Source organism: Legionella stuttgartensis (assembly GCF_977063405.2).
Genome location: NZ_CDRUHA020000055.1, coordinates 230,685 through 313,112, shown reverse-complemented (window position 1 = coordinate 313,112; position 82,428 = coordinate 230,685). Strand labels below are relative to the sequence as shown.

Genomic DNA, 82,428 nt, shown 5'->3' with positions numbered 1-82,428 from the left:
AACTCTTTTTCCTCATTGGCGAATAGGTATAGGGAAAAGCTTTGCTTGATGGGAGCCGTATGAGTCGAGAGGCTCACGTACGGTTCTGAGAGGGGCTGGCGGGGAAGTTCCGCCGGTCTACTCACCCTTCAAAAAGTTTGCAGGCAATGCGGGTTACTCGATCGAAACGTTCCTCTTCCTCTGTATCTAATATTCCTAATTTATATAAGGTCGCTAAACGCTCCGCTTCATTTTCAGGTTTGTCTGGAGGAATCATGCATATCATCCTTGCAAATACATTCAAAATGCTCATAAACATGTGAAATAATATATATCATGATTTTTTTGACAATTGAAAGTAATGATTCCCTCAATTAGAAATCAAAGAGAAAAAAGGCTAGAGTTTCAGAATGGAGTCATAATTTTGAAAAATACATTGAGTCCATACATCTATTTTTTATGTTCCAAGACGAGTAGTTGCCCAAAATTCTTTTTCTTTCAATTCAATATTGTAACTGTCGTGTTCATATTGCTCTACATTTATTCCCTCATAAATCCGTTGTGCTAAATCATTATTATGGTATGGATTTCTTGATGAGGCGGCATAAGATCAGCTAATAAGCCAATATCCGTCTTGTTCGTATCAAAAACAACTATGGCTTCTTTTGGGACGGCTGAATTTAAAGTAATATCAGAATCAGTCAAGCGCATTATAAATACCTCATTAAAAATTTAATTATTCTAATTATCTATAGGGTTAAAATAACTTGATGTACCTTATTGGTTAATATAGGTACAAAAAGGAGGTTGAATTACTATAAGTTCTAAAATAGATCCAATTTGTTATACAAATATGTCTTATTGGGAATTTTAATACGAGGTTCTAAGCCATTCATGAATAGTTGTGCAAGCAAATTTATTGACCAAATGATTTTATCATGCAAAAATAGTCAATATTTTAATCAGATTGCTCTCGATATGAATAAGTTTTTTTATGTATGCTGTCTATTAATAGTTCAAATCCAAGCGTATGCAAGCCCCGAAGAAAATACTCAAGCTTATTTTGATTCCATTAAAAACTCTCCCAGTATGTTAAAAAAATTTCTAACTCATATGCCTAAAGGGGGCGATTTGCATATGCATGAGAGCGGCTCATCATTCCCTGAAAACTTAATTCATTATGCTGAGACCGATAATTTATGTATTGATAATAATAGTTTTTCTGTCTTTATCAATCCTTCATGTAGTACAGAAGATTATTTAGCTACCGCTGTAATTAATAATCAGTTATACAATTCTTTAATTGACGCATGGTCGATGCGCCATTTCGATAAAAATGGAAATGAATCAGGACATGATCATTTTTTTAATTCTTTTGGAAAATTTAGCCCTATTACCAAAATGCATGGAGGAGAAATTTTAGCTGAAATGACGGAGCGTGCCGCTACCCAAAACGAACTCTACCTTGAAATCATGACGACACCTGATGGGAGTGAAGCCAGTCAACTCGGAAAAAAACTGGGATGGGATCCTAATTTAGAAAATCTGCGCAATCAATTATTAAGTGCTAATTTTAACCAAATAGTGACCAATATTTCCCATAATTTGGACAAGGACGAAGCTAAAAAGAACGCATTACAACAATGTGGCACAAATAATGAACAATCAGGGTGTCAAATCACCGTTCGTTATTTGTATCAGGTTCGTAGAGAACAATCCCCAGAGATGGTTTTTGCACAATTACTGGCGGGATTTGAATCTGCTTCACAAGATCCACGTATTGTAGGGATTAATCTGGTTCAGACTGAAGATGGCCCAATATCCATGCGCGATTATCGACTACATATGCAAATGGTGGGATTTTTGCATCAACTCTATCCTAATGTTCATATTACCCTTCATGCAGGTGAGCTTAGTCCTCAATTAGTAGCGCCAGAAGGACTTACATTTCATATTTATGATGCGGTAGAAACAGCTTTTGCAGAACGAATTGGACATGGTGTGGACATTCAATATGAACACAATGCATCCGAATTAATAAATAAAATGGCCCAAAAAGAAGTGCTGGTTGAAGTCAATTTAAGCAGTAACGATTATATCTTAGGCATCAAAGGAGACAGCCATCCTCTCGCTTTGTATTTAAAACATGGGGTGCCGGTCGCTTTATCAACGGATGATGAAGGAATAAGCCTGGAGCCGTTGACGCGTCAATATGAGCGTGCCGTTGAAGAACAAAAACTTTCTTATCTCACTCTAAAACAATTAGTACGAAACAGCCTCTATTATTCTTTTTTACCCGGTGACAATCTTTGGCAAAATTCTCAATACAAGACTATGAACATAGCGTGTAGTGCCATAAAATCAGAAACAGAACAACCAACACCTGCGTGCCAGAATTTTCTAAATATGAACCAAAAAGCTCAACTTCAATGGACATTGGAAAAACAGTTCGCTAAGTTTGAATCACAATATTGATATCTGATTAAATACCGGGAAAGACCTGCCCCTGATAGATAGAAAGGCAATTGATTAAGAGGATGTCAACATAGTAGGTACGCGAATTATCTCTATGCCGAGGCAGCAGCGTGGGCTACATTTCCCTCCTCTTCCTCATCAAATGATACTTTTTCGGAAGGGAAATCATTTTTATTGACTAAGTCGTCACGGATTTTTGCAGCCAATTCTGGAGACAATAATTTCTCATAATTGGTAATGAAATGTTCAGTCTCTAACTTGGTTAGTGAATTTCTGTAATCCGTATCCTCCATAATAAACTCTAATAAATTGGGCTGGCATTCCCCAATGCCTAATATCCAATGAGGTAAGGATTTTGATTTTTGATTCAATAATATATTTTTGCAACGTTCATTTTGTAAAATTGCAAGACCGTCCTTCTCGCTTTCTATAATGCATTGAAGTAAATGACAAAATACAACCTGTTCTGAACCATTCAGAATTTTCTTTGCTCGCCTCATCAGTTGCTCTTTTCTCACGTTTTCAACATTTTTAAAAAAGAGACCAAGATTACGTTCTTCTTTAACGTTTAGGTATGAGCAAATAATTTCTAAAATTTCATTGGGTAATTTAGAAAACATAATTATCACCATGATTCATTTATTGGCATTTTGATCTATAATTCTACATAAGTCAAATTATATATAAAGTGCCTTATGTATTCAAAAGAGAGCAAGCCCACAATCGGAACCCTTTTAAAAGCGAATCGGTTAATCGCAAAAACGGTCAATCGAATTATTGTAGAGCCTGAAATCGTAAGTTTAACAGATTGGGCGAACGAAGCTAAATTATTTATCAGTAAAGAAGGTAATTGTCTTTCTTCAACAACTTTACTTGTTTACCAAAAGTATGTACCTACCTACGCATATGATGGGCGTCGTTATGGCGTCTTAATTAATGCAGAAGAAGCTTATGTATATGATGTGAATTCAACAGATGCTAATACCAATAGGACCGATAAATTAGCAAAACGAGCAGAAAGAAAAAACATTAAATTACAGAGTCCAAACCCAGAAACGATAAAACTAAATCTTAAAACATTAGATGAGTTGGCTAAAGAAACACAAGAAAAACAAAGTGGTTTTGAAATGAATGAAGTTTTACTTGATGCATCAAAAGATTCTTTAGTGGGTTTATTTGTCCGGGCTGTAGAGTACAATCCAAAAACGGATTTAAAAGATTATTATCTTAGTTTATTAGAAATGATGCTTATTCAAAAATACCTCCATCAAAGATTCGATTTACCCTTACTTAAAATTTGTATTTTGTATGAGCGTGAAGGAAAACTTGGAAATTTTCCTAGCCCAGAGGAGTTATTGGCACAGGCCCGAGAGTACGGAATAAACAGTACTAAATACCCAGAATTGTTTAATAGACTTTCCAGCGATTATGTTTTTCCGCGATATAATCCTATAACGCTAAAGGATTTTTTAGCACAATTTGAGCATCAAGAAGTATTAGATACAGTCCAAGATAAGGTGATTAAGAGTTTGTTAGCAAGATATGAACCGTTTGTTCCTCGGGCACTGGATGAACTCACTATTCTTGGCGAATTAGTGGATTCCGTAATAGGGATTAATCCGGAGCTCATCTATGAAGTTATAAATGAATGCAGCTTAACGACTCCAGAGGATATTTCTACAGAGCCGATGGTTCTTCAAGAACAACAAGAGCATCGGTTTTTTTCGAACGCACAATCTACATCACTAAATCCAACGCAAGAAAACGATATAACAACGGTTACTACTCCTGAGGTTAAGTAATAAAGTACCATTGACTATTCTTGAAGGTTTTAATCGATTTTATCGTCGCTACAAATCGATGTCATTTTTGCGTAGGGAATCTATCTTATAAACAAAGTTAGGAGTGAATGTGATGAATAGATTTCCGCCTGCGCGGCAATGACACAATCAACAAGGATGCTATATAAAAAGACCGGTTTATACTCCCCAGAACCTCACTGCTCAAAATTTTAATAAAAGTATTAATACAATTTGATTGAACTCCGTAAAATTAGATTTACAACGCCTCTATATGTGTTATATCTACTAATAATGTGTTTTTATAGGACATCTTATGGGGATGGTCACGAATGCAAGCAAAAAATAATGTTTATAAGAAAAAGAAGCGTAGGATGACGCCAGTTGTCTCCAATTCACCGGTAGAAACAAAAATAGATTTTTCTCAGATATTTGAACAATTCATGCGGACAGATCTTAAGCGAAAGAATCTCGAAAGCCCAACTTCAGAAGTTTATGATCGTGTAAAACAGGAGATATCCGAGGCAGAAAAAGTATTAGGCAAAATAAAATCAACAAAAAGAAAAGCGACATTAAATGAAACGATTACCAAAAAGAGGAAATGGGTAAGCGATGTAGATGATGCCGAAGGTAAAAATTTCTTAGCGTTCTGGTCTGCTATGTTTCATGGTTATCTCTTTGATGTAGTAGTTAATCAGCAAGAGCATGTTAAAAGGCAGGGATTGATTGTTACAAAGGGAAGTGAAGAGTTTGCCAAACTATTGGGAACAATTATCCTGCAAGACATTACAATTGAAGGGAAAACCTATTCTGTTTCGGAGTTAAAAGAATACAAAAGCATTCTTAATCGGGTTTATGAGTCAATTAATACACTCGTTATCGAAGATAAAAAAGAAATTACTTTAGAACGAATTAAAAAGGTCCTTGTTGATAATGATTTAACAATTGAGCATAAATGCATAGGTCATGCCATCTATACGCAAATCTATAAAGAAAAAAATCAATTGGTCATTACACATTGCAATCGTGGCAATGGCCAAAGATCGAATTATAATTTAGTTTATCGCATTAATATCGCGGGCTTGGACTTAGATAAGTTAAGAACGGTTATTGAAACAATTACTGGATTAGAAGTCGTTGACGGTAATGAAAAGAACTATAAGGAATTTTATGACCGGTATGATAAGGCGCTAAAAGACTTTGGTTTTAGTTTTAGCTGGGGCAAACATGTAAAATCCCAAAAAATAGGTAATTGTGTTCTGGCAAATCTAAAAGGTCTGTTAAAAGAACGTCTTCCGGAGGAGGTCTATAAATGGTGTAACATGGAAATGAGAGACCTAAGTGCTCTCCAGCATTTGATAAATCCTATGCTGCAATCAGGCAAAAATCTAAAAAATAAAAAGTTCAATATCGATACGGATGATGATTTTTTTCACCTAAGGCAATTAATCAATTTTATTTTTGATAAAACGGTGGAAGGCCTCGTCAACAGTTATTCTAGTAATACCAGAAAATCTGAAATCTTAAAGAAAGCACTCAAGGCACTCGGGAATTATGAGGCAGTAATAAATGAGAATAAAAATTTGAGTAGGGCGAGTAGGGTTGCTATCAAAGATTATATTCATTCAAAAACAGATCTATATAAAAAAATATTAATTAACAATCAGATGCAAAAACCCGAACTATTCTATCAGGTGCTGTGGAATGAAGCGCGAAAAACCATTACCTTATCCTCCGAAGAACAGGGTAACAATGAATTTTTTAGACATTTAATAAGAAAAGCGGCAAGCAACCCCAATTTTTTTAGTGATGTTTATGATGATTTTTACAAAAGAGCAAACAGTAGCGCGTTGTTTAAGTTAGTAGTTACTCAATCTGTAGATATAATAACCAATGATTTGATTTTAAATGATCCTGAAAACATAGCATGTTATCGAGGATCGCTGCGCAGAATACTTTTAAAAGAATGCGAAAAGGTTCCTTGTGATCAAGAACTCATTGAATTATTAAGCAATACTGAGTGGACCAATATCGATCCAACTTTATTTGTATCGGCCTTTGCCGCAATGAAGCATCGTAAAAACGATGACAACAAGTATGCCACACTTAAATTGTTGTTAGATTCCACTTTGAGAAATGGTGAATTTTTAGATTTATTCGTTCGAAAGAAGAAGGCACCCGTTTCTTTCTTCAAACCGAAGAAACAATCCCAAGGAAACGCCGAGCTTTCTACTTTTTTTACAGAGGCAGCAGAATTCATTATTGAAAATATAGAATTGCCTTTGACTCAAGCAAAACTACAGCTACAAACAAGTCAAATTGTTCACAGTACGGTTGGACGCACTGCTGATAAAGATAAAGTAAATAGATTTTTAGAACTATTTTGCTATAAACAATTACTCGATACTAAAAAAATCAATAAAAAAAATATAAGTAATTGGAATAATCTCCATGTCCTTGCCTATCAATGCAAACAAATCAACTATTGTCTACCCGATGCAGAGACTGTAGCAGAAGATGTACTGGATAGTTATCGCAAATTAAAAAATTTACCTCCTAGGCGCGCACCGAAACTCGATGAAAAAGATCCTGATGAGAGTCAGTATGTCTGTAATGTAGTCTAGGGATTCCAATGATTTAGTGATGTTCGAGCTTTAAGGAAACCCCACTCTGAAAAAACACAGCCAGGTTTGCTTGAATCAGCTCGAATGTTTCACTATGCTGTAAAATACTACCGAATCAAAAAAATGACTATGACTCCATCGATTACCTTTATTATTATTTATTCTTTAATGCCTGCTGCATTAATGTTTATTGGCGGGGGAATTGCCAGTATTTATCAGCCGGGTAATCAAATCACCAGTGCTACTCAACATTTTGCTGCTGGGGTTGTTTTTGCTGCAGTAGCAAAAGAACTTCTGCCCAAAATTGGAGCGTATCACGATCCTCTGGCGCTTATTGTTGGTTTTTCATTAGGCGTATTGGGAATGCTGTTCTTAAAATGGTTGACCAGTAGATTAGAAGATCTGGAACAACAAAAAAACGGTATCTCATGGGGCTTATTGACTGCAGTTGGAATTGATTTATGGGTAGATGGTATTTTGATTGGTGTCTCTTTTTTAGCGGGAGAAAAAGGAGGCATTCTTATAGCGATAGCCCTTTCCATTGAAATTTTCTTCTTAGGATTATCAACCACGTCTACTTTAGGAGTAAGGCAAGTAAGTGCACCGATCCGTTTGTTAGCAAGTTTTATTTTAGCACTGTTGATTCCCATTGGTGCGGCTCTTGGAGCAAGCTTGTTAATCCACTTACCTCCAACCGTTACCAATGTAATTTTATCTTTTGGTGTTGCCGCGTTACTTTATCTCGTTACCGAAGAACTTTTAATTGAAGCTCATGAGGTTCAGGAAACTCCATTGATTACTTTATGCTTTTTCGTTGGATTTTTGTTAATTTTATTGTTGGAAGGCATAGCATCTTAGTAAGACTAATCCCCATGCATCGTGAATTTAGGGGAGAAATGATCCAACTAACTTACTTCTTGATGTATTAATAATACACAACGTGGTACTATCTATTGGTCAAAAATTATCAACTTTCATGGAGAGAGTGTGTATTATGTTTTCACGTTTTATATCAGAGTGGTCACCATTTCGTACGTTATTCCCAGAAACCCGTTCTGAACCTAATAAGGAAGAAAAATCGAACTTCCAATATGAGCTAAATAATGAGGAAAAGCGACAACTAAGGCGTTCAGAGAGTAAACCAAAAGTTGTTGCGCTCTATGAGGAGCATGATGGGGCCGCGAATGCTGACTTAGCAATTCAGCATTTTGAAGATGAGGGATTAGGTGTTGTCAGAGTTTCTTCAAATGAGGGATTAGATCATCCGGCTTTTACCGACGAGTCTATTGACGGTATTTATTTACCGGGTGGTTCCGATATTCCTGTTGATGATGATAATGATCCTCGGAAGAAATTTGAAGGTCAACTGGCAAAACTCGCACGCACTAAGGATATCCCTCTTTTTGGAGTATGCCGGGGTGAACAAGCGCTTGGGCATCATAATAGTTTGGATGTAGAGGATTTGCCAGAGTACGAACAACATTATGCTGGTGCGGATAACTCGAGTAATCCTGAGTCAAATAATACAGTTGTTGTTGAACAAGGAAGTCAATTGTTTGCTGCATTGCAAAATGAATTTAAAGAGGATAGTAGTAATGGATCTATTGAGTATCCTGTCAAATGTCTTCATCACCAACACATACGTGATGATTCAAGATATAGTGGTCTTCAGGTAACAGGGCGCAATAAATTTGATAATACTATCGAGAGCATTGAAATAAGAACAGGAAAGTATTATTCATTGGGTGTACAACATCATCCAGAAGTTCTTATCAGTGCAAGTGAAAATACAAGAAAAGAAAAAATAAGCCAGGTAGAAAAAGAAGCCCATGAAGCTCGATTCAGATCGAATTTTTTTGATTCCGACACTGTTTTCGATGTAGAGCGCACCTATGCTCAAAAACTACGTGAAGCTCAGATAAAAACAAAAGAGGAACGAGCCGCCAGAGCGGAGATGAGTTTTTTTACTAAACAAGTTAAAAAACATTTTCTTGAACAGCCGAAACAAGAAGTAAAACAATCGAGTATTGGAGATTCTGGTGTCCATCATACTCTGTGGATTTAATTTCAAAACTTCAGAGCTCTTACAGGCCAAGGATGGCAAAGAGCGACTCGCCCTAAACAAATCCCTCTAAAGTAAAGCTGCACGTCACAATACTTAGGTATGTCTAAATTTCTTCTATTCTGTGTGAATCAAGGGTCGCTCTGATGTTTATGAGCCTTGAGAAAAAAACGTAGATTCGAAATTGATTAAATATTTAATAAAAATGAATGCACTAATAATAATTGCTTAATAATTTAAGAGTACAATTTGTACATTAGATGGCCATGTTTTATTCGTTGGTCTAAAATTATTATTGAGGTACGTTGTTATGTTTCAAAAATTTAATGAATATTTATCTAACCTTGGCTCACAAAAAGAAACGAGCGAAGATAGGCCAAAATTTGAATATACTTTAAACCGAGATGCAAAAAAACAATTAAAGCAATCTGAAGAAAGGCCCAAAATTGTTGTGCTTTATGATCTGTCGGGCGGAACGGCCTATTGTGATCGTACGGTTGTGTATTTAGAAAACAAAGGTTTCGATGTTGTTCTGGTTACACCCGAAGAGGGATTAGATCATCCTGTTTTTAAGGGTAGGTTTAATGGTATCTACCTACCCGGTGGACCTAATGTTCCGGTACATGATCCCAGTGATCGACGTAGAAAGCTTGAGCACGATCTTACGAGAATAGCTGAGAGTCGGGATCTTCCTCTTTTAGGGATATGCCGCGGAGAACAAACAGTTGGGGATTATCATGGGTGTAGGGTAACCGACATTCCCGAAGATGAGCATCAACATGAACTTCATTATGAGCATATCGATGAGGTGTATAAAGAAACTCAAGACCCTACCTATAATAGTAAAGTAGTCGTGGGACATGGTAGCCAATTGTATTGGGCACTACAGACAAAATTAAACTACAGAGGTACCGAAGATATAGAATATTATGTCACGTGCCTGCATCATCAGCATGTAGAAGAGGATCAAGCTAATATCAGTTTTCAAGTAACTGGACGTGGAAAATTTGATAGATTGGTGGAAAGTTTTGAAAAAAAGACAGGGAAATATTATACCGTGGGTTACCAACATCATCCTGAGGCGGTCATCAGTTCGTGTGAGGAAATAAGAGAAGAGCGAGTGAGTCATGTAAGAACAAAATCCTTGCGGGCACAACTTGATGTGAATCATTTTTCGGATCCCGATATTGCCTATCAAGTGGAACTTAAATTTGATAAAAAATTGAGAGCAGCTCTTGAAAAAACACCAGATGAACGAGCAGCACGAGCTGAGATGGGCTTTTTTTCAAAACAAGTCAAGAATCACTATCTTGATGAAGCGCCAAAACAAGAAGCACAAGCCACGGACATTGATTATAACGCTTATTTCTGTTCATAACATAACTCCTGACCAAGGATGGTTATTGGGGTTTTTAAAATAGCCTCTCTCCATTAAAGCGCATTCGATTTTTTCCCCATTTTATTTGATAGAAAACGAATAATTTTTTCTAAAATACCTATAAGTGCACAAAAAATACCTGTTCTCATGATACCCTCCCGGCGATTTAACAAAGATCAAGGATTAAAAAATAATGAAAGAATTAGTTCCTTATTTGACTGAGGCGATGTTGCTTTTAGAAGAGGCCTATGAACAAGGGCGGGTAGTCTATTTCAATGATTTGGTAGCTGATAATCCACGTTCTGCTGTACAGAAGGTGTGGGGGAATATAATTAAAGAGGGTAAAGAAAATCTTAGCTTAGCAAAAGTAGAATATGGATTTACAGATTCAAAATATTTTGAAGAGATACACGATTTAAAGTTAATGGGGGACAGTTATCCCGAATATGGACGCTTTATAGGAAGACCTAAAGTATCATATCAATTAAAAGCTGGCATGAAGCCTTCAGAAGCGCTTCAGGATCTTTTTATCAATTCTAAAATGATTTTTGATTGTCAGGTAGCAATAACAACATCGTACTACTATGCCGTACTTCAATTCCTAAAATTACATTTGGGTGAGGAACTCGGGACACAGCGTTTCGATAAGTTATTTGGCGAGGGTGGACGGTGTATGGTCCTTTCTAAATTTTCTGCGCATTTAGGTGGAACGCCTGGGGCAAGTGTTGGTGGAAATTTACTCGCGCCATTTAACCCTTTAATTTTCTTCATAAATTCAGAAACGAGTTCATCTCAAAACGGTAACAGCGGTCATTCTTATTATTTTATGGGTCATCCTAGTTATCTTACAAAGCATTTTAATGGTAGTGACCAGGGATACAATGTCATCGCAGTGGAAGAAAAACCCAAACGAAAATCTTTAGGCTTTGGGGTAGGCAAAATACCACTTACCGATCAGGAACTATGTGAACATATTGCAACGAGCCATAATAAACCGCGACAAAAATGGGTTAATGAACCTTGGGCAAAAAAACTACCCTATGATCGTTCTGGTTTAGAAAAAAAATATGTGAACAAAATCAAAGCCGAGGATGTTACTTTGCCCGATGCTCCAAATTGGACAGTGAATGTAGAGAATTTAAATTACATGGTGGAACATGCTGAAGATAAGCTCGATTTTCAATTGTTTTTGGATGAATACGATCGTTATATAGCTGCTGAAAAAAAAGCGGTAGCTCATGCGCGGTTGAAATATCTTATTTTAACAAAACAAGCTCCTCTTGTTAATCCAGAGTATCTTAGCAAAATACCCGCTACAGGTTTTTTTAAAAAGTCTTTAACCTCTAATGAGAAAATTTTTAGAGAAGTGATGTCACAACAGAATGTTAATAAAAGAGAAGACCATTTAAATGAGCTAATGGATTCCATAGAAGCAACAGCTATGTCCCCTAATAACTGTTCATGAAATAATAATTCCCGCATGGATGCAAAATTGTTTGTTATATGGGTGCAAAATATCCAGTTGTAAGCAGCTTTCTTATTTTAAAATGAACAAATTATAATTACTCTCATATACGATTTAAAATGCAGAATCTGTACCGTTTTTTGAGCACTTTTGGGAACATTGTGTCTCGGATAAACATTCAGGTCTCACAAGCTGGTATTACGTGAGCTATAACTTTTTACGTGGTAACAACAAATTCTCGTCTTCAGAGGGGGTGTATTCTTTCTTTGGATAATCTTTTTTTTCAGAGAAAAAATTATTTTTTTGTGTATCCATTTCTCTTTTGTTCACCCTGGATTGGCATAGTGCTTTTAGTGCGGACAGCTCGGGATCATCCGAACTTAAAATCATCTGATGTAAGCGCTCAGGGGAGCGCGCATCGAAACAGGCTTCTTTATTCTCATCTACCACTGCGTTCCAGATCGACTTAAATTTATCACTATCCCCAAACTTATTATATATTTTAATTACAGGAAGGCTTAAAAAAGAAGTATTTTTTTGTTGCCATGCAATCAATAACCATTGAATTGCATGTGTGAACTCCCCGTGTTCAGTACCCGCCCCAGGATCTTTTAAAATTATGCCTTTTGAATAAATCAAGGCAAATGAATTTGGCTCAAGAACAGATAATGCTTTGCCAAAATCGGGTGCAAAACCGATTTTTGCTAATTCTAGTTCGAGAACGCTCCGTAGTACCTTTTTATGTTTAAGATAATCTCCGCTTTGCTCCTCACTAATAGCTACCCCCCGTTTTTTTGCTTCTTCTTTAACGAGAGTATTTAAAATCTTTAATTGTTCTAAAACGGCATCATTATTTTGTAAGAACAGAGAAATTTTGGCGCAATCTTGAAAAAAATCTTCATATTCTTTAGGTAAATCTTGAACAGGTTTTTTTCTTCCATAAAAAATTTGTTTAAGAATTTGAAGTTGTTCATTAATCAAAATTTGTTCTAAATGTGGGCCACTAGTAGACATAGTACTCTCGCAAAAAAATATTTTGCGCAATAATTGTCATTATAGTGCATTTTAATCTCGACTTGGGGCGAATAGGAAAAATCAAAAATCCGGGTTGCTTTGCCTTGATGAGAACGATGCGTGTCTCGCTTATAACAGACGTTTCTTTAATATTTTATTAAGATTAATCTGGCATACTGCGGCCTCAATACGAAACCATTTTGGATTATTAATGGACACAACAAGTCTTCTTGCTCTTATTAATGAAGCGAAGCAACCGCATGAAATTTTAACAAAACTTCACGAAGCAAAATTTGCCATTACTGATGTTACTGATGATGGCGATTCAATACTGCATGTATTAGCTAAATCGAAACATGCAAAAAATAGTGATTTTTCTGATTATCTCAAGGTGTTGATGACAGCCGGAGCAAATGCAAATGCTGTTGATAAGCAAGGTAATGGGTTCCTAGGTTACTTTTTAGAGCAAGTGCGAAAAGAGGGAAGGACTTACTATGAACATCGGACCTTCGATCTTTTGCTTAGTAATAAGGACTTTGATATCCATCAAAGATCGATAAGTGGCCAGACTTTTTTTGAGTACCTATATAGTTCCACAAACTCTCAATCAGTTGATTCCTTAGAAACTTTAATAGCCCATGATAAATTTGATCCGAATCAGAGCACATCAGAACATAACAGCATCCTGCTTCATATGCTGGTTCAGAATGTATACAGATATAGAGAACAAGTAGAGCGTGTGATAAAGCACCCAAAGACAAATCCCAACATCAAAAATGTTAATGGGAAAACTGCTTTGGCACTAATGTTAGAGAGTATACAAACTAAGAAATCGGACTCAGTTACTGAGTTAGTTAACCATGAATTGTTTGATGTTAATACAGTAGATAAGGATGGGAATAATTATCTGCAACTGGCGATTATTTCTCAAAAATACCAAGCTGAAGAGATTGCAGTTCTGCTTATTAAAAAAGGTATCGATATTACACATAGAAATAACGAGGGTAAGTCCGTATTTGATTTGATTGCCGAAAATAAAGCAGGTAGATTTGAAATAACCCAAGAAAACCTATTGCTAACACTTTTAAAGAGTCACCCCGCATCACTTTTTGATAAATACTCAGATGGCAAAACCATTTTGGGTACGCTATTAACTATGGAAGGTTATTGCATCAGACCCCAATTTGTTACCCTTATTGAACTATGTAAAAAGCAGGATAATTCAGCTGAACCTCTTAAAAATATATTAGCAGAGACCTTTACTAATTTTCATCAAAATGGAGTTTCTGAAGAGACAATACTTAGTTTAACCGAAGCTTTTGTTACAACCGGTTTTAGCCTCGATGTCGAATATTACCTTGCTCTTGTGGCTATGTTTAATCCGCAGTATAAAAGGGAAAAAATAAACGGTCTTTTAAAAACACTTAAGCCTGATGTGGATTTCAATATTGTCCTTCGCCATATAAATAATTTAACTCAAGAAAGTAGTGATGAGCGTTCCAAAGCATTAAATTATATCAGGGAATTTGGTTTTTCTTTCAACCACATCAATGACTTCAATGATGCCTCCCTCGCTTTAGAGGAGCTTTTTCTGCGAACTAGAATGGTGTCTCCCCTCACGAATGACACTGAAATGTTCGGCCATTTATTTGCATTAAGCGGATCAATCCCTATCGAGAGTCGTCTTGTTAAACTTACAGGGAGCAACTCCTTTCACACCGCTCCATTTATAGTGCATTTGATGAATGCTTACGTAGCTCATTGTGAACAAAATAATAAATACACAGAACATCAGGATGCTATACGGCAAGTTAGAAACATGACCGTAAAAGCAATGCGCTATTATTTTATGGCAAATCACTCGAGTATGTTCCCCTCGGTTGACTATTTGGCATCGATGATAGAAGACAGTAAAAAGTCAGGGGTAGAGCTATTCACTGGCTGGCCTGGGCATGGCATAGATCTTATTATCAAACAAAATGAGTTGTATCGTAATAATGGTGGTGGATGCAGTACAGACACGACAACAGAACATTATAAAATAACTAAATCTGAGAATCTAACAAAAGAAGTATTCGCTACTCTTTATGAAGATAGTTATGAATCAAATAAAACATACATTCAACATGATTTGCATGACACTCTTGGACTGGTCTATAACGGTAGAATTGATGGGGAGTTTCAAACCGTTGGCAATTGTGATCTCCACAATAAGCTAATTGCTTTAAAAATAAAATATCGCTTATTTTTACCTGAAAGTATCGCTGATGCGCTTTTTACCGATACGATTCAATTTTTTGAACAATTCTTTCTGAAAGAATATCTTTCTCTTTATGCTAATAATCCAACGTTGCCGCATTTATTAATGCGGTTAATTACCCAAAAGTTACTCCCTGAAGGTCAATTGGATTTAACAAGGAGGTTATTAACCGATCATTTCGGCTCAGAAGTAAATCAGGAGATTTTACAGACAGAACTCATGCTGAAACGCTGGTTACTAAAAACCAAAGGCAAATCTACAGAAGAGTTTGATAAACAAGTACTGTCTCTGGCAATAAAGTGTTCTCCTGAAATGAGTACTCGTCTGCAGGTTTTAGACCACTTTCTTAATGATGTAGTTACCTCTGAAGATTTAGAGGAATTAAAATCTTGGTCTTTAGCGGAGCAACAGTTTCAAGGTTATCATTTATTGCATTTTGCCGTGATGAATAATAATTTTGCTCTTGCTTCCACTCTAATCCAGATGTTTCCCAATGCAGTAGATCGAACCAACTGGTACAACCAAGAGCCATTATGCTTGGTACACTCTGTGGAGATGGTTGATCTATTAGTAAAGTCTGGGGCAGATACAACAAGAACAAAAAATGACAATGCATTAGATTGTGCCATTAAAGCGAATAGAGTTGATTTAGTAAACGCTTTACTAACCCATGGGGCCAAACCGAGCGAATATAGTGCGTATTATGCTGCTTCTAAAGATCCAAAAATTTTAAACTCTTTAATGGAGTTTCATCCAGAAGCGATGAAAAAAACGACGCATAGCTATAGAACTCCTGTTCATGCTGCAGCTCAAGGAGGTCATAATGAGAATCTTCGTAGCTTGGTGTATTATGGGGATGTTAATCCGACAGTAAAAGATGTGAATGGTATAACGCCACTGCAATTAGCTCTTGAAAATGAATGTGCTGATACAGTAAGGTTATTGCTTCAATACCCAGGGACATTATTCAAACGCCCTTATCGAGGTGATTCTGTAGTGAAGAAGGCTAAAGATGCCGAAATGCAACAACTTCTTAGACATGAGAAGCACGAAAGAAAGGCGGATCGTCAATATTTTAAGGCATTCAAAAATAGCAATCCTGGTATTGTAAAGGAAGACATAGATTATTTGATTTTAGCTCTTCGTACCAACAATGTACCTGCTATCCGCGGATTTTTACTTACCTATCCTGATGTCAAAGTAGTCAAAACCAGCAAGCACTATTTTACCACTCCGTTGACAGAAGCCATACAAAAACTGGCTGGGAAAAAAGGAAAAGAATATGACGAAGCGTTCAATGTTGTCAAAATGCTTCTAAAAACCCCGGGAATTGATATTAATGCCTGTACTGCAACATCTGAGCCCTTACTATTTTGGGCTACATCGATTGGTGATGTTGCGGTCCTTGAACTATTCCTTGCGGATCCTAAACTTAATCCCAATCAACAGGATAATATAGGATATACAGCGCTACATGATGCGGTGGAGCGCGGTCATTTGAGCTGTGTAAAACGGTTACTCCAAGATAATCGTGTTGACAGTACTATTGTTAATAAGCGAGGACAAACCGCGGTGGAACTTGTCAGTTTTAGAAGCGGCACAGCGGAGTGCATAGAGGAAGTTCTTAAGAACTTATCTGAAAAATCAAGGGTCTATACTCCATAGAAATGAGGGAGTTATTAGATTTTTGATTAACTCCTCTTTGTTATTTTTGTAAACGAATTCCATTCTCTTCAATAGCAATCAAGCCTCGTTTATAAAGTTGCCCCAACGCGCTTTTAAAATTTTTTTTGCTCTCTGCAAACATTTGCTGAATTTCTGCAGGAGGACTTTTGTCATGTAACGCTAAAAAACCATCGGATTGTTCGAGCTTAGATATAATGCGTTGCGCTAATTCATTAATACTACTTTGTCCTATTTGTCTTAAAGTGACATCAATTTTCCCATCTTCACGTACTTTTTTGATGTACCCTTGAATTTTTTTTCCATATGGTAAGGTTTGAAAAATATCCGCTGTATGAATTAATCCCCAGTGACTGTTGTTGATAATTACTTTTCGTCCTAAGGGTGTACTATCCGCAATAAGTAGACGAACCTCCTCCCCTGACTTATAGTTCGCTGCGGTTTTATCCAAAAAATAATCGATTTTTGAGCTTGCAATAATGCGTCCTTGATTGTCTTGTTTTAAGTAGACCAGATAAGATTTTCCTTTTTCCATAGGGCGGTGTTGTTCGGGTTTGGGCACTAATAAATCTTTATCTAAACCCCAATCAAGAAAAGCTCCTACAGGATTCACATCGATCACTTTTAAAAAAGCACAGCTACCGAGTTTGGCAAGAGGGCGCACTGTGGTCGCAATAATTTTGTCCTCTGAATCAAAATAGACAAAAACATCCAGTACATCACCAACTAAAGCGCCTTTAGGTACCGATTTATTGGGTAATAAAATTTCCCCCCATTCTCCACCTTGAAGGTATACCCCAAAAGGAGCCTCCCGTACCATTTTCAATCGATTAAATTGTCCAACTTTTATCATGACCAAGCTCGTTTTTCGAATATTAGGCAAGCTTAACACAGAATGTGTTTATTATTGATTCGCTTGCGCGGGAATTACATAAATTTAGTCAATAGGAGCAAGCGTAGCCCGTAAGGAGCGATGTGGATTAGAGGATTTCTCAATTAATGCCAAACCCTTATCCCTTACATTATCAAACAAAACTTGTTATTTTCCGGCGCAACTCGTTCCAGCGCCTCGCTTAAGCTGCTCATCGCCGTTTCATAATGAATGCCGTGCATTGACAATTTACTTGCTACGCTACTGAGCCTGCTGAGCAACGTTTTATTTTCTTCAAGAAATGTGTGAATTTTTGTTGGCAGCTCTTTTGAGTGTTGTAATTCCTCATCGGATAAAGAGGATAGCAATCGGGCAACTTCAATTGCATAGGCAACTGCACGCAGACGATAGCCTGCCTGTAGTTGGGCTTCAATGCTTTGGGTATAAAACGAGGTCGCTGATATTGTGGAATCGCCATAACGTCTTCGATACATTGTCGTACTTAATAATCCCATTTCTATGAGACATAGCATGCGTTCTTGGGTGCGATTGCAATTTTTATAGAAACATTCTGCTGTTTCAAGGTGTGTTTGTATTTCTCTGAAATGCGTAGTTGGAAGAGTTCCTTTTCTGAACTCTGCTGATTTTTTAAGGCCTTGATATAACTCGCTCGCAGCATCGGTCAATAATTTATCCTGGCGAATATCCCATGAGTGAACCAGATCATCATTATTACGGAGTTTAATAACCGTAGGAATAAACTCTGATCCGTTTGAATCAGCAGGTATTTGCAAATTTTCTGTCAGCTGACCAAATAAGGTTACATGCGATTGAAATGAGTCCCATCTATCTATTTCTATACAGGATTTTGTATATTTTTCCTGAAGATGAGCAACCAATTGACGGACGGCAACGTGCAGTGATTCAAGTGCCTCAGTTTCTTTCGCTTTGGTGGGCATTACAATGAATCGATGATTTTTTGAAAACTCGGGTGCATTAAGTAAAATTCTTTGCGGTAGGGGATTTTTTTCAAAAATTTCACTCAGTCCGATGATCAACTCGTTCTTAAGCGCTAAGTTTTCCAGATCTGCCGATAAAATTCCCAATGAAATATGAAGATTGTTCTCTTGATAACCTGCCATTGCAGCAACTTGCTTACCAAGCTCTTGAGGAGTGCTTTCATTTACATGTGAAGGGACTGAAACCTCAAGTAATAATCGAGTCAAGACCATGGGTGTTTTTGTTGATGGAACATCAGGCAATTTTTTGGAGTATTCCGGATTAATTTTTTTCACAACATAATCAAATAATTCATTTACATTCGTATCATTTTTAGCACTTGCCTTGCCAAAATAACTGATATTTTTTTTATGTTGCGTCGACAATCTGCTGGCGAACTCATTAACCTCATTTTCAGTAATTAGTTCTGCTTCTTCCAAATCAGATTTGGTACTTAGAATAACAATGGGCGTATCGTTATTAACATAACGAACCAAATTAGGGATCCAGTATGCATCAATGTCCTTCAATGACTGAGGATTTGTCGGATCAAAAGCAATCACATAAGCATGCGCACCACGATAGTCATAATTGGCACTTATTGGGGCAAAACGGTCCTGTCTTTTGGCCGTATCATATAATGTAAATTTAATTTTGTTTTTGACGGGCGAAACATAAAAATTTTTACCAATATTTGCTATATAACTTTCGGATTCGTTATAACTTCCGTCAACATATCGTTTAATAAATTGGGTTTTTCCTGTTGACTCATTTCCCAAAAATACTATCTTATATAATTTATCGTAGTCTTGCTCAATTTTGTCGAACATCTTATTTCCCTTGGTTTGGAAGCGCTTTTATTATACGGAAAATAAAATTTGCGGCCAACTTTGTTGTGGCCTAATACTCATTATAATCAGTTAAAGAGGTAGCAAGTCGGGTCATTTTGACCCAACATAAAAATCCACGCAAAAAATATGTAATTTCAAAGCATTTAAACACATGTTGCAAATTGATTGATAAAAGAAAATAATCAGATCCCAATGTTCAACGTGTCGATAATTATGAAACCAGCGAGAATTATAACCCCATTAATACAAGTGGCTATTTTGAGTTTATTGATAATTAAAGGAGCTATCTCTGGAGATGTTCATGTAATTGGCTCAATAAAACATTCAATACAACCGACTGTAGAATCTGCTTCCAATGAAAGTGGCCTAAAAAATAGAAAGGTCATTCAATTGCTTAAAATTGAGTTGTCTGATGATGCTAAAAAACTGTTGGCAAGACGCTTCCAAGAGATTGCCACCGCTCATTCTCAGGCTTCGCATTCATTGCTAGAGACGGAAACTCCTAAAATGGTTCAATTAGCGATGAATCAGGTTCCTGTACTGGACCAAGGTCCACATGGAACATGCATCACATTTGCAATAACTGGTGCGCTAGATGCCATGATCGGCCAAGGAGATTACATTAGTCAACTTTGTCATTTACAGCTAGGCAATTACTTAGAACAACATGGATATGCTCTGAGTGGTTGGGATGGTAATTATCCTATTTCAGTAATAAATCAGATTGAACAGTATGGGATAGTAAACAAAGAAAAACAAACAACTATAGGTTGTGGCGGTTTGACTGAGTATCCCATTTACTCGAATAAGAAACCTGAGACTTTTATCGATCCCCAAGAATACAACACCATGAATGAGTTAGTCTTTGGTAAAATAGTGAACTGGTCCAATATATATTGGAGAATTAATTCTACCTGGACATTAAATGAAGTGAAAAAAGCACTTCGCTCAGGCGACAGATCGGTTTTTTCGATTATGTTACCGCGTCTTGATATCGGGACCGTTGGGGCTGTTGGGAATTATAAAAGCAAGAACGATACTTGGTTAATCACGACAGATGTATTAATTGGTATGCCAAACATACAAGCGGCGCATGGAATGATCATTACAGGATACGATGATAATGCGGTTGCTGTGGATAATTATGGTCAAAAACACAAAGGATTATTAACCTTACGTAACTCCTGGGGGACTAGGCTTGGCAATAAAGGTGAGTTTTATATGACCTACGATTATTTCAGATTACTAACATATGATGTACGACGTTTTTCGCCAAATTAAGAACCCGACCTAAGACACCATGTCATCCTGAGGAATTTTAGGGCGAAGGATCTCCTGAGTGATCATACCCATGTTCTGGAGAGCCCTCACTGCGTTCGGGATGATAAATGGTGGTTCGGGAGGGAAAAGCTCCACCCAAAAGTAGTGAGCCTAAGGATAATTTTTCATCTACGGCGGGACCAAAATAATAATCTGTTTAAACAAAACTATTTTTTAATATTGGCCTATAATTCTAATGACTTGACTCAATTTAGGAGATAGGGAAATGAAAAAGTTGTCAATCCTTTTAGGAATTACACTAATGAGTTCATGTGCTTTTGCAATGGAGCAATCCAATATGGGGCAAATGTCCATGAATGAAAATCAATGTCCTAAAGATAAAAAACAAACAGCAGCCCTTGAAAAAGAATTCCTAACAATGATGGTTACTCATCACCAACAAGGAATGCAAATAATGGAGTTGGCTATAAAAAAATCGCAAAATCCCCAAATAGTCGCTATTTCAAAGAAAATGCTCGAGCGACAAAACAGTGAAGTTGTTAAAATGAAAGCACTACTCAGTAAATTACCTGCTACCTCTGATGCAAATTATCCTATTCCTGGAATGAAACCAATGGAGATGAAGTCTCTTTCGGGACTTTCAGGTAAAGAATTCGATAATACGTATATAACTGAAATGAGTGATCATTTTAAAGGAGGCATGCAAATGACGGCTTACTTATTGAAATGCAGCCATAATCCTAAGATGAAACAAATTCTGAAATCCATTCATGACAAGCAAACTGATATTCAGAAGTTAGAACAAATGCATATTAATTAATTAATACCTAATCCTATCGGCCATTCTCGCTTGTGAGAATGGCTGTAACAAATTCTATCTGTATTAATTCAATCTTTGACAATCGATTTATATTTTTAATAAAATGCAAACATAACATAATTTGAGCAATTTGTTTAATATGAGCGGCAAAGGTTTACCTTATTGGCGACAAGCTTGGAATGATGCAGGGTTTCTGGAAGATTATCAGAAGGCTGATTATTTGTTAAAACGCTATGCCCGACAATCATTTAATACGTACGGGAAGGAGATAGCTGATTTTTATTTTGGTCCATCAAGAAGTATTTTCGTTCCAAGTATTAATTCTAAAAGTTGCCGTTTAACTCCTAATAGAAAAAGTATGGATAGTGTTATCAAAGATTTGCAAGGAATCCTTGATGACCGTTCAATTTATAGAAATGGTGATTTGCATAATATACTTCAAGTCTTTGAAGAAAACACGCATCAGAAATACACCGACTCTTTCAGTATTGTTGAAAAACCTTCCTTGTTTTCGAATTTTGTATTTCTTGAATGGTTCTTTTCCTTTTTGCAGAAATGTTTTGGGAATGATCCAGTTGAAGAAAAAGAAAAGGGTTGTTCCTTATAAACGAAAGCGTGCCTACCTTGCGGTAGGCAATCAAAGTTAAGACAAATTACGTTTTGCAAATACGCTCATAGCAGCGGTCAAAAACTCGACCAAATCAGGATGATAGCGATTAAAGAAATCACGAAAATCAGGATGATCCAGATAAGTTTGTCCAAGCCCTAAATAAGTTTCCTTAGTTGGCGTCCAACAGTTTTTCACCCAATCATAATGCTGTTGAATAAGGTCCTGTACCGCTGTTGATTCTATGTTAAGACCTTGCTCCAGTGCATTAGTAAGGGCACGATTTAACTGCTCACCAGAAGCTTTAAATGCCTCCCAATCGGTTTTTTTCCAATGAGGAACTTTGTTCCAGCTGTCATCAATTTGTTGTTCTGAAAGTACCCCCGCTTCAACTAGATATTGTTCATGTTCTTGTTGCTTGATGGGATCAAAACCTTCAAACATTTCTTCGATATTCATTTTATATTGTCCTCTTAAATGGGAAATGGTTTTATCAATCGTCTGTATGAGTGTTTGTGTTCGCTCAACATTCGATTGCAATGAGGATTTTTGTTGCTGTAACGATTTTATTTTATCGAAATCATTACAGCTCAAAATTTCCTTTATGGTATTAAGAGGAAACTCAAGTTCACGAAAAAACAGAATTTGCTGCAATAACAGTAGCTGCTCTTCCTGATAATAACGATATTGATTATCACCATAAAATGCAGGCTTTAATAAACCAATTTCATCATAAAAGCGCAAAGTCCGGGTGCTTATACCAGAAAGCTTCGCTAATTGTTTAATGGTGTACTTCATAGTGTATTCCTCTTAAGCCACAAGAGACACAATAAGGGTTAACGTTGCGGCAAGGTCAAGCATTATAATCTACTATAAATTCATTAATTGTTAAGCACCTCCCACCTGGTTGCAACCCCGCCTCCGAAGACCATTTTCTGTTCAAGAAGTGTTAAATCAAATGATTATGGACCATGTTTTATTTTATTGTTCATTAATTACTTTGTCTGATATATTTGCGGGTTTAGTGTTCAAATGTAAATCTTTTGTCCATTGATTTCTAACTTATTCATTTTTAACGCTCCTAAAACTTGTTTTTAGAGGTTAACAACGAATTAAAATCCAAATAAATAAGAGGAACTTACATGAAACTGTTGTCTGTCATTGGTATAAACCTTCAAATAACGAAATGGATAGTAAGTGAATCCAAATCTCCATTAGATGAGAAAGATAATCTGTGTGTTTATGAGTGCACTACGCCTGAAGAGGCGAAACAAATGATCGAAAGTATTAAGTCAGCCTTTAGGACTGATTATTTAATGGATTTGGATGTAGAGGAGCAAGAACCTTTATCATTGGATTATTATTTAGAAACACATGGCAATTACGTGATTGCTTCAATGAAGTTTTTAGAACGATATTTTGATGGGAAAGTTGAGGAAGTGCATGAGAGAAGTGAAAATAAATCGTTCTACATATATGAGTTAAAGATGGGGGAGGATGATAACTCACGTAGTCGATTGGTTATAGTAAATAAAAATAAAGACTCATTAACAATTAAACGTGTTCCAACTGAACCAATGGAGGAAGCAGAGTTAATTGATTTTTCAGAGGAGTATCTAGGCGCTACTTCATATAATAAAAAAAGCAAGGTATGTGCTCAAATAAAAGAAGCATATAATTTTAATGGGCTTTTTTTACCTGGGGATAATTTTAGTGTGCTTTGGTTGCCTGCCAAACCTTATCAAGGGCACGCTATGTTTACTGCCTATGGATGTTCGAGTCATAAAATTGCTAAAAAGCTGGAAACAAAAATTAGTGAAGATGAAAAAAAGAAACAAAATGCAACTCCGCTGGTAATTGATAGTGAACATATTACTTTGGCATGTGAGGGACCTATTTTACTGGCTTCAGGGAGTTATTTAGAACAAATTTATGGTAAGCCAATTCATGTTTCTCTAGTCAATGATTTGGTAAAGCTAGGCCTTGCCGACAAACAGTCTACACAACGAGCCATTACTGTAGATAAAATTTATGGCAAGTGGGATGAAAAAATCAAATTAAGAAAACAGACTAGTCTGCTTCAGCAAAACAGAAGCACTCAAACGTTCTTCACGCCCCAATTTATTCGAACCGCAGCTCATCGAAATCCTGTATCTGCATTTCCCTTCAATAGTGCAAACACTATAGTTCCAATACCTCAACTTCCTAATCCTTATACGGAAAAGACCATTGTATCTAAGCCTGCTCCTCTACCTCTTCCTGTTATGTCCGTAAGTCAAAATTCTCTAGGAGCTCAGGATGAAACAAAATTGGTTGCGCCACGAGCTCAATCAATGTTCCACATTTCTGATTTAGAGGAGCCAATAAAAACGTTTTCAGAAGAAGAGTTTTTAAGCTTCTTCAATTAGGAGCAAAAGTGTAGCCAGGTTGTAGGTATCCAGGATTGTAGGATCCCTCATCCCGAACGCAATGAGGGATCTCCAGAAAATAAATATGTATACAAATCAGGAGATCCTTCGTTATAAACTTCTCAGAATGACGTTAGTTTAGAAGTGAAATGTTAATCTACCTTTGTACCAGTCGGTTTTGCACTGATTTTTGCCGGAGTCAGGTTATTAGTGATACGAAAGACCGTCTTATCCACGCGCCGCTGAAGCATGATTTCAACCATTACTGTTTCATTCGGATGTATAATTTTGTTCATGTCAGCAAGTGAGGAATGAAAATCAAGTAATCTATAATAGGCAAGGGCTTGAGCGCTTGATTCGGGGTATGCCTTAATCCGAAATCCCAGATTGCCTTGCATTTGGGGTGTATTAATCCCGGTTTCCATAACGTTATAGTCAAGAAAATAAGTCAATTTCCCTCGATTATTTAGGTTTCGCTGGCGATCGACGAAGAAACCTTGAGGAAGCGCCAATTCGCTATATTTGGGACCAGCAGTTAAATAAAGATCATAATCGACAAGATGATTGCCCCGGTCATCAATGAGCCGGAAAACAATCATAGAGTAGCGATTAGTGATGTACTCGCGCTTAAAGATAAGCGTGTTCACAAATTCTATATGCTCACTGTTCTGAGTTTCTGTAGTAAGTTTATCGAGCTCGATCGCTACTGCATTATAGGAGGTACTATTGTTTACTCGCAGACAGCGCAGGACCCATATTGCCGTAGGATGAGTCGCTGCATTGGCCATAGTCACACTTTGAATGATTCCAATTTTTTTACCGGAATGCGCAAGCCCAGGCAGCACGCCAAATGCCATTGGTTTTGACCGTATCATCTTGGAGACAACGAGATTTTCACCGTTATTTCCCTCCTGATGTAATTTCAACAGACTATAATTCATATTTGTAGCCGCTACGCGAACTATTCCATCAGACCCAGCTTCTCCCGTGTAGGAGTTCAGCGCATCATAAAGTTGGCGATCAATTGTCTGGCCGGTAAGTACAAAGGAATAGATGCCATTCGCAGTACAATCGTAATCAAGCCAACTTTCATTCAGTTGCCAACTCATATCGCTTCCGAGCTCAAGCCAATCCAGAACCTGTTGTCCCGGTTCAACACCTTCAAAAAAACTCTTGATACGGCTTAACCGAGATTTACCAAGTTGTGCAAGAGCAGAGCCGTGGTTAGAGGGGGCCAGCATGATAAGATGGCTCAATGGGCATTTTGCAAGGTTATTCTTAAAGTACAAATCCATCCACTTTCGAACAATGGGCCCACCGGTTGAATGAGTGATGCATGCAAAACGTTCTCCATCGTGTAGCTTATCCGCAATTTCATCACGTAAGGCCTGATCGAATGCTCGTGCTATATCGTCAACCGTTACTGTGTCGTCAAAGCTGATGTAGCGCCCGAGATAAATATTGCCTACCCGAATATCCAGCGTTTGTTGTTTGCTCTGACTTTCAAGCCATTGAGGAAGCTCCCCATAAGAATTGGTATGCGTGGCACTCCAACCATGGACAAAAATAACAATCATATCGCTCCTTGACTTAGTAGCTCTACAACAGGACATTGTTGAGTAACTGGATGATAGTAAATTATTTTAAACTCGAACCTCAAGTTTTTTTGGTTTGATATCCTGGATAAGATTAATTAGGAGGTTACTTGACTATATATATGAGCAGTAACCTTGGTGACTAGAAAAAATAGTTAACTCTGTAAATTAAGGTTCACATTTAATGTGTTTATATGTGCACTGTATAGTACCGTTTAATGAGATTAATTGAGGCAGCGTTGTATTTTTGCCCTATGTGTAAAATAACTGATTTAAAATTGCACTAAAAAATGTTAATCTACCAATCTATTTTAAAAATAAGCGCTCCCAATGATTCAATCAGAACACGCCGATCAGCACCTTTCATTCGCTCAGCTTCCCCTTCGCCAAGAATTAATAAAGAGTCTTGTTGCTGCAAATTATGAAAACATGACGCCTATCCAAATGGAAAGCTTGCCCATAATTCTTAGAAATGAGGATGTTATTGCTCAAGCCAAAACAGGTAGTGGAAAGACCGCTGCTTTTGCGTTGTCTCTATTAAATAATTTAAAACTTTCTTTTTTTGCAGTGCAAGGTTTAGTACTTTGTCCTACCCGTGAATTGGCAGAACAAGTAAGCCAAGCCATCCGTCGATTAGCCTGTTTGATGCCTAATGTCAAAATCATTAATTTATCCGGTGGAATACCTATGAAGCCTCAGCTTGATTCATTAAGGCATGGCGCTCATATTATTGTAGGAACACCGGGGCGAGTTCTTAAGCATTTAAAAAACAACTCATTAGACTTAACTCAGGTAAAAGCTTTAGTTTTAGATGAGGCAGACAGAATGCTGGATATGGGCTTTTTTGATGACATGAAAAGCATAATTTCTGTTTGTCCTAAACAACGTCAAACCTTGCTTTTTTCTGCGACCTATCCTGAAGAAATCAAACAGCTTTCAAAACAATTCATGAACAATCCGAAAGAAGTTCGTGTTGAAACTCCTTCTGAGGAAATTGATATTGAACAACGTTTTTTTGAAGTAACGAAGCAAGCTCAGAAATTTCCCTTATTAAAATCATTATTGTTACATTATCGTCCCATTTCTACGTTAATCTTCTGTAATACCAAGCAACAAACAGTGGATGTGACAGACGAGCTCATCCATGAAGGCTTCAGCGCCCTTGCTTTACATGGAGATATGGAACAAGTCGATCGTGATCTTGCTGTTTTGCGCTTCGCCAATCAAAGTTGTACGATTCTTGTCGCCACTGATGTTGCAGCACGAGGACTTGATATAAAAGAACTTCCTGCAGTAATTAATTTTGATCTCGCTTTTGATCATGATGTGCATACTCATCGTATTGGTCGAACGGGAAGAGCAGGGAGTAAAGGCATTGCCTTAAGTATTACAACCCCTGCGGACGCACAACGAATTTGTGCCATTGAGGATCACCTACCGCACCCCATTAACTGGGGGACTATTGATAAATTAGAAAATCACCACACGACACGATTAGTACCAGAAATGGTTACACTCTGCCTTTCTTCCGGCAAAAAAGATAAAATTCGTCCCGGAGACATCCTTGGGGCATTGACCAAAGATGCGGGATTAGCAGGAAACACTATTGGGAAAATTAATATCACGGCACTGCACTCCTATGTGGCAATCCATCACAGCCAAGCCGATAAAGCACACCAATATTTGCAAAGTGGAAAATTGAAAGGACGCAAAGTCAATGTACGTAAAATTAATTAAATTTTTAGCTAATAATTTCTTATCAGAAAGGAAATTGTTGGGGAACATGTTGGATTTATCACAATGTGCCCGATCACTGACTTTGCAATTAAAGATCGGGCCTGGATTTAGAGATAAGGGGAGTGTGTTGGTTTCAATTAGAGTTTTGAAGCCTAAGTTCAGATTGCTTCAAATCTATTGCATGATTTAAATCATCGATATCAATGATGCTAACTCCTGCTTTCGATTGAATAAACTCAATACGTCTTCCCAAAGAACCTTCGGGTTTAATATGATTTCCTGCTTCGAGTAATTTAGTTTCTAAATCACTTAGGAGTGATTCGATAGTTTTCTTATTTTTTCCGTCCAAATTACCAGCATGATCTTTTAGTAATTTTTCCACAACTTCAGTATGGTGGCGATCCCAGTGCCCGGTAAAAAAGCGATGGACACTGCCAATGAGCCAATGATGAGAAGGTTGATTTTTACAATAATCTGCTAAAAAAGAAATTCCTATTTCATAGTTTGTCATAGGAGTATTAGTTTGTGACAAGCACAAATTATGATAACTGTTTGGGACAGTAAAGAGATTGAGAACACGCTGATAGAGGTTGCTTACAAATGTTACATCAATGACCCCTTTCGTTCTATACAAGGCATTATACTTAATTGCTTCTACCTGAAAATGAACCCGTTCTCTCAAAGTGCTCGCAGGAAGTAAAGCTGCTTTCAAATAACTATCTGAGGCCGGTATATTTTCAGGAGCATTTGTAGGAACCAAAATGTGAATAATATCCTCATCATCAGCATTAATATTTAGGCTATCTTCGACTATAACAGCAGTATTTAATTTACGGTTCATTGCTGCTTTGGCTTTGTTCACTTTTTTTTCACTACTTGAATCACCAACTAAAATACTGGTCTCTGCTTTACCTAATATTTCTATTTTTGTAATATCAATATTAGCTCCCTGCAAGGCAGATCTTATTTCGTCCGCGGAACTTTGTGCTGAGCACACGATAATATGATCATTTTTTCTTAAGTGTTCTTTAAATACATGCGCGGTTTGGCTTGGAAAAAACAATTTTCTGTTGTTCTCCCCTAATGAAGCTTGGCTAATTAATGTACCGTCAACATCATATAATACAACTTTAGGCATCCTGTGCTCCGTGTTTTGATAAAATGCGCCCAATTGTATCATGTAGATTATAAAACAAACATCACGATGGATGGGGTATCCCGCGCGAGAATTCATCCATCAAAGAAGGTAAGGAATTAATTGTTAATTCGAATATTAATAAACTGCCAAGGATCACTTTGATCCGTATCTTGATTATTTGAATTGTCCCTGTCTTGTAGCGGAGTCCAATCTGTATAATAACCACCGACTTTCCCCAGATAAGGGAGGGCTAAACTCAAAATATACTCATGGTCCATATCTTCAGGTTCTATAATTCCACGTTCTGGATTTTGAATGGCCCAAATCAAACCCGATAAAACTCCAGCTGCAACTTGTAAGCTTGTGGCATTATTATGGTTAACTAATTTTCTAGCCTCATGTATGGATAGATGAGAGCCATACCAATAAGCTCCCTTTTTATTTCCCATTAATAACACCCCGAGTTCATCAGTGCCATCAACAATTTCGTTTAAAATAATCCGTTTTTCTTTTTGAGGGATGTATTTTCTTTGCACAAGTTCTTTTAAAGATAAAATAGCATCTGGGCAGGGATGATACGCGTAATGAACTGTTGGTCTGTAATACACCTTATTATCTTTTTTTAAAGTTAAATATTCTGCAATAGATAATGATTCAGCGTGAGTAATTAAAAAGCCATTAATAGGACCAGAGTTAGGGGTCCAAGTTCGGACTTGAGTCTCAGCTCCGGGTTGACTGAGATATATCCCACAATTCGAGCCAAAGTCGTGATGATTTGCATCATGAGGCCAATGACGTTCATGACTTCCCCATCCCAGTTCAGCAGGTCGAAGGGCTTCAGAAATCAAAGCATCGACTGACCAGGTATTTATAAATTCATCTGGTTTTTTAGTTTGAGAGGAAATTTGAGAATCATGTTCAGAAATATGTATCGTTTTTATATCAAGCTCATGAGCCAATTGAGCCCATTCCACAGGTTTTTTTGGTAGATCGCCATCCCACTTATTATCTTTTGCCACATTCCATAATGCTTGTTTAAGAAAGTGGGATACCAACCCTGGATTCGCTCCATGGGTTAAAACTGCGGTGGGACCCTGCTTTTTATGTTGTAACGTAGCATCACGTAAAGCATAATTAGAAAGTAGTTGATTCGTATCGCTATTCCTTTTTTCCCAAGACTCAGCGGCGGCATCTAAATATAATATTTTATTTAATTGGCAATATTTTATTAAATCAATAGTGGATACTCCCACGGATAAATTTAACAAAAAATCACCAGGTGTAAGAATAGAGGACAAAAGCTCTTGGTAATTACGTTCTTCAACTGCAATTTCATTGAATGAGACACCATAGTTGTTTGCCACATTCGCACCAAGATTATGTTTTGATAAGATGTAAATTTGCGACGGATCTAATTTAAGACATTTGAATAAAAGAGGTAATATTGCTTGGCCAATACTGCCGAATCCAAGAATTAGAATTTTATTTTTAAACACTATTTGAGCCGTTGATTGATCCATAAAGCTTCCCTCAAATAGAATGACCTATTTGTAATTATTTGAAATAGAGGTATAAATTTAACTACCCCAGTATATTTTTAGTATAGCTCACAAAAATAATCTGATTTCAAATTTTAACTAAATTCGATCGTTGGTTGAAAATAATCAGAGTGTGAAGTCGAAGATATAATGAACTTATTACATTCAATCAAAAGGGACTCCCATAAATGAAAAGTTACGAAATGTATATTGATGGAAAATTTACTTCAGCCCAGAGCGGAGCCACTCGCGATATTATTGATCCCGGCAATGGTGAGTTGATTGCAAAAGTTCCAGAAAGTACCAAGGAAGATGTTCTGATTGCGATCAAGGCTGCAAGGAAAGCGTTCGATAAAGGTGATTGGAGAAAAACATCAGCACTTGATCGAAGTAAACTTTTATTCAAAGTTGCAGATTTAATTCGTGCTAATGCAAAAATGTTAGCCGAGCTGGAAACACGAAATTGTGGAAAACCATTGGCAGAAGCAGAATATGATGTGACTGATGCAGCCAATTGTTTTGAATTTTATGCTGGGCTCACTACTAAAATTCATGGGGAAACGATGGCGGTTCCAGCGAACTCCTTTAGTTATGTGGTACGTGAGCCTATAGGGGTATGCGGTCAAATTATTCCCTGGAATTTCCCACTACTTATGGCCGCTTGGAAACTTGCTCCAGCACTTGCAGCAGGAAATACCGTAATCTTAAAACCTTCGGAGCTGACACCATTAACAGCGCTTGAGTTATGCAAACTGATTGATCAATGTGGATTTCCAGCTGGTGTAGTGAATGTGATTACTGGCCCGGGTGTGGGAGTAGGTGAAGAATTATCAACTAATTCAATGGTAGATAAAGTGGCATTCACTGGTGGAACAGTTACCGGCAAAAAAATAATGCAAGCGGCTACTGGGAATTTGAAGCGAATATCATTAGAGCTTGGTGGGAAAAATCCAAATATTGTATTTGCAGACTGCGATCTGGAGATGGCGATTGATGGGGCTCTTTTTGGTGCATTTGCAAATCAAGGTGAGGTATGTTCTTCTGGTTCTCGCTTAATCGTGGAGCGTTCTATTCACAAAAAAATTGTGGAAGGGATGTTGAAAAAAATTCCCAATATCAAGCTTGGTCATGGTTTAGATGCTGGCGTAAAAATGGGGCCACTGGTTTCAAGTGCGCACCGTGAAAAAGTAGAGCAATACATCAAGATAGGGATTGATGAAGGTGCGAGATTGATTTGTGGTGGGAAGCGCCCTGCAGGTGAAGCATTTGAAAAAGGAAATTTTATTGAGCCAACCATTTTTGATGAAGTAAAACCTAGCATGCGCATTGCTCGAGAAGAAATTTTTGGTCCCGTACTCGCAGTTATCCCTTTTGATACTGAAGAAGAAGCCATTCAAATTGCAAACGATACCGACTATGGTTTAGCAGCCGCGGTGTGGACTAAGGACCTTACTCGTGCACATCGAGTGACCCCTCAAATTCGTGCCGGAATTCTTTGGGTAAACCATTACCATCCAACTCATAATGAAATGCCTTGGGGGGGATACAAACAAAGTGGATCGGGCCGCGAGTTGGGTTTGTATGGAATCGAAAGCTATCTTGAAATTAAGCAAGTGAATATTAACCTAGATGATGCACCAATCGGGTGGTACTAATGAATCAAATTAATATTAAAACACAAATACCAGGACCAAAGTCAAAAATATTGATGGAGCAACGTCATAAGCATGTTGCGCAAGGTCCATTTCACGCTACTCCCATCTTTGTGAAAAAAGCAAAAGGTTCGTTTGTAGAAGATGTAGATGGAAATGTATTTTTGGATTTTTCATCCGGAATTGGCGTAGTGAATACAGGACATTGTCCCGATGCGGTGGTCAATGCAATCAAGGCTCAAGCTGAAAAATTCATGCATACAAGTTTTAATATCCTTCCTTATGAAGGCTATATTAACGTATGTGAAAAATTGAATCATCACACTCCTGGGCACTTTGAAAAAAAATCAATCCTGTTGAACTCAGGAGCCGAGGCGGTAGAAAATGCAATTAAAGTTGCTCGTGCCTATACCGGAAAGCAAGCAGTGATTTGTTTTGATCATGCCTACCACGGTCGTACTTACATGGCTATGGCACTTACTGCAAAGAACAAACCCTACAAGCATGGATTTGGCCCATTTCTTTCAGAAATTCATCGTGCTTCCATTCCGTATGAGTATCGTTGGCAGGGAAAAAATTGTGTCGAAGAATGTTTCAATGATTTTTCAGAACTTGTTAATTTTCGTGTGGGTGTTGAGAATACTGCTGCGGTGATTTTAGAACCCATATTAGGTGAGGGGGGATTCATACAATTTCCAGCTCCATTTTTGCAAAAACTTCGTGAGTTTTGTACGGCGAACAACATTGTTTTTATTGCAGATGAAATTCAATCCGGTTTTGGCCGTACTGGAAATCTATTTGCGATGAAGACAATGGGGGTGGATCCTGACATTACTGTATCAGCAAAAGGACTTGGTGGTGGAACAGTGATCGCTGCCGTAACCGGAAAAGCTGAAATGATGGATGCTGCAATGGTCGGTGGGTTAGGCGGAACCTTTGGAGGAAATCCACTAAGTTGTGCGGCGGCTCTTGAAGTATTCAAAATCTTTGAGGAGGGGAGGCTTTTGCAAAATGTCGCTAATCTTTCAAAAGTACTTCATTCTAGGCTTTCTGGGTTTAAAGAAAAATATACAATAGTCGGTGATGTTCGTGGTTTGGGTGCTATGCAGGCGATTGAACTAGTGAAAGATAAAAGCACAAAGGTGCCAAATAAAGAGGCGGCCGACAGATTAACACGATTTTGTTTAGAACATGGGTTGGTCATTCTTAGCTGCGGAGGATACGGAAATGTAATTCGTCTTCTCATGCCACTTTCTACTGATGTAAAAGATTTGGAAATTGGACTCTCTATCATGGAGGAAGGACTCAAGACCTTATAACGAAAGTGTAATATAAGTTCTCTTGAGAAGCTTGTTTGCTTACCCTTTGTCCGCGGGCTCCAGTTTTTCAGATCAGCTTTTCTGGAGCCCGCGGACAAGCCGGGACATCGAAGCAGGGCTGGGGGCGGCGATGTATAAATGATTCAGTTGCGAGCAATCAGGGCGTTGTTTTTCAAAAAAGAAACGGAATGAGTGCTTTTCTATCCTTAGGATAATTAGAAAAATGGGACTGATACCACCGATGATGTGCGATTGCCCGCGGGGCTAAATTGGCTATGGTCCACAGGGTAAAAGAAAAGCCAGCAAGTGACCAAGTCGCTACTCCCCAACCAATCCATTCAAGAATTTCACCAAAGTAATTTGGGCTGCTCAAAAAACGATACATTCCACCGTAGGGTATCTGGTAGGAGCCGGTTCTTTTATTTTTATTCATTGCAAACAAAATGTTGTCTGAATTTTGATTGATTACAAATCCTGAAACAAACAGTATTAAGCCAATAATAAAATGGGGGGATTGCAAGGTTGCAGAAGTAATTTCTTGAAAATGAGTGAGCCAATAGGCATTTACAAAACCATTGACCGTCGTAAAAAACGTGGCGGATATCGTGATAACAATGGGCACCCGTTTTGCATTGTTCAAGCGAAACGGATAGATCAAGGAACGATAGACATAATGTAATTGCCACATGCAAAAAAATACCCAGGTATAAATAGAGGGTTTTGCCATTAAGAAAATAACTAAAAATGCGATCACCGATGGCAATTCCATCAAACACCAAGAAACACGTGCAGGAATTTTAAGAGAGCTACTCTCTTGGTCATAACGTCCATAAGGTGCTCGTTTAAAAAAAAGCGAGAAAAATACGATAACAGCTAAAGCACTCCAGAAATAAAGAAATAAAGTGAGATTGTTTTGAGTCATAATTTTATTTTGCCATTCTGTGAAAACCAATGAAGAGTATCATGGACTGTTGTTTGGATTTCGGTTCTTTTGTACCCTAATTCTTTTTCCGCCTTCGTACAATCCACCGTGGGTGGATACATCAAAGTTTCAATGGCGTACTTGGTAAAAAGCGGTTCTGTATTGGTAATTTTAGAAAAAGCTTCCATAAGCGGTACCAAATAATAAAGTATGTTTGAGGGAAGAAACAAACGAGTCATTTTTTTTTGTTTGACAAGGGATATCAATTGGACCAAATGATGCATGTTAATGTCATGGCCACCTAAGATGTAGCGCTCTCCAGATTTACCTTTTTCAGCAGCAATTATTGCACCTTGAACCACATCACGAACATCAACAAAATTAAATCCTCCACGCACCAAAAAGGGTGTGTATCCTTTGTATATTTTAATTATTGCAGTTCCCATGAGTGATAATTTATGGTCATTGGGACCAATTACCCCGGTGGGATTAACCACCACTGCATTTAATCCTTGTTCACAACTAGCAAACACGATTTTTTCAGCCTGAGCTTTAGATTGGTCGTAACTGTTCACGGACTCTAAAGCAAGCGGGGAATTTTCATTTAAAATTGGAGGAGTATCAGGGTTTTTAGAACATTGGAGTGCATGAATGGAACTAAAATGAACGAGCTTTTTTACTTGATTTCTAAGGCAGGCATTCACCACATTTTGGGTTCCTTGGACGTTTGTTTTATGAACCTCCTCGGCTTCGCGATTTGTAATGGCAATTTTCGCCGCTAAATGAAACACTGTATCAACATCTTGAGTCGCAGTATACAAAACCTCACGATCTAAAATATCTCCTCTGCATACCTCAAGACTGGAATGGGTGAGGTATTTGGGGAGTTCATTTCGTACAAGTATTCGGACATCATATTGTTTTTTAATAAGCTCGGTTATGAGGTTATTTCCAATGTGTCCACTCGCTCCGGTGACTAATACTTTCATAGTTTAGTGGTTCCTATCCAGTATTTTTAAGTGTCATTCATAATAGTGTAACGATCTTGCGAGGTGACTCCTTTTTTAAAAAACATCAGGAGTCGGCCTTAGTAAAGACAAATAATCGCGAGAACGACACAATCCCTAGGCGGTCCGCATCGACCAGGGCATTAACGGTTCCTGCAATAAACGTGCTGTAAAATGCCGAGAATCCTTTAGGAAAGAGGCGAATCATTTCAAGACCTAAAATTGCGCTCCCCACGGTCCGAGAACGAAGTGCGCCAGCTAGAAGCTTGTTTTCGGTAAAAAAATAGCTCCACCCAAGATCTTTTGAAATTTCTGTTTCAGACACTAAGCTTAGACCCACGCTGCGAGCTGCATCGATCAGATCTTCGCTCGTGTGCAGCGGTGGCATGCCCGTCACAAACTCAATTCGCTCAACAAGTGCGCGATGCTGCGGATTGTTCGCATCATATTTAGAGGTCAAAATCGCGTCATAGACTACATATCGTGCATTAGCTTTCAGTACACGATGGACGTTTCCAAATACTTGTGGAAGCAGGTTTTTTGAAATGTATTTAAGTGAGTAAATACTGTAAGCTGAGTCCAGGAATTCATTAGGGAACGGCAAATTTTGTGTATAGTCCCCCTGCGTGACTTCGCACAGGTGATCCAGCTTTTGTTCACGGTTTAAGGCATTCGCCCGCTCTACTTCTGCTTGTGACAAGGTGACACCGAATACTTTCCCCTGAGAAAGACGGGCAATATCACGTGCTGCGCCACCAAGACCACAGCCCATGTCAAGCGCGGTATTCCCGGGTAACAGGCCGAGGACTGAATTGATTTGTTTATGTAAGTTCGAAATGGTCTCTTCGCGCGATTGCCCCTCATGCTCGGGCGGATAAAAAACCCAACTGGTGCCGTAAGCAATCTCAATTACTTCCGCCATGAGGTCATAGTAATGGGAGGCAACGACTGCATGATTATGAGTCTGTTTCGCAAGAGAGAACAGCTGATCGTGCTCTTTGACAAAAGCGTTCAAGTCATTCCGTCTTAAAAGAAAACGTAAAGTCTTCATGTAATTGATTAATAGCGACATAGGTCTTGTCCTTGAATTGGGAATACATACAATAAGTTGTTCCCCTGGTATTAGTTATTATTTCCCTTATTTATAATCTAGATTAAATAGTTTCGGTTAGCAAATCAGTTGCTTCGGTTGTTACGGATTGGACATCATTAATACTGGTAGTGAGTAATCAGGTCCCCACTACGTTGTCATCAGCCAAGTATTTTGATTTAATTTGGATTAAGAAAATCGTTAATGTTCGGTACTCTCTAAGTCATCCTGATCGAACATGTCTTTAGGTTTTTGGTGATGGCTTCTTAATTGTTTATTCAATACGGAGCAATCATTATGTATACATTCAAACACGATTTTTTTTTATTAAACTTATGCCTTAAGGTTATATTTTTATCTGCATTGTCTTTGCAAGGATTTGCGACAGAGCTCTCTGCAGAACATAAGCCATTCTTGGATAAAACATTTCAACTGGCTTATTCGGCTCGTCAAAAAGGTAATCATCCCTTCGGTGCGTTACTCGTGTATCGAGGAAAGGTTATTTTAACAGCAGAAAATTTAGTTAAAACATCGCACGATGTGACGGCGCATGCCGAAATGGAATTAATCAGACAAGCCTCTAAACAATTTTCTGAGGATATTTTAAAACAGACCATCCTTTATACTAGCACTGAGCCTTGTGCCATGTGTTCTGGAGCGATTTATTGGGCAGGAATATCTCATGTTGTTTTCGGGTGTTCTGCACAAACATTAGAAAAGCTTGCAGATGGGGGCTTTGCGATTCCTAGTGATGTAATTTTTAAACAAGGAAAAAGGACAATAAGATCGAATGGTCCTTATTTTGAAGAAGAGGCTGTTAAGGTGCACGAAGGATTTTGGCAGCATCTATCTAATGTATAGTTTGGGATTGTAGCCTGGTTGCAAGCAACCAGGTTAAGTTGGCACAGTCTTTATTGAAGGCTAATGGTGTTGGTTGTTTCTAAAGGTATAATTTTTGGTTGAGTTTCTTGTTGGGCAAACATACTTAATTGGCATAACGCGCTTAATTCATTAATATCCATGCCATTTTCTTTTAATAAAGCCATCACTGGGTTTTTTTCTGACAGTAATTTTTTTGCAGTTGCTGAGCCATGCTCACATGCCTCTTTTAAATAAAACAACGCTTTTTCTGGATTAAATTTAACGATACCTATGACCTCTTTTCTTGCATTTGCATACATTTCTGCCAACAGAAATGCAGGACGTTTAGGCAGGCCGGCTGACTCATCATTTATGGAAAGTTTCAATGCATTTTCGATTAATTTTATTGCTATATTAGATTGAGCCAAATCACATTCAAGCAATTTTTTTTCTTTAAGGATGTCCAAGGCTGTATAGGATAAACCTTCAGCATAAGGCATGTCATCGAGGGGTACATACGCTAGTTTTTTCAATGTAGTTACATCGTTCTTCGATAATTTTAACTCTTCTCCCAAGCGATCAATAACTGGATCAACCATGGCTTTACCCATTTTAAATTGAGCGAGTCTTTGTTCTACACAGGTTATCATCTTATTTACGTGACAAATATAATGGGAAGATGGAAACAAGCCGTTCAGAGGTCTATATTTTCTTAAAAAGACAAGATCAGCTAAATCTTCTAACTCATAAGGTAGATGGCTAAAGTTATATTGTTCATTCACTGCGTCAGGGTTTTCATTTTTATACGCGATGAGCTTACTAAGTGCCAGGTTTAATAACTCACCACGATTTAATTTTGTAATTTCAATATGACTTTGCATAGAGCCTCTTGTATTTTAAAACTGTAGAAAATACAGGTAACTACCCATATCTGTCGGATGCTTATTTTATTTTTATGACGAATATTTTTCAATTAAAATGTTAAATATATATGCAAGCGTGGAGGTGTAAATGTTCTCTAAAATTAAAGGTACAAGCCTGGCATGAGAGCCAGGCAGTCCCCATAGAGTTTTGGAAAAATAGAGGTTTAGATCTATGCTGCTTTCTTGTTATGCGAGATGAGCTTCAGAAGTGCTTGAGCTGCAGCAGTGGACGAGGCTGGATTTTGTCCTGTGATGAGGCGGCCATCGGTGATGGCAAAACTCTGCCAATTGGGAACTTTTTCATAACGTCCTCCCAATCGTTTCAACTCATCCTCAACGAGAAATGGTACCACTTCGGTAAGTTTCACGGCATCCTCTTCACTATTAGAAAAACCAGTCACACGTTTGCCCTTCACAATAGGTGCGCCTTTGTAGGTCACGTGACGTAACACGCCTGGTGCATGGCATACCAAAGCAATTGGTTTTCCGGAATTGTAAAAGGATTCCAGCAACTTGATTGAAACGGAGCTTTCGGCAAGATCCCACAATGGACCATGACCACCTGCATAAAATATGGTGTCAAAATCCTCCGCTTTTATGTCCCCAAGTTTGACTGTTTGGGAAAGTGCCTTTTTCGCCCTGTCATCCTTTTTGAATCGCTCCATTGCAGGAGTTTGATTTTCTGGCAAATCACTTTTCGGATCGATTGGAGGCTGTCCACCCTTAGGTGAGGCTAATGTCACTTCGATCCCTGCATCGAGAAATACATAATAGGGCGCCGCCCATTCTTCAAGCCAAAAACCTGTTTTATGTCCCGTATTGCCCAGTTGATCATGGGAGGTTAATACCATCAATATTTTCATTTTCGCTCCTCCTTCCGTGTCTTAATGAACGTGAACAAAGTATAAAAATCATCCTGGCACGTTTCCAGAGATGGTCACTATTATCATTTAGCATATCTGATTAATTTTAGTTCAAATTATTGTGATTTTCTAATTGGAAGTCTGATTGCTTGCTATTAAAGATAGGCTTTACGAGGTATTCGGGACCAAGTCATCTTCTGGAGATTCCTCACGGCATCTTCCAATTCACCTTAAGTTTTCCTTGACGCCACTGAGCCCTACTGCTGCGACTTGTTCGCAGTATCCAGGAAAACAAGGCTTAGTGCCTCACTCCCTGGATCCCGCGGACAAACCGCGGGACGTGGGTATTGTTATAAGTCACGTACAACTTAAAGGTAAATTGGCGGCTCTGCATTCGGGATTGACGTATTTCTTTTTTTTCTACCCTGGTTGCTTGCAACCAGGACAGTATTCGTGCATTGGTTTCGTTATTTATATGTGGCGTAATTTATTTCAAATTATTGGGTAGGATTGGCTATTTTATAGATGTATTTTTCGTATCGAATGTAACTTTCTGCAAAAGCTTGGGGCAAAATGTTTTGGATTACATAGTTCTTCATCTTCTCTACATTTTGGTGGCCATCCCACTCCCAAGTCATTGAAAAATATCCATCCCAGGTGTAGCACCAGCCTGCTGATTCTTGTTCGCAATCATTCTTCCATTGGATATCGCGTAAGAATTGGTAGGGTTCTAGCGCTTTGCTCACACTGCCGGGTATGATGTGCGATTGGTTGACCATATGAATGTAGTTACGTTCATAAACGAGCTGTACTTCTTCTCTAAAAGCAAAGCGGTTGCCAAAAAGTGATTGTTCTACTTCAAGAAGAAACGTGTCTTTGGCTAGAGGCTGAGAGGGAGGGTCTTGAGTTACGGTGAGTTTCACCGTGCCGCTTTTATAAAAATCTTCGACAAGTTCTTGAACGATATAGGCTGTAGGATAGTGATTTTGATACGACGCATGCCCACAGGTTGGGAGCGCAAATTTGAAACGATAAAGAGTTCCTTCATTACTAATTTGTATGTTTTCAACGCTAGGAATACGAATATCTTTGCACTCAGGAATACGCATTCTGTCAGGAACTTGCACGACAGGAACAGCGTGTGCTTTAAGAAAGCAGAAACCGGTCATTAAAAAAAGAAAGCCCATCTTAAATACAGTGGGTTGTTGCATGTTGTCTCCTGAATTAAAGATGAAAAATAGAAAAAATAGATCAGTAAAGTAACCAGCAGATGTATGAAAAGCAATAGCTATTTACCTTAAAAATTATGTTGTCCTCAAAACACATAATTAAGTTATGATGTCACAATAATAAAATTATTACTCACTGTTAAGTTATTAAATCAAAGTATTCCTTATGTCTTATACTGCTCTATTAAAACGTATTTGGGAGGCTGTTTATGATCCAAATTTGGATGTGGCTTCCACAGTAAAACACTATTTTCATCCAAAATATGAGCAATGTATAAATGGGGTAATAATGAACCATGATGATTATATTGTCCATGTCATAGAACAAAAGCAGAACATGCAAATAACCCACATTGAATATAAGCACATTGTTGAAGTAGGCAATGAAGTCTTTGCTTTGTATTATCCTAAAGGAATCAATCTGAATGATTTGGCTATTGAAGCTGAAGTAATTGCCTATTTTCAATTTAAAGAACAACAATTGCTAAAAATACACGGGCAAGTTAGATTGATTAAAGGGGAGTTAACGGATGTTGACATGTAAGATTCTTTTCAATTAATGAAGCAACGAAGTTTGTGTAGTCCACAATAATGCGCTCATCTCATTAAAAAATATTCTTCTAACGTGAAAAGAGAATGTTTTTTAGATGCAATAAACTTTAAAAAAGGTGGTTAGATGAAGATTACGGAGATTCATATTGCGCAATTAACCATTCCATTAATTCGCCCATTTATAACTGCCGTACGACGTACCGAATCCGTTGAGGATGTAGTGGTCATGATAAAAACGGATAGTGGCAATTGGGGGTATGGTTCCGCCGCGTCAACTCCAGCAATTACTGGGGACAGTACAGAGTCGATTATCACTGCAATTAAAACTATTCTTGGCCCCCAGTTAATTGGACGAAGTATTGCTGAATTGAATTTATTACTCCAAATGAATAATCAATCCCTAGCAGGGAATACTTCTGCAAAAGCAGCCATAGATATCGCATTGCATGATTTATTTGCCCAACGCTGTGGTTTACCTCTTTATAAATTGCTAGGTGGTAATACGAACAACATTAGCTCGTGCATTACTATAAGCGTTAAAGAGATTGATGCTATGGTTCAGGATGCCCTTGAGCTCGTCAATCAAGGGCATCAAACGATAAAAATTAAATTAGGATTAAATCCAATTGATGACATCAAACGCGTCCAGGCGATTCGTCAAGCGGTAGGTAGTTCTATTACCTTACTTGTCGATGCCAATCAGGGATGGTCTTATGAAGAGGCTTTAACGGTTATTGATTCATTGAAACAACAACATTTGAATATTCCTTTGGTCGAACAACCTATTCGTGCTCAAGATCTCCTGCACTTAAAGGCGATTAGTGAACAGGTTGAGTGTCTTATCATTGCTGATGAGGCGTGTTTTTCTCCTGAAGATACTCTGAATATTGCAAAAATTGATGCTTGTGATGGGGTCAATATTAAGTTAATGAAATCAGCCGGCCTTGAGAATGCGCAAGCGATTTATAATATTGCTAAAACAGCACAAATGAAAATCATGGTCGGCTGTATGCTGGAGTCACCCATTGGAATTGCTGCGATAGCCAGTTTTGCTTTAAGTAAGCCGGATATCGTCTATGCAGACCTTGATCCTATTTTTTTGATTCGTGACAATTATGTTCTTGGCGGGGCGCAGCGTCTTGGTAATAAGATTATTTTGTCAGACAAACCTGGTTTGGGGATTGAAGGTATTATCCAAGGATTAAATCAGATTGGAGTGATCCATTAATGTCATTTTACATTCAGCTGGCTAGTTTAGGCATTATTGTTCTTTATGCGGTAATGTTATTTCGCAATGTTGATGCCTTAATAGCGACTGCAATTTGTGTGGGATTAGGCTATTTGTGGAATCTAAGCAGTCCAATTGACATTGGAAATTCTATGGCGAGTGCTCTAGGCTCCTTCATGGCTTTAGTGGGTTTTATTATCATGTTAGGCCATGGTTTAGGCGAGGTCTTAACCCATACTCAGGTCAGTCATACGTTGGTGCACCAAATTGTTTATGGGATTGGGATTAATACACAACGCCGCGCTAAAATTGGCATTGTACTTTCCTCTTTTATTATTGTAGGTTTGCTAGGCACCTTGGCTGGAGGATTGGCAATTTTAGCACCCAGTTTACGCCCTATTGCAGGTTCTGTGGGATTATCGCGCCCCAGTTTGGCTGTGTTAATGCAGGCTTCAGCTGAAGAAGCTTTAATTCTTGGGCCTTTTGCACCTCCAGTCGTAGCGTTACTGGGCGTTACAGGACTAAATTATGTGACGGTGCTACTCTATGCATCGCTTCCAGTGGCCCTTGTTACTTTAATCACTACGTGGGTTATGGCGAACCGCTTACAACGAAAGTATGCGCATGAGTCATGCGATGATGAGGACACCTCAGAGCCATTTGTGCCAAGTAAACAACAAAAGCGCACTACATTGTTCTTTTTGATGTCCTTTATCGCGTGTGTAATCTATGGATTATTTGCTCAGGCAAAAACCACCTATGTTATTTTTGTCATGTTATTTCTGGCGCTTAGTACGGGATTGGCGAGTAAATTAAGTTTAAAGCAAATTTTTAAATTGTTAGTTAAGGGAATGCAAAAAAGTCTGCATCTCTTCTTTTTGTTTATTTTATTTGATCCTTTTATGGTTTTAATTCATCAAGCAGGTGGATTTAGTGCCTTAACAGAACTATTAACCCCCTTAATAAATTTAGGCGGCAAACCCATATTATCCATGCTAATTGGTTTCACCGGTGCATTTGGCATGCCTGGTGCGGCGGAAGCAACTATTAAAATGTTGCATCAGCTTTTTTATCCAAGTGTGCTTCAGATGCAATTGCCCATGATCGCATTCGCTTTATGTATGATTTTCGCAACCCGGGTTACTAATTATGCTTATCCTGGTGCCAATATGTTTGCTGCAATGGGATTTGCTGGCAGCGAAAATGTCAAAGCAATGATACAAAACGGACTAACCGTCACTGCGGCGCAAGTCTTATTTTTAATTGTATATAGTCTATTTTTATAATGAGGATATGACAAAACCATTTCATCGGTTAGAAGAGCTATCCTAAAGAAACCGGGGTGTCAGTGCAGATGTGAGCTAGGACAGCCCCCTACGAAAAAGTAAAGGAGCAACGTTCTTAAATTTTATAGTTGCTCTTTTGCGGTATAACCCAGAATTAATAGTACTAACTGGTTACATCGTATTCGCTACGGGTTCAACTGTGGGAGCATCAAAATCATAAAGACCTCTTTCTTTTAAAGCGGTCGATGCAACCCGTGTTAACATCGCTGTAGCAGATACAGGGAGTAAGAGGAGATCGATTAATGCCTGGCAAAAATATTCAACTATAGTGTTTGTTGCCTCAAAGGCCCATGAGGATATGGCGTTCGACCCTATTCCTTTACCTGCTGTCTCTACTCCATATAATATTGCAACCATACCTAACACAATCAAAGGTATTTCGACTGCTCGCATCGGATCAAAAATAATCCAACCGAGGAAGGCAGCAGGCATGAATGTATGACGAGCACAGTAAAGATATTCTGTAGTCGACTCATATGGTTTAAAAAACATTTGTCCCCAGGTATATGGAGTCTGTGGAACAAGCGTATCTGATAATAGATGATTCTGGGTCGCTTTTTGTGAACCGGTCAGATACCCAATAGAAAATTTTTTATAGGACATTTTTTTCCTTCTTATTTCATCTGGTGCGCCGTTTTACATTATTTCTTAGATCTTATCAAGAAATTGTGGTGACAGAATCAATATGTGTCCGGATAGATAATTGAGCCAAATTCATAAAATCTACCCACAAAATTTTGGCAGAAAACATATGGGAATGGTTAATTTATTCTCTGATTGCTATTAAAGCTGCAATCAGAGAATAAAATTATTTATTTGTTTTGAGGAGAGGTTGTAGTTTGATTACCTGATTTGATATCAGAGGATAAGATAACACTTTCAAAATCTTGGTTTGCTCCTACAACGAGTAATCCGTTATTAAGCTTATAAAAATAAACACACTCTTCCTTTCCATTAAACCAGTGCTCCCAAGTCATACAAACGCTGCCATCATCCTTTACGAGCCAAGTTCCTTTATCGTTTTGTGGAGCACCCTCAGTTTGCTTCGCAAATCCGCCCATCATCTTACCGTCTTTACCATAGTAGCCGGTAAAACTATTGGCGAGTACTTTATCGTTGAGTGTAGCGGCTGATATTGTGGTGATCGTTTTATCCGTTATGGCTTCAGTTACCTCCGTTTTACTCATGGAAGAAATAGATGCAGCAAAGCTCAGTGAGGAAGTTGTCAAAAGAGCAGCGACGATGGGTAGTAGTTTCATAATTATTCGTTCCTTGAAAATTTATTATAACTTAAAAAAAATAGCAGAAATAAAAGAACGTGTATTTCTATTTCTGTAGCTTGGATGTTGTATCTTTAGGTAGGTTGGGTCCAACCCAACCTACCTATAATGGCAATCAGGCTAAGCCTTGTTGCGTAAAGAAATTGCGATTAAGATGTAAGTCCAACCACTGATGATCATATCAATCGCAATAAACAATCCGATGACCCATAATCCACTCATTGGCCAGTGCGCAAGAATCATAATCCCTAGTATTAAGGAGCATATTCCCGCAAGTAAGATCCATCCCCAACCCATTGTATTTCGTAAGGATATGGACATGCTAATGCGAACAATACCAATAACAATAAGCGTCCACGCCAGTAACGCAGTAATGATGGTTGATGCTAATAAGGGATCATATAACACGATAAGGGCGCCAATGATGTAAAGTATGGCAACGAGAATTTGCCAAACTGTACCTTTCCATTCTTTATGTTTAAACGCATCAGCAAAGTGCGATAATCCTGAAATCAGGAGTAAGGCGGCGAAAAAATACATGCTGACTATGGTTAAGAAGATGTCCATTCCTAAACCAATAATACCAAAGATTAAGAGTAAAACTCCAAAACCTAAAAACCATCCTCTATGGCGTTGCATAATTTTGGTATCAGGATGAAGCGTATCAATATTTGTTGGTTCCATATCAGTTCCTTTTGATATATGTAATATAAATATAGCTTATTATTCAAATGAATATAAATACATTATGAGTTACTTTTTTCTTTTTTACCTATTGATTATCCAAGCCTAAAGCCTTTTCAATAGTTGGGCGAATAGACAATAAACTATATGGTTTACTCTCTTCATTCGGGGTAATGGGAACCAATCGTCCGTTCATCACAAAGGCCCATATTTTCTTAGATTCTGGATACTCTGGTCCATGATTTATCCAATTGTTCCCATCCCCACGACCGTGATCCGTTGTGACAATGACCAGGGTGTGTTTGTCTATTCCCTTAATGTGTAAATAGCTCAAAACTTCATCGAGTACGTCATCATAATAGGACAATGCCTGATGATAGGACTTTAGATTATCTGCATGGGCTGCTTCATCGGCGTCATTTAATGAGATCCATAAGAAGCGAGGTTTATAGGTAACAAAATAATGCCATGCTTGTGCAAAGGTGTATCGATCATAACGATCTTTGCCTTTAGGGTGGTCATGGACTTGTTTTTGATTCAACTCGTTCATTACCTGATCCGGCTTTAAACTTTCAGGATCCGTAACTAATTCATTTCCATTATTACTGAATGTTGTCCCTGCAACGTGCTCCACAGCATAGCCAATCTCAGGCCAAGAGGAAAAAATTGCCACATCCTTTTTAGATAGATGCAATTGCCGAATAATGGCTTCGGGCAATGTTTCAACTTTAATCCTCCCACATTTATTATCTGCACAGGGTTGTACTGCTCCTGCCATTTGACTTTGATACGAAGGAAGACTGATTGGTACGGAAGCAGTATACATCGGCGTGTTGCTTGAAGGGTCTCCATAAAAAATAATCTTGCTCGCATGTTTTTGCCAAAATTTTGGTAAATGTTGGTGATTTTGATAAATATCTTGCCAACGAACTCCGTCCAAAGTGATGTAAATGACCTGATTTATTTTCCCTGGAATAGAAAGCGTTTCTACAACAGCAAATGCTAATGTGCAAGACAAGAACTCTAAAATTGCTATGACTAACAGTCGAATGAACATAAAATCTCCAAAAAATTTCAAGAGAGAATCGGTCGTACCTAGTTGCTTGCAACCGGACATATCAAAATCAGTTCCTTATTATTCATTAATCCAGTAAAACGCGAATTGGTAAAGGAATTTATTAATTGGGATTTTGAAATCCAGGTTGCAAGCAAACAGACTACGGGCCTGGTAACATTGTTAATGAATCAACTCGACTTAAACTCTATTTAGAGGTTGTAACGATTGAATTACAATCGAATCACCTGATTAATATATGATTTTATTGGTGATAATATGGCTATTAGTGGAAAAGATAGAGCAGCGATAATCGATGTACTAAAGAAAAAAACTGGATTTGAATGGGCTAGTGATGAAAATCGAGTTTATTGCAAAGTTATATTAAATGCTTCTGATCGTTTGGAGGGAGAACGTTTGTTTATGAGTATTCTTCAAAAAAATCGAATACCTAATCCTCAGAATCTAGACAGTTCAGTACGCGGAATGAAAAAGGGGCATGCTGAAGTTTCGGCTGAATTTACATCGATTTCAGTACTGGAAGTATTGTTTAAAGATTCGTCTCTATTGGAACAAAAAAAATCAGTGGATGCTAAAGAAAAAACGGATTCACAAGTAGCTACATTAGGTGTTTTTGAGTGTAAGATAAGCTAAAGTTCTATAATTTAAAGATAACTTCTGCAAAAAAGAAGTAGATATGAACGCTCTCCATAGACAGATGATTCGATCTTCAACTTTAGGGACGCTTGTGATACTGGCGCTTCTTTTTATTCCCGCAGGTACTCTGAACTATTGGCAAGGCTGGGTTTATCTAGTGGTAATTATTAGTGCATCCGCTACCTACAGCATATATCTTGCAATACATGATCCTGCGCTTCTCAAGCGGCGTACTGAAGTCGGGATATCGTATGAAAAGGAACCTACTCAGAAAATCATTATCTTTTTTCTCTATATCATGTGCCTTGTGCTTATCATTCTGCCGCCCCTCGATGTCCGTTATGGTTGGTCATTCGTGCCGTGGTACGTTTCGATCCTTGGTGATCTGTTTATAGTGTTTTCATTCTACGTGTTCTATCTTGTTTCAAAAGTGAACACCTATGCTGCCGCCAATATTCGTGTTGAGGAGGGTCAAAAAGTAATTACCACAGGTCTATACGGATTTGTTCGTCACCCGATGTATTTGGGCGCCATCTTTCTTTTTATCGGTACACCGCTTGCACTCGGTTCATGGTGGACACTGCTTTTGGCGCCTGTCTTCTTATCCATTTTAGTTGCTCGTATTCTAAATGAGGAAAAAATACTCGCCCATGATTTACCCGGGTATACGGAATATCAAAAAAAAGTCACAACTCGGCTTATACCGTTTCTTTGGTAACGTTGGAGGAGATGACCGGGGTTCAAGCAACCAGGCTAGTGCATAAATAAATTATAGTATTTTCCACTACTTAGCCGCATAATATTTATCTAATGCTTGGAGCATGATTAATTCAGGGATTGAATTATTCGTTCATCGTACACTATTGTTAATATTAGTTCTTAATGGTTTAACCCAAGGATTACCTTGTTGCAGGCAATCAGATGTTACGTACTATAATTTTAATTTGAGGAGTTAAGATTATGGAAGCTGATTTATTTGATGATTATAAAGATATTCTTTCCCGGCATGGGTATGATGAGAATGATTTCGACTTGGTTGAGCAAGATGAAACGGATTACACACAAAATCCTTATCTTATAATTGGCAAAGTTAGCATTAGATGCAAAGCCACTGATATAACAAAAACGTACAATACGGGGTACGCATCCATATGGCCAGCTGATTTTGAAGAGGATTTAAGAAATGGTTATTTCCAAGATACATTCAAGGCTTAAATTATTATGCAGCATAGCTTGAAACCTGGTTGCGGGCAACCAGGCTATGTGTTTAGAGCAGTTGTTTGAGATTTATCCACGTTTAGGTAGGGCTATATATAATGAGCCAGGGTGATTTAGCTCATTTGCTTCTACGCCAGCTTGGTCTCCTTCTCCCTTATAGACGTCCACATGAGCTCCCATAATAGCGCCACCGGTATCTTGGGCTATGCACCAAGAAGTCGATTTTTTGCAATTGTAGATAAAACTCATTCCGACCGGGATTACCTTGTGATCTGTTGCACATGAAGCATGGGGCGTTAGAGAAATATTTTCTGAACCATAAGGTCCGCCAACTTCTTTAGTAAAGAATACATAGCTTTGATCGCGATTGCGCAAGTCGGCAGCTTTATCGCGGTTTAGCGGGTTATCTAAATATTGGCGAATGAACTTTTCAGATGCAGCGCTTAATCTAATTTCTTTGGATACATTACAACGTAATTTGGCTTCATCATGACACTTGGGATCTTTAGCACACCGTTCCATTGTATCCAGGTTACCGCCACAGGTTGGGTCTTGTGCACATTGGACTACGCGACCTAACATAGTGCGTGGTCTGCCGTTAGCGCCATCGTAATTGATGTGCAGTAATTTGCCATCAAGAATTAATGAACCAGAGCCTTCGAGCATTAAAAAAGCAGGGTCATTGGGGTCTTTAACGTAGCCAATTATATATTTTGGATTTAAAGCCCCGTGCTCAATCTCTTCTCGGTCGGGCACTACTGAGTATGTGCCATTTGCATTTTTCAGACAAAATCCACGCACCGTTTTGGTGAGGGGGTCAACTCCGCAAAGAGGCGCTTTCAAATTATATTTTTTGCATTCCGAAGCTACATTGACCACACCTGGATTACTATACATCGGATATAAAAATGCGCCGCCACGTTTGGTGCGAGCCTCAACAGGGGCGGGTGCATAATAGGCAGTAAATTGAAACTCTCCCTTTTTAAATCCTGAATGATTTTCGGGCCAGCCATCGCTTTTATACCAGTCGAATTCAGTTTTGATGCTCGCTAAATATTTTTGAAAATCGCCACGGGCAGATTTTGCAAGAGCGAGCAATTTTTCGTTGATATTATGGCACCATTCTTGGCGCTTATATGTATGACCGGCGATAGTCATTGACTGAAATTCCCCACGGTGTTTCTTACAGTTTTCAATCTGATTATTTAATGCTTTAATCACTTCATCCATATTGCCCACGGGGTTATCCAACGGTAGCTCGGATGCTGAAATTTTATGAAATTTGAAGCGTAACACTCCGGGCTCTTTGGCGGCCATTTTCTGTCTTGTGGTAAAGTCCACGAGCCTTCTAACATCTAAACAGCGCTGAATAGGATCAGCAGGGAGGGCTGCTTGGACGATGAGGCTAAAAGTCATTAGTGCAAATATTAAAGCTGATTGAAACATTGGTATCCTTTACCCAACATAATGATGTAACTAGGATTATATAGGACTATTGACCTGTCATCAAAGGGATGCGTCTTCCAATTCACTTTGAGTTTTACTTAACCCACGTCCCGCAGCTTGTCTGCAGGAGCCAGGGATTGAGGCGCTAACTCTTTCTTGGATGCTGCGAACAAGTCGCAGCACGTAGGGCTCAGTGGTTATCCGAATCTTAAGGTGAATTTGAAAGAATGTGTTTAGGAAGATTGCCGGGATTTAGTGTCTTAGCGAAGCCGCAGACACGCCTGTAGGGTGTAGGCAGATCTGGACAGATTTTTCAGTGATATGTAAAAAATTCGGTTGATTGCAACCAGGCTTACTTAGATGAATTGATTAAAAGGTGATTGATTTGTTATAATTTACTCGATTTGGATTAACTTTAAACTAAAAATGCGTTTAAGTACAATCAATATTCTATCGTTAAAGGTTCATATATGCGTCCTCAACATTTGACCGGCACGCTTAAAAATACAGGGAAGCAAAGCAGCGCTTTCTCGAGTGAGTTTGCGAATTTTAAAGTTTTTGTGTTCCAACCTGATGAACATTTTTTTGCTTCTTCTTTTGAGGAACGTTTAAATATTTTAGAAAAGCGCATCATTCTTGCTAAAAAAGCCATGCAAGAAAAAGTTGGCCATGAAACTGAAATTAATAATCCTCCTGATAAAAGCAAAAAATCAAGGTTACCATGGTTTATAAATTTTAAAGCCCTAAAAAAAGAAGAAAAACAAGCAAAGCCGCCTAAAATACCGATGCCACCAGCAATATTTGTAGCACCTGAATATCTATTTAAAGATCAATCTGAACTCTGTTATCAAAAATATTATTCTCAAGCCCAAAAGAATCTATTCAAAAAAAGATTACAAGAGTTGTCCATGGATACCGACATGTTAATTGTTCCAGGAACATTTTGTTGGTATAAAAAAGCGAAGCATGATTCAAAAAATTATTATCGCAACACGGCTTATTTCTTTCATCGTGGTCATGTAGAAAAATACAAAAAAAGATATCCCCATACACATTATGATTTTGATTATGTTGATGAAGGGTTTTTAAATTACATGGACTTGCGGCGAAATTTTTTCAAATCAGGAATGGAAGACGCTCTGGTTAAGGATTTTTCTGGAATGAAGTTGGGTATTGAAATTTGTTATGACAGCGTGCAAAGCGCTTTATCTAATTTTGTTAATGAAACCAATATGCCTTTAGATGTTCAACTGATTATCGCTGATGGTGCTGAAAAGCATAATCCAGTGGCCCGACCAGGGACACTTTTTATTAAGGTTGAGAAAAATGCAAATCAAACGGAGATAGGTACGATCATTAATACTCCCGATGACACTATTGGTATCCAACCGGCTATCTTTTTGGACGATGTTGAAGAAAAAGATCTCAAGTCTTTTAAGTTTAGGTGACGAGCAAGTGATTCGCACATGCTTTCTTATGTTGCTCAGCAATCATCTATAATATAGACAAGGTGATTTAATCCACTTTTAAAATGATTACTCTCATCACTGGTGCCTCAAGAGGAATTGGCCGAGCTTTAGCATTTGAGTTTGCAAGTCAAGGTCATGATTTGATTTTAACCGCGCGCAATCAGAGTTTGCTGGAGGAGCTTGCTTTTCAAATCAAAGAAAAGCATCCAGTCGAAGTAAATCTCATTCCATTGGATCTAAGCGGATGCACATCTGCGTCTGATTTAGTTAAGCAAATTGAGGCTCTTAATCTAGAAATTGATTGTTTAGTTAATAATGCGGGTATTGGTTACTTAGGTGATTTCGCCTCTATGGATGTGGACTATTTAAATGAGTTGGTGCAACTCAATATGGCGACATTAACTGCATTAACTTATTATTTTGTCAAAAAATTTATCCATAAAGGTCGAGGTCAGATACTTCAGGTCGCCTCTACTGCGGCTTTTCAACCCGGCCCTTTTATGGCAGTGTATTACGCCTCCAAAAGTTATGTTGTCTCTTTTTCACGAGCACTGGCGTATGAATTAAAAGGAACGGGAGTTACGATTTCAATTCTTTGTCCAGGTCCTACTCAGTCCGATTTTTTTAAAAAAGCTGGAATGGAAAATAGCTTTTTAGCTCGAGGTCTTATTGGGGTACAGTCTACTGAGCAAGTCGCCAAAGTGGCTTATCGAGGTTTTGAAAAAAATAAATTATTTATTATTCCCGGGCTCATGAATAAGATTCTTGCTTATTCTGCTAAAGTAATTCCGGATGTGCTAAGTATTAGAATTACGGCGTTCCTTCATGGAAAAACAAAGCATACTTAATTTATTTGGATGTTGTGGCTGGGGAGCAATCTGATCGCTCCTTTCACTGATTTTCCCTGCTTGCAAGCAACCAAAGCTAAGTTTCTTATACTCGTTTGTGCGTCGAATTAATTAATATCTCCCAGTGAAAAGAAGATAGGTGGGCTATAATTTGATTTAAAGTGAGTCAATTTGGTTTGTTATGAAATTGCCAAAAGCTATTGTTCCTTACTCCAATAAGGATGCTGCTCTTCTTGCCAATAAATACGCAAGAGAATTTATAGTAGAAGGGGGAACTCAACTTATTAATAATTCTTATCCTATTGATAAGAAAAAAAGTCTTAGTGAAGCGGTAAAAGATGTAAGAGAGCAATCTCAAAAAACTGCAAGCTCATGGTTGGAGTTTGACTATTATATTTATGAGTTTTACCAATCGATTGAATGCAGTAAAAAATACTCAATAGGAAATTGTAATGAGCTTTCCGAATTGGCTTTGGATTATATTGCTCATTATGCGCCACATGTAAATGCAGAAGTTTTTCAAGTAGTAGGCGGAAATCATGTGGTACTTGTTGTTGGAAGACAAAAAGGTAGCGACCCACGAAAGCCTGAAACTTGGGGGAAGGATGCTTATATCTGCGATCCTTGGTCCGATGATGTATATTCTGCTTCCAAATATCTTTCACGAACTAAAAATTACTATCAGACCTATGATGAGGCTTCAGATACCTATACGAACCATATAGAGGATTTTAATCCTTCCAAACACACTTTTGGGTTGATAAGAAATTATAATACGGACTACATCCGAAAATATAATACTCAAGAACATCTTAGTGAGGTTTACGATCTTTTTCAGAAAAAACAGCAAATGCTGGTTGGGGCAGCCGTAAATTTAGAGAAAGCTCTTGTAGATATACGCAATAAATTAGAAAAAAAATATGGCGTAAGTAATGAAAAATACCAGATTATCCAAAACAAAATAAACCAGATCCAGAGTGTTACTGAACAACTCACTAGAGATTTTGCTAGGCCTGTTGATGAATCAAAGAATTATTATGAAATCATATCTAAATTAGATAAAACTTTGCGGCAATCAATTAAAGCTTATGCTAAAGCAGCAGATATAACACAAGAAGAAGCGATTGCTTTAGCTAAACCAGTTGCAAGGACTGGGCGAGATAGGTTTTTTCATTCTAAATACGATGTGGTCTCAAAAATTAATGAGGCGTTAGACGAATCGAGCGAGATGTTAAAAACTGTTCCTGTAAAGAAGTAACAGAATTTCAGTGCTTCTCTTCAAAAAATCGTAGTTGCAAGTCCTCAGATTACGCTTTATGCTTCCATATCTTCTAATGTGATAAAAAAGTAGGCAAATGTGCCGCAAGTGAGAGATAAAGAGAATAAAGATTGGCTCATTGAGTTAATGAATGAATCAGGATATCACCCTGATCCTGGAGGAATGTGTTTTGGTGTTGCCAATATGGGAATGCAAGCCATTCTCGCTGAGGAATTCAATCCATTTGAGAGGCGCTTTCTTGAGCTTATCAATATGTACAATGAACGTGATGATATTCACCGAATTATCGACATGCTGAAAGAAGAGATTGTAAATCCTAGCCAGCAATTACAAGAAGATGCCAAAAAATCGTTAATAAGTACGTTAAATCTTGACGATAAACTTCGCGAGATGAGAAAAATATGGTCTGCTCATTTGCTCCATGTAGAGAAGATTGATTTTGGCCAGTTGAAAAAGGAACTCAACAAGAAAGAAAATGAATTTTTATACCGTGTTTTTATAGAGCAGCAATTAGAGAATTGCAAAAATAAATTAGGCTCACTGGAAACAGAGTTTGCTGATCCGGAAAATGAGTATATGGCTTTTTTTGAAGGGGTAGAACTATATCAGCGACCTGGATTACACAGTCCTTTATTTGAAAAAGGAGCACCATTCAAACAAGATACGCTGCTTAGTGCTCCTCGTGTTCTTTCCAAAAAACTGGAACAAAGTGGCGGAATTAGCAGGATAAGCTGCTTCATGGGAGGTTATAACTCTGATGAGTTATTTCAATACTTTTTAACGCTCAAAAATGAATTAACCGCGATCAAAAAACCGATAGCCTTAATTCTTGGCAGTGGCGATCATGCTCTTACAGTTGGATATGATCCGGCACTGGATCAATGGCTATTCGTTAATGGCAGCTGTGAGCCCGCACACATCCCGGGGGAGCATGTTCAAGAAATCGCGCAAAGCGTTTTTAATGAGCTCTCGTCTGGTAATCAATGTGCTTTTGTAACCAATATTTATTGTAATAAATCTAATGAGGAAGAGTTTAAAAAACGCATGGAGCTATGGGAAAAGTGTCCTAAATTTCAAGAGATACATCAAATTGATGCAAAAAAAGCGAAACAATCAGGCGCACATTTACTGCTTCTTAGTGCCTTAGATAATGATCCATTCATGGCTAAAACTCTTATAAAAGAGGGCGTTAATCCTAATCTTGTAGCGGATGAAAAAGGAATTACCCCGATGTTAATCGCCATTTGCTGTAACCACATCGATGTTATAAAAGAATTGCTTACGTGCCCGTTAACAACAGATATGATCTTGAATATTCAAGTCAATTCGCTGTATCAATTTGGGCGTGCTGCACAAATAGATGAAGGATTGGTGAGCAAACTAGTTAATAAAAAAATTAACTCAGAGCAACCCATTGATGCAACCACAATAGTTTCTTTGTCACTGCATGAACTTGCAGTCGCGTTGGGGCATACCGAAATAAGCAATTTACTGCATCAATATGAGCAAAACCAATCGGAAAAATCAAATGCTGCTCATTTTGATTTTTTTAAGACTGAAGAATATCTGAGTAAAAGGCCACAACTGGATGTCTCTAAACCTGCAGCGAGCCCTGTTTGTTCTAATCCATTTGATCTCATTTAATTAATACTCATGGTGTGTTCATTAACACATGCTGGCAGTGAGCGACGAATTAGCGTTAACTTGCTGGTGTAGTGCTTCTTTAAGCGCCAAAACAGCTACTTTCTTATCTGAATCGCTCTGTTCAGAAAAAGCAAAGACTCCATATTTATAGTCTTGACTTAAGATATCCTCAAAAAGGAGCGCACTATTTACAAAAGAAAGAACGGACTCATCAAGAGCCAAATTGTCTTGATGTGCCTTGGTGACTGTTTTGATTAATTGGAGTTTTTTTATATCGGGGTCGCCTGACTTTATATTTTTTAGTTTAGCGAGATCTTTATTTTTATTAATTTGATTTTCAATCCATTTCACGGTTATTTGAGTTATATCATCGCTACTTAAGATGACATCGATACAAAGATCGAATATGGGGGATTCGTCTGCAAAAGATGCAGGGTAGGCGAGTAATATTTTTCTTAGGGCCTGACGATATGTTTTGTTTAAATATTCAATTAATTCCTTTTCATTAATTGGCCTTTCTTGAGTGTGGGATTTAATAAATTTAAGGGGCTCATAATAATTACGAATCATACTTAATTTCGACATAAATCATATCCTCAGCAGGTTATTTACCCAATTACTGTCTTAGAGTCCTTGTGCTTTGAAGTTGTTTTTTTGTATTTCGATTCTATTTAATTCATGATTGTTTAATATATAACAAAAAAATTATATTTAGTTTAAGTATTTCCCTGATTTAACGGATACAGTTTGGCTGCACTATTTTCCTAGAAGAAATGAGTGCAACATTATAAAATGGAGTGATGTTAATCGCTGAATTCTGGACAAAAATGATTTCAATGTTTGCAATCCCTAATTGTGATACTGTAAAAAAAGCACGTACTTTTTTTGAGAACAATAAGATTGATTATGAGTTTATCGACTTCAAAAAAGTTCCACCCACTCCGGCACAAATAAAAGCTTGGGGTGATTACTTAGGCGAGCTTCCAATCAACAAAAAAGGAACGACGTACCGAAAATATAAAGACCATTATGAAGCATTGAGTAGCGCGGAAAAAGTAGAGTTTATTATCGCCAATCCTTCGCTTATTAAGAGACCTATTTTGGAAGAACATAACAAAACAGTCGCGGTGGGTTTTAGCGAAGAACACTATAAAAGCTTATTTATAAACCTCTGAAATGTAATTTGCCTTCTAAAAAAATTGCATATTGCTCTCTACATAGATTTAACAGAGGAGATAGGCGATAAGGGTGGACAATCCTTGGTTTTAGCAATAAGTTCTTTTGCCAAGTCGTTTGGTGAGGCATCTTGAGATAAATCTATCACCGCATGAGTGTCTAAGTCCTCTCTAGGTGAGACAGTAATATTACTTGCTTCTGTTAGCTTAAATCGCTTCATTAGTTCCCTGTACTCATGCGCACCTGCCTTAAAGATTGCTTTTGCTCTGTGGGTTTCCCCTTCTCCAACTTCTGGGCGTAGGTGTTTTAGCGCAATAAGTAGAAGTTGCATTTTAGAAAGCGTTCTCGCTTCATCAATCGCACCATCAGTTTCTGCGGTAGATATTAATTGACTCAGTTGAAGAAATGGCTCGACCCCCTCTCTTTTGTTTCTTAAATCCCCAGAAAGAATGGCGGATTCATTTCGATGATGAATACGATTACTTAAAGCTTTGGGTGGGCAAAAAGCCAAAACAGTAGCGTATTCTATTGTATGGCCATCCTCTTGTGCACGCTCAAGCAGTTGATCTCTAAAATTGCTTAACATGGTTTTAACATCACCATCAGGGGGTACTAGATCAAGAATAACTGAGGAGTCTGTTGGGAGTTTAAAGACATCATCGAGCATCCGATCAAGAATATCGGGCTTGGGTAAATTTTTGAATATATCGCCCACTTCACGAAGTAGATGTGTAAGATCCTCTAACTCTTCATCTACAAATCCAGCACGATTTAATACCTGTTCAAGATCCTCATATTCGGGACTATTAAAGCTATGATTAATAGAAATATCACCATGAACGAGCTCAAATTTCCCAGTGGCGCCAAGCGTTGTGATTGCTGACTCAGTCATATAAGAGGAAAGTTGTTCAATTAGCCCTCGTTCCTGCAGTTTTTCTAACAATTGTCCTTCCAATATAGGGGTTTGCTCTTTCTGAAGTAGTTCATTGGCTTGGTCGATACCATGTGTATACCAACCATGCTCCTTAACTAAAGCATCACAAAGCGTTGATTTTCCTGTACTGGATGAGCCTATTAATAGAACTACTTTCATTATTAAATGTTCCTTTTAAATCACTGTTCAATTATAGATTAGTTTTGAACCAAAAAAATAACGCGAATTCCATTTAGCAGTGAGCGTAGAGTAAGAATTACCTAACAAGACATAAATGTTCACTATAATTTATGAAAGTAGGTCATTACGAATAGTTAAGGATGAAGGCATGGGAAGAATACTATTGAGCTTAGCTCTTTTTTTTAGCAGTCATTTACTCTTGGCCACACCCTTGGTGGCATCAGATGCTAATTTAATTCCCTGTTTTAATAAGGGTGAAGTACAACGTATTGGAAAACAAATCAATGAGTTCTTTCGCAATGAATTTTGTGAAGAACAAGTGGATCCCAAAAAGCTGGTGGTTATAAGTCAAAGTATCTTGCCTCAAATTATGACTGCATCCTTTCTAGGAGCGACGCCACCAGAAAATTGGCAGCAAGTAACTGATGATATTATAAAAAACTGTCTTGGAAGCAATGATCTATGTACCAAGAAAGCTCAGAAGGAGTTCGAAGCATGTCTCCAGCCTAGAATACCTATGCTCCTTCTTCAATTTGGTCCTTGGTTTGCTGAAAATTGTCCGCAATTGAATCAATCATTAATTCAACACTGGCCTGAAAAAGAAGCCATTCTCAAAAAGTTAATTAAGGAACGTAAAACGCAGAATAGTTTGGGCTCTTGAAGTTAAAATGAGTGGGAGATCCTGGTTGCAAGCAGCCAGAATTTATTAGAATAGGCGCGATAAAAATCTTTTACTCCCTCCTGCAAGGATCGTTTTATTAGCGTTTTTCAAAAAATTTGCGCATTACTCATGGTATAAAGGATGATGTTGTATATAATGCACAAAGTGTTTATATTTTGTTGAGGGTATGATGCCGAAGCCAATATATAGTGGACAATATGTTTATTATTTTGATGATTTTCCAACCCACTTGGATGTAGATTTTATTCCTCTTCCTCCTGAAAAGATAGTTCCAACGATTACCTCAGAAGATGATGAATATTCCATTGAAAGTACTCGTTTCTCAGAGTATGTAAGTAAAATAAAAGTTCAATGCGACGATAAAATAGTATGGATGCTGAGTGCAGTTCCTTATGCACTGGATTCATTAGAGGATGTGGTTTCTCTGAGACAATTATGTGAATATTTGAATACTAGCGCTTATTGGAAAAAGGATGGAGATTGGCCTCAACAGGTAAATGAGGAGCATTTAAGAGCATTTAACATCGAGGTTGTAAAAAAATGGCTTTTTCAGAAAACCGCGGAATATTTTTATGCTCAAAATCCAGATAAACTTCCAACTCCAGAAGAATACAAAGTACAAATGAGTATTAATCTGGAACAATTGAAGCGGGAATTATTGGCTTTGGATGCGCTGAATTTAATTCAATCAGATCTTGATAGTTATCTGCATAGTCTTTGGGACAGCTTTAATCCCAGTAGTAACCCCAATAAATTCAATGTTTTTAATTGTTCTGCAATTATAGAAGTGATCCAGGATAAAGAGTTACTTCCCGATCCCACTCAACGAAACATTTATGCAAATGATTTGGAATATTGGCAACTTGTACACCAACAATTAACTCAAGAGCTCATCATTATAATCAATGGTTCTATTCTCGATGAGTTGAAAAGAAAATGTGTGGAGTTAGGCTCTAAAATACCCTTTGAACAATTATATAAAACGCACTGGCCTACCTCCAGATCACTAGAAGACAATACCCCACCCTTACGTTCACTATCTGAAATAAATGAATTCATGGAAAAAATAGTTTTTGTTGAGCAACAGCGACAGAGGATGATTGAAGAGAAAAAGAAAGAATGGTGCGGTTCGCCAGCAGGCTTTGCGATTGCACTGGAGAGAACCCAATCTATAGCTGACTCTAAGGAACTAACGGATGAGGAGTTTATGCAGATACTCTCCGAGCAGTTGAAAAAAATTGCCGTCGAAGACGAGGTTCTCGAGTCGCTTTCATTGGTTAATACAAGTCCAATTCAGGTCGTGACAAAGATGCTGCATGATGAACGTGTTGATAATGTAGCCACCTTAGCTCCTCTGGTAGTTCGTGATATTCAGCATGTGATCGAACATATGCCAGATAACCCCACCTTAGCTGATTGCCCCAAGAATGTGCTAGCACTGGACCAGTTTGTGGTTAGTGTTCGCTCAGCGTGTAATCGTGCGGCGCTGATAGACCTTTATGATCGTTTGGAGCAAAGCACCAACAAAAAAATAGCCGAAAAAATGATTGGTAACTGGGATGTAATTGGAACTGACATTCGTGACAGTGAGCGGATGATGACGGAATCAGATAAACTTAGGATTCTTGCTTATGCTCAAGGGAAAAAGACAAAAGAAGAATACGATGAGGAAATGTCTAAACTCAATGTAAAGCTTGAACGAGGCGAGGTCACCGCTCAAGAAGAGGTGGTGATTAAAATGTTTCCCAAGCTTAAGCAAGCACTAACCCGATTACCTAAAGAGTATTTCGCGGACTTTTCGCTTGTCTTGAAGCGAGCATTTGTCCATCAACAAATCACACATCCTGAAAAATTTCTCCAAAATCCCCATGAAACCGCAGTTTTTTCAGCGCTTGCTTTAGACCCTAGCAAAATAAAGGTGAATAAAGAGCTTGTCCAACAGAAAATTAAACATGTATTACAAAACCTGGTACTTAATGGCCAAGCCGAAAATGAAATTCCTACATTGAAAGAACTGCAAGATCAGATAGAGCTTTTAGCTTTGAAGGAAAAAATTATTACAGCTGGTGGTGAACCGTCTCTAACTCCTTTGGTTCACATACTCACCAAAGCAAGACAAGAACTCATCGCCTCAGCAACTCATTTGTTAGAGCAAGAATATGAACGATGTAAAAAAGAACTGAATAACTCTAATATTTCGCAACACATTGATAGTTCTTTAAAGGCTTCAAAAAATAAATTGCTACGATCGCTCCATCGCTTTATAGATCAAAAAATAAAAGAAAATAAAGATAGCCTGGCTGGTTTAACCGACCAATATGATAAAGTGAAAGAGATTCTTTCTCCACTTACTGGTCAATCGCACAGTAAAATGAGAAATCAACTGTTAAATGATGTTCAAAAAGACATTGAATTTTTTAATCAATGGGGAGATCCCATTCAGTATGAAAACATCCAAGGATTTATTGGTGGGGCTGGCGAAATATTAGGTGAAGGAGCGTGTCAAGCAAACACCTATAGGGTTATTACTCGAGAAATGACCAGCTTAGGTAGAAATCAAGTACTCTCCGACTCTCAATGGCAAGCGGAAGTGAAAATTTCTCCCCAGGATCGTTATAATCAAGCCTTATATAAAGTAAATGTCGGTGAGGAAGCAAACAATGGCTTATCACAAGCTGTGTTAAAACGTCTTCATCTTAAGAAAATCCAGGTGCTGCGTAGAGATTATCATTATGCAGATGAAGCTGCATATGACTCTGATGCTATCTATCAACTCCTTTCTCAAGCAGTTAATCAACAACAGAAGTCTAAATTAAAAAATTATGGAATTGTAAAAATATCCATTGGACATCATGCCATGAAAAAAGATGGAACCATAGACGCAAATCAAGCATCTTGGGGCCATGCTATTTATTTTCGTTTTGATCCGAAGAAAAAAACGGCTTATTTTTTTGACCCTAATCATGGACGGAGTATTAATTTTTACACCTGGAAAAAATTAGAGAACGATGTTGATTTTAAAAAAATGAATCAGAAAGAACAGGACGAGGCTGTGCTGAATTACATGCTGATGTGTTTTTCACAAATGGTAGTAAATGATTTTAATGACATCAATACGGTGCGAACTTTTGAAATGGAAATGGATTTTAATTTTATTGATAAATTAGTTTCTGCAGGCAATAAAATTGTTGGAGGCATCAATAATTTCTTTAGAAAGCCCAAAGAAACTCATAGTAAAACGGACAATTCAATTGAGAAAACCGTGTCCCCTTAATAAATCAAATGTTGGTGAAAACGGCTGTTTATTTAAAACCCCAAAGACAATTATGAGCTGATTTGCGCATCACAGCACCTGGACTTGTTTTTGGGGTTTTGCCTAATTAGTTACAGACAATGTTTATTAGGATTCCTTTGCATACACAGATTAGCGAAATAATATTTTAAATTGGATACGAAGATATCTCCTTCTTGTTCCATTACAAAGATTCGTTCGGGTTGTAATTCAAGATAATTGGATGCTTTTAAAATAGAGTAATAAATTGTTTCTGCCGAGGAGGAAATCCATTGTTTTATAAACGGCAGAATGATTTCGGGATCATTAGAATAAAATCGTTGATAAATATCAGCAATTAATTCCTTTCTCATTTCGAAATTACTTTTAAAATAGAAATTGCTCCGATCTTGATGATAAAGCATAAAGGGAGCTTTATTGGGATTGCTTTTTAAACCGGCATTAAGATTCATCGATGTAATAACACCTTTGGCATTTTCAATTTGTAATGTTGTAGTATTGAATAAATTGTATCCATTATATTGTTCCAGATAGGATTTTAAATAATCAATGGCCTTATCTGTTAATGGATCAAAATAACTCTGAATCGAAAAACTTAACGCGTATTCTTCTGGGCTATCCTGATCATAGCTGCAGTTGATGTATGTGTTATAGATAAAAAGATTGGCAGAGATTTTTTTGGAAAAAACCTGGTCTATTTCATTTTCCACCTCCTCGCAACTGAGTTTCAATCCGGTAACATCACCGCGAACGCGAACGATTTGAGTTGGAAAATCAATAGTTCGTTGAACCATTTGCTTCAGATCAGGACGCTCTTGTTCATTACTATAGTGCCTGACTACCGTATTTTTAGTGTTCGGCAATGGGGAAAAAATAAGATGCTCTGCACTATTATTATCAGAATTAGCAAAAGCCAGAAGCGGCGATAGAAGTAAAAAACTCAGTAAACAGCTCTTTTTCATAACAAACTCCTTTGTTTAATTAATCAGAATTCCATTATTTATCGGATTAGAAAGCTGTTTAATAATTACACTAATCCGGTGGTGCACAGTATATCTTATCCCGTTTTGAGGGTAGATCCTAACACCGGTGAAATTCTGAGCCCCGAAAGAAACTGGATACCGCGCATAAAGCGCGGTACGTAGGGTATTAAATTCTCTGTGCCCCTCAAGGACAAAGAGTGCGTATTAAAGGAGGAGCGCTCTACGTCCCGTCCCCATGACTTGTTCGCGGGATCCAGAGGATTTTTATTGAGTCACACGAAGTTCTGCATAGCGCGCCTAAAGCTGGAAAAGACGAGGATGGCTAGACCTAACAGCTAATAACAGCGTTACTTCAGCCCAGGACTTGGAGGAAGAGAAACTCTTATTTTTGCGTTTAATACATCATCGACTAAGGATTCGGCAAAATCAAAAGATTCCATTATGGATTTAAGATGCTCATTGGTCTCTAAAAATTTAATAACAGCTCCAGCCGTTTCTTCATCTTCTGGAAAGTTCATCGACTTTTGATAGGTTTGTTGAAAATCACTGTTCTGAGCATCAATTTGATGTTCAATGTCATGAATTTTTTTCATTGAGTCTGCTGAATCGAGTAGCGATTTAAAATGAGATTTTTGTTTTTCAATAAGCAATGACATGGATTTTAAATCGGTAATGGAGTGAATAAATTTTTTTGCGCGATTATATTGCTCTTTTGGCAATTGCTCTTCTAACTGAGCCATGCTGAGGCGTTCTTTATTTTTTAAAATCTTATCAGTAATAATTTGATTAAAATTCAAAATGTTAGTAAAAGATCTAAATTCACTTTTATCTTTTAAATCTCTTACGATAATTTCTTTTACATCTTTATTTAAATCCTTCATTTCTTTGCGAAGAAATGTATTAAGCGTGGCTTCTGCTTTGATAATTTCATTAACGACTTCAAAAAACTCAGGAAATGAATTGGCATTATCTAATCTTTCACCAAGAAGCCCCAATTTTTTATTAAATTGTTCTATGTCTGATTGAACATTATCAAGATTTTTAAGGATCAATTGTGCTTTTTGTTGGTACTCTCTATCATTAAATGATTTATTGGTTTGCATATTTTTTCCTTTTAATAATATGGTTTCTATCGGGTTTATAGCGTTGGGAAATCTTTTTTAATACTGGATTCTGGGTCACTCTCATCTTTCCCACCGTCCTTCTCTTGGAAAAAAACAAGTTTCTTTTGCATATTTGCCTTACGAACATGTTCAGGAATTTCGCGCTCAAAATCATTTATGGCCGATTCTGTTTTTGCTTCGTCGATAACCTTTTGTTCGGCTCGGGTTTTAATCATGGCTTGTTTGCCTTCTTCTACTAGCGCTTTAAGTTTTTTGGCCCATGAAGGGATTTCTGGGGGAATACCAAGACTGCTGTCTTGACCACCTACATAGGGAGTTGGTTTTGATTCTGAATGATATGTTTGGCGAGTAGGACCAATTTCGGAAAGTAACCCCCGGCTGCCACCTTTTTCCCTATACCTTAAGAGCTCAGTATATTGTTGTTCTATAACTTTGAGTTTTTTAATTAATTTATTTTGTGATTCCTCAGATCCTCCTTTCTCGAGGACCTTTTCAATTTTTTTTCTTGCGGCCTCATAATCTATTCTTAATTCGCTTACGTTAATCCTACAGGGTTCTTGTTGATAGCCAAAGAGCATTATCTCGATTACATCTCCGGCATTTAGTTGTTGGGAGGGGTGTCTCATATATTCTTCGTGTCGAGAACAGCCACCAGCTTTTGGTTTTTCATGCCAATGTGCATGAAACTGTTCAAATTTCTCTATAATCTCTTCGATTTCATGTTCTTCAAAAAATTGGCTAAAAGCTTCAGTATCTTTTAACGCATTCATATGTTGTTTAAAATCTTCGGGTGTATAAGGTTGATTATCTTTTAAACGATAATGATTATGATTATGACCTGCTTCACTCTCTAAATGATGCATTAATTTTATATGCACTGAATTACTGCCACGATAATACAAATCACAACCATTACTAACGTGCTTATGTGCTTGGGCCGCTGCATTATAAAGTACGTCTCTGAATTGTTGTGGGTATTGATCCATTACATTAGGCTTCCAAAAATACCATGTCAAACTATGCCCTTTGACCTGTAACGCAATGTGTAGGTCAATTTCATTACCTTCATCGAACATCTCATACACTTCGCCTTTTGTTCGACGAAACATGCGGTTTGGAAACTTCTTTACCAACTTATTGTATTCTTCTTCATTACTCGCTTTAACATAGTATTGCAGTTGTTGGAGGATACCATCATTGTTTTTATAGTGTTCTTCGTCTCCCTTATACGAAGTATAGAGTGTGGTTTTTTGGGTTTTCTTTAACATTATAAAAAATGGTACAGGAGATGCATCTCTTTTCTCGTCCATAACAAGCTCATACAAACTGTTAAATGATCACTATGATTTATTATAGAGCATCAATGAGCCAACTAGAGGTTTTAACTTCTCTCAATATATTGAACGGAGATTCTGAAGATTAGGTTTGTTAAAGTTGTATTTGTAAAAAAATCTGTCTAAATGAAAAATTTTTTGAATATCGAAGTAGGGCTGGTTATAATTAGAAACGTACCTAATCAGCCAAATAGCATATGCCTGGAAAAGAAATTCAAGAAGATTTCCTTACAACTCCAATTAAAGAATACTCGGGGGATCTTGCACCTAATCTCTCAGATGAGGAATTGTCAGCGCTTATCAATAAAATGGAATCTTACTTAAATACAGCAAGTTCCTCAGAACTCGAACAAAGCAATTTTTTATATTGGTTAACATATGGCTTGTCTAATGCGATGAAAAATAATCGATTTTCCTCTTCGGTCCATATCGCCACTCTATTTCATAAAATAAGTGAAAAACATCCTCATACTGTAATATCTATGTTTGGAAAAACAATTGAGGCGGGTGAGTTTAAAGGTCAAACTGGAGTATTTGTTTGGACGGATCGATTCTATGGAGCAACGTTTAATACTATTTTTTCACCTGTTATAGTAGTGATGAATTTAATTTTTTCCACCTTACTTGAATATGATAGTAAAGCACTTTCTTTAATGATGGCGAAACCCATTGAAAGTGGTTTTACAAGCGGAACAAATGCCTTATTAAATCTTATTTATGCATTAAAAAACGCATCTGAGTATGACTACAATCAATCGACAACCAATTTAATTGCAGAATTGTTGACTCAATTTATTACTCGCTCTCCTGAGCAATTAGGGTTTGCTATAACTCAAGAGGTGAGTAAAGGCATCTTTTCTGGAACAAGTCTTATTGATTTTGTAGTCGCTGCGCTCGCACAGTGTTCTAAAGACAATATCGATGCCGTAAAAACGCTTTGCAAAATGTTTATATTAATCAATCAGAACCATCCCCATCCGTTAATGTCATCGCTAACTAAAATTACCCAAAGCGGTTACAACCAAGGAATGAATTCGTTCCATATTTTATTAACAACATTAGTCTCTGCTACCTATATTGAAAATAATACAGAAATGGTCAATTTACTTGTGGTGCTTATTCATGAGCTTTTAAAGAAATCTCATGATAAGGTTATTGCTGCTTTAACTCAACCAATACACACTGGGGAGCGAGAAGGCGAAAATGGAATCATGCATCTTGTGCACGCCTTAATTATTTCAATGGAACGAAATATTGATACCACTGCGATTACGAACTTACTGCTGGAGGTAATTGAGTCCAATGGCAACGAACTTACAGCGGTGTTTAATAGTCACGCGATAAGCAAAAGCACTCATTATTTCGATACTCCTTTATCTAAATTAGAAAGCAAACTAAAAAGTGAACACTCCACGTCTGCTCAAAAAGCACAGCTTGAGAACATTGTAAGCAAACTCACAGACGGTATTTCTCCAAACCATTACTTCAATTGAGAAATTTATTCATCCGCAAAATAAGTATTATATAATTTTATGTATGTATTATCTTTTTCTATTGCTTTTAATATATTGTTAATACGATCGATTAATGCTTGATTTTTGGGGGGCGCCAAGATTACTACACCGTCTCCAATGATGTGTACCTCACCTAAAGGCTGAAATTGATCGCCACCTTCCTGAGTCCAATAATTTACTGATGAGCGGTTGAGAAAAATAGCAGATATATTTTTATTATGTAAATCTGCTAAAACATCCTCAACGTCATCATAAAGTTTTACTTCAAATAATTTTGCATAATGGGTTGATAAATATTCATAAAACAGCCCACCATTGAGCGGGTTTCGCAGAACACCCACTTTTTTCCCTTGTAATTCATTAATTGAATTAATCTCACTATTTTTTAAAACGAGAAACTGTCCCTTACTTAACATATAGGGTAGGCTGTAAATGAAATTGGTTTTAAGGTCATGAGAAATCGGAATACCTCCCATTGCCAGGTCAACTTTTCCCTCTTTTAGCTTTTTGTAAAGTTCATCCATCCCCATTGGAATAAAGTTACATTGTTCTTTTAAGCGCTGACATAGTAATTGTGCCAAATCAATATCAAATCCATTTTTTGGAGAGAAAATATAAGGTGGTTTAAATATAAGAGTACCGATATTAATCGTGGCATAACCCATTGACGAGAGGAGGAATCCTAGGGCTAACAATATTGCTTTAATGTACATTATTTTTAATTCCTTTTATCATTCACCGCTCTATAGTGAGATGTACATACAAGGGTATGTATTATCTAGATTATATTTAATTAATAAAAAGATAAATATTATCTTACGGAACTATCACCTGGGTTTAGATTAAGTTTCCAATCTATCGACAGAACATTTGCTTTATGGCTAAAATGCTTTTTCTTTGAACATTAGGAGTGATTTGATGAAGAAGTGGGTACGGCCAGAGAAAAAAAAATTTATCGATGATATTCATTTAGAACACCGCAAGCACATTGCATCGGTAAAGGAAAAAATAAAAAAAAATCTACCAGAGGCAGCCATTTTACCTACGACTGAAAAAGATAAAAATGACGCAAAGCATCAACTTGCTTTGCGGATAAGTTGCCCAATTTCAACGAAGTTAAGCATCGTTGGTTTCTTTGCTGACGATAGAAGCAGGTTTTTTGCAACAGCTTCTGAAGGGCGACTAATCGAGCAATATAAACAGGAAGCACAGGATAGCTGGGTGGAAAATCATGCGGAAGTTATGGAAGACATCAGATTATCTGGGCGTCGATGGTTACCTGGAAATAATTAATTTGATTAACCAATGTAGCCTGGGTGAAAGCGCACGTCGTAACCCGGGGTATGCAGCGTTTCACTCAGGTAACGTTTTTCTTAAAACCTCACTGTGGCACTAGAGATATGTGGATGAGACTCCATTAGATAAGAAATTGCTTGCCTATTTAAACTTCGATCTCGTTTATATTTATAACTTACCTCCGGTCTCTCTAAAGATTGCGTAAGGGAGACTTTTAACATATTGTGCAAACGCTCAAATAGACGTTGGTCGTATGTTAATAAATTTTTAATTTGTCGCTCCAGTGCCAAAGCAACCCAAGGAGTGGCATGGGGTGTAATTAGTTCCAAGATTTTTTGCAGTCTTTCTTTTTCGATAGGACTATCTTTTCTAATCTGAGTGATGATTATGGCAAAATCTGCATGTCGTTCAAGCGGAGCATGGATAATAATCGTTGCACATTGTTCGGGGGTTAATACACGGGCAGCCATTTCGCAAAACGGTTCTTGAGTATTTCTAAAAATTTCCCAAAATTTGTTGTCTTTCAGCGCGCACTCGAGTTGCTCGGGAGTCATATGTTCCAAAATAACTTTTAGTCTATTTTCTCGACAATCGATGTACGATTTATGGTTTCTTGTTTTCGAATCGAGTATCCAAATGTGGCTTAGTAAATTTCTAGGGCCTGCTGCGGATGCTGCTCGCTCTACGAGCATTTTAATTCGATAATCAGGCAGGCTGTCTAAATCAGCACTTATTTTTCTATCATTTGTAATAAATGTTGGGGAATTTAAATCGCTAATGAATGCATCAAAAGCCTCATCGCTCCATTCTGTTTTGGGCACCGAGTTATCTATATAAACTGGTTGGGTAACAACCTGCACGGAGGCCCATTTTTTTGTAGGAAGAGATGTTGGGGGATGAGGTTGTGGGTTGTTTGATTGTGAGGCTTCAAGCTGATTTTTATATTTTTGAAAATTAACATGAATGTAATGATCGACTAATTTGGTCAGTTCAATTTTGAACGAAGCTGGATGCGCCATATGGCTTATTTGATCGGTAAGCGCTATCCTTAATTTCCAACTAGCATAAGGCATTATAGAAACGAGTTTACCTAATAAGTAAGGACCTGGTTGGAGTTTTTTAATCATGGAGTTTAGCGTTTCATGGAGTTTGTTATCGGCGGCAAATAATTCCAATTGTTTACGAGTGAATGTGTTCACTGCACTGGCTGCAAACGCATCCTTATTTAAAACGTTTAAGAAATCGGCCGAAGCAACCGAGGCTTTCAATTGTTCGTCAGAAATGGCTTCGAGCATCACTGTCAATTTTCTTGCTTGATATTCCCTTTTTGAGACTTCAAATTCAAAACCGATAAATTGACGCCATAAATAATCCAGTTCGGTAGCGCTAAATCTGCCTTTTTCTTTATGGACACTTAATTTACTAACAAATAATTTAATATCCTTGTTACTCATTTGCTCTAATCTATCCCAAAAATCATTTTTTGAGGTGGTAGGTACTTTGATTAGGGTAATTAATTTGTCGATATAGAGTTCTTCTACGTTCGATACATCATCTTCTATTTTAATGGTAGCTTGCGCTTCATCTTGAGCAATCGCTTGATTTACTTTAACTAGAAATACCTGAGTTTCGGTGGCGTCATTGACTTCAGGAGGGGAAGTAGCTTGGGGTATATCTGTTTTTAACTCGGTCCTGGAAAAAAATGTATCAGAAACCGTGCTTGGTTTGAGTGTTGGCGATGTGTCTTCGATGTCTTTCGCGGTTGTGGGGGCGACAATTGGAACTTGCTCCTCAACATGTAACTCAATGGGGTTGCTTGTTATCAAAGGTGCTTTGGGTTCGTTAGATTTCAGAACAGGTGTTGTTGGATGTACCAATTTTATTCCAAAAATAATTGCATCTATGGAGCCTAAAGAGGCAATTCTTATTCCTTTAAATCCTGACTCCCATGGATCTGTTCTATTCCTCATTCCTCTTAACCAGCCGAAGGTTCCTCCTAAAAGAGAAAGAGGGGAGGTTAATATGAGTCCGAAGATACCAAGTAAAGTAAGTAAGAGACCCCCGATATGCTTTAAATAATAAGAAATTAGGGATTCTGTTAAAAAGTTATGGCGCATATTTAAATTCCAATTGTGAAATGGTTAGATGTCATACGTCAGCCGTTTGAGTTCTTCTATAACACGATGCGTTGCTTTGCGTCCTTCATAAATGGATTCATGGGCTCGATCAAATTCCATCAAACCAATGTGATGAAGTTTAGGTGTAATCAGGACGTCCGGCGGGTCTTCTGCAATACGTGAACAAGTGATGCGATCTTGCATTATATTAATGGAACTCGCTAATACATCGAAGAGACCAGGTTCGATAGGTTTCTTTTTACGCAGAGAGGAAATGAAGGAGTCCAGTTTAATATCAAAGCCGGTTTTCAATTTTGATGCCCACATAGTAATGGTCGGATCGCGTTCAGCATCCTCCGATTTTTGGGGGCATTTGTCATTATCAGTTATGGTATCCTCATGATGTGGCGCGAAATGTCGACCTACAAGATCACTATTTAGATTTACGGCGATAATGTAATCAGCGCCCATAGCACGTGCTAGCGAGATGGGTACAGGATTAACTAAGCCGCCATCTACCATAAAATCGTGTTTTAAAGGGAACGGTGAGAAAATTCCGGGTAGGGCGATGGAGGCTCGGACTGCGTCGAGTAAGGAACCTTCGCGCATCCAGTGCTCTTTACCATTCAAGAGAGAGGTTGCAACGCAAGCGAATGGAAGCTTAAGTTCTTCAATATTAGGGTCGCCAATGTATTTTTTAATGGCATTCATTAGTAATTTGCCCTGGAGAAAGCCCCCACCGGTCATGCGCATGTCGAATAATTTTATGATGTCTACACGGCTAAGAGTGTTAATCCATAGTTCAAATTCGTTAAGATTATTGGATGCGTACGCCCCACCAACTAAGGCGCCCACAGAGGAGCCGGTAACAAGATCTGGTTTTATACCGATATTTTCCAGTTCGCGGATAACGCCTATATGTGCCCAGCCGCGCGCAGAGCCACTTCCCAAAACGAGTCCTATTTTGGGTCTTGCCATATTATTCTCCTACCATGGAACCCTTCATCCTATGAGCAAGATGATCGCTACAACCTACTCAATTAAAAAAGCAATATCTAATTCATTCAGTAATGTGTATCGCTGATATGAACATATAAGGTGTTCTCATTTCAATAGCATTGTAGAAATGAATCTTTTTTCATTACAGGAAAAATGCTTATATTAGCGTCCACTCTTAGTTAAATTTTTTAATACCCAACGAAAAAAATCGCGAATGACTTGTCTAACTAGAGTATTTTTACTGATTGTTACCAATAACGAAGATTCTGATGTCGTTGTTTTTTCTTGGGCAGGTGGAGACGAGGTATCCATTGCGGTACTTTGTTTCTTCTCCGCAAGAATTTCTGCTGCCGAATGCGGATTTTCTGGACGGGAATAGCGTTGATATAAATGAGATTTGCTTAGGATTTGCTGGGCTTCGTTCTCAGTTAAGACCCCCATTCTTGATTCTGGGGGTCTAATCAAACATTGAATTAATGGGGTTGGCTGACCCTCTGCATCAAGGGCACTCAAAAGAGCCTCCCCAATACTCAGAGAAGTTAATATGTTCTCGGTATCATAATGCGTTGAAGGCGGAAAGTTTTGTGCAACTAATTTCATTGCTTGTCGATCTTTTGCAGTAAATGCGCGTAGTGCATGTTGAATTTTTAAACCGAGCTGCCCCAAAATGGCCTCGGGGATATCGTTGGGCGTTTGCGTGCAAAAAATTAAGCCTACACCTTTGGAACGAATCAGTTTAACAATAGTGTCTAAGGTATTTAACAAGGCTTTACTGGCATTTTTGAAAATTAGATGTGCCTCGTCAATGAATAAAACTAATTTTGGCTTATCAGGATCACCTAATTCGGGTAGCTGACGATAAATATCAGTAAGTAATTTGAGCATAAATGTTGAAAACAGTTGTGGCCTATCTTGCATGTCCATTAAACGAACAATGGAGATAACTCCCTGACCCTGTTGGTTACATTGTAATAAATCATCAATTTTAAACGCCGGTTCACCAAAGAAGTCCTCGCCACCCTGGGATTCCAATTCAACAATTTTACGCATGATTGAGCCAATGGAAGCCGTAGCGACACTGCCATATTGCGACTCTATTTCTACATTGCCTTCTTTGCTTTGTACATATTGAAGTAAGGCTTTAAAATCTTGCAGGTCAACGAGTGGCATGCCCTTGTCTTTCGCATATTCAAAAAGAATGGTGACAACTCCCGCCTGGGTTTCATTGATTCCTAACATCCTTGAAAAAAGGAGTGCACCAAAATCAGAAACAATTGCTCGTAAAGGAATTCCTGGGACACTGCTAAGCGTAAATAATTCTACGGGGCATCCCCGAGGAGTAAACGATAATTGGAGGGATTTACAGCGCTTTTCAATGCCTGAATTGGCCTCACCAGGCATTGCCAAGCCGGAAATATCCCCTTTAATATCCATGACCAGACAAGGAACTCCAGCCAAAGACAATTGTTCAGAAAGCACTTGCATGGTTTTTGTTTTCCCACTGCCTGTAGCTCCGGCAATTAAGCCATGGCGGTTAAACGATTTGAGCACCAGATTAACGGGAGCATTTTTTAATACCTTATCTTGAATAAGAATGCCTCCCAGTTGTAGGGATGCAATATTTTTAGATGCTTGATAAGGAGTGCTGAGGTCGTCATACATAAAAACATCCTTGTTGCAGTTCATATGATTTAATTATAGCCTCCAGACAGCAAATTAAAGGCTCCAAGATCAAGAGAGTTTACATTTAGAAGATATTTATTGATATTTATCTATGTTATTGCCAAGGGAAAACAATCTGCAGTAGCCCAAAATCATTTGAACATACCCGCTAAAATACTCAATGTAAAATTGTTATATTCTCTTTGTCGGCGTATAATTATTAATCAATAAGATTTAATTTGTCTCATTTGCGAGCTAAGGTGATGAGAAAATGGGAAAGACGGTTGCAGTCAAAAATAAAGCGGATTTGCTTGATATCCCTGAAGAAAACTTGTTTGTTTCTGAAAGTGGTTATGCGTACGATATTAATCAAATTGTCGAGTTTATTTCGGGAGATTGGGCATTTACGGACTTCCAAAATCCATCTGAAATAGCGGGTATATTTCGTGATTATAAAAATAAAGAGCCTCTGAAAACGCCTAATGCAAAAGTCTTGGAGCCGGGGTTGGCATTAAACTTATTCAGCGAAAAAGATATTACTAACCTTTTAACGCATCCAGTCGTTCGTAGTGCATTCGAAAATAGTCCTATTTTTTCGGGACTACACGATTATGCTGATGGTGTAAATGAGGTTACTTTAAATCTGATAGGTAAGATTGTCATTGCCTCACAAATTTTAGAAAACGCCTTACTGAGTGCGGATCAGAATAAACTTACGGCAGAATTACATGAGCCACTCGCTGAATTTAAAACACATCTTGATCAATTAAAAAAAGTAGAAAAGAATCCGCTTATTTTTCTTACCTCAAAAGATGGTCCCATCAGTAGCTATTCAGACGTAAAAGGACGTCGCTGTAATTTCGTAGAGGATGTCAATAATTTGTTATCTGGAGAATGTGGTGCGGGGTTTAATCGGCATGTTGCTAATTTATATAACGCACTCAAAAGTTATAAGCTTTATCAACATGCACTCAAATCCAGTTTAACCATGCAGGATGCTCCAAGGGAAAAAAAAGAGCCATCATCTTTACAGGGTTTATCTATTTGGAATACAAAAAAAGAGGAAGGGGAGGAGAATCAAGCAAGTGTTCAGCACAATAAGAGTACTTTAGAACCGAAGTAAATCAGATTGCACTAAATATTGCAGTAGCGTGTATGACATAAAGAAGCGAAGGAACTGGCAAGAAGGTTAAGCTTGGCTCAACCCACATTTGCAAGTACAAGGAGAGAACAAAGGAACACAATCAAAATGCATCGTAAACGATTTTTAAGATAAATTTTTGATAACTTCCCCAGTATATCTATATTTTATGTTCGATATTTCATTTTCTATAGTTAGATTCACTTTATAGATTGCATCATTAATTGCTTCTGTCATCAGCGTACATGTTTTTGTTTTATTATCCAATTCTGAATAGGTGGGATCCAAGGAAAGCTCTATAATTTGATGTTTTCCATCCACCTTCGCTTTGGCAAGTCCATCACTAGAAACTCCTTCAACAACCAATGACTCTAATTCCTCCAATTTTGCGGCAATTTCTGCTTCCATTTGGATTCCTTTAGTTCTAATTATTTTCAGAGTACTTGCGCCAAGGCTTTTCAAAATATTTTCATCTACTGTAAACATCTTTGCGGCTTTCATTCTTCTACCTCCTATAAGGGCATTTTTAATGGGTATATTGTTTATGTTTTATAATGTGGGTCCATCTGGAGTTTTGGATTGGGGTGGCTTTACTAGTCCATACGGTTGCAATATTTGGGGTACCTGGGTCGTCCACTGTTCTAATACCGGTGAATTATTGGTAATCCCTACTGCATGATTATCGAATACTCGTTGTGACATTACGGAAACAATTGCTTCCAAGTCTTCTTTTTTCTCTTCTGCATTTATACTTCGTCCATCGATTACTCTGACGAGCTCTCCACTGGCATAGGTCGAGGCTGAATAACAATTAGATCGAACAAGATTACACGATTGTTCATCACAAATCGCTTTATTCGTTCTATCTATGACCTCTTTTATTTCTTGTCCCCTAACAACCACAAATGTTGAATTAGCAACATCCTCTTTATTAATTCTTCTTAATGCGATGGATGAGTGATAAAAAGGAGATTTTTGGGTGATGTCTGCAAAGCCCTGTTTACGAGCAAAACCAACTTCAAATAGGTCATCATCTTTGATTGTATCTAAGTCATCACTGAGCATCTTTTCTGGTTGAACACGTACCTTTGGCGCTTTTCCTTTTTTTGAGAACATCTCTACCACAAAATCACTACCTGAAAATAAATCAAAGTGTTTCTCGTTATCTAACTGAGTTCCCAATGACTTGAAATATATAGAGCTCGAATGTATTTTCTTTTGAAGATGGTGTTTGGGTGTTTTATCAGTATCTCGTACGTAACCGGGACTTTGCCTGCCAAATATGAGCCAATTTTTTTGATCCGCGTCTACGATAGTCTGAGTTTCTTCAGGCGTCATTTGCAGCTCTGCCATTTTATCCTGTAGTTGTTTATATTTGTATGCATCGTATGCAAGGAGAAGAGTGCCAGCCCCTGATGTACCTATTAATTTGCCAGAATGTCGACTGATTAAAGCAAACATTGTTACCTCCGGAATAATATTTTTTAACCTGTTTTTTGTATTATTATAGACTATGGTGCGCTTTATTTTTCCATTATATTGAAGTTGACGATAACTGGTTACTGTGTTAAAGATAACTAAATAAAGAACACTCTGTTGAATTGGCATTAAAGGGAGTTGGTATTATGCTTACAAAGTTAACAAAGATAATAAGTCCTATAGCATATTCGAATAAAGCGACTGCATTGAACCGGTATGCTTTGTTTCAGGTGAGAAGTAAATCCCATAAATTATTGACTCAGGACGAAGAAATTCATGCAGAACAGCCAATTTCATTAAGCCCAGAACCCATAGATCCCGAGAAAATGCGCTCCTTGGATGATTCAGCTAAAGAAGACACTTTTGAATTAATGTTTGCGACCAAAGCCGGACTTCCTCTTCCTTACATGCCGATTAGTCATTCTGCGATTGCTTTAAAAAACAGTAAGAATGGTTCTTTTTCTGTATATGGACGTCAAAGCCCGTGGGATTTCTCACAATGGTTGCGAAAAGGGGTAACGTTCCATACCCAAAAAGATGATGAAAAAAAATACTTAAGTAAGGGATATAACTTTATAGGGTATCCAACAGGAGTTTCTTTCACTCAACCAGAAATTAATAAGTTTCTAGATTCTGCAGATAAACTCATTAATCAAGAGCAAATGTGTAATATGTATCAGTCCAATTGCTATTCTTACTCAACAACAGCATTAAGCTTTGCAATTGAGGCCTTATTAGAACGACCACATTTTGATGCCCCGTCGATTAGTCGAATCATCGATGTTTTGGAAGAGCACCCCTTACACGATCATTTTTCTATTGGCGTTCGCAACAATCCGGTGGTTGTTGATAAGCTCACCTCCGTGCTTTCAGCGGTTCAAAAGAAAACGTCTTCTTTGCAAGCTCCTTCACAGGCAGACAAACAACTCTATGAGAAGGCGGAGCTTTTATTTACGAAGCTTAAAAACAGCAGTCAGGAAGAGAGCAAAATGACGATGGGTTTATAAGTACGCTCCTCCTCATTATTATTGGTAGCGTTTTATTCCTTTAAATCGGATCGAATGTATCATGGAAAACGATACGCAACACTCAATAACTACATATGAAAATGACTTCTTAATTTTGACAAATCGTTTATTGGCTCGATCTGTAGATGAGCCTCGTATTAAAGCGATGGTTAATATTGTGCAGGAAATGGTGTGCGTGCATGCATCGCAGTCAGAAAACTCCGCATTGGATCCGGCGTGCTCTAAAAAATTACTTAAAAATCTTCATGGGCAACTTTACACCTTACTTACGGAGAGGAACCGCTATACTACCTGGTTCACAAAAATGGTTGATCATTATTGTGATGAAGATCATGAGTTGAAAGAGCGCTTAAATCTTTTTGTACAACACGCGATTGGTCCTGTAATTAAATTATCGGAGTTTAGTACGAATGACAAAAAATCATTGGTAGTTGAGTTTCCCAATCAGAAAATGCGCGATATCTTTTTGCATCAATCGGGTATAAATAAAGAAACTGATTCAATAGAGGTTAATGAGAATAGGGTTTATTTCCCCGCTTTTCTGTCGGGAGGTCAATTACTCGGTGTTAGGTTTACCACAGTTAAATCAAAGGAACACTTTGTTCGGTTACTTAATTTAGATAAAGCACATCTTATCGTATCTGATTCCACGGACTGTAACCTGTATATCACTGATCGACGCATACATGATACTGCTTCAAAATTCCACCTTGCAGTACTTTGTCCCTATTTTTCTGAGTATTATAAAATACAATATGCCTCTTATATGCTGGCACAAGCATATCGGGATGGTAATTGTTTTTTTAGCACGACTCAATTCCCTTTAGAGCTCGCAGCAGAAATTGCATCGAATGTTTCTTCGTCTGATGCAATTTCTGATGATGAGAAAATACAGATTGCAATGACCAATTTTCGTCGGCCTAGCGTTTAATGTAATAGGTGTATGTTACATCATCATCTGTTTTGGCTGATGTTTTTTCATTCTCAGAACGTGTTGTCTTTCTTGGGGGTATATCTGAGTCATCTCTTGCAAAAAATGTATGCCTACTTACATTTTTAAAGCCCAAACAGTTTGGCTTAGGTCGTTCAGAGTCAGCTCCTGCATCGCAAGTTTTCGTTTGAACGGTGACTGATTTTTCACCGAACTCACTTAATCCGCTGTAGTAGAGTTCTACTGAGCCGCTATTATCCAAGTTAATCGCATCGCTACAATTGAGCGCTTCAAATAAACTCGCAAACTCCTCAGCTGTGACGCCACAATTACGATCGGTATTATGAATAACCATAACAACAAGTGTCTGGCCATTATTTTTGTAGCCGACTCCTGTGCGGGGCAAGCGATTTGAATGGTTGTTATTTAAATCAGGTGTTTTTAATTGGGTTTTGTCTTTTAAAATAACAAACCCAGAAACGGCATCTTTATTATCATAAAAATGCTGATCTTTTGCCAATTCGGAATCAATATTATTGTGGGAAAGGATGGTAGCTTTTTTGCCTACGCTATCAAAGGTGATTGTATCAAGTCCAATATTATTCTGATCAAGCACATGATGGGTAGACACCAGTTCTCCCTTGCTTAATGACAATCCAGCAAGATAAGTACGTGGTTGTGTTCTAGGATTAATTTTTTCTCCAACATTTGGAATACCCGTGTTCCATACATTAAACCAGTTTGCATTAACTAATAAATCCGGTTTGTCTGTATTTGGATGGCCTTTCTGCCAATTATCACGCCATTCTTTTAACGTGAATAATGGCGCATCAAACTGCCCCCCTTCATAAGACTTACCATATCGGTCGGGAAATTGAGGGCCATTAGGTACAAACGTTTTATATTCAGAGAGTGGAATTTCAACATAATAACCCTGAATTTGTGCATGGTGTGGATTTTTACTTAAAATCTCATCAAAATGCTCCAGGGATCGTACGTCTTTTATTGCTGTAGCACTCTTAATGCGGGCGATTTTTTCATTGACTTTATCGGTTTTGGTATGAAGCTTGCTAAACACAGATTATCCTCATTATGGTACATGTGGGATTTAACTTTTTAGTACTACATATAATACGCTTAATTTCTTAAGAGATTATTAAAAAAAGGATAGTCTGTTTATTTTATTTGCACGTTTAGGGCGATTTTAGAGTGAACCCTATTTGTTTCTTTTAAGTTCTTTTGGTAAGAGCAACTGTTAAAATATTAAGACAGTTTCGAGGCTTGCTTCGGTATAGGATAAGAGTAACTTTTCTTCAGCGATTCCTTGTTTAATAACAAACAGGATTGGTGCGGTGTGCACTTCATTTACCTGTCATTGTTATTTTTAGTTAAGGACAGTAGAATGTCCCAAATTACAATTTAAATAATAGCGCGGGTCTTGCATGCTTATGTTGACTTGAATAATTGAATTTAAGCGCATCAGCAAACGCAGCATACCTCGATGACACTAAGTAAGCTTATTCCCCAGGACCTGCGCAGAACGTAGGCAGGAAGGAAATAGAGGAAAATACCTTAGAATTGATCCTAAACTAAAAGGAGTTAGTTTGAAGCAATTTAGTCGATTATTATCAGTGACAGCATTACCCTGGAAATCATCTTTTCAAAGTGCTTCTCTTTTTTTAAATAAAATAAATAAGTTATTTGTACTCACTGTTATTATTCCTACATTATTGGCTATTTTTTATTTTGGCTTTCTTGCTTCTGATGTGTATGTGTCCGAGTCGCGATTTATTGTGCGCAGAGCAGGGCAACCCCCAGTAAATCTCGGTTTATCTGCTTTATTGTCTTCTTCGCCTCTGTCGAAGGCAGAAGAGGCTGATTATAGTATTCATGATTATATTTTGTCTCGAGATGCATTGTCTGCACTAAACAAACGGCTTAATTTGAAAAATCTTTATAGTGACCACAAGATTGATTTGTTTCACCGTTTTGCATTACTGGGATTGGATTCAAGTTTCGAATCACTTTATCGTTATTATAAAAATCGAATCAATATTGTCATTGATTCCTCCTCCTCCATTTCAACACTACAAGTTCGCGCGTTTACCGCCAAGGATGCATATCAAATGAATCAACATTTGCTGGAATTGGCCGAACAATTTATTAATCGTTTTAATATTCAATCGCGAAAAGATTATGTTGATTTTGCAAAAGCGGAAGTGGATTCAGCAATTCAAAAAGCCAAAGAAGCCAGTCTTGCCTTGTCGGATTATCGAGGTTTTCAAGGTGTTTTTGATCCTAATCGTGAATCTGCGATGAGACTTCAGCATGTATCAAAGATGGAGGCTGAATTGGTTGCTGCAAAAGGTCAGTTAGCACAAATTAAGAGTTTGGCTCCGCATAATCCCCACCTTTCTTCACTGCGCAAAAATATTGAAACGCTACGATTATCAATCAATACCGAAAAAAGTAAGGTGACTGGAAATCTGACCTCACTCACAAATAAAGTACGCCGCTATGAACGATTGGTTTTAGATAAAAAATTTGCCTATAAACAGCTGGTATTTGCGTTGTCTTCATTAAAAAAAGCGCAAATCGAAGCACAACGCAAACAATTATATTTAGAGATGATCGCTCATCCTAATGAGCCTGATAATTCATTTGAACCGTATCGTAGTAGGAATATTTTTTCGATATTCATTTTGGGTCTTATTTCTTGGGGGGTTATATCCCTTCTGATTGCAAATGTGAAAGAGCATTTGGAATAAATTAATTGTTAGGATTATGAGTTTATGCATTGCCGTATTAATAAATTTAAGATGAAACCGTCTCACTTGGCGTTGGTTATTCTCTCAATCATCTCTTCAGGTTGTACCATGATGTCGAGTGGACCGAGTGCACGGGTAGTAAAACAAGCTGCTGAACCTGTAAATAGCGATGTTCAATTGATTGATATCACCCCAGACATTGCTCATCAATTAGCTCGAAGCCATAAGAATTATTTATTTTCTGATGCATTAAGACAGAATCGCTCCAATCGTTATAGTGTGGGGCCTGGAGATGTGCTTGATTTTTCAATCTGGGAAATACCTCCTGCCACATTGTTTACTACGCCTACCCTGGTTGGGGTTGCTGGGAAGAGTTCAAATCCTATGAACTCATTGCCGTCTCAAGTGATTAGCCAAGAGGGCACGATTAGTTTTCCTTTTGCCGGTACCATCCATGTTGCAGGGCTTAATGTACAACAAATTCAAAATAAAATAACACGCGCATTAAAAGGAAAGGCCAATAAGCCGCAAGTGTTAGTCCGTCTTGCTAAAAATACTACTTCGGCGGTGACCATTGTGGGGGAAGTTGTTTCGAGTAGGCGTTTACCATTAACGCCCAGTAAAGAGCGATTGCTGGATGCATTAGCGGCTGCAAAAGGGGTAAAAACCCCAGTGAATAAAACCATGATTCAAGTAACACGGGGAGAAAGAGTACATTCTTTACCTCTGGATATCATCATTCGTGATCCCAAACAAAATATTGTATTGCAGGCGGGTGATGTAATTACGGCTTTATTTCAATCTAAAAGTTTTACGGTATTGGGCGCAACTGGAAAAAGTGAAGAAATTAATTTTGAGGCCCAAGGAATTAATTTAGCGCAAGCTTTGGGACGCTCAGGTGGTCTTCAAGATCACCGCGCGAACATCAGCGGCGTGTTTGTTTTTCGTTTTGAACAGGCTACGGCGATTCATTGGCCACGACCCCCTAGATTTATCACCGCAGAGGGTAAAGTGCCTGTTATTTATAGGCTGGATTTAAAAAATCCACGTAGTTTTTTTGTGGCTCAAAGCTTCGCGATTAAGGATCATGACATTCTATATGTATCAAATGCTCCAATGGCAGAACTGCAAAAATTCTTGGGGGTGTTGGCTACGGCTACAGCGCCACTAAATCCATTTTTATATGCAGCAACCATAGCGGCCACTTAAAAACAGTCGTTTAATCTTGAGCTGAAATTCTAGCTATAGTGAAAAACAAATTGGTAAGCGTTGACGCCTATTCACTGAACAGATTCAACTTTCTACGTACCGCGCATAAAGCGCGGTACTTAAGGTGTCGGTACGTAGGCTCTGGAGAATAAGCAGATTATTAGGCTATTTCTTGTGGGGCAAAACAAGAAAGACATTCCTGCATTGTTTTTTCTAATTTAAAATGAGTCATAATAAAATCTTGCGCCTTATCGCCCATCTCTCGCGTCAAAACTAAATCATTTTTTAATGTTGCTATCGCTTGCGCCAATTCAGTAATATTTTTCGGTTCCACAAGAATACCCGTTTGCTTCGGTATGACAACCTCGGGAATCCCCGAAATTTGGCTGGCTATAATTGGGCGGCCGGTAGCCATAGCTTCTAAAATAACATTGGGAATGCCATCCATATTACGTTTTTTATCTTGAATGGAGGGCATAATTAATGCGTACGATTTATTCATTAATGTGAATACTTCACTATGAGGCAAGTATCCTAAAAGTTTTACTTGGTCCTCCAACCCATAAAATTTGATTTTCTTTAATAGAACCTTGGTTTCATTATCTTCAAGACATAAAATTCGATCAAGAAAAGGGGTAAAGCCGACTATATTCAAATGAATAATCAACCCTTGAGATTTTAAAAGCCCAATTGCATCGATTAAATAGCGAAACCCTTTTTTGGGAATCAAACGACCCACCGCTAAAAAAGGAGCGTCCTCTTGAATGAGCTGTGATGGTGGTAGATTCTCAATATTCACCCCATGGTAAACCCGTTTAAGCCGGTTATGATATTGAGGCTGCTCCTTAGAAAGCATTTTAATGTGATCCAGATTAAATTGGGTGCACGTCAAAATTTGCTCTGCATATAAAATTTTTTCCGGGATGATATTCCCATCTCTATAAATGTCATATGCGTGCCAGGTTGCTCCGAAAGGAATTCCTGTTATTCGTGATAAACACATCACAACCTCTGTAGGATAAGAGGCAAAATGCGCGTGAAGGTAGTCGATATTTTTTTCTAAAACATAGTTTTTGATACCGTAAGCAACCAGCAATGCTGTAATTACACGGAAACGATACAAGATATTCTTGTGCTTCAGTTTCCAGACCCAGGCTATATTTTTAAAAAATGTCACGGGGTGCTGCAATCCAATAAAAAAGCCTTTTAACCAGATGCTGTATTTGGTGCAATAATAGCTTTGTTCTAAGATTGCTTTCAGTTCTGGACGTGTGGTTCCACGAATGGTCTTTAATGCGACAACACAAAACTGAATGTTATTTTTCCGTAACTCGATTAGCTCATTGTGAATAAAAGTTTCTGTTTTTTGCGGAAAAAAATCTAAAAAAAATAGGATATTATTTTTCATTTATATTAATTACAGA

At 37.9% G+C, this 82,428-nt stretch carries 70 protein-coding genes; 36 read left to right on the top strand and 34 right to left on the bottom strand.

The genetic code is table 11. The annotated features are described in order from the left end of the window. Positions 1 to 121: 121 nt before the first annotated feature. A complete protein-coding gene (locus ACWTEW_RS14315) occupies positions 122 to 256 on the bottom strand; it encodes a hypothetical protein (RefSeq protein WP_454782326.1) in 135 nt (44 codons plus the stop codon). Positions 257 to 543: 287 nt separating this feature from the next. After that, entirely contained in the window at positions 544 to 690 is a 147-nt protein-coding gene (locus ACWTEW_RS14310) for a hypothetical protein (RefSeq protein WP_454782325.1), read from the bottom strand. A 183-nt stretch (positions 691 to 873) separates the two neighbouring features. Between ACWTEW_RS14310 and ACWTEW_RS14305 the strand changes: the two genes are divergently transcribed. Then, entirely contained in the window at positions 874 to 2,454 is a 1,581-nt protein-coding gene (locus ACWTEW_RS14305) for an adenosine deaminase family protein (RefSeq protein ID WP_454782324.1), read from the top strand. Between the two features lie 92 nt (positions 2,455 to 2,546). Here ACWTEW_RS14305 and ACWTEW_RS14300 read toward each other — a convergent pair whose 3' ends face one another. Continuing rightward, positions 2,547 to 3,074 (bottom strand): hypothetical protein, encoded by a 528-nt coding sequence (locus tag ACWTEW_RS14300; protein ID WP_454782323.1) that lies wholly within the window; start codon positions 3,072 to 3,074, stop codon positions 2,547 to 2,549. A 75-nt stretch (positions 3,075 to 3,149) separates the two neighbouring features. Between ACWTEW_RS14300 and ACWTEW_RS14295 the strand changes: the two genes are divergently transcribed. The 6 genes from ACWTEW_RS14295 (at position 3,150) to ACWTEW_RS14270 (ending at position 11,782) form a co-directional block, all read left to right on the top strand. Then, positions 3,150 to 4,256 (top strand): hypothetical protein, encoded by a 1,107-nt coding sequence (locus ACWTEW_RS14295; RefSeq protein ID WP_454782322.1) that lies wholly within the window; start codon positions 3,150 to 3,152, stop codon positions 4,254 to 4,256. A gap of 329 nt (positions 4,257 to 4,585) precedes the next feature. Beyond that, a complete protein-coding gene (locus ACWTEW_RS14290) occupies positions 4,586 to 6,877 on the top strand; it encodes a hypothetical protein (protein WP_454782321.1) in 2,292 nt (763 codons plus the stop codon). 129 nt (positions 6,878 to 7,006) lie between these two features. Continuing rightward, positions 7,007 to 7,735, top strand: a complete 729-nt coding sequence (locus tag ACWTEW_RS14285) for a ZIP family metal transporter (protein WP_454782329.1) — start codon at positions 7,007 to 7,009, stop codon at positions 7,733 to 7,735. Positions 7,736 to 7,871: 136 nt separating this feature from the next. Continuing rightward, positions 7,872 to 8,942, top strand: coding sequence for a gamma-glutamyl-gamma-aminobutyrate hydrolase family protein (locus tag ACWTEW_RS14280; RefSeq protein ID WP_454782320.1), 1,071 nt, complete (start codon positions 7,872 to 7,874; stop codon positions 8,940 to 8,942). Positions 8,943 to 9,249: 307 nt separating this feature from the next. Continuing rightward, positions 9,250 to 10,317, top strand: a complete 1,068-nt coding sequence (locus ACWTEW_RS14275; RefSeq protein WP_454782319.1) for a gamma-glutamyl-gamma-aminobutyrate hydrolase family protein — start codon at positions 9,250 to 9,252, stop codon at positions 10,315 to 10,317. Between the two features lie 193 nt (positions 10,318 to 10,510). Beyond that, complete coding sequence (locus ACWTEW_RS14270; RefSeq protein WP_454782318.1) at positions 10,511 to 11,782, top strand: hypothetical protein; 1,272 nt, start codon at positions 10,511 to 10,513, stop codon at positions 11,780 to 11,782. Positions 11,783 to 11,989: 207 nt separating this feature from the next. On the opposite strand, the gene ACWTEW_RS14265 is transcribed toward ACWTEW_RS14270, so the two are convergent. Further along, positions 11,990 to 12,796, bottom strand: coding sequence for a LirA/MavJ family T4SS effector (locus ACWTEW_RS14265; protein WP_454782317.1), 807 nt, complete (start codon positions 12,794 to 12,796; stop codon positions 11,990 to 11,992). 211 nt (positions 12,797 to 13,007) lie between these two features. On the opposite strand from ACWTEW_RS14265, the gene ACWTEW_RS14260 reads away from it, so the two are divergent. Then, on the top strand, positions 13,008 to 16,721 hold the full coding sequence (locus tag ACWTEW_RS14260) for an ankyrin repeat domain-containing protein (protein ID WP_454782316.1): 3,714 nt from the start codon (positions 13,008 to 13,010) through the stop codon (positions 16,719 to 16,721). A gap of 40 nt (positions 16,722 to 16,761) precedes the next feature. Here the strand turns inward: ACWTEW_RS14260 and ACWTEW_RS14255 are convergent, their stop codons facing one another. Both ACWTEW_RS14255 and ACWTEW_RS14250 read right to left on the bottom strand, forming a co-directional pair. Beyond that, a complete protein-coding gene (locus tag ACWTEW_RS14255; protein ID WP_454782315.1) occupies positions 16,762 to 17,592 on the bottom strand; it encodes a CvfB family protein in 831 nt (276 codons plus the stop codon). A gap of 164 nt (positions 17,593 to 17,756) precedes the next feature. Continuing rightward, positions 17,757 to 19,439: a Rab family GTPase gene (locus tag ACWTEW_RS14250; RefSeq protein ID WP_454782314.1), complete on the bottom strand. Its 1,683-nt coding sequence runs from the start codon at positions 19,437 to 19,439 to the stop codon at positions 17,757 to 17,759. A gap of 234 nt (positions 19,440 to 19,673) precedes the next feature. On the opposite strand from ACWTEW_RS14250, the gene ACWTEW_RS14245 reads away from it, so the two are divergent. The 3 genes from ACWTEW_RS14245 (at position 19,674) to ACWTEW_RS14235 (ending at position 22,168) form a co-directional block, all read left to right on the top strand. Continuing rightward, positions 19,674 to 20,741, top strand: a complete 1,068-nt coding sequence (locus ACWTEW_RS14245; protein WP_454782313.1) for a C1 family peptidase — start codon at positions 19,674 to 19,676, stop codon at positions 20,739 to 20,741. Between the two features lie 265 nt (positions 20,742 to 21,006). Further along, positions 21,007 to 21,561, top strand: coding sequence for a DUF305 domain-containing protein (locus ACWTEW_RS14240; protein WP_454782312.1), 555 nt, complete (start codon positions 21,007 to 21,009; stop codon positions 21,559 to 21,561). Positions 21,562 to 21,700: 139 nt separating this feature from the next. After that, positions 21,701 to 22,168: a hypothetical protein gene (locus ACWTEW_RS14235; RefSeq protein WP_454782311.1), complete on the top strand. Its 468-nt coding sequence runs from the start codon at positions 21,701 to 21,703 to the stop codon at positions 22,166 to 22,168. Positions 22,169 to 22,204: 36 nt separating this feature from the next. Here the strand turns inward: ACWTEW_RS14235 and ACWTEW_RS14230 are convergent, their stop codons facing one another. Continuing rightward, the gene (locus ACWTEW_RS14230) at positions 22,205 to 22,966 is read right to left on the bottom strand and encodes a MerR family transcriptional regulator (protein ID WP_454782310.1); all 762 of its coding nucleotides are present in this window, start codon (positions 22,964 to 22,966) and stop codon (positions 22,205 to 22,207) included. Between the two features lie 344 nt (positions 22,967 to 23,310). Here ACWTEW_RS14230 and ACWTEW_RS14225 point away from each other — a divergent pair, with 344 nt between their 5' ends. Next, positions 23,311 to 24,576, top strand: coding sequence for a hypothetical protein (locus ACWTEW_RS14225; protein ID WP_454782309.1), 1,266 nt, complete (start codon positions 23,311 to 23,313; stop codon positions 24,574 to 24,576). Between the two features lie 152 nt (positions 24,577 to 24,728). On the opposite strand, the gene plaB is transcribed toward ACWTEW_RS14225, so the two are convergent. Beyond that, positions 24,729 to 26,153 (bottom strand): phospholipase PlaB, encoded by a 1,425-nt coding sequence (plaB, locus tag ACWTEW_RS14220; protein ID WP_454782308.1) that lies wholly within the window; start codon positions 26,151 to 26,153, stop codon positions 24,729 to 24,731. 348 nt (positions 26,154 to 26,501) lie between these two features. Between plaB and dbpA the strand changes: the two genes are divergently transcribed. Next, entirely contained in the window at positions 26,502 to 27,908 is a 1,407-nt protein-coding gene (dbpA, locus tag ACWTEW_RS14215; protein ID WP_454782307.1) for an ATP-dependent RNA helicase DbpA, read from the top strand. A 133-nt stretch (positions 27,909 to 28,041) separates the two neighbouring features. On the opposite strand, the gene ACWTEW_RS14210 is transcribed toward dbpA, so the two are convergent. Together ACWTEW_RS14210 and ACWTEW_RS14205 are read right to left on the bottom strand one after the other, a co-directional pair. Then, entirely contained in the window at positions 28,042 to 29,046 is a 1,005-nt protein-coding gene (locus tag ACWTEW_RS14210; protein WP_454782306.1) for a DUF5617 domain-containing protein, read from the bottom strand. A 116-nt stretch (positions 29,047 to 29,162) separates the two neighbouring features. Beyond that, positions 29,163 to 30,566: a saccharopine dehydrogenase C-terminal domain-containing protein gene (locus ACWTEW_RS14205; RefSeq protein WP_454782305.1), complete on the bottom strand. Its 1,404-nt coding sequence runs from the start codon at positions 30,564 to 30,566 to the stop codon at positions 29,163 to 29,165. A 206-nt stretch (positions 30,567 to 30,772) separates the two neighbouring features. Between ACWTEW_RS14205 and ACWTEW_RS14200 the strand changes: the two genes are divergently transcribed. Next, positions 30,773 to 32,239 carry an aldehyde dehydrogenase family protein gene (locus tag ACWTEW_RS14200; protein ID WP_454782304.1) on the top strand — a complete coding sequence of 489 codons (1,467 nt, stop codon included), beginning with the start codon at positions 30,773 to 30,775 and terminating at the stop codon, positions 32,237 to 32,239. Next, positions 32,239 to 33,555, top strand: a complete 1,317-nt coding sequence (locus ACWTEW_RS14195) for an aspartate aminotransferase family protein (protein ID WP_454782303.1) — start codon at positions 32,239 to 32,241, stop codon at positions 33,553 to 33,555. The genes ACWTEW_RS14200 and ACWTEW_RS14195 overlap by 1 nt, the downstream gene beginning before the upstream one ends. A 172-nt stretch (positions 33,556 to 33,727) precedes the next feature. Here the strand turns inward: ACWTEW_RS14195 and ACWTEW_RS14190 are convergent, their stop codons facing one another. From ACWTEW_RS14190 to ACWTEW_RS14180, 3 genes are all read right to left on the bottom strand, one after another. Next, a complete protein-coding gene (locus tag ACWTEW_RS14190) occupies positions 33,728 to 34,477 on the bottom strand; it encodes a DUF1295 domain-containing protein (protein ID WP_454782302.1) in 750 nt (249 codons plus the stop codon). Further along, positions 34,474 to 35,466 carry an NAD-dependent epimerase/dehydratase family protein gene (locus tag ACWTEW_RS14185; RefSeq protein WP_454782301.1) on the bottom strand — a complete coding sequence of 331 codons (993 nt, stop codon included), beginning with the start codon at positions 35,464 to 35,466 and terminating at the stop codon, positions 34,474 to 34,476. The genes ACWTEW_RS14190 and ACWTEW_RS14185 overlap by 4 nt, the downstream gene beginning before the upstream one ends. A gap of 85 nt (positions 35,467 to 35,551) precedes the next feature. Further along, complete coding sequence (locus ACWTEW_RS14180) at positions 35,552 to 36,556, bottom strand: SAM-dependent methyltransferase (protein WP_454782300.1); 1,005 nt, start codon at positions 36,554 to 36,556, stop codon at positions 35,552 to 35,554. 315 nt (positions 36,557 to 36,871) lie between these two features. On the opposite strand from ACWTEW_RS14180, the gene ACWTEW_RS14175 reads away from it, so the two are divergent. Beyond that, on the top strand, positions 36,872 to 37,435 hold the full coding sequence (locus ACWTEW_RS14175; RefSeq protein WP_454782299.1) for a nucleoside deaminase: 564 nt from the start codon (positions 36,872 to 36,874) through the stop codon (positions 37,433 to 37,435). 50 nt (positions 37,436 to 37,485) lie between these two features. On the opposite strand, the gene ACWTEW_RS14170 is transcribed toward ACWTEW_RS14175, so the two are convergent. From ACWTEW_RS14170 to ACWTEW_RS14160, 3 genes are all read right to left on the bottom strand, one after another. After that, on the bottom strand, positions 37,486 to 38,316 hold the full coding sequence (locus ACWTEW_RS14170; RefSeq protein ID WP_454782298.1) for an SEL1-like repeat protein: 831 nt from the start codon (positions 38,314 to 38,316) through the stop codon (positions 37,486 to 37,488). Between the two features lie 212 nt (positions 38,317 to 38,528). Continuing rightward, entirely contained in the window at positions 38,529 to 39,221 is a 693-nt protein-coding gene (locus ACWTEW_RS14165) for a type 1 glutamine amidotransferase domain-containing protein (RefSeq protein ID WP_454782297.1), read from the bottom strand. A 497-nt stretch (positions 39,222 to 39,718) separates the two neighbouring features. After that, positions 39,719 to 40,432, bottom strand: a complete 714-nt coding sequence (locus tag ACWTEW_RS14160; RefSeq protein ID WP_454782296.1) for a hypothetical protein — start codon at positions 40,430 to 40,432, stop codon at positions 39,719 to 39,721. 184 nt (positions 40,433 to 40,616) lie between these two features. Between ACWTEW_RS14160 and ACWTEW_RS14155 the strand changes: the two genes are divergently transcribed. The 3 genes from ACWTEW_RS14155 (at position 40,617) to ACWTEW_RS14145 (ending at position 43,516) form a co-directional block, all read left to right on the top strand. Further along, positions 40,617 to 40,994 (top strand): hypothetical protein, encoded by a 378-nt coding sequence (locus ACWTEW_RS14155; protein ID WP_454782295.1) that lies wholly within the window; start codon positions 40,617 to 40,619, stop codon positions 40,992 to 40,994. A 132-nt stretch (positions 40,995 to 41,126) separates the two neighbouring features. Beyond that, on the top strand, positions 41,127 to 42,230 hold the full coding sequence (locus ACWTEW_RS14150; protein ID WP_454782294.1) for a dipeptide epimerase: 1,104 nt from the start codon (positions 41,127 to 41,129) through the stop codon (positions 42,228 to 42,230). Beyond that, the gene (locus ACWTEW_RS14145) at positions 42,230 to 43,516 is read left to right on the top strand and encodes a TRAP transporter large permease subunit (protein WP_454782293.1); all 1,287 of its coding nucleotides are present in this window, start codon (positions 42,230 to 42,232) and stop codon (positions 43,514 to 43,516) included. The genes ACWTEW_RS14150 and ACWTEW_RS14145 overlap by 1 nt, the downstream gene beginning before the upstream one ends. A 171-nt stretch (positions 43,517 to 43,687) precedes the next feature. Here ACWTEW_RS14145 and ACWTEW_RS14140 read toward each other — a convergent pair whose 3' ends face one another. The 4 genes from ACWTEW_RS14140 to ACWTEW_RS14125 all read right to left on the bottom strand — a co-directional run bounded on the left by ACWTEW_RS14140 (position 43,688) and on the right by ACWTEW_RS14125 (position 46,597). Next, positions 43,688 to 44,179 carry a hypothetical protein gene (locus ACWTEW_RS14140; protein ID WP_454782292.1) on the bottom strand — a complete coding sequence of 164 codons (492 nt, stop codon included), beginning with the start codon at positions 44,177 to 44,179 and terminating at the stop codon, positions 43,688 to 43,690. A gap of 209 nt (positions 44,180 to 44,388) precedes the next feature. Next, complete coding sequence (locus ACWTEW_RS14135; RefSeq protein ID WP_454782291.1) at positions 44,389 to 44,835, bottom strand: hypothetical protein; 447 nt, start codon at positions 44,833 to 44,835, stop codon at positions 44,389 to 44,391. 141 nt (positions 44,836 to 44,976) lie between these two features. Further along, positions 44,977 to 45,540: an HdeD family acid-resistance protein gene (locus ACWTEW_RS14130; RefSeq protein ID WP_454782290.1), complete on the bottom strand. Its 564-nt coding sequence runs from the start codon at positions 45,538 to 45,540 to the stop codon at positions 44,977 to 44,979. An 88-nt stretch (positions 45,541 to 45,628) separates the two neighbouring features. Continuing rightward, on the bottom strand, positions 45,629 to 46,597 hold the full coding sequence (locus tag ACWTEW_RS14125; protein WP_454782289.1) for an alkaline phosphatase family protein: 969 nt from the start codon (positions 46,595 to 46,597) through the stop codon (positions 45,629 to 45,631). 276 nt (positions 46,598 to 46,873) lie between these two features. On the opposite strand from ACWTEW_RS14125, the gene ACWTEW_RS14120 reads away from it, so the two are divergent. The 3 genes from ACWTEW_RS14120 (at position 46,874) to ACWTEW_RS14110 (ending at position 48,466) form a co-directional block, all read left to right on the top strand. After that, positions 46,874 to 47,248: a hypothetical protein gene (locus ACWTEW_RS14120; RefSeq protein WP_454782288.1), complete on the top strand. Its 375-nt coding sequence runs from the start codon at positions 46,874 to 46,876 to the stop codon at positions 47,246 to 47,248. A gap of 43 nt (positions 47,249 to 47,291) precedes the next feature. Further along, positions 47,292 to 47,969: a methyltransferase family protein gene (locus ACWTEW_RS14115; RefSeq protein ID WP_454782287.1), complete on the top strand. Its 678-nt coding sequence runs from the start codon at positions 47,292 to 47,294 to the stop codon at positions 47,967 to 47,969. 242 nt (positions 47,970 to 48,211) lie between these two features. Further along, the gene (locus tag ACWTEW_RS14110) at positions 48,212 to 48,466 is read left to right on the top strand and encodes a hypothetical protein (protein WP_454782286.1); all 255 of its coding nucleotides are present in this window, start codon (positions 48,212 to 48,214) and stop codon (positions 48,464 to 48,466) included. Between the two features lie 72 nt (positions 48,467 to 48,538). Here ACWTEW_RS14110 and ACWTEW_RS14105 read toward each other — a convergent pair whose 3' ends face one another. Continuing rightward, positions 48,539 to 49,915, bottom strand: coding sequence for an MltA domain-containing protein (locus ACWTEW_RS14105; protein ID WP_454782285.1), 1,377 nt, complete (start codon positions 49,913 to 49,915; stop codon positions 48,539 to 48,541). Between the two features lie 470 nt (positions 49,916 to 50,385). Here ACWTEW_RS14105 and ACWTEW_RS14100 point away from each other — a divergent pair, with 470 nt between their 5' ends. From ACWTEW_RS14100 to ACWTEW_RS14085, 4 genes are all read left to right on the top strand, one after another. Next, positions 50,386 to 51,363: a hypothetical protein gene (locus ACWTEW_RS14100; RefSeq protein WP_454782284.1), complete on the top strand. Its 978-nt coding sequence runs from the start codon at positions 50,386 to 50,388 to the stop codon at positions 51,361 to 51,363. Between the two features lie 83 nt (positions 51,364 to 51,446). Next, positions 51,447 to 52,232: an SDR family NAD(P)-dependent oxidoreductase gene (locus tag ACWTEW_RS14095; protein ID WP_454782283.1), complete on the top strand. Its 786-nt coding sequence runs from the start codon at positions 51,447 to 51,449 to the stop codon at positions 52,230 to 52,232. Positions 52,233 to 52,413: 181 nt separating this feature from the next. Then, on the top strand, positions 52,414 to 53,490 hold the full coding sequence (locus tag ACWTEW_RS14090; protein WP_454782282.1) for a hypothetical protein: 1,077 nt from the start codon (positions 52,414 to 52,416) through the stop codon (positions 53,488 to 53,490). Between the two features lie 99 nt (positions 53,491 to 53,589). Further along, on the top strand, positions 53,590 to 55,155 hold the full coding sequence (locus ACWTEW_RS14085; protein ID WP_454782281.1) for an ankyrin repeat domain-containing protein: 1,566 nt from the start codon (positions 53,590 to 53,592) through the stop codon (positions 55,153 to 55,155). 21 nt (positions 55,156 to 55,176) lie between these two features. Here ACWTEW_RS14085 and ACWTEW_RS14080 read toward each other — a convergent pair whose 3' ends face one another. Continuing rightward, positions 55,177 to 55,740 (bottom strand): hypothetical protein, encoded by a 564-nt coding sequence (locus ACWTEW_RS14080; RefSeq protein WP_454782280.1) that lies wholly within the window; start codon positions 55,738 to 55,740, stop codon positions 55,177 to 55,179. A gap of 242 nt (positions 55,741 to 55,982) precedes the next feature. On the opposite strand from ACWTEW_RS14080, the gene ACWTEW_RS14075 reads away from it, so the two are divergent. Beyond that, positions 55,983 to 56,330, top strand: coding sequence for an arsenate reductase family protein (locus tag ACWTEW_RS14075; protein ID WP_454782279.1), 348 nt, complete (start codon positions 55,983 to 55,985; stop codon positions 56,328 to 56,330). Between the two features lie 38 nt (positions 56,331 to 56,368). Here ACWTEW_RS14075 and ACWTEW_RS14070 read toward each other — a convergent pair whose 3' ends face one another. Next, positions 56,369 to 57,424, bottom strand: a complete 1,056-nt coding sequence (locus ACWTEW_RS14070; protein WP_454782278.1) for a hypothetical protein — start codon at positions 57,422 to 57,424, stop codon at positions 56,369 to 56,371. Positions 57,425 to 57,593: 169 nt separating this feature from the next. Here ACWTEW_RS14070 and ACWTEW_RS14065 point away from each other — a divergent pair, with 169 nt between their 5' ends. Next, positions 57,594 to 58,106, top strand: coding sequence for a hypothetical protein (locus ACWTEW_RS14065; protein ID WP_454782277.1), 513 nt, complete (start codon positions 57,594 to 57,596; stop codon positions 58,104 to 58,106). Positions 58,107 to 58,293: 187 nt separating this feature from the next. Further along, positions 58,294 to 61,401 carry a hypothetical protein gene (locus ACWTEW_RS14060; protein WP_454782276.1) on the top strand — a complete coding sequence of 1,036 codons (3,108 nt, stop codon included), beginning with the start codon at positions 58,294 to 58,296 and terminating at the stop codon, positions 61,399 to 61,401. 110 nt (positions 61,402 to 61,511) lie between these two features. Here the strand turns inward: ACWTEW_RS14060 and ACWTEW_RS14055 are convergent, their stop codons facing one another. The 3 genes from ACWTEW_RS14055 to ACWTEW_RS14045 form a co-directional block, all read right to left on the bottom strand. Further along, on the bottom strand, positions 61,512 to 62,381 hold the full coding sequence (locus tag ACWTEW_RS14055; protein WP_454782275.1) for an Lpg0189 family type II secretion system effector: 870 nt from the start codon (positions 62,379 to 62,381) through the stop codon (positions 61,512 to 61,514). A 368-nt stretch (positions 62,382 to 62,749) separates the two neighbouring features. Further along, positions 62,750 to 63,505 (bottom strand): hypothetical protein, encoded by a 756-nt coding sequence (locus tag ACWTEW_RS14050; protein WP_454782274.1) that lies wholly within the window; start codon positions 63,503 to 63,505, stop codon positions 62,750 to 62,752. A gap of 35 nt (positions 63,506 to 63,540) precedes the next feature. Further along, positions 63,541 to 64,836: a hypothetical protein gene (locus ACWTEW_RS14045; RefSeq protein ID WP_454782273.1), complete on the bottom strand. Its 1,296-nt coding sequence runs from the start codon at positions 64,834 to 64,836 to the stop codon at positions 63,541 to 63,543. Between the two features lie 221 nt (positions 64,837 to 65,057). Here ACWTEW_RS14045 and ACWTEW_RS14040 point away from each other — a divergent pair, with 221 nt between their 5' ends. After that, positions 65,058 to 66,353, top strand: coding sequence for a hypothetical protein (locus tag ACWTEW_RS14040; RefSeq protein WP_454782272.1), 1,296 nt, complete (start codon positions 65,058 to 65,060; stop codon positions 66,351 to 66,353). A 5-nt stretch (positions 66,354 to 66,358) separates the two neighbouring features. Here ACWTEW_RS14040 and ACWTEW_RS14035 read toward each other — a convergent pair whose 3' ends face one another. After that, the gene (locus ACWTEW_RS14035) at positions 66,359 to 67,087 is read right to left on the bottom strand and encodes a transporter substrate-binding domain-containing protein (RefSeq protein ID WP_454782271.1); all 729 of its coding nucleotides are present in this window, start codon (positions 67,085 to 67,087) and stop codon (positions 66,359 to 66,361) included. A 205-nt stretch (positions 67,088 to 67,292) separates the two neighbouring features. On the opposite strand from ACWTEW_RS14035, the gene ACWTEW_RS14030 reads away from it, so the two are divergent. Then, the gene (locus ACWTEW_RS14030; protein ID WP_454782270.1) at positions 67,293 to 67,667 is read left to right on the top strand and encodes a hypothetical protein; all 375 of its coding nucleotides are present in this window, start codon (positions 67,293 to 67,295) and stop codon (positions 67,665 to 67,667) included. Between the two features lie 80 nt (positions 67,668 to 67,747). Here the strand turns inward: ACWTEW_RS14030 and ACWTEW_RS14025 are convergent, their stop codons facing one another. The 3 genes from ACWTEW_RS14025 to ACWTEW_RS14015 form a co-directional block, all read right to left on the bottom strand. Beyond that, the gene (locus ACWTEW_RS14025; protein ID WP_454782269.1) at positions 67,748 to 69,787 is read right to left on the bottom strand and encodes a hypothetical protein; all 2,040 of its coding nucleotides are present in this window, start codon (positions 69,785 to 69,787) and stop codon (positions 67,748 to 67,750) included. Positions 69,788 to 69,811: 24 nt separating this feature from the next. After that, positions 69,812 to 70,765: a patatin-like phospholipase family protein gene (locus tag ACWTEW_RS14020; RefSeq protein WP_454782268.1), complete on the bottom strand. Its 954-nt coding sequence runs from the start codon at positions 70,763 to 70,765 to the stop codon at positions 69,812 to 69,814. A 183-nt stretch (positions 70,766 to 70,948) separates the two neighbouring features. Beyond that, entirely contained in the window at positions 70,949 to 72,448 is a 1,500-nt protein-coding gene (locus ACWTEW_RS14015) for a helicase HerA-like domain-containing protein (RefSeq protein WP_454782267.1), read from the bottom strand. Between the two features lie 271 nt (positions 72,449 to 72,719). Here ACWTEW_RS14015 and ACWTEW_RS14010 point away from each other — a divergent pair, with 271 nt between their 5' ends. Then, on the top strand, positions 72,720 to 73,571 hold the full coding sequence (locus ACWTEW_RS14010) for a hypothetical protein (protein WP_454782266.1): 852 nt from the start codon (positions 72,720 to 72,722) through the stop codon (positions 73,569 to 73,571). Positions 73,572 to 73,715: 144 nt separating this feature from the next. Here the strand turns inward: ACWTEW_RS14010 and ACWTEW_RS14005 are convergent, their stop codons facing one another. Together ACWTEW_RS14005 and ACWTEW_RS14000 are read right to left on the bottom strand one after the other, a co-directional pair. Continuing rightward, a complete protein-coding gene (locus ACWTEW_RS14005) occupies positions 73,716 to 74,090 on the bottom strand; it encodes a YbaB/EbfC family nucleoid-associated protein (protein WP_454782265.1) in 375 nt (124 codons plus the stop codon). Positions 74,091 to 74,138: 48 nt separating this feature from the next. Next, on the bottom strand, positions 74,139 to 75,050 hold the full coding sequence (locus ACWTEW_RS14000) for a hypothetical protein (RefSeq protein WP_454782264.1): 912 nt from the start codon (positions 75,048 to 75,050) through the stop codon (positions 74,139 to 74,141). 164 nt (positions 75,051 to 75,214) lie between these two features. Between ACWTEW_RS14000 and ACWTEW_RS13995 the strand changes: the two genes are divergently transcribed. After that, positions 75,215 to 76,075: a hypothetical protein gene (locus ACWTEW_RS13995; protein ID WP_454782263.1), complete on the top strand. Its 861-nt coding sequence runs from the start codon at positions 75,215 to 75,217 to the stop codon at positions 76,073 to 76,075. A 61-nt stretch (positions 76,076 to 76,136) separates the two neighbouring features. Then, positions 76,137 to 77,027 (top strand): hypothetical protein, encoded by an 891-nt coding sequence (locus tag ACWTEW_RS13990; protein ID WP_454782262.1) that lies wholly within the window; start codon positions 76,137 to 76,139, stop codon positions 77,025 to 77,027. Here ACWTEW_RS13990 and ACWTEW_RS13985 read toward each other — a convergent pair. Further along, positions 77,017 to 78,105: a phosphodiester glycosidase family protein gene (locus ACWTEW_RS13985; protein ID WP_454782261.1), complete on the bottom strand. Its 1,089-nt coding sequence runs from the start codon at positions 78,103 to 78,105 to the stop codon at positions 77,017 to 77,019. The two genes, ACWTEW_RS13990 and ACWTEW_RS13985, sit on opposite strands and share 11 nt — an antisense overlap. 526 nt (positions 78,106 to 78,631) lie before the next feature. Between ACWTEW_RS13985 and ACWTEW_RS13980 the strand changes: the two genes are divergently transcribed. Beyond that, on the top strand, positions 78,632 to 79,795 hold the full coding sequence (locus tag ACWTEW_RS13980) for a KpsE/RkpR family capsule polysaccharide export protein (RefSeq protein ID WP_454782260.1): 1,164 nt from the start codon (positions 78,632 to 78,634) through the stop codon (positions 79,793 to 79,795). A 24-nt stretch (positions 79,796 to 79,819) separates the two neighbouring features. Further along, a complete protein-coding gene (locus tag ACWTEW_RS13975) occupies positions 79,820 to 81,004 on the top strand; it encodes a polysaccharide biosynthesis/export family protein (RefSeq protein WP_454782259.1) in 1,185 nt (394 codons plus the stop codon). Positions 81,005 to 81,164: 160 nt separating this feature from the next. On the opposite strand, the gene ACWTEW_RS13970 is transcribed toward ACWTEW_RS13975, so the two are convergent. Continuing rightward, complete coding sequence (locus tag ACWTEW_RS13970; protein WP_454782258.1) at positions 81,165 to 82,412, bottom strand: glycosyltransferase family 4 protein; 1,248 nt, start codon at positions 82,410 to 82,412, stop codon at positions 81,165 to 81,167. Between the last annotated feature and the right edge of the window lie 16 nt (positions 82,413 to 82,428).

Excerpts from the sequence above, each read along its gene's own strand:
- ACWTEW_RS14230 (WP_454782310.1), bottom strand. The coding sequence starts at position 22,966 with ATGAAGTACACCATTAAACAATTAGCGAAGCTTTCTGGTATAAGCACC.
- ACWTEW_RS14310 (WP_454782325.1), bottom strand. The coding sequence starts at position 690 with ATGCGCTTGACTGATTCTGATATTACTTTAAATTCAGCCGTCCCAAAA.
- ACWTEW_RS14200 (WP_454782304.1), top strand. The coding sequence starts at position 30,773 with ATGAAAAGTTACGAAATGTATATTGATGGAAAATTTACTTCAGCCCAG.
- ACWTEW_RS14235 (WP_454782311.1), top strand. The coding sequence starts at position 21,701 with ATGAGCGGCAAAGGTTTACCTTATTGGCGACAAGCTTGGAATGATGCA.
- ACWTEW_RS14045 (WP_454782273.1), bottom strand. The coding sequence starts at position 64,836 with ATGGACGAGAAAAGAGATGCATCTCCTGTACCATTTTTTATAATGTTA.
- ACWTEW_RS14225 (WP_454782309.1), top strand. The coding sequence starts at position 23,311 with ATGAAACTGTTGTCTGTCATTGGTATAAACCTTCAAATAACGAAATGG.
- ACWTEW_RS14060 (WP_454782276.1), top strand. The coding sequence starts at position 58,294 with ATGATGCCGAAGCCAATATATAGTGGACAATATGTTTATTATTTTGAT.
- ACWTEW_RS14090 (WP_454782282.1), top strand. The coding sequence starts at position 52,414 with ATGAAATTGCCAAAAGCTATTGTTCCTTACTCCAATAAGGATGCTGCT.
- ACWTEW_RS14185 (WP_454782301.1), bottom strand. The coding sequence starts at position 35,466 with ATGAAAGTATTAGTCACCGGAGCGAGTGGACACATTGGAAATAACCTC.
- ACWTEW_RS14035 (WP_454782271.1), bottom strand. The coding sequence starts at position 67,087 with ATGTACATTAAAGCAATATTGTTAGCCCTAGGATTCCTCCTCTCGTCA.
- ACWTEW_RS13990 (WP_454782262.1), top strand. The coding sequence starts at position 76,137 with ATGGAAAACGATACGCAACACTCAATAACTACATATGAAAATGACTTC.
- ACWTEW_RS14190 (WP_454782302.1), bottom strand. The coding sequence starts at position 34,477 with ATGACTCAAAACAATCTCACTTTATTTCTTTATTTCTGGAGTGCTTTA.
- ACWTEW_RS14120 (WP_454782288.1), top strand. The coding sequence starts at position 46,874 with ATGGCTATTAGTGGAAAAGATAGAGCAGCGATAATCGATGTACTAAAG.
- ACWTEW_RS14295 (WP_454782322.1), top strand. The coding sequence starts at position 3,150 with ATGTATTCAAAAGAGAGCAAGCCCACAATCGGAACCCTTTTAAAAGCG.
- ACWTEW_RS14280 (WP_454782320.1), top strand. The coding sequence starts at position 7,872 with ATGTTTTCACGTTTTATATCAGAGTGGTCACCATTTCGTACGTTATTC.
- ACWTEW_RS14270 (WP_454782318.1), top strand. The coding sequence starts at position 10,511 with ATGAAAGAATTAGTTCCTTATTTGACTGAGGCGATGTTGCTTTTAGAA.
- ACWTEW_RS14165 (WP_454782297.1), bottom strand. The coding sequence starts at position 39,221 with ATGAAAATATTGATGGTATTAACCTCCCATGATCAACTGGGCAATACG.
- ACWTEW_RS14180 (WP_454782300.1), bottom strand. The coding sequence starts at position 36,556 with ATGTCGCTATTAATCAATTACATGAAGACTTTACGTTTTCTTTTAAGA.
- ACWTEW_RS14195 (WP_454782303.1), top strand. The coding sequence starts at position 32,239 with ATGAATCAAATTAATATTAAAACACAAATACCAGGACCAAAGTCAAAA.
- ACWTEW_RS13995 (WP_454782263.1), top strand. The coding sequence starts at position 75,215 with ATGCTTACAAAGTTAACAAAGATAATAAGTCCTATAGCATATTCGAAT.
- ACWTEW_RS14275 (WP_454782319.1), top strand. The coding sequence starts at position 9,250 with ATGTTTCAAAAATTTAATGAATATTTATCTAACCTTGGCTCACAAAAA.
- ACWTEW_RS14240 (WP_454782312.1), top strand. The coding sequence starts at position 21,007 with ATGAAAAAGTTGTCAATCCTTTTAGGAATTACACTAATGAGTTCATGT.
- ACWTEW_RS14255 (WP_454782315.1), bottom strand. The coding sequence starts at position 17,592 with ATGATAAAAGTTGGACAATTTAATCGATTGAAAATGGTACGGGAGGCT.
- ACWTEW_RS14065 (WP_454782277.1), top strand. The coding sequence starts at position 57,594 with ATGGGAAGAATACTATTGAGCTTAGCTCTTTTTTTTAGCAGTCATTTA.
- ACWTEW_RS14315 (WP_454782326.1), bottom strand. The coding sequence starts at position 256 with ATGATTCCTCCAGACAAACCTGAAAATGAAGCGGAGCGTTTAGCGACC.
- ACWTEW_RS14130 (WP_454782290.1), bottom strand. The coding sequence starts at position 45,540 with ATGGAACCAACAAATATTGATACGCTTCATCCTGATACCAAAATTATG.
- ACWTEW_RS14010 (WP_454782266.1), top strand. The coding sequence starts at position 72,720 with ATGGGAAAGACGGTTGCAGTCAAAAATAAAGCGGATTTGCTTGATATC.
- ACWTEW_RS14175 (WP_454782299.1), top strand. The coding sequence starts at position 36,872 with ATGTATACATTCAAACACGATTTTTTTTTATTAAACTTATGCCTTAAG.
- ACWTEW_RS14300 (WP_454782323.1), bottom strand. The coding sequence starts at position 3,074 with ATGTTTTCTAAATTACCCAATGAAATTTTAGAAATTATTTGCTCATAC.
- ACWTEW_RS14050 (WP_454782274.1), bottom strand. The coding sequence starts at position 63,505 with ATGCAAACCAATAAATCATTTAATGATAGAGAGTACCAACAAAAAGCA.
- ACWTEW_RS14105 (WP_454782285.1), bottom strand. The coding sequence starts at position 49,915 with ATGTTTCAATCAGCTTTAATATTTGCACTAATGACTTTTAGCCTCATC.
- ACWTEW_RS14150 (WP_454782294.1), top strand. The coding sequence starts at position 41,127 with ATGAAGATTACGGAGATTCATATTGCGCAATTAACCATTCCATTAATT.
- ACWTEW_RS14170 (WP_454782298.1), bottom strand. The coding sequence starts at position 38,316 with ATGCAAAGTCATATTGAAATTACAAAATTAAATCGTGGTGAGTTATTA.
- ACWTEW_RS14245 (WP_454782313.1), top strand. The coding sequence starts at position 19,674 with ATGAAACCAGCGAGAATTATAACCCCATTAATACAAGTGGCTATTTTG.
- ACWTEW_RS14140 (WP_454782292.1), bottom strand. The coding sequence starts at position 44,179 with ATGTCCTATAAAAAATTTTCTATTGGGTATCTGACCGGTTCACAAAAA.
- ACWTEW_RS14260 (WP_454782316.1), top strand. The coding sequence starts at position 13,008 with ATGGACACAACAAGTCTTCTTGCTCTTATTAATGAAGCGAAGCAACCG.
- ACWTEW_RS14250 (WP_454782314.1), bottom strand. The coding sequence starts at position 19,439 with ATGTTCGACAAAATTGAGCAAGACTACGATAAATTATATAAGATAGTA.
- ACWTEW_RS14030 (WP_454782270.1), top strand. The coding sequence starts at position 67,293 with ATGAAGAAGTGGGTACGGCCAGAGAAAAAAAAATTTATCGATGATATT.
- ACWTEW_RS14160 (WP_454782296.1), bottom strand. The coding sequence starts at position 40,432 with ATGCAACAACCCACTGTATTTAAGATGGGCTTTCTTTTTTTAATGACC.
- ACWTEW_RS14290 (WP_454782321.1), top strand. The coding sequence starts at position 4,586 with ATGCAAGCAAAAAATAATGTTTATAAGAAAAAGAAGCGTAGGATGACG.
- ACWTEW_RS14110 (WP_454782286.1), top strand. The coding sequence starts at position 48,212 with ATGGAAGCTGATTTATTTGATGATTATAAAGATATTCTTTCCCGGCAT.
- plaB (WP_454782308.1), bottom strand. The coding sequence starts at position 26,153 with ATGATTGTTATTTTTGTCCATGGTTGGAGTGCCACGCATACCAATTCT.
- ACWTEW_RS14115 (WP_454782287.1), top strand. The coding sequence starts at position 47,292 with ATGAACGCTCTCCATAGACAGATGATTCGATCTTCAACTTTAGGGACG.
- ACWTEW_RS14075 (WP_454782279.1), top strand. The coding sequence starts at position 55,983 with ATGATTTCAATGTTTGCAATCCCTAATTGTGATACTGTAAAAAAAGCA.
- ACWTEW_RS14040 (WP_454782272.1), top strand. The coding sequence starts at position 65,058 with ATGCCTGGAAAAGAAATTCAAGAAGATTTCCTTACAACTCCAATTAAA.
- ACWTEW_RS14145 (WP_454782293.1), top strand. The coding sequence starts at position 42,230 with ATGTCATTTTACATTCAGCTGGCTAGTTTAGGCATTATTGTTCTTTAT.
- ACWTEW_RS13970 (WP_454782258.1), bottom strand. The coding sequence starts at position 82,412 with ATGAAAAATAATATCCTATTTTTTTTAGATTTTTTTCCGCAAAAAACA.
- ACWTEW_RS13975 (WP_454782259.1), top strand. The coding sequence starts at position 79,820 with ATGCATTGCCGTATTAATAAATTTAAGATGAAACCGTCTCACTTGGCG.
- ACWTEW_RS14000 (WP_454782264.1), bottom strand. The coding sequence starts at position 75,050 with ATGTTTGCTTTAATCAGTCGACATTCTGGCAAATTAATAGGTACATCA.
- ACWTEW_RS14080 (WP_454782280.1), bottom strand. The coding sequence starts at position 55,740 with ATGTCGAAATTAAGTATGATTCGTAATTATTATGAGCCCCTTAAATTT.
- ACWTEW_RS14210 (WP_454782306.1), bottom strand. The coding sequence starts at position 29,046 with ATGCCTAAAGTTGTATTATATGATGTTGACGGTACATTAATTAGCCAA.
- ACWTEW_RS14305 (WP_454782324.1), top strand. The coding sequence starts at position 874 with ATGAATAGTTGTGCAAGCAAATTTATTGACCAAATGATTTTATCATGC.
- ACWTEW_RS14265 (WP_454782317.1), bottom strand. The coding sequence starts at position 12,796 with ATGTCTACTAGTGGCCCACATTTAGAACAAATTTTGATTAATGAACAA.
- ACWTEW_RS14055 (WP_454782275.1), bottom strand. The coding sequence starts at position 62,381 with ATGAAAAAGAGCTGTTTACTGAGTTTTTTACTTCTATCGCCGCTTCTG.
- ACWTEW_RS14005 (WP_454782265.1), bottom strand. The coding sequence starts at position 74,090 with ATGAAAGCCGCAAAGATGTTTACAGTAGATGAAAATATTTTGAAAAGC.
- ACWTEW_RS14135 (WP_454782291.1), bottom strand. The coding sequence starts at position 44,835 with ATGAAACTACTACCCATCGTCGCTGCTCTTTTGACAACTTCCTCACTG.
- ACWTEW_RS14025 (WP_454782269.1), bottom strand. The coding sequence starts at position 69,787 with ATGCGCCATAACTTTTTAACAGAATCCCTAATTTCTTATTATTTAAAG.
- ACWTEW_RS14285 (WP_454782329.1), top strand. The coding sequence starts at position 7,007 with ATGACTCCATCGATTACCTTTATTATTATTTATTCTTTAATGCCTGCT.
- dbpA (WP_454782307.1), top strand. The coding sequence starts at position 26,502 with ATGATTCAATCAGAACACGCCGATCAGCACCTTTCATTCGCTCAGCTT.
- ACWTEW_RS14100 (WP_454782284.1), top strand. The coding sequence starts at position 50,386 with ATGCGTCCTCAACATTTGACCGGCACGCTTAAAAATACAGGGAAGCAA.
- ACWTEW_RS14070 (WP_454782278.1), bottom strand. The coding sequence starts at position 57,424 with ATGAAAGTAGTTCTATTAATAGGCTCATCCAGTACAGGAAAATCAACG.
- ACWTEW_RS14155 (WP_454782295.1), top strand. The coding sequence starts at position 40,617 with ATGTCTTATACTGCTCTATTAAAACGTATTTGGGAGGCTGTTTATGAT.
- ACWTEW_RS14015 (WP_454782267.1), bottom strand. The coding sequence starts at position 72,448 with ATGTATGACGACCTCAGCACTCCTTATCAAGCATCTAAAAATATTGCA.
- ACWTEW_RS14205 (WP_454782305.1), bottom strand. The coding sequence starts at position 30,566 with ATGGATCAATCAACGGCTCAAATAGTGTTTAAAAATAAAATTCTAATT.
- ACWTEW_RS14125 (WP_454782289.1), bottom strand. The coding sequence starts at position 46,597 with ATGTTCATTCGACTGTTAGTCATAGCAATTTTAGAGTTCTTGTCTTGC.
- ACWTEW_RS14095 (WP_454782283.1), top strand. The coding sequence starts at position 51,447 with ATGATTACTCTCATCACTGGTGCCTCAAGAGGAATTGGCCGAGCTTTA.
- ACWTEW_RS14020 (WP_454782268.1), bottom strand. The coding sequence starts at position 70,765 with ATGGCAAGACCCAAAATAGGACTCGTTTTGGGAAGTGGCTCTGCGCGC.